This window comes from Streptomyces sp. NPDC002845 (assembly GCF_053591955.1).
On record NZ_JBSFUU010000009.1, the window covers coordinates 1 to 111,741 of the forward strand.

Annotated in this window: 106 protein-coding genes and 7 pseudogenes (1 of these 113 only partly in view); 69 read left to right on the top strand and 44 right to left on the bottom strand. The window is 70.7% G+C overall.

Annotated elements, in window-relative coordinates:
• The 3 genes from ACWD3C_RS08380 to ACWD3C_RS08390 form a co-directional block, all read right to left on the bottom strand.
• Positions 1 to 216: transposase domain-containing protein (locus ACWD3C_RS08380; RefSeq protein WP_451141723.1), on the bottom strand; the 216-nt coding region annotated here is incomplete at its 3' end.
• A 123-nt stretch (positions 217 to 339) separates the two neighbouring features.
• On the bottom strand, positions 340 to 699 hold the full coding sequence (locus ACWD3C_RS08385) for a transposase (RefSeq protein WP_451141441.1): 360 nt from the start codon (positions 697 to 699) through the stop codon (positions 340 to 342).
• Positions 700 to 745: 46 nt separating this feature from the next.
• The gene (locus ACWD3C_RS08390) at positions 746 to 1,330 is read right to left on the bottom strand and encodes a DinB family protein (RefSeq protein ID WP_451141443.1); all 585 of its coding nucleotides are present in this window, start codon (positions 1,328 to 1,330) and stop codon (positions 746 to 748) included.
• Between the two features lie 5 nt (positions 1,331 to 1,335).
• On the opposite strand from ACWD3C_RS08390, the gene ACWD3C_RS08395 reads away from it, so the two are divergent.
• The 4 genes from ACWD3C_RS08395 to ACWD3C_RS08410 all read left to right on the top strand — a co-directional run bounded on the left by ACWD3C_RS08395 (position 1,336) and on the right by ACWD3C_RS08410 (position 5,372).
• Entirely contained in the window at positions 1,336 to 1,464 is a 129-nt protein-coding gene (locus ACWD3C_RS08395) for a hypothetical protein (protein WP_451141445.1), read from the top strand.
• Positions 1,465 to 1,541: 77 nt separating this feature from the next.
• Positions 1,542 to 1,823: an ATP-binding protein gene (locus ACWD3C_RS08400; protein ID WP_451141447.1), complete on the top strand. Its 282-nt coding sequence runs from the start codon at positions 1,542 to 1,544 to the stop codon at positions 1,821 to 1,823.
• Positions 1,824 to 1,867: 44 nt separating this feature from the next.
• Positions 1,868 to 4,384 (top strand): LuxR C-terminal-related transcriptional regulator, encoded by a 2,517-nt coding sequence (locus tag ACWD3C_RS08405; protein ID WP_451141449.1) that lies wholly within the window; start codon positions 1,868 to 1,870, stop codon positions 4,382 to 4,384.
• Positions 4,385 to 4,505: 121 nt separating this feature from the next.
• The gene (locus ACWD3C_RS08410) at positions 4,506 to 5,372 is read left to right on the top strand and encodes a potassium channel family protein (protein ID WP_451141451.1); all 867 of its coding nucleotides are present in this window, start codon (positions 4,506 to 4,508) and stop codon (positions 5,370 to 5,372) included.
• Between the two features lie 19 nt (positions 5,373 to 5,391).
• Here ACWD3C_RS08410 and ACWD3C_RS08415 read toward each other — a convergent pair whose 3' ends face one another.
• Entirely contained in the window at positions 5,392 to 5,649 is a 258-nt protein-coding gene (locus tag ACWD3C_RS08415; RefSeq protein ID WP_451141453.1) for a hypothetical protein, read from the bottom strand.
• Between the two features lie 358 nt (positions 5,650 to 6,007).
• On the opposite strand from ACWD3C_RS08415, the gene ACWD3C_RS08420 reads away from it, so the two are divergent.
• The 5 genes from ACWD3C_RS08420 to ACWD3C_RS08440 all read left to right on the top strand — a co-directional run bounded on the left by ACWD3C_RS08420 (position 6,008) and on the right by ACWD3C_RS08440 (position 11,129).
• On the top strand, positions 6,008 to 7,024 hold the full coding sequence (locus tag ACWD3C_RS08420; protein ID WP_451141455.1) for a substrate-binding domain-containing protein: 1,017 nt from the start codon (positions 6,008 to 6,010) through the stop codon (positions 7,022 to 7,024).
• Between the two features lie 216 nt (positions 7,025 to 7,240).
• Entirely contained in the window at positions 7,241 to 9,703 is a 2,463-nt protein-coding gene (locus ACWD3C_RS08425) for a sensor histidine kinase (protein ID WP_451141457.1), read from the top strand.
• Positions 9,704 to 9,717: 14 nt separating this feature from the next.
• The gene (locus tag ACWD3C_RS08430; protein WP_451141459.1) at positions 9,718 to 10,149 is read left to right on the top strand and encodes a roadblock/LC7 domain-containing protein; all 432 of its coding nucleotides are present in this window, start codon (positions 9,718 to 9,720) and stop codon (positions 10,147 to 10,149) included.
• Between the two features lies 1 nt (position 10,150).
• Positions 10,151 to 10,507 carry a DUF742 domain-containing protein gene (locus ACWD3C_RS08435; RefSeq protein WP_451141461.1) on the top strand — a complete coding sequence of 119 codons (357 nt, stop codon included), beginning with the start codon at positions 10,151 to 10,153 and terminating at the stop codon, positions 10,505 to 10,507.
• Positions 10,494 to 11,129: a GTP-binding protein gene (locus ACWD3C_RS08440; RefSeq protein WP_451141463.1), complete on the top strand. Its 636-nt coding sequence runs from the start codon at positions 10,494 to 10,496 to the stop codon at positions 11,127 to 11,129. The genes ACWD3C_RS08435 and ACWD3C_RS08440 overlap by 14 nt, the downstream gene beginning before the upstream one ends.
• On the opposite strand, the gene ACWD3C_RS08445 is transcribed toward ACWD3C_RS08440, so the two are convergent.
• Positions 11,122 to 11,712 carry a TetR/AcrR family transcriptional regulator gene (locus ACWD3C_RS08445; protein ID WP_451141465.1) on the bottom strand — a complete coding sequence of 197 codons (591 nt, stop codon included), beginning with the start codon at positions 11,710 to 11,712 and terminating at the stop codon, positions 11,122 to 11,124. The two genes, ACWD3C_RS08440 and ACWD3C_RS08445, sit on opposite strands and share 8 nt — an antisense overlap.
• A gap of 28 nt (positions 11,713 to 11,740) precedes the next feature.
• Complete coding sequence (locus tag ACWD3C_RS08450) at positions 11,741 to 13,798, bottom strand: discoidin domain-containing protein (RefSeq protein WP_451141467.1); 2,058 nt, start codon at positions 13,796 to 13,798, stop codon at positions 11,741 to 11,743.
• 189 nt (positions 13,799 to 13,987) lie between these two features.
• Between ACWD3C_RS08450 and ACWD3C_RS08455 the strand changes: the two genes are divergently transcribed.
• The 3 genes from ACWD3C_RS08455 (at position 13,988) to ACWD3C_RS08465 (ending at position 15,728) form a co-directional block, all read left to right on the top strand.
• Entirely contained in the window at positions 13,988 to 14,185 is a 198-nt protein-coding gene (locus ACWD3C_RS08455; RefSeq protein WP_451141469.1) for a hypothetical protein, read from the top strand.
• Between the two features lie 431 nt (positions 14,186 to 14,616).
• Positions 14,617 to 15,513, top strand: coding sequence for an alpha/beta fold hydrolase (locus tag ACWD3C_RS08460; protein ID WP_451141471.1), 897 nt, complete (start codon positions 14,617 to 14,619; stop codon positions 15,511 to 15,513).
• A complete protein-coding gene (locus ACWD3C_RS08465) occupies positions 15,462 to 15,728 on the top strand; it encodes an alpha/beta hydrolase (protein WP_451141725.1) in 267 nt (88 codons plus the stop codon). Before ACWD3C_RS08460 ends, ACWD3C_RS08465 begins: the two co-directional genes overlap by 52 nt.
• Before the next feature lie 30 nt (positions 15,729 to 15,758).
• Here the strand turns inward: ACWD3C_RS08465 and ACWD3C_RS08470 are convergent, their stop codons facing one another.
• Positions 15,759 to 16,817, bottom strand: coding sequence for a DUF2235 domain-containing protein (locus ACWD3C_RS08470; RefSeq protein WP_451141473.1), 1,059 nt, complete (start codon positions 16,815 to 16,817; stop codon positions 15,759 to 15,761).
• Positions 16,818 to 16,958: 141 nt separating this feature from the next.
• On the opposite strand from ACWD3C_RS08470, the gene ACWD3C_RS08475 reads away from it, so the two are divergent.
• From ACWD3C_RS08475 to ACWD3C_RS08490, 4 genes are all read left to right on the top strand, one after another.
• Positions 16,959 to 18,131: a caspase family protein gene (locus tag ACWD3C_RS08475; protein WP_451141475.1), complete on the top strand. Its 1,173-nt coding sequence runs from the start codon at positions 16,959 to 16,961 to the stop codon at positions 18,129 to 18,131.
• Entirely contained in the window at positions 18,128 to 19,411 is a 1,284-nt protein-coding gene (locus ACWD3C_RS08480; RefSeq protein ID WP_451141477.1) for a hypothetical protein, read from the top strand. Before ACWD3C_RS08475 ends, ACWD3C_RS08480 begins: the two co-directional genes overlap by 4 nt.
• Positions 19,408 to 20,448 (top strand): ComEC/Rec2 family competence protein, encoded by a 1,041-nt coding sequence (locus ACWD3C_RS08485; protein ID WP_451141479.1) that lies wholly within the window; start codon positions 19,408 to 19,410, stop codon positions 20,446 to 20,448. Before ACWD3C_RS08480 ends, ACWD3C_RS08485 begins: the two co-directional genes overlap by 4 nt.
• Positions 20,449 to 20,740: 292 nt before the next feature.
• A complete protein-coding gene (locus ACWD3C_RS08490) occupies positions 20,741 to 21,535 on the top strand; it encodes an RNA polymerase sigma factor SigF (protein ID WP_451141481.1) in 795 nt (264 codons plus the stop codon).
• 166 nt (positions 21,536 to 21,701) lie between these two features.
• Here the strand turns inward: ACWD3C_RS08490 and ACWD3C_RS08495 are convergent, their stop codons facing one another.
• Positions 21,702 to 22,067, bottom strand: coding sequence for an ANTAR domain-containing protein (locus ACWD3C_RS08495; protein WP_451141483.1), 366 nt, complete (start codon positions 22,065 to 22,067; stop codon positions 21,702 to 21,704).
• Between the two features lie 150 nt (positions 22,068 to 22,217).
• On the opposite strand from ACWD3C_RS08495, the gene ACWD3C_RS08500 reads away from it, so the two are divergent.
• Positions 22,218 to 22,877: a UdgX family uracil-DNA binding protein gene (locus ACWD3C_RS08500; RefSeq protein WP_451141485.1), complete on the top strand. Its 660-nt coding sequence runs from the start codon at positions 22,218 to 22,220 to the stop codon at positions 22,875 to 22,877.
• 48 nt (positions 22,878 to 22,925) lie between these two features.
• Here ACWD3C_RS08500 and ACWD3C_RS08505 read toward each other — a convergent pair whose 3' ends face one another.
• Together ACWD3C_RS08505 and ACWD3C_RS08510 are read right to left on the bottom strand one after the other, a co-directional pair.
• The gene (locus ACWD3C_RS08505) at positions 22,926 to 24,236 is read right to left on the bottom strand and encodes an FtsX-like permease family protein (protein ID WP_451141487.1); all 1,311 of its coding nucleotides are present in this window, start codon (positions 24,234 to 24,236) and stop codon (positions 22,926 to 22,928) included.
• A 3-nt stretch (positions 24,237 to 24,239) separates the two neighbouring features.
• Positions 24,240 to 25,031 carry an ABC transporter ATP-binding protein gene (locus ACWD3C_RS08510; protein WP_451141727.1) on the bottom strand — a complete coding sequence of 264 codons (792 nt, stop codon included), beginning with the start codon at positions 25,029 to 25,031 and terminating at the stop codon, positions 24,240 to 24,242.
• A gap of 251 nt (positions 25,032 to 25,282) precedes the next feature.
• On the opposite strand from ACWD3C_RS08510, the gene ACWD3C_RS08515 reads away from it, so the two are divergent.
• The gene (locus tag ACWD3C_RS08515) at positions 25,283 to 25,525 is read left to right on the top strand and encodes a hypothetical protein (RefSeq protein WP_451141489.1); all 243 of its coding nucleotides are present in this window, start codon (positions 25,283 to 25,285) and stop codon (positions 25,523 to 25,525) included.
• A 10-nt stretch (positions 25,526 to 25,535) separates the two neighbouring features.
• On the opposite strand, the gene ACWD3C_RS08520 is transcribed toward ACWD3C_RS08515, so the two are convergent.
• The 6 genes from ACWD3C_RS08520 to rhaI all read right to left on the bottom strand — a co-directional run bounded on the left by ACWD3C_RS08520 (position 25,536) and on the right by rhaI (position 33,457).
• Entirely contained in the window at positions 25,536 to 26,183 is a 648-nt protein-coding gene (locus ACWD3C_RS08520) for a LutC/YkgG family protein (RefSeq protein WP_451141491.1), read from the bottom strand.
• Between the two features lie 58 nt (positions 26,184 to 26,241).
• Positions 26,242 to 27,738 (bottom strand): LutB/LldF family L-lactate oxidation iron-sulfur protein, encoded by a 1,497-nt coding sequence (locus ACWD3C_RS08525; protein ID WP_451141493.1) that lies wholly within the window; start codon positions 27,736 to 27,738, stop codon positions 26,242 to 26,244.
• A complete protein-coding gene (locus tag ACWD3C_RS08530; protein WP_451141495.1) occupies positions 27,735 to 28,490 on the bottom strand; it encodes a (Fe-S)-binding protein in 756 nt (251 codons plus the stop codon). The genes ACWD3C_RS08525 and ACWD3C_RS08530 overlap by 4 nt, the downstream gene beginning before the upstream one ends.
• A 97-nt stretch (positions 28,491 to 28,587) precedes the next feature.
• Positions 28,588 to 30,042 (bottom strand): rhamnulokinase, encoded by a 1,455-nt coding sequence (locus ACWD3C_RS08535; RefSeq protein ID WP_451141729.1) that lies wholly within the window; start codon positions 30,040 to 30,042, stop codon positions 28,588 to 28,590.
• An 8-nt stretch (positions 30,043 to 30,050) separates the two neighbouring features.
• Positions 30,051 to 32,090 (bottom strand): bifunctional aldolase/short-chain dehydrogenase, encoded by a 2,040-nt coding sequence (locus tag ACWD3C_RS08540; RefSeq protein WP_451141497.1) that lies wholly within the window; start codon positions 32,088 to 32,090, stop codon positions 30,051 to 30,053.
• A 206-nt stretch (positions 32,091 to 32,296) separates the two neighbouring features.
• Positions 32,297 to 33,457, bottom strand: a complete 1,161-nt coding sequence (rhaI, locus tag ACWD3C_RS08545; RefSeq protein WP_451141499.1) for an L-rhamnose isomerase — start codon at positions 33,455 to 33,457, stop codon at positions 32,297 to 32,299.
• Positions 33,458 to 33,778: 321 nt separating this feature from the next.
• Here rhaI and ACWD3C_RS08550 point away from each other — a divergent pair, with 321 nt between their 5' ends.
• The 11 genes and pseudogenes from ACWD3C_RS08550 to ACWD3C_RS08600 form a co-directional block, all read left to right on the top strand.
• Entirely contained in the window at positions 33,779 to 35,296 is a 1,518-nt protein-coding gene (locus tag ACWD3C_RS08550) for a sugar ABC transporter ATP-binding protein (RefSeq protein ID WP_451141501.1), read from the top strand.
• On the top strand, positions 35,293 to 36,333 hold the full coding sequence (locus tag ACWD3C_RS08555; RefSeq protein ID WP_451141503.1) for an ABC transporter permease: 1,041 nt from the start codon (positions 35,293 to 35,295) through the stop codon (positions 36,331 to 36,333). Before ACWD3C_RS08550 ends, ACWD3C_RS08555 begins: the two co-directional genes overlap by 4 nt.
• On the top strand, positions 36,326 to 37,339 hold the full coding sequence (locus ACWD3C_RS08560) for an ABC transporter permease (protein ID WP_451141505.1): 1,014 nt from the start codon (positions 36,326 to 36,328) through the stop codon (positions 37,337 to 37,339). Before ACWD3C_RS08555 ends, ACWD3C_RS08560 begins: the two co-directional genes overlap by 8 nt.
• Before the next feature lie 32 nt (positions 37,340 to 37,371).
• Entirely contained in the window at positions 37,372 to 38,454 is a 1,083-nt protein-coding gene (gene rhaS, locus ACWD3C_RS08565) for a rhamnose ABC transporter substrate-binding protein (protein WP_451141507.1), read from the top strand.
• Positions 38,455 to 38,533: 79 nt separating this feature from the next.
• Complete coding sequence (locus ACWD3C_RS08570; protein ID WP_451141509.1) at positions 38,534 to 38,854, top strand: L-rhamnose mutarotase; 321 nt, start codon at positions 38,534 to 38,536, stop codon at positions 38,852 to 38,854.
• A gap of 97 nt (positions 38,855 to 38,951) precedes the next feature.
• Positions 38,952 to 40,382, top strand: a complete 1,431-nt coding sequence (locus ACWD3C_RS08575; RefSeq protein ID WP_451141511.1) for a BNR repeat-containing protein — start codon at positions 38,952 to 38,954, stop codon at positions 40,380 to 40,382.
• A 134-nt stretch (positions 40,383 to 40,516) separates the two neighbouring features.
• The gene (locus ACWD3C_RS08580) at positions 40,517 to 41,542 is read left to right on the top strand and encodes a LacI family DNA-binding transcriptional regulator (RefSeq protein WP_451141513.1); all 1,026 of its coding nucleotides are present in this window, start codon (positions 40,517 to 40,519) and stop codon (positions 41,540 to 41,542) included.
• A 140-nt stretch (positions 41,543 to 41,682) separates the two neighbouring features.
• Positions 41,683 to 42,984 (top strand): alpha/beta fold hydrolase, encoded by a 1,302-nt coding sequence (locus ACWD3C_RS08585; protein WP_451141515.1) that lies wholly within the window; start codon positions 41,683 to 41,685, stop codon positions 42,982 to 42,984.
• 378 nt (positions 42,985 to 43,362) lie between these two features.
• Positions 43,363 to 44,112, top strand: coding sequence for a PIG-L deacetylase family protein (locus ACWD3C_RS08590; protein ID WP_451141517.1), 750 nt, complete (start codon positions 43,363 to 43,365; stop codon positions 44,110 to 44,112).
• Positions 44,113 to 44,164: 52 nt separating this feature from the next.
• Complete coding sequence (gene sigJ, locus ACWD3C_RS08595; RefSeq protein ID WP_451141519.1) at positions 44,165 to 45,052, top strand: RNA polymerase sigma factor SigJ; 888 nt, start codon at positions 44,165 to 44,167, stop codon at positions 45,050 to 45,052.
• Between the two features lie 177 nt (positions 45,053 to 45,229).
• Positions 45,230 to 45,614, top strand: a pseudogene (locus ACWD3C_RS08600) (cytochrome P450); the annotation flags it as partial.
• A 12-nt stretch (positions 45,615 to 45,626) separates the two neighbouring features.
• On the opposite strand, the gene ACWD3C_RS08605 reads toward ACWD3C_RS08600, so the two are convergent.
• Positions 45,627 to 45,824 carry a DUF5999 family protein gene (locus ACWD3C_RS08605; RefSeq protein ID WP_451141521.1) on the bottom strand — a complete coding sequence of 66 codons (198 nt, stop codon included), beginning with the start codon at positions 45,822 to 45,824 and terminating at the stop codon, positions 45,627 to 45,629.
• A gap of 174 nt (positions 45,825 to 45,998) precedes the next feature.
• On the opposite strand from ACWD3C_RS08605, the gene ACWD3C_RS08610 reads away from it, so the two are divergent.
• Positions 45,999 to 46,838: a pentapeptide repeat-containing protein gene (locus ACWD3C_RS08610; protein ID WP_451141523.1), complete on the top strand. Its 840-nt coding sequence runs from the start codon at positions 45,999 to 46,001 to the stop codon at positions 46,836 to 46,838.
• On the opposite strand, the gene ACWD3C_RS08615 is transcribed toward ACWD3C_RS08610, so the two are convergent.
• Entirely contained in the window at positions 46,800 to 48,284 is a 1,485-nt protein-coding gene (locus ACWD3C_RS08615) for a cytochrome P450 (RefSeq protein WP_451141525.1), read from the bottom strand. The genes ACWD3C_RS08610 and ACWD3C_RS08615 overlap by 39 nt on opposite strands.
• Before the next feature lie 108 nt (positions 48,285 to 48,392).
• Here ACWD3C_RS08615 and ACWD3C_RS08620 point away from each other — a divergent pair, with 108 nt between their 5' ends.
• Together ACWD3C_RS08620 and ACWD3C_RS08625 are read left to right on the top strand one after the other, a co-directional pair.
• Positions 48,393 to 49,001: a TetR/AcrR family transcriptional regulator gene (locus ACWD3C_RS08620; protein ID WP_451141526.1), complete on the top strand. Its 609-nt coding sequence runs from the start codon at positions 48,393 to 48,395 to the stop codon at positions 48,999 to 49,001.
• 94 nt (positions 49,002 to 49,095) lie between these two features.
• Positions 49,096 to 49,821: a DUF2470 domain-containing protein gene (locus ACWD3C_RS08625; protein ID WP_451141528.1), complete on the top strand. Its 726-nt coding sequence runs from the start codon at positions 49,096 to 49,098 to the stop codon at positions 49,819 to 49,821.
• Here ACWD3C_RS08625 and ACWD3C_RS08630 read toward each other — a convergent pair.
• From ACWD3C_RS08630 to ACWD3C_RS08640, 3 genes are all read right to left on the bottom strand, one after another.
• A complete protein-coding gene (locus tag ACWD3C_RS08630) occupies positions 49,789 to 51,006 on the bottom strand; it encodes a lactonase family protein (RefSeq protein WP_451141530.1) in 1,218 nt (405 codons plus the stop codon). The two genes, ACWD3C_RS08625 and ACWD3C_RS08630, sit on opposite strands and share 33 nt — an antisense overlap.
• 120 nt (positions 51,007 to 51,126) lie before the next feature.
• Positions 51,127 to 52,182 (bottom strand): hypothetical protein, encoded by a 1,056-nt coding sequence (locus tag ACWD3C_RS08635; protein WP_451141532.1) that lies wholly within the window; start codon positions 52,180 to 52,182, stop codon positions 51,127 to 51,129.
• A 36-nt stretch (positions 52,183 to 52,218) separates the two neighbouring features.
• The gene (locus tag ACWD3C_RS08640; protein ID WP_451141534.1) at positions 52,219 to 53,475 is read right to left on the bottom strand and encodes an FUSC family protein; all 1,257 of its coding nucleotides are present in this window, start codon (positions 53,473 to 53,475) and stop codon (positions 52,219 to 52,221) included.
• A gap of 170 nt (positions 53,476 to 53,645) precedes the next feature.
• On the opposite strand from ACWD3C_RS08640, the gene ACWD3C_RS08645 reads away from it, so the two are divergent.
• Complete coding sequence (locus ACWD3C_RS08645; protein ID WP_451141536.1) at positions 53,646 to 54,200, top strand: erythromycin esterase family protein; 555 nt, start codon at positions 53,646 to 53,648, stop codon at positions 54,198 to 54,200.
• Between the two features lie 5 nt (positions 54,201 to 54,205).
• Here the strand turns inward: ACWD3C_RS08645 and ACWD3C_RS08650 are convergent.
• A pseudogene (locus tag ACWD3C_RS08650) lies at positions 54,206 to 54,699 on the bottom strand (FBP domain-containing protein).
• Between the two features lie 105 nt (positions 54,700 to 54,804).
• Here ACWD3C_RS08650 and ACWD3C_RS08655 point away from each other — a divergent pair.
• The 9 genes from ACWD3C_RS08655 (at position 54,805) to ACWD3C_RS08695 (ending at position 63,561) form a co-directional block, all read left to right on the top strand.
• Positions 54,805 to 55,698 carry a DUF3626 domain-containing protein gene (locus ACWD3C_RS08655; protein WP_451141538.1) on the top strand — a complete coding sequence of 298 codons (894 nt, stop codon included), beginning with the start codon at positions 54,805 to 54,807 and terminating at the stop codon, positions 55,696 to 55,698.
• Between the two features lie 106 nt (positions 55,699 to 55,804).
• Positions 55,805 to 56,764 carry a phosphotransferase family protein gene (locus ACWD3C_RS08660; protein WP_451141540.1) on the top strand — a complete coding sequence of 320 codons (960 nt, stop codon included), beginning with the start codon at positions 55,805 to 55,807 and terminating at the stop codon, positions 56,762 to 56,764.
• 68 nt (positions 56,765 to 56,832) lie between these two features.
• A complete protein-coding gene (locus ACWD3C_RS08665; protein WP_451141542.1) occupies positions 56,833 to 57,135 on the top strand; it encodes a hypothetical protein in 303 nt (100 codons plus the stop codon).
• A gap of 82 nt (positions 57,136 to 57,217) precedes the next feature.
• Entirely contained in the window at positions 57,218 to 58,732 is a 1,515-nt protein-coding gene (locus tag ACWD3C_RS08670) for an FAD-dependent monooxygenase (RefSeq protein ID WP_451141544.1), read from the top strand.
• Between the two features lie 258 nt (positions 58,733 to 58,990).
• Complete coding sequence (locus ACWD3C_RS08675; protein WP_451141546.1) at positions 58,991 to 59,962, top strand: PstS family phosphate ABC transporter substrate-binding protein; 972 nt, start codon at positions 58,991 to 58,993, stop codon at positions 59,960 to 59,962.
• Positions 59,959 to 60,906: a phosphate ABC transporter permease subunit PstC gene (gene pstC / locus ACWD3C_RS08680; RefSeq protein ID WP_451141548.1), complete on the top strand. Its 948-nt coding sequence runs from the start codon at positions 59,959 to 59,961 to the stop codon at positions 60,904 to 60,906. The genes ACWD3C_RS08675 and pstC overlap by 4 nt, the downstream gene beginning before the upstream one ends.
• Positions 60,903 to 61,808: a phosphate ABC transporter permease PstA gene (gene pstA / locus ACWD3C_RS08685; protein WP_451141550.1), complete on the top strand. Its 906-nt coding sequence runs from the start codon at positions 60,903 to 60,905 to the stop codon at positions 61,806 to 61,808. Before pstC ends, pstA begins: the two co-directional genes overlap by 4 nt.
• A 56-nt stretch (positions 61,809 to 61,864) precedes the next feature.
• Complete coding sequence (pstB, locus tag ACWD3C_RS08690; RefSeq protein WP_451141552.1) at positions 61,865 to 62,713, top strand: phosphate ABC transporter ATP-binding protein PstB; 849 nt, start codon at positions 61,865 to 61,867, stop codon at positions 62,711 to 62,713.
• Between the two features lie 56 nt (positions 62,714 to 62,769).
• Positions 62,770 to 63,561, top strand: a complete 792-nt coding sequence (locus ACWD3C_RS08695) for a winged helix-turn-helix transcriptional regulator (protein WP_451141554.1) — start codon at positions 62,770 to 62,772, stop codon at positions 63,559 to 63,561.
• A 116-nt stretch (positions 63,562 to 63,677) separates the two neighbouring features.
• Here the strand turns inward: ACWD3C_RS08695 and ACWD3C_RS08700 are convergent, their stop codons facing one another.
• Positions 63,678 to 64,379 carry an arsenate-mycothiol transferase ArsC gene (locus ACWD3C_RS08700; RefSeq protein WP_451141556.1) on the bottom strand — a complete coding sequence of 234 codons (702 nt, stop codon included), beginning with the start codon at positions 64,377 to 64,379 and terminating at the stop codon, positions 63,678 to 63,680.
• A 166-nt stretch (positions 64,380 to 64,545) separates the two neighbouring features.
• Here ACWD3C_RS08700 and ACWD3C_RS08705 point away from each other — a divergent pair, with 166 nt between their 5' ends.
• Positions 64,546 to 64,938, top strand: coding sequence for an ArsR/SmtB family transcription factor (locus ACWD3C_RS08705; protein WP_451141558.1), 393 nt, complete (start codon positions 64,546 to 64,548; stop codon positions 64,936 to 64,938).
• A gap of 76 nt (positions 64,939 to 65,014) precedes the next feature.
• Here ACWD3C_RS08705 and ACWD3C_RS08710 read toward each other — a convergent pair whose 3' ends face one another.
• Positions 65,015 to 65,428, bottom strand: a complete 414-nt coding sequence (locus ACWD3C_RS08710; protein ID WP_451141560.1) for an arsenate reductase ArsC — start codon at positions 65,426 to 65,428, stop codon at positions 65,015 to 65,017.
• 110 nt (positions 65,429 to 65,538) lie between these two features.
• Here ACWD3C_RS08710 and ACWD3C_RS08715 point away from each other — a divergent pair, with 110 nt between their 5' ends.
• The 3 genes from ACWD3C_RS08715 to ACWD3C_RS08725 all read left to right on the top strand — a co-directional run bounded on the left by ACWD3C_RS08715 (position 65,539) and on the right by ACWD3C_RS08725 (position 68,091).
• Positions 65,539 to 65,847: an ArsR/SmtB family transcription factor gene (locus ACWD3C_RS08715; protein ID WP_451141562.1), complete on the top strand. Its 309-nt coding sequence runs from the start codon at positions 65,539 to 65,541 to the stop codon at positions 65,845 to 65,847.
• Positions 65,844 to 66,950 (top strand): ACR3 family arsenite efflux transporter, encoded by a 1,107-nt coding sequence (gene arsB / locus ACWD3C_RS08720; RefSeq protein ID WP_451141564.1) that lies wholly within the window; start codon positions 65,844 to 65,846, stop codon positions 66,948 to 66,950. The genes ACWD3C_RS08715 and arsB overlap by 4 nt, the downstream gene beginning before the upstream one ends.
• A 76-nt stretch (positions 66,951 to 67,026) precedes the next feature.
• A complete protein-coding gene (locus ACWD3C_RS08725) occupies positions 67,027 to 68,091 on the top strand; it encodes an ArsO family NAD(P)H-dependent flavin-containing monooxygenase (protein ID WP_451141566.1) in 1,065 nt (354 codons plus the stop codon).
• Positions 68,092 to 68,153: 62 nt separating this feature from the next.
• Here ACWD3C_RS08725 and ACWD3C_RS08730 read toward each other — a convergent pair whose 3' ends face one another.
• Positions 68,154 to 68,534, bottom strand: coding sequence for an ArsR/SmtB family transcription factor (locus tag ACWD3C_RS08730; RefSeq protein WP_451141568.1), 381 nt, complete (start codon positions 68,532 to 68,534; stop codon positions 68,154 to 68,156).
• A 166-nt stretch (positions 68,535 to 68,700) separates the two neighbouring features.
• Here ACWD3C_RS08730 and ACWD3C_RS08735 point away from each other — a divergent pair, with 166 nt between their 5' ends.
• The 4 genes and pseudogenes from ACWD3C_RS08735 to ACWD3C_RS08750 all read left to right on the top strand — a co-directional run bounded on the left by ACWD3C_RS08735 (position 68,701) and on the right by ACWD3C_RS08750 (position 72,891).
• Positions 68,701 to 70,104, top strand: coding sequence for an NAD(P)-binding domain-containing protein (locus ACWD3C_RS08735; protein WP_451141569.1), 1,404 nt, complete (start codon positions 68,701 to 68,703; stop codon positions 70,102 to 70,104).
• Between the two features lie 62 nt (positions 70,105 to 70,166).
• On the top strand, positions 70,167 to 70,601 hold the full coding sequence (locus ACWD3C_RS08740; RefSeq protein ID WP_451141571.1) for an ArsI/CadI family heavy metal resistance metalloenzyme: 435 nt from the start codon (positions 70,167 to 70,169) through the stop codon (positions 70,599 to 70,601).
• A 228-nt stretch (positions 70,602 to 70,829) separates the two neighbouring features.
• Positions 70,830 to 71,236, top strand: a pseudogene (locus ACWD3C_RS08745) (BlaI/MecI/CopY family transcriptional regulator).
• A gap of 314 nt (positions 71,237 to 71,550) precedes the next feature.
• Positions 71,551 to 72,891, top strand: coding sequence for an LCP family protein (locus tag ACWD3C_RS08750; protein WP_451141573.1), 1,341 nt, complete (start codon positions 71,551 to 71,553; stop codon positions 72,889 to 72,891).
• 72 nt (positions 72,892 to 72,963) lie between these two features.
• Here ACWD3C_RS08750 and ACWD3C_RS08755 read toward each other — a convergent pair whose 3' ends face one another.
• Complete coding sequence (locus ACWD3C_RS08755; RefSeq protein WP_451141575.1) at positions 72,964 to 73,995, bottom strand: SDR family oxidoreductase; 1,032 nt, start codon at positions 73,993 to 73,995, stop codon at positions 72,964 to 72,966.
• Positions 73,996 to 74,236: 241 nt separating this feature from the next.
• A complete protein-coding gene (locus ACWD3C_RS08760; RefSeq protein ID WP_451141577.1) occupies positions 74,237 to 75,280 on the bottom strand; it encodes a PHP domain-containing protein in 1,044 nt (347 codons plus the stop codon).
• Positions 75,281 to 75,406: 126 nt separating this feature from the next.
• On the opposite strand from ACWD3C_RS08760, the gene ACWD3C_RS08765 reads away from it, so the two are divergent.
• Positions 75,407 to 75,646: a hypothetical protein gene (locus ACWD3C_RS08765; protein ID WP_451141579.1), complete on the top strand. Its 240-nt coding sequence runs from the start codon at positions 75,407 to 75,409 to the stop codon at positions 75,644 to 75,646.
• 6 nt (positions 75,647 to 75,652) lie between these two features.
• Here the strand turns inward: ACWD3C_RS08765 and ACWD3C_RS08770 are convergent, their stop codons facing one another.
• From ACWD3C_RS08770 to ACWD3C_RS08785, 4 genes are all read right to left on the bottom strand, one after another.
• Entirely contained in the window at positions 75,653 to 76,255 is a 603-nt protein-coding gene (locus ACWD3C_RS08770; RefSeq protein WP_451141581.1) for a VanZ family protein, read from the bottom strand.
• A 116-nt stretch (positions 76,256 to 76,371) separates the two neighbouring features.
• Positions 76,372 to 77,037 (bottom strand): DUF4230 domain-containing protein, encoded by a 666-nt coding sequence (locus ACWD3C_RS08775; RefSeq protein ID WP_451141583.1) that lies wholly within the window; start codon positions 77,035 to 77,037, stop codon positions 76,372 to 76,374.
• A 316-nt stretch (positions 77,038 to 77,353) separates the two neighbouring features.
• The gene (locus ACWD3C_RS08780) at positions 77,354 to 79,000 is read right to left on the bottom strand and encodes an IS200/IS605 family accessory protein TnpB-related protein (RefSeq protein ID WP_451141585.1); all 1,647 of its coding nucleotides are present in this window, start codon (positions 78,998 to 79,000) and stop codon (positions 77,354 to 77,356) included.
• The gene (locus ACWD3C_RS08785; RefSeq protein WP_451141587.1) at positions 78,993 to 79,568 is read right to left on the bottom strand and encodes an IS607 family transposase; all 576 of its coding nucleotides are present in this window, start codon (positions 79,566 to 79,568) and stop codon (positions 78,993 to 78,995) included. Before ACWD3C_RS08785 ends, ACWD3C_RS08780 begins: the two co-directional genes overlap by 8 nt.
• Positions 79,569 to 79,652: 84 nt before the next feature.
• Between ACWD3C_RS08785 and ACWD3C_RS08790 the strand changes: the two are divergent.
• Positions 79,653 to 80,199: pseudogene (locus tag ACWD3C_RS08790) on the top strand (EF-Tu C-terminal domain-related protein); the annotation flags it as partial.
• A 24-nt stretch (positions 80,200 to 80,223) separates the two neighbouring features.
• Here the strand turns inward: ACWD3C_RS08790 and ACWD3C_RS08795 are convergent.
• Entirely contained in the window at positions 80,224 to 80,652 is a 429-nt protein-coding gene (locus ACWD3C_RS08795) for an anti-sigma factor antagonist (RefSeq protein ID WP_451141589.1), read from the bottom strand.
• A 197-nt stretch (positions 80,653 to 80,849) separates the two neighbouring features.
• Positions 80,850 to 81,278, bottom strand: coding sequence for a MarR family winged helix-turn-helix transcriptional regulator (locus ACWD3C_RS08800; protein ID WP_451141591.1), 429 nt, complete (start codon positions 81,276 to 81,278; stop codon positions 80,850 to 80,852).
• Positions 81,279 to 81,383: 105 nt separating this feature from the next.
• Here ACWD3C_RS08800 and ACWD3C_RS08805 point away from each other — a divergent pair, with 105 nt between their 5' ends.
• The 3 genes from ACWD3C_RS08805 (at position 81,384) to ACWD3C_RS08815 (ending at position 84,945) form a co-directional block, all read left to right on the top strand.
• Positions 81,384 to 82,841, top strand: coding sequence for an aldehyde dehydrogenase family protein (locus ACWD3C_RS08805; protein ID WP_451141593.1), 1,458 nt, complete (start codon positions 81,384 to 81,386; stop codon positions 82,839 to 82,841).
• A 23-nt stretch (positions 82,842 to 82,864) separates the two neighbouring features.
• A complete protein-coding gene (locus ACWD3C_RS08810; RefSeq protein WP_451141595.1) occupies positions 82,865 to 83,974 on the top strand; it encodes an NAD(P)-dependent alcohol dehydrogenase in 1,110 nt (369 codons plus the stop codon).
• A 116-nt stretch (positions 83,975 to 84,090) separates the two neighbouring features.
• Complete coding sequence (locus ACWD3C_RS08815; protein ID WP_451141597.1) at positions 84,091 to 84,945, top strand: hypothetical protein; 855 nt, start codon at positions 84,091 to 84,093, stop codon at positions 84,943 to 84,945.
• A 12-nt stretch (positions 84,946 to 84,957) separates the two neighbouring features.
• Here ACWD3C_RS08815 and ACWD3C_RS08820 read toward each other — a convergent pair whose 3' ends face one another.
• Positions 84,958 to 85,515: a TetR/AcrR family transcriptional regulator gene (locus tag ACWD3C_RS08820; RefSeq protein WP_451141599.1), complete on the bottom strand. Its 558-nt coding sequence runs from the start codon at positions 85,513 to 85,515 to the stop codon at positions 84,958 to 84,960.
• The gene (locus ACWD3C_RS08825) at positions 85,512 to 85,874 is read right to left on the bottom strand and encodes a DUF1304 domain-containing protein (protein WP_451141601.1); all 363 of its coding nucleotides are present in this window, start codon (positions 85,872 to 85,874) and stop codon (positions 85,512 to 85,514) included. The genes ACWD3C_RS08820 and ACWD3C_RS08825 overlap by 4 nt, the downstream gene beginning before the upstream one ends.
• 222 nt (positions 85,875 to 86,096) lie before the next feature.
• On the opposite strand from ACWD3C_RS08825, the gene ACWD3C_RS08830 reads away from it, so the two are divergent.
• From ACWD3C_RS08830 to ACWD3C_RS08855, 6 genes are all read left to right on the top strand, one after another.
• Positions 86,097 to 87,596, top strand: a complete 1,500-nt coding sequence (locus ACWD3C_RS08830; RefSeq protein WP_451141603.1) for a membrane-associated oxidoreductase — start codon at positions 86,097 to 86,099, stop codon at positions 87,594 to 87,596.
• 183 nt (positions 87,597 to 87,779) lie between these two features.
• Entirely contained in the window at positions 87,780 to 89,585 is a 1,806-nt protein-coding gene (locus ACWD3C_RS08835) for an ATP-binding protein (protein ID WP_451141605.1), read from the top strand.
• Entirely contained in the window at positions 89,582 to 89,992 is a 411-nt protein-coding gene (locus tag ACWD3C_RS08840; RefSeq protein ID WP_451141607.1) for a roadblock/LC7 domain-containing protein, read from the top strand. The genes ACWD3C_RS08835 and ACWD3C_RS08840 overlap by 4 nt, the downstream gene beginning before the upstream one ends.
• Positions 89,989 to 90,360, top strand: coding sequence for a DUF742 domain-containing protein (locus ACWD3C_RS08845; RefSeq protein WP_451141609.1), 372 nt, complete (start codon positions 89,989 to 89,991; stop codon positions 90,358 to 90,360). Before ACWD3C_RS08840 ends, ACWD3C_RS08845 begins: the two co-directional genes overlap by 4 nt.
• A complete protein-coding gene (locus tag ACWD3C_RS08850) occupies positions 90,341 to 90,955 on the top strand; it encodes a GTP-binding protein (protein ID WP_451141611.1) in 615 nt (204 codons plus the stop codon). Before ACWD3C_RS08845 ends, ACWD3C_RS08850 begins: the two co-directional genes overlap by 20 nt.
• Positions 90,952 to 92,202, top strand: a complete 1,251-nt coding sequence (locus ACWD3C_RS08855; RefSeq protein WP_451141613.1) for a cytochrome P450 — start codon at positions 90,952 to 90,954, stop codon at positions 92,200 to 92,202. Before ACWD3C_RS08850 ends, ACWD3C_RS08855 begins: the two co-directional genes overlap by 4 nt.
• A gap of 99 nt (positions 92,203 to 92,301) precedes the next feature.
• Here the strand turns inward: ACWD3C_RS08855 and ACWD3C_RS08860 are convergent, their stop codons facing one another.
• Positions 92,302 to 93,333, bottom strand: a complete 1,032-nt coding sequence (locus ACWD3C_RS08860) for a 7-epi-alpha-eudesmol synthase (RefSeq protein WP_451141615.1) — start codon at positions 93,331 to 93,333, stop codon at positions 92,302 to 92,304.
• A 230-nt stretch (positions 93,334 to 93,563) separates the two neighbouring features.
• Between ACWD3C_RS08860 and ACWD3C_RS08865 the strand changes: the two genes are divergently transcribed.
• Together ACWD3C_RS08865 and ACWD3C_RS08870 are read left to right on the top strand one after the other, a co-directional pair.
• On the top strand, positions 93,564 to 94,025 hold the full coding sequence (locus ACWD3C_RS08865; RefSeq protein ID WP_451141617.1) for a pyridoxamine 5'-phosphate oxidase family protein: 462 nt from the start codon (positions 93,564 to 93,566) through the stop codon (positions 94,023 to 94,025).
• Positions 94,007 to 94,285: pseudogene (locus ACWD3C_RS08870) on the top strand (VOC family protein); the annotation flags it as partial. The gene ACWD3C_RS08865 and the pseudogene ACWD3C_RS08870, both read left to right, overlap by 19 nt.
• 49 nt (positions 94,286 to 94,334) lie before the next feature.
• On the opposite strand, the gene ACWD3C_RS08875 reads toward ACWD3C_RS08870, so the two are convergent.
• The 4 genes and pseudogenes from ACWD3C_RS08875 to ACWD3C_RS08890 all read right to left on the bottom strand — a co-directional run bounded on the left by ACWD3C_RS08875 (position 94,335) and on the right by ACWD3C_RS08890 (position 97,274).
• A complete protein-coding gene (locus tag ACWD3C_RS08875) occupies positions 94,335 to 94,631 on the bottom strand; it encodes a DUF4235 domain-containing protein (RefSeq protein ID WP_451141619.1) in 297 nt (98 codons plus the stop codon).
• A 25-nt stretch (positions 94,632 to 94,656) separates the two neighbouring features.
• Positions 94,657 to 95,301 (bottom strand): annotated as a pseudogene (locus ACWD3C_RS08880) (glutathione S-transferase C-terminal domain-containing protein); the annotation flags it as partial.
• Between the two features lie 655 nt (positions 95,302 to 95,956).
• Positions 95,957 to 96,406 carry a nitroreductase family deazaflavin-dependent oxidoreductase gene (locus ACWD3C_RS08885; protein WP_451141621.1) on the bottom strand — a complete coding sequence of 150 codons (450 nt, stop codon included), beginning with the start codon at positions 96,404 to 96,406 and terminating at the stop codon, positions 95,957 to 95,959.
• Between the two features lie 82 nt (positions 96,407 to 96,488).
• Positions 96,489 to 97,274 (bottom strand): phytanoyl-CoA dioxygenase family protein, encoded by a 786-nt coding sequence (locus ACWD3C_RS08890; RefSeq protein ID WP_451141623.1) that lies wholly within the window; start codon positions 97,272 to 97,274, stop codon positions 96,489 to 96,491.
• 65 nt (positions 97,275 to 97,339) lie between these two features.
• Here ACWD3C_RS08890 and ACWD3C_RS08895 point away from each other — a divergent pair, with 65 nt between their 5' ends.
• Positions 97,340 to 98,245: a helix-turn-helix domain-containing protein gene (locus ACWD3C_RS08895; protein WP_451141625.1), complete on the top strand. Its 906-nt coding sequence runs from the start codon at positions 97,340 to 97,342 to the stop codon at positions 98,243 to 98,245.
• A gap of 35 nt (positions 98,246 to 98,280) precedes the next feature.
• On the opposite strand, the gene ACWD3C_RS08900 is transcribed toward ACWD3C_RS08895, so the two are convergent.
• Positions 98,281 to 100,668 carry a SpoIIE family protein phosphatase gene (locus ACWD3C_RS08900; RefSeq protein ID WP_451141627.1) on the bottom strand — a complete coding sequence of 796 codons (2,388 nt, stop codon included), beginning with the start codon at positions 100,666 to 100,668 and terminating at the stop codon, positions 98,281 to 98,283.
• Between the two features lie 318 nt (positions 100,669 to 100,986).
• Between ACWD3C_RS08900 and ACWD3C_RS08905 the strand changes: the two are divergent.
• A pseudogene (locus ACWD3C_RS08905) lies at positions 100,987 to 102,045 on the top strand (sugar-binding domain-containing protein); the annotation flags it as partial.
• Positions 102,046 to 102,494: 449 nt separating this feature from the next.
• A complete protein-coding gene (locus ACWD3C_RS08910) occupies positions 102,495 to 104,738 on the top strand; it encodes a glycoside hydrolase family 9 protein (protein ID WP_451141629.1) in 2,244 nt (747 codons plus the stop codon).
• Here ACWD3C_RS08910 and qcrB read toward each other — a convergent pair.
• Entirely contained in the window at positions 104,683 to 106,224 is a 1,542-nt protein-coding gene (qcrB, locus tag ACWD3C_RS08915) for a cytochrome bc1 complex cytochrome b subunit (protein ID WP_451141631.1), read from the bottom strand. The two genes, ACWD3C_RS08910 and qcrB, sit on opposite strands and share 56 nt — an antisense overlap.
• Positions 106,221 to 107,144 carry an RNA polymerase sigma factor SigJ gene (sigJ, locus tag ACWD3C_RS08920; RefSeq protein WP_451141633.1) on the bottom strand — a complete coding sequence of 308 codons (924 nt, stop codon included), beginning with the start codon at positions 107,142 to 107,144 and terminating at the stop codon, positions 106,221 to 106,223. The genes qcrB and sigJ (ACWD3C_RS08920) overlap by 4 nt, the downstream gene beginning before the upstream one ends.
• 349 nt (positions 107,145 to 107,493) lie before the next feature.
• Between sigJ (ACWD3C_RS08920) and ACWD3C_RS08925 the strand changes: the two genes are divergently transcribed.
• The 3 genes from ACWD3C_RS08925 to ACWD3C_RS08935 all read left to right on the top strand — a co-directional run bounded on the left by ACWD3C_RS08925 (position 107,494) and on the right by ACWD3C_RS08935 (position 110,682).
• Complete coding sequence (locus tag ACWD3C_RS08925; RefSeq protein ID WP_451141635.1) at positions 107,494 to 107,739, top strand: hypothetical protein; 246 nt, start codon at positions 107,494 to 107,496, stop codon at positions 107,737 to 107,739.
• Positions 107,740 to 107,742: 3 nt separating this feature from the next.
• Positions 107,743 to 108,123: a toxin Doc gene (locus tag ACWD3C_RS08930; protein WP_451141636.1), complete on the top strand. Its 381-nt coding sequence runs from the start codon at positions 107,743 to 107,745 to the stop codon at positions 108,121 to 108,123.
• 654 nt (positions 108,124 to 108,777) lie between these two features.
• On the top strand, positions 108,778 to 110,682 hold the full coding sequence (locus tag ACWD3C_RS08935; RefSeq protein ID WP_451141638.1) for a ricin-type beta-trefoil lectin domain protein: 1,905 nt from the start codon (positions 108,778 to 108,780) through the stop codon (positions 110,680 to 110,682).
• A gap of 104 nt (positions 110,683 to 110,786) precedes the next feature.
• Here ACWD3C_RS08935 and ACWD3C_RS08940 read toward each other — a convergent pair whose 3' ends face one another.
• On the bottom strand, positions 110,787 to 111,741 hold the 3' portion of the coding sequence (locus tag ACWD3C_RS08940) for a lactate 2-monooxygenase (protein ID WP_451141640.1). The gene runs 215 nt beyond the window's last position; only the last 955 of its 1,170 coding nucleotides appear in the window; its start codon lies beyond the right edge, outside the window — the gene reads right to left on this strand; the stop codon is at positions 110,787 to 110,789.

Genomic DNA, 111,741 nt, shown 5'->3' on the forward strand with positions numbered 1-111,741 from the left:
GTAGCCGCACTCCTCGAACAGGGCGGCGGCCAGCAGCAGGTAGACCACCACACGGGCGGGGATCTTCCGCAGTCGTTGCTGGACGGCACCGGTCTCGGCCAGGACCGCATCGACCATCTCGAACGGGACGATCTGGGTGAGTTCCCCCAGGTGACCGGGGGCGAACAAGCCCTTGGCTACCGTGATTTCACGCGTGATGACACACTGATCGGACAGCGGAGCCTCCGGTGCTGTGAACGGCTGTCTTGGTCGACTGCCAGTTCTACCGGGGCTCCGCTTCTTACGTCCCGAGTCACCGCAGATCAGCGCGTACTTGTCAGCGCCTCCGAAGCCGTAACTTCACGGCCTTGCCCTTTTGGCGCGAACGGAGGCCGCGTCGACGATCGCCGAGGTCCAGTCCACCTCGCCCCGGGCTCCGAGTTCGTCCAGCACCGCCCGGTGCAGCCGACGCCACAGGCCGGCCTCGGTCCATACCGTGAAGCGGCGATGCGCGGTGGCGGAGGACGTGCCGAACGTCGGCGGCAGATGACGCCAGGCACAGCCGCTGGTCAGCACGTACACCACTGCGGTGAACACAGCCCGCTCGTCACGCGGAGCGGTCCCGCCACCTTGCGGTCGAGCCGCGAACGTCGGCAGTAACGGGGCGACCAGCTCCCAGAGCTCATCAGGAACCAGACGCTTCGACAGATCAGCACTCACGGTCGGCATCATGCCGCTCGGACATCAAGTCACGTGGCACAGCCTTCTATGCCTTGACCGATGCGGCCGATCTGGCGGCCTGCTCGATCTTCGCGCAGTAGGCGTCGCGGGCTTCCTCATCGATCTGCATCTCGTGTTCGGGCCGCATCCCGGTTCGGCCATCGACGTCTTCGCGCAGGATGTCGGCGTGCCCGGCATGCCGGTTGGTCTCGCCGAGGACGTGGACCAGGATGGCGAACAGGTTCGTGTTGGGATAAGGCTCCGGCCACCACGGCGCGTGGCCGGGGGCGTCGAGGGGAAGCTCGTTGATCGTCGCGTCTGAGTGTTCCCACGTGCGCCGGTAGGACTCGATAATCTGATCGCGGGTCTCGTCCGCAGTCGCCCACAGATCGCTGCCGTCATGGTCCTGCCACCGAGGCAGCGGTTCCGGGGAAGGGCGGTCGAAGACCTCGCCGAAGTACCTGGCCTCGACGCTGGCCACGTGTTTGACCAGGCCGAGGAGGTTGGTCCCGGTCGCTGTCAATGGTCGGCGGGCGTCGTATTCGGACAAGCCGTCGAGCTTCCAGAGCAGCGCCTTGCGGTCCCGCCGCAGTCTCCCGTGCAGGGTGTCCTTGGCGAATTCATCGATCATGCGGCATGAGCCTGCCATGGACTACTCGCGGCCTCAAGATCCCGTACGTGGACCGCAACGACCGGAAGAGCAGAAGCCTGGCCATGGCCACTGTCCTGAGCTGCCGCAAGAAGCTCGCAGAACTTGCCACGTGAGACAACCTCTTAGGGCCGCTCCCGCGGGTTAGAGTCGAGGAGATCGACATGTCGCTGGAGCTCACGGATGGCGGAGCATGGAACTCGCGGGTCGTGACAGGCAGTTGGCAGAACTCGCGCACTGCTTGGAGAGTTTTGCCGAACGTTCCCTGGACATGGTGTGCGTCGCGGGGTCTGCGGGAAGCGGAAAGACCGCTCTGTTACGGCGATTCGGAGAACAGGTTCTCGCATCGGGAGCGCGTTACCTGAACGCCACGGCCTCCCGGGGGAGGAGACCGTCCCCTTCGGCCTCGTCGAGCACCTCCTGTCCTCGCCGGGTATTCCACGGGGGTTACGCCGACACGTCGCCCGGCTGGTGAGGGAAGGGGCGCACCGCGAGTCGTTCGGCGTGATACCGGCACAGATGCTGCGCTCGCTCTGTGACCGCCTGGCCGACTTCGCTGGCCGGGAAGCGGTGGTGATCGGTGTGGACGACGTCCAGTACGCGGACCCGCTGTCCATGGAGTTCCTGCGCTATCTCGCCCGGCGCTCCCGCCCGACTCGCACCCTGCTGGTCGTGACCTGCGACGACGTACCCGTACCACTCCTGCGGCTGCCGCACCGCCGGCAGATCATGACGGCGCCCCTGACCGAGCGTCAGACACGTCGGCTGTGGGAGCTCGCCACCGGGGGCACCGTCCCCCGAAGGACCGCATTCGACTGCCACCGGCTCAGCGGTGGCAGCCCGCTGCTGCTGACGGCCCTGGTGCGCGACAACGCCCCCGAGGCGGCAGCCGCGCGTGCGGCTTCCCGACACCCCGCGTCGGATGGTGACCTTGTCGTGGGGGAGGACTACGTCCGGTCATGCCTGTGCCTGCTCCACCGGTACCCCTCCCTCGCGGCCGTCGTCAGGGCACTGGCCGTCCTCGGGGCGGACGCCACGACAGAGCTCGCGGCGCGGATGCTGCGCAGCTGCCCGGACGTGATCGCGCCGGACATCGCCCGGCTGGGCAGCACGGGCGTGCTGGACGGCGCCCGCTTCCGCCACCCCGCCGTCGGCGCCGCGGTCCTGGCCGCCCTGCCCGAGCGGGAGAGCCGGGAACTGCACGCCCGGGCGGCCGAGGTGCTCGCCCTCGTGGACGCCGACGTGGTGACGGTCGCCCGGCACCAGCTGCGCGCCCACGAGCACCCCGGGCCGGCCGCCGTGGCGACTCTGTGCGCCGGGGCCAGGGAACTGCTCGCGCGCGGTGAACCCGCGCGGGCCGCCGTCATGCTGCGGGCGGCGGACCGGGGAGAGCTTGATGACAGGCAGCGGGCCCGGATCGCGGTGGGCCTGGTCGACGCCCTGATGCGGTTCAGCCCCTCCGCGGCTCAGGGAGAACTGTGGCGCCTGCTGCCCGCACTGCGGGCCGGTCTGCTTCCCCGCGAGCATCAACTCCGGCTGATCGTCATGCTGTTGTGGTTCGGTCTCGTGGAGGAGGCCGGCGAAGCCGTCGACCTGCTGGTGGCTGCCACGAACCCGGAAGCCCAGGACGACCTGGACCTCGTCAGGCACATCCTGACGTGGATGGGACCGTCCCTGGTGGACCGCCTGCCCCGCCCGAACCCGGCCTCCCCGGCGCGCTCCGGCGTGTCGGCCGCCGCCTGCATCGAGCACACCCTGCGCATACCCCTGCCCGGCGCCGAACTGCCGTGCCGCCTCACCGAGTTGATCCAGGCGGCGGAGCATCCCGAGAACCTGCTCCGCGCGCTGGTCCCGCACACGGTGCGCACCGACGGAGGCGACTGGGGCGATGTGCTGACGGCGGTGTCGTACCTGTCGGCCCAGGGAGGTCTGGCGGCCATCGAGCAGCTCCTGAAGGTGCTGCTCGCGGAAGCCGCACGCACCGGCTCTCTCACCTACCACGCCGTGCTGCTGTGCCTGCGGGCCGAACTGGCCCTGAAACGGGGGGACATGCCGACCGCGGCCACGCACGCAGGGGCAGCGCTGGAGACGCTGCCCCTGGGAGAATGGGGGGCGATCGCCAGCTGGCCGCTGTCCGTGCTGACCGCCGTGGCGGCCGCGGGCAGCGACGGGGTACCGACGGAAGTCCTGCGGCATCCGGTGTCCGAAGAGTCCTTCGCGACGGGTGGCGGGATGCTGCACCTCCTGGCCCGCGGCCGGTACTGCCTGGCCACGGGGCGCCTGTACGCGGCGCTCCGGGATCTGACGATGTGCGGACGTCTGATGGCCGAGTGGCCGGGCGCGCAGGACCATCCGCTGCCCTGGCGGAGCACCGCGGGCGAGGTGTACCTGCGCCTGGGACGGCCGGACCGCGCCTGTGCCCTGGCCGAAGAGGAACTCGCCCACCACGGAGCCCAGAACGAACGGATCCGGGGTGCCGCACTGCGCGTCCTCGCGGCTGCCTCCGCTCCACCCGAGCGCCTGTCCCTGCTCCAACGGGCCGTGCGAGCACTGCGCGAGAGCGGTGACCGATATGAACTGGCCCGCGCCATGGCCGACCTCGGCCGCGCGCACGAGACCGCCGGGAACGCCAGACAGGCGGAGGCGGCCTGGCGCCAGTTCCACAACCTCGCGGCCAAGTGCGGGGTGCACCCGCTGCCCACCGACCCCGGCCCCGGCCCGCGCGCGTCCACCACAACCGAGCCCCAGGACCTGCTCTCCGACGCCGAGCGACGTGTCGCGGCCCTCGCCGCTTCGGGCCGCTCCAACCGGCAGATAGCCGAGCAGCTCTACATCACCGTGAGCACGGTGGAACAGCACCTGACCCGGGTCTACCGCAAACTGGGTGTGTGCGGCCGCGTGGACCTGTCCCGCACCTTGAGAGCCGGTGCACCGGACGACTACCCGCAGGGGGGATGCCGGCGTGACGCAAAGGAAGCGCCCCGCTCCGTCAACCGGGGTGAAAGGCACGCCTGCCGGACCGGACAGCGGCAATGACCGGACCCGGCACCGCCATCCCCGCCCCCTGTGAGCGCGGCGTGGGCGGCTGAGGTCCGGCGCCCGACCCGGCAACATGGCCGGAGCGGACGCCGGTGCGGGACCCGGCTGAGGAGGGCGCATGGACGGCTTGGTCACGTTGGCCGGCGCGGCAGTGGTGCTGATCATCCTGCGGGATGTGTTCCACACGTTGTGGCACCCGACCCGGCACGGAGGGCTGAGCCGGGCCGTGATGACGGGCCTGTGGCGGCTGTCCTCCCGCGTCCCCGGGGGTCGCAGGTCCGTCGGCCTCGTCGGGCCGCTCGGCATGGTGGCCGTGGTGGCGATATGGGCGTGCGGTGTGGCCGTGGGCTGGGCCGTCGTGTACTGGCCGCACATGCCGGAGGCGTTCGTCTTCTCCGGCGCGCTGGAACCGGCCGAGCACTCCCGGCCGGTGGACGCCCTGTACGTCTCTCTGGTCATCGTGGCCACCCTCGGCCTCGGCGACATCGCACCCGCGGAGCCCTGGCTGCGCATCGTGGCGCCCCTGGAGTCACTGGTCGGCTTCGCGCTGCTGACCGCCACCGTCTCCTGGGTCCTCGGCGTCTATCCCGCACTGGCCCGACGCCGGGCGCTGGCGCTGCGCATCTGCCACCTGCGCCGCGCCGGTCTGCCTGCCGCCTACCTGGACTCCGACGCGGGGGCCACCGCGCTGGACGGGCTCGCCACCGACATCGCGCGGGTGTGTGTGGACCTCGCGCAGTATCCCGAGTCGTACTACTTCCACGACGGCTCCGGCGACACCTCCCTCGCCCGGGCCATCGGCTACGCCGCCGACCTCGCCGAACGGGCGGAGCGGGGACACCACTCGGGCACCCGCGTCGCGGCGTCCGTGCTCTCGGCGGCGCTCGACGACCTCGCGTCCGTGCTCGACGAGCGCTTCCTGCACACGGGACAGGCCCGGCAGCAGGTTCTCGGCGCCTACGCGCGCGACCACGGCAGCCGCTGACGGGAACCGGGCCCCGGTGTCAGCCGTGACCTTCCCGGCGCGGTGAGCACTGCTCGTCGGGCAGGGAGCGCATCCTCGCCCGGTACGTGGCCGCGTCGACACGGCCGTGCAACCGCCGTACCACGAGCCTTCGCCCCGCTGTCTCCACTGCCGCGCGCCGCCGCGGGAGCCGAGGCCGAGGCGGTCGGCGGCTCCCGGCGGACGCCAGGAGGCGGGCCGTGTCGTACCAGGCGCCCGCGAGAATCAGCAGGAGAAGCAACGCGGCTGTGGCAACCATGGCACCGGTCCTACGAGGAGGCGCTCCACCGGTACGGGAGAGGTCGCTCGCAGAGTGCGTCCGGCCGCTGTCGGACACAGGGGCCGGTTCGGTCCGCGGTACGGGCCGACCGTCCCCTTTCGCCGGGTGACCGGGGAGACCAGGTCGAGCCTCACCCGGTCCTGTCCACCCACGCTCGCCCCCCTCATGCCCAGGCCAGGGCAGGCGTGCTGAAGAGGTTGCTCACTTGACTACCGGGTGTCACACACGGTTTGCTCCGGGCCAGCGAAAGTCGCACAGCCGGTACACATCATTCCGGTGGCCGCCGACATCGCTGCCCGTCATGCCGCCCGGCCGCACAGCGAGGTGCCGCACCTTCATGAACTCGTCCCCCGCATCGCACGCCGCCAGAGCCGCGCGTGGCACGGCTCTGGCCCTCACCGTGGCCGTCTGCCTGCTCATGGCCGGCTGTTCCGCCCTCGGCGGGACGGACTCCGACTCCGGCGACGACTCGACGGGCGGAGCGAACACCCCTCGGATCAAGGTCGCCTTGGTCACCCACGGCGCCGCCGGCGACGACTTCTGGGAACTCGTGCAGATGGGCGCGCAGGCGGCGGCCGCCAAGGACGACATCGAGCTGACGTACATGAGCGACGCCGACGCCACGGAGCAGGCGAAGCTGGTGCGGGACGCGGTAGCCGACAACGTCGACGGCATCGCGGTGACCCTCGCCAAGCCGGAGGGGATGCGGGCCGCGGTCGCCCAGGCCCGGGCGGCCGGGATACCCGTGGTCGGGCTGAACTCGGGTATCGACGCCTGGGTCTCCCAGGGCCTGCTGGAGTACTTCGGCCAGGACGAGAGTGTCGCGGGCCGGGCCGTCGGCGACGAACTCGACGATCTCGGTGCCCGGCGCGCCCTGTGCGTCATCCACGAGCAGGGCAACGTCGCCCTGGAGGCACGCTGCGCCGGGGTGAAGAAGGCGTTCGGCGGCGAGACCGAGATCCTGTACGTCGACGGCACCGACATGGACGCGGTGGCCGCCTCCGTCGGGACCAGGCTGCGGCAGGACACGGGCATCGACGAGGTCGTCACGTTGGGCGCACAGTTCGCCCTCGCCGCGGTCGACGCCGTGCGGGACGCCGGCAGCAAGGCCGAGGTCGCCACCTTCGACCTCAACAAGGACCTGGTCAAGGCCGTGCAGAGCGGGGACGTGCAGTTCGCGGTGGACCAGCAGCCGTATCTGCAGGGCTATCTCGCCGTCGACTCGCTCTGGCTCTACGTGTCCAACGGCAACGTCAGCGGCGGGGGAGTGGCCCCGGTGCTGACCGGCCCCGCCTTCGTCACCAAGGAGAACGTGGCCGGAGTCGCCAAGTTCGCCGAGAATGGGACACGTTGACCCGGCACCGCCGTACCCGCGCGTTAAACGGAATCCATCCCTCCGGTGAACTCGCATAACAGCGGAGCGAAGGTTTACACCCCTCACCGCGCGTACGGTCACTTGTACGGATAGCATCCTGCGCACCCGCTGTGCCGCACCCGGCACATGGCCTCTGGCCGTGCTTGCTCCACCACCCCATCCAGCTCTCTCACCGCTCACCGCTCAAGGACGACGATGCCTTCACGGACACGGACCGGTGCCCGGCGCCGTCTCGGCTCCATACGCCTCTCGCTGATCCTCCTGGCGCTGATCCCCAGCGTCACCCTCGCCGCCATGTGGAGTGTGACGACCGCCCAGATGTTCTCGGAGGGTCTGGGGCTGCGCGCGCAGACCGGGCTGAGCAAGGCGACCGGGGCCATGGGCACCGACGCCACGCTCGCGCTGCAACAGGAGCGCGGCCTCTCGGCCGACTGGCTGGCCGAGCCCGGCGGCTCCCGTGCCGCCCTGGACGCACAGCGCGAGACGACGGACGCGGCGGTCGCCAAGCTGGTCGGCCGGCGGGACGAACTCGACGCGGTGCCCGACCGTATCGGCGACCGCATGTACTCCGTCATCGCCGCGGCGGGCAGCCTGGAGTACTACCGCGGTCAGGTGGACAACCCCACCAACATCACCGCCCAGCAGGCCCTGGAGCAGTACACCTCGATCATCGACGACCAGATCCATGCCTTCGAGGAGCTCTCCCAGGTCGACGACGGCGACCTCACCTCGCAGGCCGCCCCGCTCGTCGGCCTGGAACACGCGGCGGAACTGGTCTCCCAGGGAGATGTGCTGCTGACCCTGGCCTGGCCGTCCGGGCAGCTCGACGCGGAGTCCGTGACCCGGTTCGCCGAGGTGGTCAACGCCCGCCGCTGGCTCGTCGAGGACAGCATCCTTCCCTCGCTGACCGGCAGCGCGAAGACCGAGACCGAGCGGATCCTGCAGAGCCCCGAATGGCAGACCCTGCAGAGCATCGAGGACCAGATCCTCGCCGCCGGCCACACCGGCAGCGGCACCGCCCGGAAGATCGAGTTGCCGGACGCGCAGCAGCGCTGGAACAGCGCGATGGACGCACTCGTTGTCCAGTACGCGGAGCTGATCCAGCAGCAGACCAAGGACCTGCTCGAACGCAGCGGCGCCGAGTCCCGCGAACTGCTGATCACCGCGGCCTCCTTGAGCGCCGGCGGACTCGTCGCCCTGCTGGTGTGCGTCATCCTGTCCTGGCGCATCACCCGCTCCATGTCCCGGCGCCTGCGCGGACTGCGCATGGCCACGCTCGGCCTGGCCCAGGAGCGGCTGCCCGACGTGGTCGAACGGCTCAACCGGGGCGAGAAGGTCGACGTGGACTCCGCCACCCCGCCGCTGGACTACGGCACCGACGAACTCGGTCAGGTGGCAAAGGCGTTCAACACCGCGCAGCGCACCGCCGTGCACACCGCGGTGGAACTCGCCGACACCCGGCGCGGCTTCCAGAAGGTCATCCTCGGCATCGCCCGGCAGAGCCAGAACCTCGTCAACCTCCAGCTCACCAAGCTCGACGCGCTGGAACGCGAGCACCAGGACCCGCGGATCCTCCAGGGCCTGTACGAACTCGACTCCACCGCCAGCCAGCTGCGCCGCTACGAGGAGAACCTCGTCATCATCAGCGGCGAGCGGCCCGGCCGTACCTGGACCGAGCCGGTCGCGCTGATCGACATCCTGCGCAGCGCCGTCGGCGAGGTCGCCCAGTACCAGCGGGTCGAGGTGCACGCCGACGACGAGGTGAGCATCGCCCCGCCGGCGGTCGCCGACGTCATCCACCTGCTGGCCGAGCTCATCGACAACGCGACCAGCTACTCGCCCCCTCCGAGCCCCGTCGGCGTACGGGCCGCGGTGGTGGCCAAGGGCCTCGCCATCGAGATCGAGGACCGCGGGCTCGGCATGTCCGACGAGGAGTACGCGTCGTTCAACGAGCAGCTGAGGGTGGCCCCGCAGTTCGACGTGGTGGCGCTGGCCGACGACCTCCGTCTCGGCATGTTCGTGATCGCCCGGCTCGCCACCCGGCACGGCATCGCGGTCACCCTGCGCTCCTCGCCGTACGGCGGAACCACCGCGATCGTGCTGATCCCGCACGAGATCGTGGTCCGCGAGAGTGACGACGAGCCCGTCGCGGACGACGAGGAGGTCCTGGAGCCGGTCATAGCGGCGAAGGCCTCCGACGGCGGCCCCGGGCCGGTCCCGCTGCCCCAGCAGCGCTCCGGGGAGGCGGAGCCCGCCGCCGCACATACGCGGACGAGCGACGCCACCGCGGCCGTGTCCGCCTCGCGAACCGTCACCCGCTCGTCCGTGGGTGCCACGGGAAAACCACGGGGCGACGGACTCGCCCCGCTGCCGCGCCGCGTGCCGCAGACCAGCCTGGCCGCGGAGCTCAGGGAGGATTCCGAGCCCGAGCCGGCCGACGACACCTTCGACGACTTCACCGCGGAAAGCGCGGCCTCCTCACTCGCCGGTTTCCAGCGCGGCACCTTCCAGGCCCGTGACGACGAGGCCGAGGCCGAGTACGAAGAGAAGAGCGAAGAGAAGGAGGCACCCATTTCCGAAGCCGCACCCGAAGGCGCGGGTGCGCAGGTCTCCGCCGCAGGCCCGTCCGTCCCCTCAACCCCGCCCGCAGACCGCTGATGAAGGACAGAGAAATGACACGCCCCATCCCCGCCACGCACAGCCAGCTCGACCAGCTGCTCACCGGACTGGTGGACCGGGTCGCCGAGGTGGACCACGCCGTCGTGCTCTCCGAGGACGGCCTGGTCGTCAGCAAGTCGACGGCATTCGTGCGGGACGACGCCGAGCGTCTCGCCGCGACCGCGTCCGGCCTGATGAGCCTCAGCAAGGGCGTCAGCATGGACTTCCGGCGCGGTCCCGTGCGTCAGGCGCTGCTGGAGATGGCGGGCGGCTATCTGATCCTCACCAACGCCGGTCCCGGCGCCCATCTCGTCGTGCTCACCAGCAAGGGCGCTGACGTGGGCGTGGTGGCGTACCAGATGAACATGCTGGTGAAGAAGATCGGCGAGCACCTCAGCGCGGCACCGCGGGCGGGCGCCGCTGCCGCCGTCGACAGCGGCGAGTGAGGTGAGCGGAGGCGATGCGGCGGGCCGGCTGGTACGCCCGTTCACCCTGACCGGCGGCCGCACCCGACCCAGCCGTACCGACTTCACGCTGATCACGACGGTGACCGCGGTGGACCCACCGCCCGCCGGAGCGATGCGGCCGCAGCCCGAGCACGCGCGGATCCTGCGGTTGTGCCCGCGGCCGATCGCCGTCGCGGAGCTGGCCGCGCACCTCGACCTCCCGGTGAGCGTGGTCGCCATCATGCTCTGCGATCTGCTGGAGGCGGGCCGGATCACCGTCCACCCGCCGCGGCCCGTCTCCCGTACCGCGGACCTGGACCTGCTGCAGAAAGTGAGGGACGGCCTTGGCCGGCTCTGATGCCACCGTTCACGCGACGCCGGCGCCCGAAGCACCCGGAGCACCCGAAGCGGTCAAGATCCTGATCGCCGGGGGGTTCGGCGTCGGCAAGACCACCATGGTCGGCTCGGTCAGCGAGATCGTGCCGCTGCGCACCGAGGAACCGCTGACCGTCGCCGGCCTGGGCGTCGACGACCTCAACGGCATCGAGGAGAAACAGGCCACCACCGTGGCCCTGGACTTCGGCCGGATCACCATCAGCCAGGACCTCGTGCTGTACCTGTTCGGCACCCCCGGCCAGCAGCGGTTCTGGTTCATGTGGAACGACCTCGCCATCGGCGCCCTCGGGGCCGTGGTCCTGGTCGACGTGCGCAGGCCGGAGTCCAGCTTCGCCGCCATCGACTTCTTCGAGCGGCGGGGCATCCCCTTCGTCATCGGCGTCAACGGCTTCTATGGGGACCACCCGTACGACGCGGAGGAGATCCGGGACGCCCTCGCCCTGCCCGAGGGCGCCCAGGTGCTGCTGTGCGACGCCCGGGAGCGCGGCTCGTCCCGGGACGTGCTGATCGCGCTGATCGACCAGCTGATCGCCACCTCCACCCGCGCGAACGGCACACAGCAGGAAGCCCCGACGGCTACCTGACCAAGCCCGCCACGTGCTCCGTGATCGTGTCGAGGATGTCCTTCCAGGCCGCGTCGTCGCCGAGGACCAGGAAGTTCAGCGTCATCCCGTCGGTCATCGCGGCCAGATAGCGGGCCAGCACCGGCACGGGGACCCGGAGTTCGAACCCCATGTCCTGCCGGAGCTGTTCGATCAGCCCGGCGTAGGTGTCGACGTACAGCTCGTACTGCCGCCGTGCCAGATGCTCGAACCCCGGCTCGCGCAGGGCGTACTGGGTCAGCTCGTAGGTGAGCATGTGCTCGTCGGGGTGGGCGCACACATGGTCCCAGTAGGCCTGGAGGCCCGCCCGCACGGTCTCCTTGAGGGTGGCCCGCGGGCGGATCGCCTCCTTCACGATCGTGACGTAGTGGTCGGTGATCGTGGTGATGACGGACTCGATCAGGGCCTGCTTGGAGTCGAAGCAGTAGTGGAAGACGCTCAGCGACAGGCCGGCCTCCGCGGCGATGGACCGGGTCGTCGTCCTGGGGACGCCGTCCCGGGTCATCGCGCGGATCGCGGCCTCGGTGAGCTGCCGGCGCCGTTCGGCCGACGGCATCCGTGCCATGGAGTTCCCTTTCGCTCCCTCCGGGGAGTCAACTGCTGTAGACGCCCACCTCGTAGAGGGAGTAGCCCCATTGGGTACCGCGCGCCAGCCCGTGGATACGGAGGTAACGCGCCGGTGTGCCGCTGAACCTGGCCGTGTCCAGGCCGCCGTCACCGGTGGTGGTGGACCAGACGGTCCCCCAGTTCGTGCCGTCGGTGGACAGCTCGATCCGGTACGACTTCCCGTACGCGCGCTCCCAGTCGAGGGTGACCCGCTTGACCAGGCTCGTGGAGCCCAGGTCGAGCCGGAGCCACTCGTCGTCCTTCCAGTCGCTGGCCCAGCGGGTCCCGGAGTCGCCGTCCACCGCACGGCCGGGGGCGTAGCTGGTGAACGGGTTCGACTCGGACGAACTGGCCGTCGCCGACGAGCCCTTGGCGAGATTGACTCCGGCCCGGTGGTTCTCGGACGCCGCCCAGGTGCCGAGGTAGGACTCGGCGCCGCGGAGCAGGTCGTCCACGACGTCCTGGCCGCCGACGAGGCGGATGTCCTCGATCCAGTCCGGGATCATGCCGGCGTGGGCGGCGCCGTCGGTGTTCACGTCCCAGGTCCGCTCGCCGCTGGTCTGCCGGTCGATCAGGGAGCCGCCGTCCGCGCTGCGGAAGGGGTAGGTGACGGGGTTCGCGGTGTCCGCGCCGCGCGGGGCGGGGTGCTCTCCGATGCCGTTGAAGTCGGTACCGAAGCCGTAGCCCACGCCGTACTTCTCGCGCAGCGCGTCCGTGCGCCTCGCCTCTTCGCTGAACTCCTCGGAGCCGTGCATGTACTGGGCGACGAAGCCGCCGAGGGAGTAGACCCGCTCGGTCCAGTTCAGGTCCATCCAGCTGTGCGAGGACAGGACACCGGGGTACGACTCGGCCTCCAGGATGTCGAGCACCCGGCCGGTGGCCTTGACGCTCATGTGGTCGATCTCGACCATCATCTTCCGCTTCATCATGCCGCGCAGGGCGTACTCGCCGAGACCGGTGAGACCGCGGACATTGCACTGGGCGTTGTCGTCGTACTCGGGGACCTCCACGCCGTCCGGAAGGTCCTCCTCGGCCTCGGTCGCCTCCGGCTCGCCGATCGGGTTGTCCTTCTGCGGGCCGGTGCACTTCTCCGTCTGCCAGAAGGTGCCCGTCGACAGGAACTGGCCGATGTTGATCGCGGTGCCGAGGCCGTGCTCGTCGAACCGCACGCCGCACAGCGCGTTGTCGAACTTGTGGCACAGGAACATGCTGCGCACGCCGAGGTCGTACAGCTCGTCGAGCCCCTTGTCGATGTCCGCCTTGCTGCACTGGGCGATGTCCAGGATCTGCTTGCAGCCGAACGGCTCGGAGGTCTCGACACCCAGGACCACGGCGAGCTTGCCCTGCTCGATCACCTCGCGTGCCTGCGCGCTGTCGGTGACGATCCGGAACCAGCCCTTGCCGGGGCCGCCGTACATCTTGTCGATGTACGCCTCCATGTCGTACGTCAGCTTCGCCTGGAGCCGGATCGAGGTCATCTCGTCGCAGCTGCGGTCCTTGAAGAAGTAGACCGAGCAGATCACGCCGTTGGTGACCAGGTCGTTGACGAGGACCCGCTGACCGCCGCGCCAGGCCCGCTCGATCCAGGCGTAGTAGTTCGCCTGATGGGTCATCGAGTCGTACGCCGGCCAGTCCTTGAACGTCGGCCAGCCGACCGGGTCGTGCCTGCCGTCACCGCCGTGGGTGATGTAGTCGAAGATCGCGAGCGTGCCGTCCGGGTAGTGCTCGGGGCAGTCCTTGAGCGCCTCGGCGACGCCCTGCTCCGAGAACGGCTTGCCGCAGATGAGCCGCCCGCCGAACGCCTCGTTGGACATGATGTGGTTGTGCGCGTCGACGAGACCGCGCACCTCGCCCTGGGGGCCGGTGCCCGTGAAGGGCGCTCCCGTCACATTGATCTGCGAGTCCGGTGCGGGGCGCGCGGACGGGTTCCACCACCCGGTCTCGGCCCCCGAACTGGGCGTCGGGGCAAGCGTCATGGCCATCACGGCGAGCAGCAGGGACAGCAGCACGAAGGGTCTGCGCCGGGTGCGCGGCCGTCGCGTCATCGCGGTCATCATTCACGTCCTCGGTGTGGGGAGGCGCGGTAGACGAGCCCGAGTTCCGGGGCGTTACCACCCCCCGACGCCGATTGTCATGGCCGCGCAAATGATGTGACGAGAATCGCGACTGCGGCGTTCCGAGTCAAGAGTCCGGGACACTTGACCTGATGACGCGGACCGAAGGCGGGGAGAACAATGACCCCATGGGGCGTCAACTCCGCGATACAGCAGACCGTGGCTCACCGCCTCCGCCTGCACCCCGAGGACGAGGGTGAGCCGGTCACCCGCATCGCCCCGCGTGCTCTGGTCGTGCGGGAGGCCGACGGGGATGGGTTCGGCGCCGGACGCGCGGCGGGCGTAGCCGGTCAGGTGAGGACGAGGGTGTGGTACTGACGGCACTGCAGGTAACTGACTGCTCATCACTTCGCTTGGTCCCATGGCCGAGTTCGGGGTCATTCTGTGATCCACTCGTGAACTTCCTTTCCCTGGAGGAACGCCGTGGGCCGGAACGATCGCGTGGGAGCCCTGTGACTCCTCCTGCGAAGGCACCTTCGAATGCGCCACTCTCACGGTGCCCGTCGACTGGAAGAAGCCGGACGGCGCCACCGTCGACCTGGCACTCGCCCGTCACCTCGCCACCGACCCGGACCGGCGGATCGGCTCGCTGATGGTCTACCCGGGCGGGCCGGGCGCGTCCGGAGTGGACATGGCGCTGGCCGCGCCGGGCACGTTCTCGGCCGACGTGCTGGCCCGGTTCGACGTCGTGAGCTGGGACCCGCGCGGCGCCGTCCGCAGCAACCCGGGTCCTGTGCGACTCGGACCGCGTGAGCGCCCGCAACGAATGGCTGTACCCCAGGAGCGCCGACGACTTCGCCGCCCTCCGCGAGGCCAACCGCGCGCGCGGCGAGAGCTGCCGCGAGCTGATGGGACCGCTTCTCGACCACATGGACACCGTCAGCGTCGTGCGCGACATGGAGGCGATACGCGCCGGCCTCGGTGAGCGGCGGATCAGCTACTACGGCGGTTCCTACGGCACCCTGATCGGTCAGCAGTACGCCGATCGGTACCCGCACCGCGTCCGCGCGATGGTGCTCGACTCCAACATGGACCACAGCCTGAACGTGGGGGAGTACCAGAGGACGGCGGCCGTGGCCGCGGAGGAGGCGTTCGGCCAGTTCGCCGACTGGTGCGAGCGCACTCCGTCCTGCGCCCTGCACGGCCGTGACGTGCGCGGCTTCTTCGACACGCTCTACCGGCGGGCCCAGGCGTCCGGCGGACTGGTCCTGTCCGACCCGACGCGCGTCATCAGCCCGGAGACACTCCGGAGCACCGCCTACAGCAACATGTACCGCCCGTCCGGCTGGCCCGGGTACGCCGAGGTCCTGGCCCTGTGGGACGAGGCCACGGCCGACCAGGGGAGCGCCGAACCGGCCCCGCGGGGCTATGGCACGGCGGTGCGGTACCCGCAGCTTCCGGTGGTCTGCCAGGACTACGCCATGGACGTCCCCTCGTACGAGGCCCTCTCCCGGCTGGAGGGCGAACTCGCCCGACTCGCCCCGGTCGTCGGCCTGGCCTCGATGCACTGGACCCACATGACCGGCTGCCAGAACTGCCGGCGAAGGTCGCCAACCCGCCGCACCCCCTCCGCGTCCACGGCACCCCGCCGATCCTGGTCACCAACAGCCGCTACGACGTGGCCACCCCGCACGCGTGGGCCGTGAACTCCGCCCGGCAGATCGGCCGTGAGGCCGTGCTGCTGACGTACGACGGCGTCGGCCACGGGACGTACTGGCTCAGCCCGTGTGTGCGGGAGTCGGTCGACACCTGCCTGACCACGCTGAAGCCCCCGGCCAAGGGCACCCACTGCCCCGCCGTCCGGCCCGGCGAGGCGCAGTTGCGGTCCACCTCCGAAAACCTCGTCAACCCGTTGTTCTGATGACAGGAGGGGCCCGGCACCGGGCCCCTCTCAGGGGTGCGCGGTGAGCCAGTCGGGGTCGGACCAGACCGCGGTCTCCGGGATGCGTTGCGCGTACGCCTCGTCCTTCTCCACGCGCGCGCGAACACTGTCGTGCACGTGCGCGCCCGGCGGCAGTTCGCGGCGCCGGTAGCCGAGCAGGGCCCAGACCCGGCCCATCCGGTGCACCGTGCCGAGGGCGTGCTCGGGCGCGAGGGTCACTTCACGCGCGTACGCCCGGGGCTTCAGCAGGAGACCCGCGTCGAGGGCGCCGTCGACGACCCACTTGAGGGCGATCGTGGAGAGCCGGGGATCGTCGTCGAAGGTGCCGCCGACGTCCGAGTGCACCCCCGCGAACCACACCTGCTCGATCGACGCCGGGGCGGCCCGCCGCTCGTCCTCCGGTGGCTTGACGAGGTACTCCTCGTAGGGTTTGCGCCGCTCGTCGATGGACACCGCATGGCGTACGCGCCGGACATGGGCGGCCTTCCGGGTGTACGGCCACCGCAGGTTCCACCGCAGGAGACCGGCGGCCTTCACGGAGTCCCAGATCCCGAGGTACTCGACCGGGATGCCGGTACGGCCGCCGATCGTGTGGCTGAACGCGCCCGCGAAACGGTGGAGTTGGTCCCAGTCGTGGTCGGTCCAATCCTTGCTCTTGGCGTACACGGACACGGCGTACGGCACGAGGTTCTCCATGCCGGGCCGCATCAGGCCGACCGCGCGGAGCATGCCCGTGAGCGCGCGGGCCGTGTACGCGCCCCGGCTGAACCCGAAGACGTAGATCCGGTCGCCCGGTTGGTGATGCCGCATCAGATACGTGTACGCCTCGGCCAGGTTGACCTTGAGCCCGGAACCGAAGGCGAGCCCGAGGAGCCGCGACAGATACCGGCTGACGGGTGTCCAGGCGCCCGCGGCGGAGAAGGTGCCGACACCGGGGTCGTAGTAGGCGATCTGCCGGGACGGATCGGAGAGGTCCAGCATCTCGAAGAGCCGGACCACGTTCGTGTTCCCCTTCGCCTTCACCTGGTTGCCCGTACCGTCCAGGCAGACGACGAGATTCCTGGCCATGGCGCTCCCCGTGTTCTCCGTGGTTCTCCGGCGGAGACGATCACTGGTGGCATATCGGGACGCATCAGGTTGTAAGGAATATAGTAAGAGAAAAGTCGCTGTCTGAGGATGTTCCGGCGCAGTGGAATCACCGGAGGAGCCATGGCCGGTTCCCTGATCCATCTTGATGAGGACACCGGCCCTCCGCGTACCCACGCCCTGGTCATCGGCGTCGGCAAGTACCCCCATCTCGCGGGCGGCGAGTCACCCGTCCCGGACCCCGACGGGATGCGGCAGCTCAGCTCGCCGCCCGTCTCCGCCCGCGCCTTCGCGACCTGGCTGCTCACCGAGTACCACGCCCCGGACAAGCCCCTCGGCAGCCTCTCCCTGCTGCTGAGCGAGGAGCGGCCGGCCTTGTTCGTGAACCCGCGCACCGGAACCGCCCACGAGGTCGAGGTCGCCACCATCGACCGCGTCGTCGAGGAGGTCAAGCAGTGGCACGACCGCGGCGACAGCCACGTCGGCAACCGGCTCGTCTTCTACTTCTGCGGCCACGGTGTCTCCCAGGGAGAGGACATGGCCCTGCTCGCCGCCGACATCTTCGGCGACCGGTACAACCCCCTCAACGGCGCACTGGACTTCAGCGGTCTGATGAACGGGCTCCAGCAGTGCAGGGCGAGCGAGCAGGTGTTCTTCGTCGACGCCTGCCGGGCCAACTCCGATGTGCTCATCGAGAGGTCGGGCGGCCGCTTCGCCGGGCGGACACCGCTCGGTGCCGGGGCACGTCCGCGGGAGCTCCCGCGCCGCTTCCACATCCCGTACTACGCGACCCTCGCCGGAGACCGGTCGCACGCCCGGCCCGGACAGGTGAGCCTGTTCACCGAGGCTCTGCTGAGGAGCCTCGCGGGAGCGGGGAGCGACGATCCCGAGGGCGACTGGCGGGTCACGACCCCCCGACTGGTGACCGCCATCGACCACTTCATGCGCCAGCCCCGGTTCGCCGGAGCCGTCGCGGGTGTCCAGGTTCCCTCGGTCGGTGAGCTGCCCGTGTTCGACCTGCACCAGCTGACCGGACCCCCGGTCGTTCCGGTGTACGTGGGCTGCAAGCCCGAAGCGGACAACGCCCAGGCCGAGTTCGTCTGCCTCGAAGCCGGGCACGAGCGACTGCGCCGGGCGCGGGACGACATCGACGACATGGCCCCCGAGAGCGAGTGGGCCATCGAACTGAGCTGCGGGCACTACGACTTCGAGGCCCGGCTCGGTGACCACGAGGTGCGGACGACGAGCATCATGGTGCGGCCGGTGTTCCGCCGCCTACGGCTGGGGAAGTCATGACCGCCGCCCTGAGCGTGACCGTCGCGCTGAACCTCCGCGAATCGGACCTCTCCGCGGGTGCGCGGGTCGTCGGCGACATCCACTCCGCCGACGGCAGCGGCGCCGCCCACCGCAACGTCCTCTTCCCCTGCGGCACGTCGATGCCCCCGGCGCGCTACGAGGTCGAGCCCGGCGACTACGTCGTCTCCGCCACCCTGCCCTCGGGCGCCGTCCTCTCCAAGGACGCCGAGGTACGGGAGGGCGACGACACGCCGGTGACGCTCCGCACGGCACCCTCGCCGTACGAGTCGCACTCCTGGCAGTACCTCATGGGCAACATCGAGCCGTACGCGACCTACCACGACGAGTCGACGGTCCCGGTGCCCCGGTCGCGCGCGTCGCGGTCGGGGGTGCGGGAGAAGGGCGGGATCGTGCCGCCGGGGCACGCGGCCTGGATCGGCGACCCCAGGGCCACGAGCTGGCACTTCACGGCGATGCTCACGCTGGCCGAGAGGCACGGGCGGCAGCCGGTCGCGCTCGGCATCGCGCGCTCCGCGCCCCACTCCGTCCCCAGCCTCGGGCTCGGCGACCCGGCGGCGCGGCTGTATCGCTTCGGACCGCACGGCCCGGTCGACGAGAGAGGCGAGCCGACCCTGGGCGGGCCCACGGGGCGACGGCAGTTCCTCGTCGTCTCGCTGGCCGGCACCGAGTACGTCGTCACCCTCCCGGTGCCGTGGGGCGCCGCGCAGATCGAGGTACTGGTCAACGAGCGGCAGAGCCCGACCGGCAGCGCCCTCTCGGTGACGGTGCGCGACAGCCGGATCGGGCCCGCCCTCGGATACATGGCACGCGGTGCCTTCGACGCCGCGGCGGCGCTGGTCAGGGACGCCGAGGAACTGCTGTACGGCAAGATGGAGAACACCCTCGCGGCGGTGGCCGGGGCGTACGTCCTGGTCGGCAGCGAGCTGGGCGAGCAGGAGCAGCGCTGGGACCCGTGGCTCGACCGGCTGCGCGGCGGCTTCGACTGGCTCAGTGACGGATCGGTGCTGTGGGCCATGCGCCATCTGCGCCGGGCGCACACCGAGGCCGGGCGGCGGGCGGCGCGGGACGCCCTGGTCGAGGCGTGCGACCGCGGGGTGCCGCTGTTCACCCTGGGCCTGAGCCGGCTCATCCACGGGCTCTCCGAGTTCCCCGACGACCCCGTGTGCGCCCGCCGCCTGGACCAGGCACGGCGGCTGTCCTGGCATGTCGACACCCGCGAGCCGTTCGTGATCGTCGCACTGCGCGGGAGGCACACATGATCCGGCTGACGATGATGCCCGGGGAGGACGGCGACTGCCTGCTCCTGGAGTACGGCGACGACACGTTCATCCGCCGGATCCTCGTGGACGGAGGCCGCGCGGGCACGTATCCGCGGATCAAGCCCGCGCTCGCCGCGCTCGACGGCTTCGTCGACCTCCTCGTCGTCACGCACGTCGACCAGGACCACATCCTGGGCGTACTCGCCCTGCTGGCCGACCCGGACCGGCCGGTGGAGTTCGGCGACGTGTGGTTCAACGGGTTCGACCACCTCCTCGACGCCGAGGGGTTCGGTGCCCAGGAGGGCGAGAAGCTCACCACCGCGCTGCTGCGGCAGAGGGTGCCGTGGAACGACGCGTTCGGCGGGCGCAGCGTCGAGATCGGCCGGGAGTTCGCGTGGTTCGACGACGGCTCCACGGTGGAGGTGCTCTCGCCCGATCGTCCGCAGCTGGAGCGGCTGGCCCCGAAGTGGGTCAAGGAATGTGCCAGGAACGGCCTGATACCGGGCCGGGACCCCGACGAGTTCCCGCCGGTGCCGGGCTTCGAGCACTTCGGCACCGTGAACGTGGACCAGCTGGCGGCGGTGCCCTTCGCTCCGGACCGGTCGGAGGCGAACCTCACCAGCATCGGCCTGCTCTTCGAGTTCGAGGACCGGCGCATCGTCCTCACCGGCGACGCGGACGACCGCCGGCTCGCGGCCTCGCTGCGGCCCCGCGCCGAGGCCGAGGGCGGCCGCCTGCACCTCGACGTCCTCAAGGTCGCCCACCACGGCAGCTCCCACAACATCTCCACCGACCTGCTCGGCCTCGTCGACTGCGACCGCTACCTCATCTCCACCAACGGCAAGCGGCACGGCCACCCCGACGACATCGCCATGTCCCGCATCCTCAAGCACGGCGGCCCCGAGAAGGAGATCGTCTTCAACTACCGTGACCGCGCGGCGACATGGGACATCGGAGCCCTGAAGAACCGCTTCGGCTACACGGTGACGGCACCCGGTCCGGACACGCAGGACGGGTTCGTCGGCGTCGAGCTGTGAGCGTGGGCCGTCGGCGACGAGCAGGTCATGAATTCCGTTGATTCCTCAAATGAGTTACCGGCGGAATTCGAGTGACTGCCGGGCGTCACCGGACTTGTGGAATTCTCGGAATGGCCCGAGGGAATTTGTTTCGGGTATTACGATTGCGGGAATCAGAAATCCAGTGCTTCGGACAGGAGGCACCTCTGTGGGAGCCGCTACGCCGGCCCTGGGTCCTCCTTCCCGTACGGTCCGAGTGCGCGCGCTCCCACGGTGACTGCCCGGTCACATGTGGAGGGAGATGCGACGCACCATGCGCATCACCGTCAGAACGAAGCAACACCCGCACGACGACGCTCCCGACACGGCGGACGCGTTCGACAGGATCTCCGCACTGCCCGACGGGCCGGAACGCCAGGCGCTGCGGGGCGAGGTCGTCGAGGCCTGGCTCCCCATGGCGGAGCGGATCGCCATCCGGTTCCGGGGGCGCGGTGAAGCCCTTGAGGACCTCTACCAGGTCGCGGCGCTCGGCCTCGTCAAGGCCGTCGACCGCTACGACCCCTCGCGCGGCAACGCCTTCGAGAGCTACGCCGTCCCCACCATCACCGGCGAGATCAAACGGCACTTCCGCGACCACATGTGGGTCCTGCACGTGCCGCGCCGCGTCCAGGACCTGCGCAACCGGGTCCGCTCCGCCTCGAAGGAACTGTCGCAGACGGTCTCCGGACGCCGCCCGACCGTCGCCGAGATCGCCGAGTACGCCCACCTGGACGAGGACGACGTACGCATCGGGATGGAGGCCCTGGACTGCTTCAGCACGCTCTCGCTGGACGCCGAACTGGCGACCGGCGACGACGGTTTCTCACTGGGGGACGCCCTCGGGGCACCGGACGGCGGCTTCGACCTCGTCGTCGACCGCGAGTCCCTCAAGCCCTGTCTCCAGGCGCTGCCGGAACGTGAGCGCACCATCCTCTACCTGCGGTTCTTCCGCGGTATGACGCAGAGCCGGATCGCCCGGCAGCTCGGCATCTCACAGATGCACGTCTCCCGGCTGATCAGCGGCTGCTGCGCCCGCCTGCGCGAAGAAGTGCTCGCCAAGGCCGCATGAGCCGCGGCCAGGAGAGGCGTGAGCCTCTGTACGCCGCACCGCCCGGTCGGCCCCCCGACCGGGCGGCGGGGTGGCGAGCTCACTGTCGAACCCTCCCGGGAACGGTTGGCCAGGGCCCGCCTCTGACCGGACTAACCCTGTCGGGCGCGATGAAACGCCCCAGGGGTCAGGCCTCCGGCAGAGGCGGCGTGCCCGGAACCTGGGTGGGCCCGTACCGGTCGATCGTCTGCTCCAGCTCGGCGCGGATCTCCGGAGGCAGCTCGCCCTTGCGCCCCCAGATGAGGATCATCTCCGCCACATGGCGCAGCTTGATGTTCGTGTGCTGGGAGACCTCCCGCAGGACCTCCCACCCCTGGTCGGGCGTCACCCGTCCCAGGGCGACGATCATGCCGATCGCCTGGTCCACCACGGCGTGGGAGGTGACGGCTTCCTTCAACTGATTGACCTCTTCCTGCAGCGCGAAGAGCCGGTCGGCGTCGGCCACCGGCTCCTCGGGGGGTTCGTCGCCCGCCGAGTGGGTCTTCGAGGTCATCGTCCCCTCCAGCGTGACGAAGCATGACGCAGGACGCCCTTGTCTCTTCATGCTCTCTCTCCATGGCACTGCGGAGGGCGCCGGATCGCATCTCGGCAGGGAGGTGACGACCGCCCCGAAGGGGTACCCGGCCGGTGGAGGTGAGCGCGGATGAGCCCCTCGGAGGACACCCGGGCCTATGACGCCGCACCGTACCTGCCGTCGGGCGGCGGACTCGACACCCACCGGCGCGCCGCCGCACGGTGCCAGGGCTGCCCTCTGTACGAGAACGCCACCCAGACGGTGTTCGGCAAGGGCGACGAGTCCGCGCGCATCGTCCTCGTCGGCGAGCAGCCCGGCGACCAGGAGGACAAGCGGGGCGAGCCCTTCGTCGGACCGGCCGGGCGGCTGCTCGGCAAGGCACTTCAGGAGGCGGGCATCGACCGGGACACCGCGTACGTGACCAACGCGGTCAAACACTTCAAGTTCACCCTGGCCTCCGGCGGCAAACGCCGCCTCCACAAGGCGCCCGACCTGCGCGAGATCACCGCCTGCCGCCCCTGGCTGCTCGCCGAACTGCACCTCGTACGGCCCGAGGTCGTGGTGGCCCTGGGGGCGACCGCGGCCAAGGCCCTGATGGGCAGCTCGTTCCGGGTCACCAAGGACCGGGGCGCGCTGTTGACGATGCCCGGCCCCGAAGAGGAAGAGCGCCCGTACGTCGTGGCCACCCTCCATCCGTCGGCGATCCTGCGCGCCGACGACCGTGAGGCCGCCTACGAGGGGCTGGTCGCCGACCTGGCGGTGGCCGCCAAGGCACTGGGCGCGGCATGACCGTGGGCAGCCACCGAAGCGGCTGCCCACGGCAGGGACGCGGTGCGCTCACGCGGCCACCGCCACCGCCGCCACCGAGGGGGTACGCAGCGCGCGCCGGGCCGTGCCGAGGACCGTCCCCAGCGTCGCCGTCACCGCGATCGCGACGATGGCCAGCCAGATGCCGAGCCCCTGCTCCGGCCGGACCGAGTCCGTGCGGACGACGGTGAAGGGCAGAATCCCGGCGAGCCCGGCCGCCGTGCCGAAGAAGACACCGGTCGCCGTCAGGATCAGCCCCTCCACGCCGACCGTCCCCAGCACCTGGCCGGGCGTGGCGCCCGCCAGCCGCTGCTGACCGAACTCGCGGCTTCGGTACGTGGTCGCCGCGTACAGGGAGTTGATCAGCATCACGCAGGCGAAGACCACGATGATGCCGACGACGATCAGGTTGAGGGTCTCCAGGTTCTTGTCCTCGACCGATTTGGTCAGGCCCGAGGCCTCGATCGCGTCGTTCTCGACCGCCTGCATGTACAGCGTCGCCGTCGCCATACCGGTGAAAAGGATCAACGGCATGAGGACACCGGACAGCCGGTCGGCCTGCCGGCGCAGGGTGCGTACGGCCAGCCAGCCGCTCGCACCCGTCAGGGGCAGCCGGTCGAGCAGGCCCGCCAGCAGCCGGGGCGAGAGCAGCGCGAAGCCCACCGAGAGCAGGATCGCCCCGTACGCGGGCGGCGCCATCAGGGCGGGATCCGTCGCGTCGAGCACGAACGTGGAGCAGATCCCGAGACCGCCGACGACCAGGGCGGCGTACGTGAAGAACGTCCGCCCCCTGCCCCGCGGCAGGCGCCGCCGCGTCGCCCGTCGTACGGCGAGGAACGCCGCGCCCGCCGCCGCGAGCAGCGTGACGCCGATGCCCGACATGAGCCCGATGGGACCGAAGGAGTACGCCACCGAGCCGGCGACCTGCCCGCTGTCCTGGAACACCTCCAGCAGCAGCCGCCCGCCGAGCAGCGCGGGCCCGATCGCCAGCACGGTGCCCACCAGGGCGACCGCCACCGCCTCACCCACGACCATCCGCTTGATCTGCCCCGGAGTCGCTCCCGAGCAGCGCAACAGCTCGATCTCGGCGGCCCGTTGGCGCACGTTCACCGTCAGCGTGGAGGCCACGGCGAAGAACACCAGCAGGGTGCCGTAGCCGCCTACCACGCCCGCCGCGGTGGACAGTGTCTCCGCGCTCACGGAGTCGACACCCGGCTGCGCGGCCGTGTCGTGCATCGCGTTGAACGTCATGATGATCGCCGCGCCGAGGAAGGCGGACAGCAGGGTCGCGGTGAAGCGCCCGGGGCGCTGCCGGATCGAACGCATCGCCAGAACGAACATCGCTCACGCCTCCGTCAGGGTGTTGTCGCCCAGATGTGCCAGCCGTTCCGCGACGGCGTCGGCCGTCGGCGCCCGCATCCCGCCCGCGACCCGCCCGTCCGCGAGAAAGACGACCGAGTCGGCGTACGAGGCCGCCACCGGGTCGTGCGTCACCATCACCACGGTCCGCCCGTGCGTCCGTACCGCCTCCCGCAGCAGCCGCAGCACGTCCCGCGCGCTGCGCGTGTCCAGCGCACCGGTCGGCTCGTCCGCGAAGACCACCCGCGGCTCGGTGACCAGCGCCCGGGCGATCGCCACGCGCTGGCGCTGCCCGCCGGAGAGCTGGTCGGGCCGGTGCCCGAGCCGGTCGCCGAGCCCGACGGCCGCCAGGATCTCCCGCGTCCGCCGCCGGTCCACGCGCCGCCCGGCGAGCTTCAGCGGAAGGATCGTGTTCTGGGCCACGGTCAGCGTCGGCAGCAGGTTGTACTGCTGGAACACGAACCCGATCCGGTCGCGCCGGAACCTCGTCAGCTCGGCCTCGCTGTCCCCGGTCATCTCCGTGCCGTCGACCATCACGATCCCGCTGTCCGGCCGGTCCAGCCCGGCCGCGCACTGCAACAACGTGGTCTTGCCCGACCCCGAGGGCCCCATCACCGCGGTGAACGTGCCCGGCGCCAGGCTCAGCGTCACCCCGTCCAGCGCCTTCACGGCGCTCTCGTCCCGGCCGTAGGTCCTGCTCACCCTGACCAGCCGGAGAGCCTCCCCTGCGGGTCCCGTGTCGTGCGTGTGTCGCGCGCTTCGGCGAAACATCGTCATCGCCATCGCCGTCCCTCTCCGTCCGTCCGGCACGCCCTCTGCCATGCCCACGACGCTACGGAGACCGCGACGGCACCACATGGGGCGCAGAACCCGTCTTCGGGGGTGTACTCAGGGACACCCCGCACGGTGCACCGGAGCGAGCCGCCCCCGGCGGCCGCCGGACGACGTGACGCCTCCGTGACGACGGTGACCGTACTGGTGCGGTGGGGCGGCTTCCCGGGAGGGAACGGCGCCGGCACAGCTTCTTCATGGGGAACAACAACGGGGGATGCCGCAGATCCTGGCGGCGAAGATTACGTGACGCGGTCCTGGGAGCACACACCGACGCCCACGCCGACTTGGCGGTGGGGGCGTCGGGACTGCTCGACTTCCTGCGGGTCGACATCATGTGCGGCGACCGCTGGGCCTTCGGCCTGCTGGACCGCTCCCGGTCCGACCGGGACAGGCAACCCGCACGTCAGTCGTCCGTCACCGAGTCGAACAGCACCTGACCGCGGGCCCTCACTCCCCGCTCACCAGCACCACCTCCAGGGTGCGCGGCCCGTGCACCCCCTCGACCCGGTCGAGCTCGATGTCGCTGGTGGCGGAGGGGCCGGAGATCCAGGTCAACGGGCGTGCCGGGTCGAGCCGTTCGAGGGCCTGGGGCACCGAGGAGACCACCTGGTCGGGGACCCGCACGACACAGACGTGGTGGTCGGGGACGAGAGTGATACGGCGGCGGCCCTGATCCGGGCCGCCGTCCAGCACGATCGTGCCGGTCTCGGCGACGGCCACCGCGCAGGCCGTGATCACGCTGTCGACCTCGTCGAGTTCGTGCGGGGTGTTCGCGGCACGATCGTCGACACGCGTCGCCTCGACGGCGTCGAGCCAGCGCGCCGGCAGCTCCGGCGGAACCACCACACTCCGCGCACCCCGCTCCGCCAGAAGCCGAGCGAGCACGTCCGGCAGTTCCCCGGCCGCGCAGCGGTGCACGATCGCCCGGTAGTCCGCCAGGTTCTCGGCCAGCAGATCGACCGTCTCCTCGGCACTCCGCTGCCCGTGCTCGCGCACATAGTCCCGGTCGATGACCTGCTCGTACGGCGTGTCGTCCTGCCGTACGTCCGCGATCGCGCGCCGTACGCGGCCCAGGATCACATCCCTGCTGCTCACTTGCCGGAGTCCTCTCTCTTTTCGCCGCTCGCCTCCGGTACCGGCGTGCCCTTGCGGCTCACCGGCGGTCTCCGCCGTTCGTACGCTGCCACCAGTCACGGAACGGTTCCGCGGGCACCGCCGGCAGATCGCGGCTCGCGCTCCACGCCCTGCCGGGACCGGGCAGCGTCCGCGGATGGAAGCGGCGGGAGCGGGAGGCGAGCCGTTGCCCGGTGCGCAGGGCGCCGGGGTGGCTGAACGCCCAGCGTGCCGCACGCATCGCCGCCCGCTCGGCGGCGTGGCCCTTGGCGGGCTTGAGCACCACCTTGTTGCCGTGCTCCGTGACCTGGCCGCCCTGCACGACCCGCTCCCGCAGATGCACCAGCACCTCCGGGATGTCGATGGCGACCGGGCACACCTCGTAACAGGCGCCGCACAACGAGGAGGCGTACGGCAGGGACGCGTCGATCTCGCTCCCCGTGCCCCGGAGCTGAGGGCTGAGGATGGCGCCGATCGGGCCCGGGTAGACCGAGCCGTACGCGTGGCCGCCCGCCCGCTCGTACACCGGGCAGACGTTGAGACACGCCGAGCAGCGGATGCAGCGCAGGGCCTGGCGTCCGACCTGGTCGGCGAGTGCGTCGGTGCGGCCGTTGTCGAGCAGGACCAGGTGGAAGTTCTGCGGGCCGTCCTCGTCCGTGGTGCCGGTCCACGTCGAGGTGTACGGGTTCATGCGCTCGGCGGTCGAGGAGCGGGGGAGTGTCTGGAGGAAGACTTCCAGGTCCTGCCAGGTCGGCACGATCTTCTCGATGCCCACGACCGAGATCAGCGTCTCGGGGAGGGTGAGGCACATCCGGCCGTTGCCCTCGGACTCGACCACGACGAGCGTGCCGGTCTCGGCGACCATGAAGTTGGCCCCGGAGACGCCGACCTTGGCGCGCAGGAACTTCTCGCGCAGGTGCAGGCGGGCGGCCTCGGCGAGTTCGGCGGGGGTGTCGGTCAGGCCCTCCGGCGCCGGGCGGCCCCACTCGCTCATCTCGCGCGTGAAGATGTCCCGGATCTCGCCGCGGTTGCGGTGGATCGCCGGGACGAGGATGTGGGACGGCCGGTCGTTGCCCAACTGCACGATGAGCTCGGCGAGATCGGTCTCGTAGGCGTGGATGCCCTCGGCCTCCAGGGCCTCGTTGAGCCCGATCTCCTGCGTGGCCATCGACTTGACCTTGACGACCTCCGTCTCGCCGGTCGCCCGCACCAGGTCCGCGACGATCCGGTTGGCCTCGTCGGCGTCGGCGGCCCAGTGGACCGTGCCGCCGGCGGCCGTGACCGACTCCTCCAACTGCACCAGGTACCGGTCCAGATGGCGGAGCGTGTGGTCCTTGATCTGCTTGCCCGCCTCGCGCAGAGCCGCCCAGTCGGAGACCTCGGCGACCGCGCCCGCGCGCTTGGCGCGGATGGTGTGCGTGGCGTGGCGCAGATTGCCGCGCAGGGTCGCGTTGTGGACGGCCTCGTGCGCGGCCTCGGGGAACGCCGGGTGGGCGGGTGGGGGAAACGCAGGCATCCCGACGAAGGTCCCGCTCATACGGTCGGCTCCTCTTCCGTGCTCGCCAGGATCTCCGCGATGTGCACCGGCCGCATGCCCGTCCGCAGCCGGGTCATCGTGCCGCCGATGTGCATCAGGCAGGAGTTGTCGGCGGCGCACAGCACCTCCGCGCCCGTCGACTCGGCGTTGCGCACCTTGTCGGAGCCCATCGCCGCCGAGACATCGGAGTTCTTCAGCGCGAAGGTGCCGCCGAAGCCGCAGCACTCGTCCGCGCCGGGCAGCTCCCGCAGCTCCAGCCCCTTGACGGCCTTCAGGAGGCGGCGCGGTCGGTCACCGAGCCCCAGGCCGCGCAGGCCGTGGCAGGTCGGGTGGTAGGTCACCGTGTGCGGGTAGTACGCGCCGACGTCGGTCACGCCCAGCACGTCCACCAGGAACTCGGTGAGCTCGTACGTCTTCGGCACGACCGGCGCCAGCGTCCGCGCGAGCGTGTCCCCGCGGCCCTCGGCACGCGCCCGCTCGCCCATCCGCGGATACAGCTCCCGCACCATCGCCCCGCACGACCCGGACGGCGTCACGATCGCCTCGTACTCCCCGAAGACATCGGAGAACTTCCGGGCCAGTGGCTCCGCCTCATGGCGGTACCCGGTGTTGTAGTGCGCCTGCCCGCAGCACGTCTGGCCCATCGGGAAGTCGACCTCGACACCCAGCCTGGTCAGCAGTTTCACCACGGCGCGCCCGGTGTCCGGATAGAGCGTGTCGTTGACACAGGTCAGGAACAGGGCGACACGCATCGCGGCTCCTCGGGATCGGTCATCGGATGAGTGCAGGGTACGGCAGCCGGGACCCGACGGGCAGCCCCCGGCTCGCCACTCGGCGAGCCGGGTCTCCTCACCGTGCGGCGAGCCGGGCCTGAGCCGCGCGCCAGGCCGCCGGGTCGCCCCGCGGCTCGTACCGTGTGAGCGGCTGTGTACGGGCGAGGAGTTCACGCATCGCCGCACGGTCGCCGACCAGGCCCTGGGCGCGGGCCTGGACGAGGACGTTGCCCAGGGCGGCCGCCTCCGCCGGGCCCGCCACCACCGGCAGCCCGCAGGCGTCGGCGGTGAGCTGGCACAGCAGGGCGTTGCGGGTGCCGCCGCCGACCACATGGACGACGTCGACCGGGTGGTCGGCGAGCGACTGGGCCTCGGTGACCGCCCGGCGGTGGGCCAGGGCGAGCGAGTCGAGGATGCAGCGCGTGATCTCGGCCGGAGTCGCCGGCACGGGCTGGCCCGACTCCCGGCAGGCGTCGGCGATGCGCTCGGGCATCCGGCCGGGCGCCAGGAAGGCGGCGTCGCCCGCGTCCACGACCGACCGCAGCGCCGGTACCTCGGCCGCGGCCCGCAGCAACTCGCCCAGATCGGGGTCGCCCCAGTCCCGTACGCACTCCTGGAGCAGCCACAGCCCCATGATGTTCCGCAGATGGCGGACCGTGCCGTCAAGGCCCAGCTCGTTGGTGAAGTTCGCGGCCCGGCTCGCCTCGGTGAGCACGGGAGCGTCCAGCTCCAGGCCCGCCAGCGACCATGTGCCGGTGCAGATGTACGCGAAGCGCTCGCCCCCGGTGGCCGGGACGGCCGCCACCGCCGACGCCGTGTCGTGCGAACCGACCGTCGTCACCGGCACCGGGCCGGTCAGCCCGGTCTCCTCCAGCACCGGCTGCCGCAGCAGACCCGCCGGGTCCCCGGGCAGCCGCAGCGGCGCGAACAGCTCCAGGTCGATGCCGAGGCGCTCCGCCACGTCGTACGACCAGGTGCGGGTACGCGGGTCGATCAGCTGAGTCGTCGAAGCGTTGGTCAGCTCCGTGCCGGACTCGCCGGTGAGCCAGTAGGACAGCAGATCAGGGATGAGCAACAGCCGCTTCGCGTACGCCAGTTGGGACGAGGAACGGGCGGCCACCAGCTGGTACAGGGTGTTGAACGGCGCGTACTGCAGCCCGGTCGCCGCGTACAGCTCGGCGGCGGGCACGGTGGCCCACACCTTCTCCGCGACGCCCTCGGTGCGGGTGTCCCGGTAGTGCACCGGGTTGCCGAGCAGCGCCCCGTCGGCGTCCAGCAGCCCATAGTCCACGGCCCAGCTGTCGATGCCCACCGAGTCGAGTCGTCCACCGCAGTGGGCACCGGCCGCCCGCAGCCCGTCGAGCACCCCCGCGTACAGCCCGAGGATGTCCCAGCGCAGGCCCTCGGGCGTCCGCACCGGCCGGTTGGGGAAGCGGTGCGCCTCGGCGAGGTCCAGTACGTCGGGCCCCACCCGGCCGACCATGACGCGCCCGCTGGACGCGCCGAGGTCGACCGCGGCGAAGGCCTTCACCGCCCCGCTCATCGCAGGAAGGCGGCGGCGACGCCGGCGTCGACGGGCACGTGCAGGCCCGTGGTGTGCGTCAGGTCCCCGCCCGTCAGGGCGAACACGGCGTTCGCGACATGCTCCGGCAGCACCTCCCGCTTGAGGATGGTCCGCTGGGCGTAGAACTCGCCGAGCTTCTCCTCCTCAATGCCATAGGTGGCCGCCCGCTGGGCACCCCAGCCGCCCGCGAAGATCCCGGAGCCGCGCACGACGCCGTCCGGGTTGACGCCGTTGACACGGATGCCGTGCTCACCCAGCTCTGCGGCGAGCAGCCGGACCTGGTGGGCCTGGTCGGCCTTGGTGGCGGAGTACGCGATGTTGTTGGGACCGGCGAAGACCGCGTTCTTGGAGGCGATGTAGACGATGTCGCCGCCCAGCTCCTGCTGGATCATCACCCGGGCCGCCTCACGCGAGACGAGGAAGGAGCCGCGGGCCATGATGTCGTGCTGGAGGTCCCAGTCCTTGGCCGAGGTGTCCAGCAGCGGCTTGGAGATGGAGATCCCCGCGTTGTTGACGACGAGGTCGACCCCGCCGAAGGCCAGGACGGCCGCCTTGAACGCCGAGGCGATCTGCTCCTCGTCCGTCACGTCCACGGCGACCGCGACGGCCTTGTCCGGGCCGCCCAGCTCGTCGGCGACGGCCTGCGCGTTCTCGGCGTTCAGGTCCGCGATGACGACACACGCGCCCTCGGCCGACAGCCGGCGGGCGATCGCCTTCCCGATCCCGCTCCCGGCGCCGGTCACCAGCGCCACCCGCGTCGCGAGCGGCTTGGGCTTCGGCATCCGCTGGAGCTTGGCCTCCTCAAGGGCCCAGTACTCGATGCGGAACTTCTCCGACTCCTCGATCGGCGCGTACGTCGACACGGCCTCGGCCCCGCGCATCACGTTGATCGCGTTGACGTAGAACTCACCGGCCACGCGGGCGGTCTGCTTGTCCTTGCCGAAGGAGAACATGCCCACGCCCGGGATCAGCACGATCGCCGGGTCGGCACCGCGCATCGCGGGGGAGTCGGGCAGGGCATGCCGCTCGTAGTAGGCGGCGTACTCCTCGCGGTACTCGGTGTGCAGCTCCTTCAGCCGGGCGATCGCCTCGTCCAGCTCCGCCGTGGGCGGCAGGTCGAGGACCAGCGGCCGGACCTTCGTACGGAGGAAGTGGTCCGGGCAGGACGTGCCGAGGGCCGCCAGCCGCGGGTGCTCGGCACTGGCGAGGAAGCCGAGAACCACGTCGGCGTCGTTGAAGTGGCCGACCTGCGGCTTGTCCTGTGAGGCGATGGCCCGGACGTACGGCGCCAGCGCGGCCGCCCGCTCCCGGCGCTCGGCCTCGGGCAGCGCCCCGTACCCCTCGATCACGGGCCCGAAGGGCTCCGCCTTGCCGCGCTCGGCGAGGAAGGCCTCGGCGGTACGGATGATGTGCAGCGAGTTCCGCTCGCACTCCTCGGCGGTGTCACCCCAGGCGGTGATCCCGTGCCCACCGAGGATGCAGCCGATCGCCTGCGGGTTGGCCTCCTTGACCGCCGCGATGTCCAGCCCGAGCTGGAACCCGGGCCGCCGCCACGGCACCCACACCACGCTGTCCCCGAAGCACTCGGCGGTCAGCTTCTCCCCGTCGGCCGCGCAGGCCAGCGCGATACCGGAGTCGGGGTGCAGATGATCGACGTGGGCCGAGTCCACCAGACCGTGCATGGCGGTGTCGATGGACGGGGCGGCGCCACCCTTGCCGTGCAGGCAGTAGTCGAACGCGGCCACCATCTCGTCCTCGCGCTCCACACCGGGGTACACCTCGGTGAGCGCCCGCAACCGGTCCAGCCGCAACACGGCGAGGCCCGCCTCAGTGAGCGTCCCGAGGTCACCACCGGACCCCTTCACCCACATCAGCTCGACGTCACCCCCGGTCACGGGATCGGTCTCAGTACCCTTCGCGGACGCGTTGCCGCCGGCGTAGTTGGTATTGCGGGGATCAGCACCGAGCCGATGGGAACGGGCGAGGAGGGCGTCGGCTTCGGGGTGGGGTGCCATGTGTGATCAGTCCTTCGTGAAGAGCAGTACGTTTTCTGGGACGGGGTGGGGAGGAGCCTGGGGATCGGCGCGAACGCGCGCCGACAGGGGCGCGGGGCTGTGACATCAGCGGCTCCGCCGCGGGGCGCGACCAGCCACATGCGGCCCGCGGAACTGTGAACATCCGCACCCATACGGCGGTGAACGGGTCAAGCCGAGCGCAGCGGCTAGGCCCCCCAACCCGCTTGCTGCCCACCAACCCGCTCCTCAGCGATCTTCGAGGCCCACCCGGACCGGCGATACGCCGCCATCGGGTCGGGGTCCAACCCCATCTCCTCACGAACCTCAGCCAGCAACGGCCGCACATCGGTGTTGTACGCATCCATGAGCACGGCATTCGCCCCGAGCACGTCCCCGGCCCGCTGGGCGGAGCCCAACGCCTCCCGGTCGACCAGCAGCGCCTTCGCCGTAGCCTCCTGCACATTCATCACCGACCGAATAATCGCGGGGATCTTCGCCTCGATGTTGTGGCACTGGTCGAGCATGAACGCGACCTCGGGCGTGAACCCGCCGCCCCGCACCACCTCGTACATGATCCGGAACAGCTGGAACGGGTCGGCCGCTCCGACCATCAGGTCGTCATCGGCGTAGAAGCGCGAGTTGAAGTCGAACCCGCCGAGCTTCCCCTCCCTGAGCAGCGTCGCCACGATGAACTCGATGTTGGTCCCCGGCGCGTGGTGACCCGTGTCCACCACGACCTGCGCCTTGGGCCCGAGCTTGAGGCAGTGGGCGTAGGCCGTGCCCCAGTCCGGGACGTCCGTCGTATAGAAGGCGGGCTCGAAGAACTTGTACTCGAGCAGCATCCGCTGCCCGTCCCCGAGCCGCCCGTACACTTCGGCCAGCCCTTCGGCGAGCCGGTCCTGCCGCTCGCGCACATCGTCCTGGCCGGGATAGTTCGTGCCGTCGGCGAACCACAGCTTCAGGTCGGCCGAGCCCGTCGCGTCCATGATGTCGACGCACTCCAGCAGGTGGTCGACGGCCTTGCGCCGCACCACCGCGTCCGGGTGGCAGATGCTGCCGAGCTTGTAGTCGTCGTCCTGGAAGGTGTTGGAGTTGATCGCGCCCAGCTGAACGCCGCGCTCCTCGGCATACTTGGCCAGTGCTGCATAGTCGTCGACCTTGTCCCACGGAATGTGCAGGGCAACGGTCGGCGCGACGCCGGTGAAGGCGTGCACCTGGGCGGCGTCGTCCAGCTTCTCGCGCGGAGTGCGGGGGACACCCGGCTGTGCGAACACTTTGAACCGGGTCCCCGAGTTCCCGTACGCCCACGATGGTGTCTCGATGGCCTGGGTCTTGAGCGCGGCCTTCACCGCGGCGAGCTCGGTCACTTCACGGCTCCTGTGACGTAAGGGTCTTCGGGTCTGAGAAGACAACTGAGAGGACAACTCAGAAGACTGCTGAGAAGAAGACGGTCTGAAACGATTCAGGAGGTGAAGTTATGAGTCCCTCGAAGGGCTGTCAACCCCTACGGCGCAGGATGGGCCCCGTGACCTGGATGTGACCTCTGGATATCGGAAACGGATCGAAAAAATTTCGACACGAACCCATTGACGCGACCTGGCTCACCTGCCTAACGTCCCGGCAACCCAGTTGAAACCTTTCACGACGCGGTGAGGGCCCCGCCCGCCGGCGTCGTCGAGGAGCCCCCAATGACCCACCCGTCCGACACGGGTCCGACCCCGGTGCTGGCGCTCAGGGACATCTCGAAGTCCTTCGGCGCGGTACGCGCCCTGCGGGACGTGTCCCTGGAACTGTTCCCCGGTGAGGTGCACGCCCTCGCCGGTGAGAACGGCGCGGGCAAGTCGACCCTCATCAAGACGCTCGCCGGGGTGCACCGACCGGACGCCGGCCAGGTGCTGCTCGACGGTGAGCCGACCGTCTTCCACGGCCCCGGTGACGCCCGCGACGCCGGCATCGCCGTGATCTACCAGGAGCCGACGCTCTTCCCCGATCTGTCGATCGCCGAGAACATCTACATGGGCCGCCAGCCCAAGCGCGCTCTCGGCCGTATCGACCACAAGGCCACCCACACGGCGACCCTCGCCCTGATGCAGCGCCTCGGCGTCGAGCTCGACCCCGACCGCCCGGCGCGCGGCCTGTCCATCGCGGACCAGCAGATCGTCGAGATCGCCAAGGCGCTCTCCTTCGACGCCCGCGTCCTGATCATGGACGAGCCGACCGCGGCCCTGACCGGCAGCGAGGTGGCCCGCCTCTTCGGCGTCGTCCGCACCCTGCGCGAGCAGGGCGCCGCCGTCCTGTTCATCTCCCACCGGCTGGAGGAGATCTTCCAGATCTGCCGGCGGGTGACCACCCTGCGCGACGGCGCCTGGATCTCCAGCGAGCTCATCGACGGCATGACCGAGGACGATCTCGTACGCCGGATGGTCGGCCGGGATCTCGACGAGCTGTACCCCAAGCAGGACGTCGCGCCGGGCGAGATCGCGCTGAGCGTCCGGCGGCTGACCCGCGAGGGCGTCTTCACCGATGTCTCCTTCGACGTCCGGCGCGGCGAGATCGTCGGCCTCGCCGGACTCGTCGGCGCCGGTCGTACGGAGGTGGCCCGGGCCGTCTTCGGCATCGACCGCTGGGACGCCGGCGAGGTCGAGGTCGGCGGCCGGAAGCTGACCAACGGTGCCCCGTCCACCGCCATGGCCGCCGGGCTCGCGCTCGTCCCCGAGGACCGGCGGGCCCAGGGGCTGGTGATGGACATGTCCATCGAGCGGAACATCGGCCTCACCGGACTCCGTACGACCGTGAAGGCCGGCCTGATGGACCGCGGCGCCGAACGCAGCCGCTCCCTCGACTGGGCCGTCAAGCTCCAGGTGAAGTACGCCCGGATCGCCGACACCGTGAACACGCTGTCCGGCGGCAACCAGCAGAAGGTCGTCCTCGCCAAGTGGCTCGCCACCGGCCCCGAGGTGCTGATCGTCGACGAGCCGACCCGCGGCATCGACGTCGGTACGAAGGCGGAGGTGCACCGGCTGCTCAGCCAGCTCGCCGCCGACGGGGTGGCCGTCCTGATGATCTCCTCGGACCTGCCCGAGATCCTCGGCATGGCCGACCGCGTCCTGGTGATGCACGAGGGCCGCCTGACCGCCGAGATCTCCCGTTCCGACGCCACCGAGGAATCCGTGATGGCCGCAGCCACGGGGAGGGCCGCCGCATGACGGTGACCGCACCCAATCCCACGTCCACTGCCGACGTGCCCAAGTCCAGCGGCACACGCCTCGTCGACCGCGTCTTCAAGATGCGCGAACTCGCCATCCTGGTCGTCTTCCTGGTGATGATCGGCATCACCCAGGCGGGCAACAGCGAGTTCCTCTCCGAGCAGGGCATCAAGGACCTGTTGCTCAACGCGACCATCCTGGTCCTCGTCGCCACCGGCCAGTCCCTGGTGGTCATCACCCGGAACGTCGACCTGTCGGTCGGCTCGACGCTCGGCATCAGCGCCTTCGCGGCCGGCATCTACCTCCAGGGCGGCGGCAACTCCGTCGTGGCCGTGTTCCTCGCGGTCCTGACCGGCGTCGCCTTCGGCCTGCTCAACGGGGTCCTGGTGAGCCTCGGCCAGGTGCCCGCGCTCGTGGTCACCCTGGGCACGCTCTACATCATCCGCGGCATCGACTCCATCTGGGTCGGCTCACGCCAGATCACGGCGGCCGACCTGCCCGACGGCTTCGTCGACTTCGGCTCCGGCGGCATCTCCGCGGTGCCGTGGCTGGCGCTGATCGCGCTGGCGGTGCTGGTGGCCACCGCGTACTACCTCAAGCAGTTCGGCAGCGGACGCGAGCTGTATGCCCTCGGCTCCAACCCGGAGGCCGCCCGGCTCGCCGGTATCCCCGTGCGCAAGCGGATCCTGACCGCGTACACCTTCTGCGGGGCCCTCGCCGGACTCGCGGGCGCCATGTACCTGGCCCGGTTCGGCAACGTGGACTCCGGCACCGGCACCGGCTACGAACTCACCGTCGTCAGCGCGGTCGTGGTCGGCGGCGTCGTCTTCACCGGCGGCTCCGGCAGCGTCTACGGCGCGGCCCTCGGAGCGCTGCTGCTGACCTCCATCAACAGCGTGCTGCCCGCCCTCGGCGTCAGCTCGGTGTGGGTGCTCGCGATCAACGGCATCCTGCTCATCCTCGCCATCGCGGTCGACCGGATCGTCGCGCTGCGCGTGGCCTCCGCCCTGAAGAAGAGGAACGCCCGCCATGGCTGACTCGTCACTCGCGCGCGCCATCCGCTGGGACACGGTTGTCGGTGCCCTCCTCATCGTCGTCCTGCTGATGTCCTTCGGTTTCGTCGACGGCTTCGGGAACGCGCTCAACCTGTCCTTCCTCATCGGCAACACCCTGCCGATCGCGCTGATCGCCCTGCCCATGACCCTGCTCGTGGTCTCCGGCGAGATCGACCTCTCCGTCGCCTCCACGGCCGGCCTGTCCGGCGCCGTGATGGGCGCGCTGTGGAACCAGGGCATGACCATCGAGACGATCATCCCGATCTGCCTGCTGCTGGGCGTGGTGTGCGGGCTGATCAACGGCCTGCTCGTCACCCGGCTCGGACTGCCCTCCCTCGCCGTCACCATCGGCACCCTCGCCGCCTACCGGGGCATCGCACAGATCGTGCTGGGCTCCGACGCGGTGACCGATTTCCCCACCCCCTACCTGGAGTTCGCGGCCGGACGCGTCGGGGACAGCTTCGTCCCGCAGGCCTTCCTGCCCTTCCTGGTACTGCTCGCCATCGCGGTGGTCGCCCTGCACGCCACCCCGTTCGGACGGTCGCTGTTCGCGATCGGCGCCAGTGAGGAGGCCGCACGCTTCGCCGGCATCCGTGTGAAGCGGCAGAAGCTGATCCTGTTCACGGTGACGGGCCTGATGGCCTCGCTCACCGGAGTCTTCTGGGCACTGCACTACGCCAGCGCCCGCTACGACAACGCCATGGGGCTCGAACTCTCCGTCGTCGCGGCCGTGTTGCTCGGCGGCATCGACTTCGACGGCGGCAAGGGCACGCTCGGCGGCGCGATCGCGGGAGTCTTCCTCCTCGGCGCGCTGCAGAACGTGATGAGCCTCCAGGATGTCTCCGCCCAGTCGCAGATCGTCGTCACCGGCGTTCTGCTCGTCCTCTCCGTGCTCGGCCCCCGGGTCGCACGGCAGATCGCTGTCGCGAGGGCGGGGCGCAGAGCCGCCTCGGCGCCGCTCTCCAAGGCGCCCACCCCGTCCTCGTAACCCTCTCACCCTCGCAAATAAAGGACCTCCTCATGCGCAAGTCATCCCTCCGCCGTGCCTGCACGGCCCTCGCCGCCGTCACCTCGTTCGCCCTGGCCGCCACCGCCTGCGGCGGCACCACCAAGGAGGACGTCAGCAACGAAGGCGGCGCGGCCACCGCGACCGGCCAGGCCGACCCCAACGCGGAACTCAAGACGGGCCTGACCGTCGGCTTCCTGCCCAAGCAGGTCAACAACCCGTACTTCACCTCCGCCGACAAGGGCGGCGAGGCGGCCCTGAAGGAGCTGGGCTCCAGCTACAAGGAGGTCGGCCCGAACAGCGCCACCGACACCTCCAGCCAGGTCTCCTACGTCAACACGCTCACCCAGCAGCAGGTCGACGCCATGGCCGTCTCCGCGCAGGACCCGGGCGCCCTGTGCACCGCGCTCAAGCAGGCCATGAGCAACGACATCAAGGTCGTCACCTACGACTCCGACACCAAGCCGGAGTGCCGCAACGCCTTCGTCTCGCAGGCCAGCGGCGAGGACCTGGGCCGCACCGAGGTGCAGCTGCTCGCCGAGCAGATCGGCTACAAGGGCGAGATCGCGATCCTGTCCGCCGCGCAGACCGCGACCAACCAGAACGCGTGGATCGAGTTCATGAAGGACGAACTCAAGGACCCGAAGTACAAGGACATGAAGCTGGTCAAGGTCGCGTACGGCAACGACGACGCCCAGCAGTCCTTCCAGCAGACCCAGGGCCTGCTGCAGGAGTACCCGAACCTGAAGGGGATCATCTCCCCGACCACGGTCGGCATCAAGGCGGCCGCCCAGTACCTGTCCGGCTCGAAGTACAAGGGCGAGGTCAAGCTGACGGGCCTCGGCACCCCGAACGACATGCGCAAGTACGTCAAGAACGGCACCGTCGACGCCTTCGAGCTGTGGGACCCGGCCAAGCTCGGTGAGCTCGCCGCCCGTACCGCCGTCGCCCTGGTCTCCGGCCAGATCACCGGCCAGGAGGGCGAGACCTTCACCGCCGGTGACATGGGCGAGTACACCATCGGCGCGGACGGTGTGATCAGCCTCGGCAAGCCGACCGTCTTCAACAAGGACAACATCGACGACTTCGACTTCTAGGCCTCGTAGTCCTTCAGTCCCGCAGCGCCGGCGGGTCCCCCTGCCCGCCGGTCAACACCCAGCCCAGGAGCGGTACTTCATGCAGCGTGTCTGTTTCCTGCTCAAAGTACGTGCGGACCGGATCGACGAGTACCGCGAACGGCACGCCGCCGTGTGGCCCGAGATGCTCGAAGCGCTCTCGGCCACCGGCTGGCACAACTACTCCCTCTTCCTGCGCGACGACGGCCTGCTCGTCGGCTATCTGGAGACCGAGGACTTCGAGGCCGCGCTCGCCGGCATGGAGGCCACCGAGGTCAACGCCCGCTGGCAGAAGGAGATGGCACCGTTCTTCGAGTCCCTGGACGGCGCCCGGCCCGACGAGGCCATGAAACCGCTCACCGAGGTGTTCCACCTCGCCTGACACCCCGCGCGACACCCCCGCGACACCCCGCTCAACCCGTGCTCGACCCCCGCTCGCCCCTTCGTCCCGCACCTCGCCGACAACGGAGTCCCCCGAGATGAGAAGACGTACCCTCCTGGGCGCCGCCCTCGCCGGTGCCGTGGTGACCCCCGCCATCGCCTCCGGCACCGCCCGCGCCGCCGACCCCGGCCCCTCGGTCACCCTGACAGGCAGCACCCTGCTCGACAGCCAGGCCATCTTCTTCGTGTCGTACGACGGCCTGGTCAACAACAACGCGTTCCAGAAGAACGGTCTGCTGACCTACAAGGGCTACCAGTACGCCGTCTGGTACACCGCCGACCGCAACGCCGTCGTCGGCCGCCGCAAGTTCCCGTCGAGCACCTGGCAGACCGTCAAGGTCGGCCACACCCTGAGGTACAACGACTCCCACAACGTCATCTCCATGGGCGTCTCCAAGGTCGACGGCCGGCTGCACCTCAACATGGACTCCCACAGCGACGGCTTCACCTACGTCAAGTCGGTGGCCGGCCTCATGGACAACCCGGACGGGATGAGCTGGACCGCGAGCCGCTTCGGCGCCCCCCAGTCCACCCTCGACGGACTCGGGCTCACGTCCCAGTTCACCTATCCGCAGTTCATCTCCACGCCCGAGGGCCGGCTCCAGCTGAGCTACCGCGTCGCCGTCTCAGGCAACGGCCGCAACGCCCTCGCCGAGTACGACGGCACGTCCTGGACCAGCCTCGGCGAGTGGACCAGCTCCACCGGCACCTACAGCAGCGAGCACGGCTCCAGCACGGCCCGCAACATGTACCTGCACGGCATCGACTACGACCGGAACGGGCGCCTGCACTCCTTCTTCACCTGGCGCGAGCAGAACGGCGCCGTGATGTGCAACGGCGGCGGCATCACCAATCACGACACCGGCTACGTCTACTCGGACGACCGCGGCCGCACCTGGCGCAACAACGCGGGCACCGTCGTCGGCACCACCGGCAGCGCCGACAGGGTTTCCGTCAACGACGCCGGGCTGGTCGTGGACCCGCTCAACCCGGACCACTCGCTGATGAACCAGGAGGCCCAGTTCACCGACTCGGCAGGCCTGCCGCACGCCATCATCAGCTATGTCCCCGGCCGCTTCGGCCAGTGCACGACGAACTACGTCGCCAACCGCACCGCCAACGGCCGCGCCTTCCACGTCCGCAAGAACGCCTCCGGCGCCTGGCAGAAGACCGAGATACCGGTCCCGCTGAACTCCAGCCAGCGCACCAAGCTCATCCTCGACAAGTACGACAACGCGTACGCGATCTTCCCCTTCTGCCGTATCGCCGGAGCCTCCAAGGCCTCCGGGTACACGGACTGGACGATGCTGTACGACGGGGTGGGCGCCGGGCTGAACGCCTTCGGTGAGGTCGTCATCGACGAGATGCGGATCGCACAGGACAACTTCCTGTCGATCATGTACCAGGAGAGGTCCAGCGGTACGACGCCCTCGGCGCTCCGCTCGCTCAACTTCCGCCTGCCCGCCTGATCCATGACGTCGTGAACGGGAAACCGTGAACGACGCAGCCGCGGCGGGTGCGCCACGGCGACAACCCTCCTGTGAGCAGGAAGGTAATGTGAACGCGCACCCGCCGCTCCGCATCTTTTGGAGGTCCTCGCCCGATGGCCCAGTCGGTGGGTATCAAGGACGTCGCCCGCGCCGCCGGAGTCTCCGTCGGCACGGTCTCGAACGTGATCAACCGCCCGGACACGGTCGCGTCCGAGACCCGTGCCCGCGTGCTCTCCGCGATCGACCGGCTCGGCTACGTCCGCAGCGAGTCGGCGCGCCAGTTGCGCGCCGGGCGCAGCCGCATCATGGGCCTGCTCGTCCTCGACATGGGCAACCCCTTCTTCGTGGACGTCGCCCGCGGCGCCGAACGGGCCGCGCGCGAGGCCGGGCTCGGCGTGATGGTCTGCAACAGCGCCCAGAGCCCGGGCGAGGAGGCCGACTACCTGGCGCTCTTCGCGGAGCAGCGGGTGCGCGGGGTCCTGCTGACACCCGCCGACGCGTCGGGACGCAACATCAAGGCGTTCCGCCGTCACAACATCCCCTTCGTGCTCGTGGACCGGGTCGCCGAGGGCACCACCGAGTGCTCGGTGTCGGTCGACGACGTGGCGGGCGGCGCCCTCGCCACACGCCATCTGGTCGACGCGGGGCACCGCTCCATCGCGTACGTCAGTGGCCCGCCCGAACTGAACCAGGTCCGCGACCGCCGTACCGGTGCCCTGGGCGCCCTGCGGGAGGCCGGTCTCGGACCGGAGTGCCTGCGCGAACTGCCCACCGAGCGCCTCGACGTGGCCGCGGGCCGTGACGCCGGTGCCCGTCTCCTCGGCCTCGCCGAACGCCCGACGGCGGTGTTCTGCGCCAACGACCTGCTCGCGCTCGGCGTCCTGCAGGCCATGTTCGCGGCCGGTGTGAGCGTGCCGGACGACCTCGCGATCGTCGGCTACGACGACATCGAGTTCGCCGCCGCGGCCGCCGTCCCGCTCACCTCCGTACGGCAGCCGGCGGTCACCATGGGCGCGCTCGCCGCCGAACTGCTTTTGGAGGAGACCGAGTCCGAGACCGCGCCGACCGAGCACCAGCACAAGCGGGTCGTGCTCCAGCCGGAACTGGTGGTGCGCAGCTCCAGCCTGTCGGCGCGTTGACGGGGAGTGCTCGGCGGGGCGTTGATCGCGGGTGCTGACTGCCGATTCAGCAAGGATTTCTTGATCCACGGGGTCGGCTCGGCGATGATTCTGTGGTGAACTGGGGCACGGCCTGCGATCCATCCGTCCCTGGAGCCCCGTTGACCGTCAGCTACCGTCAGCCCGGTGTCGTCCTCACCGACCGCCGTTTCACCGTGCCCCTCGACCACGACGACCCGGCCGGGGAGCGGATCGGGCTGTACGCGCGTGAAGTTGTCGCGAGTGACAAAGCGGATGACGATCTGCCCTGGCTGCTCTATCTCCAGGGCGGTCCCGGCTTCGGGGCGAATCGGTTCGTCGGTCGGCAGGCCTGGCTGGAGCGCGCCCTGAAGGAGTTCCGCGTCCTGCTCCTAGACCAGCGCGGCACCGGCGCCTCCACCCCCGCCAACAGACAGACCCTCCCGCTGCGCGGCGGCCCCCGCGAACAGGCGCGGTACCTCACGCACTTCCGCGCCGACTCCATCGTCCGCGACTGCGAGGCCATCCGTCCCGAAGTCACCGGCGGCGCCCCCTGGACCGTCCTCGGCCAGAGCTTCGGCGGCTTCTGCACGGTGACCTACCTGTCCATGGCGCCCGAGGGCCTGCGCACCGCCCTGATCACCGGCGGCCTGCCCTCCCTGCACGGCCACGCCGACGACGTCTACCGGGCCGCCTACCCACGCGTCGAGCGCAAGATCGCCGCCCACTACGCCCGCTACCCGCAGGACATCGAGCGGGCCCGGCAGATCGCCGAGCACCTGCTCGCGCACGAGGTCGTCCTGCCGAACGGCTACCGGCTCACCGTCGAGGCCTTCCAGTCCCTCGGCATCGTCCTCGGCCGCAGCGACGGCAGCCACCGCCTCCACTACCTCCTGGAGGACGCCTTCGTCCATACCTCTCAGGGGCTCTCCCTCTCCGACGCCTTCCAGGAGGAGGCGCAGGCACTCCTGTCGTACGCCGGCCACCCCCTGTACGCGCTGGTCCACGAGGCGATCTACGGCCAGGACACCCGCCCCACCGCCTGGTCCGCGGAGCGGGTGCGCGCCGAGTTCCCGCAGTTCGACGCCGCCAAGACGCTGACGCAGGACGGACCGCTGTTGTTCACCGGCGAGTCCGTGCACCCCTGGATGTTCGCCACCGACCCGGCCCTGCGCCCCCTGCGCGAGACCGCCGAGGAACTGGCCGCCCGTACCGACTGGAAGCCCCTGTACGACACCGAACGCCTCGCCGCCAACGAGGTCCCCGTCGCGGCGGCGATCTACCACGACGACATGTACGTCGACACCGCCCACTCCCTCGCGACGGCCCGCTCGATCCGCGGACTGCGCACCTGGGTCACCGACGAGTTCGAGCACGACGGAGTACGGGCCGGTGGACCGCGCGTACTGGACCGGCTGCTGGCCCTGGCGCGCGACGAGGTGTGAGGGCCTGCGGAGCGGAAACGCGGAAGCCCGTTGTCGGCGGCGCGAAAACGAAAAGCGCCCGTTGTCAGCGGTGCGGGCTAGGGCCTGTCCGGCGGATCCGCCGACCTCAACCTGCGGTGCCCCTGAAAGCGCCGGTGAGCGGGGTCATGGGGGTGCCCTCGCGCGAGCCGGGCGAAGCCGGTTCGAGCGTGGGGGAGCGTGCAGCCGCAAGGCGGAGGAGGCTGTGACATCAGCCGCTGCCGCGGCGGGCGACGCGGAGCGTCTGCGACCGACGACAACGCGGCTGGGGGTCCCCCACGCCCTTAAGACAGTGGGGGAGTGCGTGCCACGCCCCGCGGCCCAGGCGTGATCCGCCGGACAGGCCCTAGGGTGCGAAACATGAACGAGCCGACGAACGACCAGCTCACACCCATGCCGGAGGACTGGCAGCGCGCCCTCGCCGTCGTGGCCCACCCGGACGACCTCGAATACGGCTGCTCCGCGGCGATCGCGGCGTGGACCGACGGCGGCCGCGAGGTCGCCTACGTCCTGGCGACCCGAGGGGAAGCCGGCATCGACACGCTGGAGCCCGCTACGTGCGCCCCGCTGCGCGAGCGGGAACAGCGGGCCAGTGCCGCCGTCGTCGGGGTGTCCGAGGTGGAGTTCCTCGACCACAGGGACGGGGTCGTCGAGTACGGTCCGGCCCTGCGCCGGGACATCGCCGCCGCGATCCGACGGCACAGGCCCGAACTGGTCATCACGCTCAACCACCGCGACACCTGGGGCGGGGTCGCCTGGAACACTCCGGACCACGTGGCCGTGGGACGCGCCACCCTGGACGCGGCAGCCGACGCCGGCAACCGGTGGATCTTCCCGGACCTCGTCGAACAGGGTCTGGAGCCCTGGAGCGGCGTCCGCTGGGTCGCCGTCGCGGGCTCCTCCACCCCCACGCACGCGGTGGACGCGACCCCCGGCCTGGAGCGCGCCGTGCGCTCGCTGCTGGAACACCGCACGTACATAGAGGCGTTGACCGACCGGGACCCGGAGACGTACGTCCGCGAGTTCCTGACCGGGTTCGCCGAGCGGACGGGCGAACGCTTCGGCGGCAATCCGGCGGTGGCGTTCGAACTCTTCAGCCGGCAGCCGTAGTCGAACGGCATTTCTGGATTGCTGGCGACCGCCAGGGGGAGGAAGGCAGGCGTTGGACGACAAGGAACAGCTCGCGGAACGGTTCGAGGAGCAGCGCGGGCAGCTGAGAGCGGTGGCCTACCGGATGCTCGGCTCGCTCAGCGAGGCCGACGACGCCGTCCAGGAGGCATGGCTGAAGCTGAGCCGCTCCGACACCAGCGAGGTACGGAACCTGGCGGCCTGGCTGACGACCGTGACCGGACGGCTCTGCCTGGACATGCTGCGCTCGCGCCGCACCCGCCGCGAGGAGCCCATGGAGGCGTACGAGACGTTCGTGCCCGATCCGGTCGTCGGCCCCCTTGAGCCGAAGGACCCCGAGCGGGAGGTGCTCCAGGCCGACTCCGTGGGCCTCGCCCTGCTGGTGGTCCTGAAGACGCTGGAGCCCGCGGAGCGGCTGGCGTTCGTGCTGCACGACATGTTCGCGGTGCCCTTCGACGACATCGCGCCGATCGTGGACCGTTCCCCGGCGGCGACCCGGCAGCTCGCCAGCCGTGCCCGGCGCCGGGTGCAGGGGGCCGAGCCCGCCCCGGACCCCGACCTCGCCCGGCAGAAGAAGGTCCTCGACGCCTTCCTGGCCGCCTCGCGCGGCGGGGACTTCGAGGCGCTCCTCTCGGTCCTCGACCCGGAGGTCGTCCTGCGCGCCGACACCGGTGCCCTCCCCGGGTCGAAGCTGGTGCGGGGAAGGGAGTCGGTGGCCCAACAGTCGTTCATGTACCGGCAGTTGGCGCAGTTCGCGCGTCCGGTGCTGGTCAACGGCGCGGTGGGCCTGCTCACCCGCGTCGAGGGCAAGCCGCTGTCGGTCATGGGCGTCACCGTGGTCGACGGCAGGATCGTCGCGCTGTACATCCTGGGCGACCCGGAGCGGCTCGCGGGCCTCGACCTCGCGGGGCTGGAGGACTGAGGGACCCATGTGTCGTGGGACACCGCCGTGCTCCGTTCAGGCGGCGGTGCCCCGGCAGGGGCATCATCGGTGCGCCGCACGGGGAAGGCATGGGGCGCCGCGGCACGTCCGACCCGGGAGTGACCACCGATGACGTCCCAGCCCGCCACCGCCACCACACCGCCCGCCCACACCTGGGCCGTCGACGAACTGCTGCGGCACATCCCGCACCGCAACGGCGTGGGCCTGCCGCGCATGGCCATGGAAGACGTGGAGGTCGGAGGCGTCCTGATCCGCGTCGGCGAGGTGGTGTACGCGTCGTACCTGGCGGCGAACCGGGACCCGGAGGTCTTCGCGGACCCGGACGTGGTGGACTTCGACCGCAGTGGCACCGCCCACCTGTCGTTCGGATACGGGCCGCACCGCTGCATGGGCGCCATGCTGGCCCGTATGGAGTCGGAGGTCATGCTCGCCGGGCCAGGCGCGCTTCTCCGAACTGCGCCTGGCCCGGCCGGCAAAGGAGACGGTCTTCCAGCGCAAGGGGTTCATCAGGGGACCGCAGTCCCTGATCGTCACCTGGTGAGCGGGAAGGCCCTCACGCGGCCAGCGCGTGGTCGTACGTCCGCACCGGGCCCACGATCCGCCCGTCCGGCAGCAGCTCACCGGTGTCGTCGAAGACGACGGTGCCGTTGCACAGCAGGTTCCAGCCCTGCTCCGGGTGGGCGGACACGATCACGGCCCGGTGGTGGTCGGGGCTGTCGGCGGTGGGGCACGAGGGCTGGTGGGTGCACATGAGGTCTCTCCCAAGTCTGCTTCTGCGGCGTCCACTTCGGCCGTTCCTACTGTCGTAGCGGAGCTTGTTTTCCGTTGTATTAGGGACCTCTCCGGACCGGAAATCTCATCGGTGAGTTCGTTCCGCGCGGGGGAGTCGGACGAGTGAGGACAAGTCACCCTTAGGGTGAACCTCATGGAACGAACACCGGCCGGCCTCCTCGACCTCCTCGATCTGCGGGCCGACTGCGCCCGCTGCTTCGGACTGTGCTGTGTCGCGCTGCCCTTCGCCGCCTCCGCGGACTTCGCGCGCGACAAGGCGGCCGGCCGGCCGTGCGTGAACCTCCAGGACGACTTCCGCTGCGGTATCCACACACGGCTCAGGCAGGAGGGCTTCGCCGGCTGCACGGTCTACGACTGCTTCGGCGCCGGGCAGCGGGTCTCCCAGGTCACCTTCGGCGGGCAGGACTGGCGTACGGGGTCGCGTGAGCACGCGCGGCGGATGTCCGACGTCTTCCCGGTCGTACGCCAACTCCATGAACTGCTCTGGTACTTGACCGAGGCGCTGACGCTGCCCGCCGCCCGCCCGGTGCGCCCGGAGATCCGCCGGATGCTCGACGAGACCGAGCGGCTCGCCGGCCTGACACCGGAAGAGCTGGAGGAGCTGGACGTCGCCGCGCACCGGCAGCGGGTCAATGTGCTGCTCCTGCGGACGAGCGAGCTGATGCGGAAGGGGTTCACGGGGCGGAAGAGGGACCGGCGCGGTGCCGATCTGATGGGTGCCCGGTTGAAGGGAGCCGACCTCAGAGGCGCCGATCTGCGCGGCGCCTACCTCATCGCCGCCGACCTCACCGGTGCCGATCTGCGCGGCGCGGACCTGATCGGCGCCGACCTGCGCGACACCGATCTCACCGACGCCGACCTGACCGGCGCGTTCTTCCTGACCCAGCCGCAGCTCAACGCGGCCCGGGGCAGCGCCGGTACGCGGCTGCCGGACTCAGTGACCCGCCCCGGCCACTGGACGGCGGGCGGCTGACGCTGCGCGTGCCACGCGCCGTTCGAGGTGCAGCCGCAGTCCCTCGGGCATCAGTGTCAGCCGCTCCGACACCCGCAGCCGGTACGCCGGATCGGGCCGCAGTTCGTAGCGGCGCAGCAGCAGCCCGAGCACCAGCGTCGCCTCGTGCAGCGCGAACTGGCGGCCGATGCAGGCTCGCACCCCGGTGCCGAACGGCTTGAAGGTGTGCGCGGGCCGGGCGCGTACGGCTGCCGGTTCGAAGCGGTCCGGGGCGAACCGCTCGGCGTCGGCGCCCCACACGTCCGGGTCCCGGTGCAGCAGCATCGTCAGGACCAGCGCCCACGCCCCCTCCCGCATCGGATGCACGCCGCCGAGCACCGTGTCGTGCCGGGCCTCGCGGGCGAAGGCGGGCGCCGTCGGCCACAGCCGCAGCGCCTCGTCCAGGACCCGGCGCACATGGCGCAGCTTTGCGACCTGGTCGTAGCCGGGCCGGGCCGTGTCGCCCCAGACGCGGTCCACCTCCGCACGGGCGCGGGCGGCGACGTCGGGGTGCCGGGACAGGTGGTGCAGGGCGAAGGAGAGCGCGCCCGAGGTGGTCTCGTGGCCCGCGATCAGAAAGGTGATCACCTGGCGGCGGATGTTCTCGGCGGACAGCCGCTCCCCGGTCTCCGGGCGCGCGGTCTCCAGCATCCGGTCCAGCAGGTCGCCGTCTCCGCCGGATGCCCGGCGGGTCCGTACGACCGCGTCGACCGTGCGGTTGAGGTACGCCATGTCCGCCTCGTTGCGGCGGGCGGCGCCGCGCAGCAGCAGGGGGGCCAGCGACGGGGGCATGACGTTGCGGCGCTGGGCGTATGCCAGCGTGCCCACCATCGCGGTCACGAAAGGGTGCGGGCGCGTGCGCTCGAAGGAGCCGAAGTCGTGGCCGAAGCCGGTGCGGGCGATCGTCTCCAGCGTCAGCCTGGTCATGTCGCCGGGCACGTCCACGGCACGGCCCGCCGTCTGCTCCCGGTCCCAGTGGTCGAGCAGCCGCTCGGTGACGTCGAGCATCATCGGGTGGTAGCTCCCCATGGCCTCCCGGCTGAACCCCGGGGCCAGGACGTCGTGCGCGAGCTGCCAGTTGGGCTCGTGGTTGTACGCGGTGAACAGCCCGTCCCCGGCGACCGGCCGCAGATTGGCGACCCCGATGCCCACGTGCTTGGCGAACCGCGACTCGTCCGCCAGCTCGGCCGCGAGCCCGGCGCCCCACACGAAGACGATCTCCTTGCCGAACGCCCTGCGCCGGAAGACCGGCCCGAGCCGCCGCCCGATCCGCATCGAGTCCTGCACCGGCGTGCGCACGCTCGCGCCGAGCACGTCGCCGATCACCGGGACCCGGTACGGGGGACGCGGGATGCGGCGCAGCTCCGGCCACCCCAGCTCCGCGCTGCGGAACCCCTTCGGGACCCTGGCTCGCGCCGTCTCCGCCATGATGCCGACTCCCTTGTGCGCACGCCGAGTTGCATCTGTTGTACGTGGGTTCAATAGCCGCTGCCAGTGTGGTCCCGCTGTTGAACCGACGTCAAGTAAAGTGCCGGCATGGCAGCCAGTCAGGGCGGACGCACGCGTCGGCGGCTCAGTACCGGGGAGCGCCGGGAGCAGCTCCTCACGGTGGGGGCCCGGCTGTTCTCGGAGAAGCCGTACGACGAGGTGTGGATCGAGCAGGTGGCGGAGATCGCCGGGGTCTCGCGCGGGCTGCTGTACCACTACTTCCCGAACAAGCGGGACTTCTTCACGGCCGTCGTCGAGCGTGAGAGCGAGCGGATGCTGCGGATGACGGCGGCCGTGCCCGGGCTGCCGGTGCGTGAGCAGCTCGGCGCCGGTCTCGACACCTTCCTCACGTATGCCGAGGAGCACGCGCACGGCTTCCGTGCCTTCCACCGCGCCGACGCGGCGGGCGACCAGGGTGTGCGCAGGGTCTACCAGGGGGCGCTGGCCGCGCAGGAGAAGCAGATCCTTCAGGCGCTCGCCGCGGACCCCGAGTTCGGCGCGGCGGTCGAGGAGCGGCCCGACCTGCGGCTGGCCGTGCGCGGGTGGCTGGCGTTCACGACGGCCGTCTGCCTGGAGTGGCTGCGGGGGGCGGAGCTGACGCGGGAGCAGGTCCGGGACCTGTGTGCGCGGGCGCTGCTGGGGGCCATCGCGCCCTGACGGGGCACAGGATGCGCACAGGTTGGCGCGTTCTGGTTGGCGTACACCCCGATCTTCGATAGGTTAGGCAAGGCTTACCTAAGGGAGGTTTGGGATGGGTGACCGTCACAGCTGGACGGCCGCGCCCGCGGCAGCGGAGCGTGCCCGCTCGGTGCTCGCGGCGACATGGTCCTGCGCGGTGACCGCGGAGGGCGGCAGGGAGGAGTTCGTCGGCGCGCACACCGTCACCGTGGACGGCCGGGTGCTCCTGCACGTGCCCGACGACAGCACACTGGTCGCGGCGGCGATCTGCGCGCCGCGCGGCGAGCCGTCCGCCGTGCTGGAGTTCGCCGACGTCGCGCCCGTTCCCGTACGGAACCGGATCCGCGCCCGGCTCTGGCTCGCCGGCTGGTTCGCCGCCGAAGACGGGCACCTGACGTTCCAGCCCACCCGCGTCGTGCTGCGCCAGCCGTCCGGCGCGACCGTGATCGACCTCGACGAGTTCGCCGCGGCCAGGCCCGATCCGCTCGCCACCGCCGAGTTCCAGCTGCTCAGCCACCTCGCCGACGCGCACCCCGACGCCGTCGAGCGGCTCACCCGCCTCGTCGACGCCGACAGCCTGCACGGCGCCGTCCGCGTACAGCCGCTCGCCGTCGACCGGCACGGACTCACCCTGCGCATCGAACGGGCGCGCGGCAACGGCGACGTACGCCTGACGTTCCACAAGCCCGCCGACGACCTCGCGCAGCTCACCGAGCGCATGCACATCCTGCTCACCCAGGCCGGCGCCGCCCAGTGCCCCCGTGCGCTACAGCGGCAGCGCACAGACGGCGACGGGTGACGCGAACGGCTCGCCCACGAGCCGCAGTGCACCGCTGCCGCGGTCGACGCGGAAGACGCTGACCGTGCTCGACCGCTGGTTCGACGCGAACAGCAGTCCCCCGTCGGGGGAGAGCGCGATGTGGCGCGGCCAGACCCCGCCCACCGGCACCGTGTCCAGCAGCCTCAGCCGGGCGCCGTCCGCCTCGATCGCGTAGCGGGTCAGGCTGTCGTGGCCGCGATTGGCGTGATACGCGTACGACCCGTCCGGCGTCACCACGAGCTGCGCCGGGTAACTCGTGCCCTCGCCCGTACCCGTGGACTGCGGATCACCCGGGGTGAGACGGCCACTGTCGGGGTGGTAGGCGCAGACCGTGACCGTGTTGTCGAGCTCGCCCGCGAGGTAGGCGTACCGCCCGCCCGGGTGGAAGGTGAGGTGCCGTGGCCCCGCGCCGGGCCGCGTGTGCGCCCGCGCGACCTCGGTGAGCGTGCCCTTGGACTCGTCCAGGCGGTAGGTGTAGACGGTGTCGGTGCCCAGGTCGACGGCGAGGACATGGCCGCCGTCGGGGCTGGTGACGAACTGGTGCGCGTGCGGGCCCTCCTGACCGGGACCGGGCTCCGGACTCGTGTGCACGACCAGATCCGTCCGCTCACCGAGAGCGCCCGAACCGTCGATCGGATGCACGGCCACGCTGCCCGAACCGTAGTTGGCACTCAGCAGCCAGCGGCCGCCGGGATGCACGGACAGATGGCAGGGAGCCTCGCCGCCGGAGCTCCGGGTGCCGAGGACGCGGCGGTCGGACAGCCGCACGGCGGTCACCCCGCCCTCCGCCTCCGGGCGCTCGTTGACGGTGTACAGCGTGCGGCCGTCGGGGTGAAGCGCGAGGTACGAGGGGTCGTCGACGCCGGTGATGGTTCCCTTGCCCGTGATACGGCCGGTCCTCGGGTCGTACGTCGCGAGGCCGATGCCGGTGCCGCCGCCGTCGGCCGAGGTGTACGTGCCGAGGTAGAGCGGGCGCGGGCCCGTCGGGCGGGTGGATGCCGAGGCGGCCGCCACCGACGTGGACGTGGACGCCTCGGGACTCGCCGCCTCGGGGGAGTCGGCGCAGCCGGGCAGCGGTGCCGGGATCGCCGTCGCCGCGAGCATCCCCACGAAACGGCGCCTGCTCCAGCCGTCCCGGTCGTCCCGTGCCGCTTCACTGCCCATGCCTGCACCTCGGGTCTCGAACGTCTCGGCCGTCACCCACCTTGACGCGGACCGCCGGTGCAGTGCAAAGAAACGCGGTGGGCGGTGCGCGTCATGCAACGTCCACCGCTGTGCCCGGACCTACCAGTCGCCGTCCTGGACCGGCTTGCCCGGCGCGTCGCCCAGCGGCTTCACCTGGCCGGGAGCGGGCGGCACCCAGGGTTCGTGGTCGTCGCCGAGCCAGTCGCCGACCGGCTGCACCGCGCCCAGGGTGTCCGTGGGGTCGAGGTCCTGGGCGTCCTGGTCGTAGTAGTCGAACCAGGGGAGCCCGGCCCGCGTGTAGGCCGCGCGGTCCACGGGCGACGGCGGCGGGGCCTCGCCGGTGATACGGCGCCACTCGGGCGGGGTGACCAGGTGCACGAAGACCCGTCCGGCGGGCTCCTCGGCCCAGCTGCCGCGCGGCCAGTCGTCCCGGTAGATCTCCTGGTGCATCGAGCCGCCCACCCCGAGGCCCATCGCCGCGGCGGCCCGGCGCCGGGCCGGCGGGGCTGCGCCCGGAGCGGCCGAGGGAGCCGCCATGGGGAACGCGGCACCCGGCGCCTGAGGTGCGGCGCCGTACCCTCCGGCCATCGTCACCGACCGCTCGGCGACGCGCCGCCGCTCCTCCCGCCACTCGGCGAGCTTCTCCTCGGTCGGCGGGAACGACTGGAGCTGTACGCCGCCGAACACCTCCTCGCCGGTGACCTGGCCCTCGACCGTGGCGCCCATGCCGAGCGGGACGGCCACGAACTGGCGGACCGTGCCCTTGCCGGAGTTGATGCCGTCGAGCCACGGCTGGCGGGGCAGCACCACATAGTTCTGCGGTTTCCGGGTGAGCCGGTCGCTCCACGGCTTGCCGGACACCGCGCACACCTTGCCGACGCCGACCTGGAGCGCGGCCGGTTCCGTCGTCCCGCCGAAGTGCAGCCACATGGCCTCGCGCAGATACACCGGCAGCATCACCCCGCCACGCGCCCGCATCCGCTCGGGCACCGTGTCCGGATGGTCCTCGACCCGGCGTATCGGGAAGTCGCCCAGCCCCGGTGGCAGCTGATGCGTGCCCGTCTCGGGCAGGCGCAGGGTGCGCATGAACCGTATCCGCACGCCTCCCGGCAGACACAGTGTGCTCCCGTCGATCCGTACGGTGCCGTCGGCCATTGCGCACGCTCCCCTCGTTGTCGCCGTACCGCCCTGTCACTTAGTACGTCTGGCGAGGGCGGGACGGTTCCGCAGGGCGCGGCGCACGGTGCGTACGCGTTCGCGCAGACGGGTGAGGCGGGGGCTGCGCTCGCGCTGTTCCTGGGTGCAGCGGTCGAGCTCCTCCAACAGCCGGCGGGAGCGGTGCTCGGTGTCGAGCTCGTCCAGGATGCGGTTGACCTCGGTCAGGACGGCACCGTGGAACTGCCACTGGCGGGAGTCGCGCCGGACCTCCTCCAGCAGCAGCTGGGCCAGCTTGTCGCGGGTCGCGCGGGCCGTGGACAGCTCGGCGGCGAGCCGGGCCTCGGCCGACTCGGCGCTGCGGCCGACGTCGGTGGTGACCAGCACGGAGAAGCTGACGACGGCGTCGGCGATCTCGGCCAGGAGCTGTTCGAGGGCCGCCCCCACCCGCGGCTCGAACAGCGGCTCCGGTTCGCGCTCCCGGGCGAGGTCGGCGACGGTACGGGCGATCACCCGCAGCACCACCATGCAGATCTCCAGCGTGTCCAGTCCGGTGCGCAGCACCACCCGGTGCAGCAGCCCCTCCCGGACGCGCGGATTGAGCTTCAGGCTGTCCTCGGCCTGCTGGAGGGCCGCGTCCACCTCGACGATGTCGTGGTCGAGCCGGCGCGCCTCTGCGAGCCGGGCGGCCGCGTGCGCGGCGGGGGTGCGGCCCGCGGCCTCCTCGCCGACGCGGAGCATCAGCTGCCGCATCCGGCGCGCCAGGTCCTCGATCGACTCACCGGCCGCGCCCACCCACACCGGGGGAGCGAGCAGGAAGTTGAAGCCGAGGCCCACGACGGCGCCGATCAACGTCTCCAGCACCCGCGCCCACGCCGTGTCCCCGACCCTGGTGACGCCCAGGACGAGCATCGCGCTGATCGCCACCTCGGGCACGAACTCGCTGACCCGCACAAGGTGCCCGACGGCCAGCGAAGCCAGGAGCAGCAGGGCCAGGCTCCACCAGGTGAGCCCGACCAGGACGCTGAAGCCGATGGCGAGGACGACGCCCGCGACCACGGAGTTCACCCTGCGGATACCGGTGGTGAGTGTGGAGTAGAGGGTGACCTGCACGACGAGGAGCGCGGTCAGCGGAGCGGTGAGGGGCGCCACCTCGGGGCTGAACCGCAGTGCCACGACGTACGCCACCGTGGCGGCCGCCGCCGATCGCACCGACTGCACGACCACGGGCTCCTGCCGCCACTTCACCACCTGCGCGCAGATCGCGGACCAGGCACCACGTACGTCTCGCATTGCTGAGTTCTTTCCCCTTGCTCCGGTGCACCGAACGTGTGCATCGAGGCTGATCATCGCCGGGCGGCGGCCCTGGGGAAAGCCCCCGTCACACGTCTGAGGACCGCCCCACCGTGGAACGGCGACCCACCGGATGGTGACCGTCCGCCCTGATCGGAAGCCTTGGGATCATGACATGGCATCGGTCCCGTTTCCTCCTGGCCCTGCTGGTCCCGCTCGGCGCGCTGACCGCCGGGGCCGGGCCCGCACCCGCCGCTACAGACGAACGGACCCGGTCGTCACGGCGCTCGAACGCTCGGCGCACCCCCTACGGACCGTGGAACCCCACGGAGACACCCGCGACTTACGCCCCCCTCGACCTCATGATCGGCGACGCCTACCTGGCGCTCATCACATGGATGCGCGCCTACAACCGCGAGCACCCGGCCGATCCCGTCCGCTTCATGGGCGACGACCTGGGCTGGGCCGGACCCGAGCTGTACGACAGGGTCACGGACCATGTGGCCGACGCCCACCCCGCGCTCCTGCCCCGCGGCACTGAGCCGGACCGCGGGCTGCGGCCCGCGGTCCCGGCCGGCGAGTACATGACGCGGCAGTACATGAGCGCGCCCCTCGCCGAGCGTCAGGAGAGGGCCGTACGAACCGGCCGGGCCCTAGAACTGCTGCGCGAGCCGCCGGGTGCCGACCGGGAGGCGGTGGAGGCGGCGAGGTTGCGCGACCGGTAGCCGGCTCAGTCGTACAACTTCCGCAGGAACGAGGCGAGATGGCCCACCGTCCGGGCGATCTGTTCCTCCCGCGTGAGGCTCTCCTCGAAACGGCCGCCGGGCTCGGGCAGCTTCTTGCCCCGTACGTAGAGGGAACAGGCGAGGTCGGTGCACATGTAGACACCGACCGAGTTGCCCTCCCGCCCGGCGGCACCCGCCTTGCGGGCCGTCATCAGGGAGACGCCGTTGCCCGGATGCGTGGTCAGGCAGAGCGAGCACATGCTGCGGTGCAGCAGGCCGCGCCGCACGAGGGGAAGCGCAGGGTGACGCCGATGAGCCGGTCGGCGCGCTCGGTGACCAGATAGCTGCGGTCGGGTGCTCCGGGATCACGCCAGCCGAGGAAGTCCAGATCGTCTCAAGGAAGTCTCTCCAGGTCACGCGGGATCGCGAGCCGCTTCGCCTCTCCCTTGGAGCAGTTGACAAATGAGTTGCGGATATCGCGTTCGGTGAGTGACCTCATGGAGAGTCCTCTTCTGATTCTGAGACGGGGATCGACGCCGTAGAACGTAGAACCTAGGAATCCTAGGTAAGCACCTAGGCTACGTAGCCAACTGGAAGGGAGCCAATGGATTTCCTCCGCCCGCCACGCGGACTCCGCCACACGGGACCGGCGCAGGAGGCCGCCCTGCGCCACGTCGCCGCGCTGTCCTCGGGACCGCCCGTGGACCCCGCTCTGCGGCTGACCCTCAACTTCCACCCCGACCGGCACGCGCGCGGGGTGCCGATCCTGGAGGCGCTGGCCCGGGACGGCACGTACCGCTCCCAGTTCGTCACGGGCACCAGCAACGGAGGGCTGACCGCACACCCGGGCGGCGACCGGTGGCGCTGGGAGCGCCGGATCTTCGGCGGCGCGTACGACGACCTGCCCGCCCGCGAGCGTCCGGTGTACGGCGCGCTGGACTTCCGGCGCCAAGTGGTCGGCGCCGCACCACGGTTCGGCTCCTCGTACTTCCGGCTGACCGGCGAGACGCTGGAGCGCGCCACGTTCTGCTACCCCGACAGCGCGGCCGAGCCGAGCGACTTCGGGGTGGCGAGCGGCATGTCCCTCATCGCGTCGGCGGAGGCGGACGACCAGGACGCGCTCAACGACTACATCGAGGCACATGTGCACGGACGGGTCCTGCTGGAGCGGGACGTGGAGGCGCTCGTGCTGGACGCGAGTTACCGCGGGACCCCTGTCGAGACCGCGGCGCGAGGGCTGCCGTGCCCGGTCGAATGGCACCCCGGGCACCGGCTCTCCGTCGCGGAGTTACGGCGTCACGCGGACTACCGCGGCCCGGAGTACGTGGAGTTGGGCGCGCACCTCGCCGAGGGCGGGCACCTCGACCCGCGGATCATCGGGGACGCCGCGCGCACGGGCCGGTACGAGACGCAGGACCTGAAGATGGTGTGGCACTGCCTGGCCCGTTTCGGGGCGCCGGAGAGGGCGCGGTCTCCGGGCGCCGGCCGGGCGACCTGATGGCGAAGGGGAGGTACGTCGAGGACGTGTGCGCGGCCGGAGAAACCGGTGCACGTGTGTGGGCCCACCTGGCAAAGTGGGCCCACACATCACGCGGGAGGCCGGAGTGGACGACTGGGAACGGGTACGGCTCATCCTCGACGCGGCCGGACTGCCCCCGGACGCCCTCGCCGATCGTCGACCCCTGGGCGGCGGGACGTACAACACGGTCGAGGAACTGCGCCTGACCGACGGCACCCGTCACGTCCTCAAGGTCCCCCCACCCGTCACCGCCCCCGGTATGACCTACGAACGTGAACTCCTGTACGCGGAGGCGGAGTTCTGCCGGGCCGCCGCCGCGGTCGACGTGCCCGCGCCCGGGGTGATCGGAGCCGCCTTCGACGAGAGCGCACCGACGGGCCGCCACCTCCTGCTGACCTTCTGCCCCGGCACGGCATGGGAGGGCCTGGACGCCGCCCAGGAGGCCTCCCTGCGCCGGGAGCTGGGCGGCCTGGTCGCCCGCCTCCACCGCGTGACCGGCCCCGGCTTCGGTTACCCGTCCGGCACCCTCGCGCCCGACTGGCGCACCGCCTTCACCGCCATGTACGACGCCGTGCTCGCCGACGCCCACCGCTACCGGGCCTGGCTCCCGCACCCCGTCGAGGAGGTGGCTCGCGCGGCGAAGGCGACGTACGACTCCCTCGACGAGGTCACCGTCCCCCGTCTCGTCCACTTCGACCTGTGGCCGGGCAACATCCTGGTGGAACACGGCACGTCACCGCGTATCGGCGGCCTCATCGACGGCGAGCGCATGTTCTGGGGCGACCCGCTGGCGGACTTCGTCTCGCCGGCCCTGCTCGGCGACATCAGGCAGGACAGCCACTTCTTGACGGGCTATCAGGAGGAGGGCGGAGAAGCCGAGTTCACTCCCTCGGCCCGCCGACGCCTCGCCCTCTACCGCAGCTACCTCTACCTGATCATGCTGATCGAGACGGTGCCGCGCGCCCTGGGCGACGACCACGTCGCATGGGTACGCGAGCGGGTGGCGCCGGAGCTCACGGCGGCCCTCGACGAACTCGGCGGCTGAGACCGGCCCCGGTTTGCTCCCCGACCGCCGAGGTACTCGCGGTGGGCGTCGAACGAAGGGAGCGGGTCGTGACCGATCACCAGATGGAGACGCCCGGCGAGAACGGCGACCCCGTTCCGAGGGACATGCAGGACCAACAGGCCGACGCGGTGGGTGAGGACCCCTGGGACATCACACCCACGCGCTCCGGCGCCGACGGCTCGGACGAGGAAGAGGAGCGGGACGGGGAAGAGAAGGAGGAAGACGGCCAATCCGCCACCGACGTCCCCTACGTCCCCGACACGGACGAGGCAGGCACCGGCCGCCGAGGCGCCCCGCACTCGGGCACGGTCCACCCCGAACATCCGGCCCCGGACGAGTCCACCGCCTGAAACCTCGCGGCGACGTGCCCCCCCCCCCCCCGCCGTCGACCGACCGGCGGCCGCTCCACGATCCGCGCGCTACCGTGGAAACGTGACGGCACCGCTGGACGTCCTGGTGGTGGGCGCCGGGCCGACCGGCCTCGCTCTCGCCGCGCAGCTGCGCACGTACGGGATCAGGTTCCGGATCATCGACCGCGACCCCGACCTGGCGCACGAGTCACGGGCCCTGGCCATCCAGCCGCGCACCCTGGAGACCCTGGCGGGACTCGGACTGGCCGACGAACTCGTCGCGCGTGGCAACCCGGCCGTACGCCTGTGGCTGCATCTGCCGCGCCGCGTGGTCCGGTTGCCGCTGTTCGACATCGGCCTCACCGGTACCCCGTACCCCTTCCTGCTGTTTCTGTCGCAGGCCGAGACCGAGGACGTCCTCGGTGGACAGCTCGCCGAGCGAGGCACCGAACTGCTGAAACTGTCGGACGAGGGCGACGGCGTCGTCTGCGTGCTGCGGCATCACGACGGTACTCAGGAGCGGTTGCGGGCCCGCCATGTCGTCGGCTGCGACGGCGCGCAGAGCACGGTCCGAGCCCAGGCGGGCATCGCCTTCGAGGGGTACGCGTATCCGCAGACCTTCCTCCTCGCCGACCTGGAGGTCGACGGCCTGGAACTCGGCGCCGCCCACGCGTATCTGACGGGTGCCGGGGTGCTGCTCTTCTTCCCCCTTGTCTCGCCCGCGAGTTGGCGCATGCTGGCCATGCGCCCGCCCGGCGCCCCGGACGCGGACGTCGACCTGCGGCAGCTCCAGGAGATCACCGACCGGTACGCCGGCGACGGCCTGCGTCTGCGGGACCCGGTGTGGATGACGGTGTTCCGGCTGCACAACCGCGGTGCCGCCCTTTACCGTTCCGGACGGGTCTTCCTGGCGGGGGACGCCGCTCACATCCACAGCCCGGCCGGCGCTCAGGGCATGAACACGGGCATTCAGGACGCCCTCAATCTGGGCTGGAAACTGGCGCTCGTCTGCCGGGGGATCGGCGCGGAGGAGTTGCTCGACACCTACGAGGCGGAGCGGGCACCGGTCGGGCGTACCGTGCGCCGTTTCACCGACCGCGCCTTCACCGTCGCCACCAGCGGCAATCCCCTGATCCGCCTCGCCCGGACCGGACTCGCCCCCTGGCTGGCCCCGCTGGCGCTGCGCTCCGGCCGCCTGCGCGGCGTGGCCTTTCGCACCGTCTCCGAACTCGGCATCCACTACCGGCGAAGCCCCGTATCCGTGACCGGACCGCACCTGCCCCGGCGAGGGCCGCGCGCCGGTGACCGGCTGCCCGACCTGCCCCGCGGGCTGCAGAGCCGAACCGCCGCACCGGGGTGGCACCTGCTGCTCGCCGGAGAGCCGGGCATCTGGTCCGAGCGATCGCTCGGCGCGGTCACCCGGGGGCGGGCCGGGCTGATCACCGTCCACCGGCTCGACGGCGACAGCCCGTGGCCCGGCGACGGACCGGTCCACGGGCTGGTGCGCCCGGACGGTTATCTCGGCCATGTGGCGGGTGGTACGGCCCTGGAGGGCCTGAACGCCTATCTCGACCGTTGGCTGCCTTCGTCGCGATGAACTTGTGGGCGCCTGTTCACAATTCACCGCGCCATCCGGACGGACTCATTCTGGACTCGCTGAGGTCACAGTCGTCTCTCATCACGCAGGACCAAGATCTATCTATATAGATGAACCGCTATGGTTCATCCGGCGTCGGGTATTCGTACACCGAGGGTTCACATAGGCGGGCTTCGATCCAACTGTCCCTACGGCGCGCACTGCGCACCTCATCCACATGGCCGGATAGATCCGGCGGACACGAGGATCGAGAGTCACGTGAACATTTCCACTTCGTTGCGCCGAGCCAAGGCTCCCCTGGCTCTGACGGCTGCTGTCATGCTGGCTGCGAGCGCGTGCGGCGGCGACAACGCCGGCTCGGGCGGCAGTGGTGATGAGCTGTCGGGCACGGTGAAGATCGACGGTTCCAGCACCGTCGCCCCGCTGACCAGTGCCGCCTCGGAGTTCTACGCAGAGGAGCAGCCGAAGGTGCGGGTCACCGTCGCCACCTCCGGCACCGGCGGCGGTTTCAAGAAGTTCTGCGTCGGCGAGACCGACATCTCCGACGCCTCGCGGGAGATCAAGGACGAGGAGATCGCGACCTGCGAGGAGAACGGGATCACGTACGAGAAGTTCTCCGTCGCCAACGACGCGCTGAGCGTGGTCGTCTCCAAGGACAACGACTGGGTGGACTGCCTGACCACCGATCAGCTGAAGAAGATCTGGGAGCCCGACTCCAAGGTGAACAACTGGAACCAGGTCGACCCGAGCTTCCCGGACGAGGAGCTGAAGCTGTTCGGGCCCGGCACGGACTCCGGCACCTTCGACTACTTCACCGACGCCATCAACGGAGAGGAGGGCGCCTCCCGCACCGACTACAGCGGCAGCGAGGACGACAACGTCATCGTCACGGGCGTCTCCGGCTCCAAGGGCGGCATGGGCTACTTCGGCTTCTCCTACTACGAGGAGAACCAGGACAAGCTGAAGCTGGTCGACATCGACGGCGGCGACGGCTGTGTGACGCCGAGCGTGGAGTCGACGCAGGACGGCACGTACGCGCCGCTGGGCCGGCAGCTGTTCATCTACCCGTCGGCCCAGGCGCTGGAGCGGCCCGAGGTGGTCGACTTCGTCGAGTTCTACGTCGAGAACCACAAGGAGATCGCCGAGGACGCCCAGTTCATCCCGCTCAACGACACGCAGGAGCAGGAGCTCAAGGCGGCGCTGGACAAGCTGAAGGAATCCGCTAAGTGAGCGGCTCGACCCATCAGTCCGCCGCGGGGACCGGCACCCGGTCCCTGCGGCGGACTCGCCCGCGTTACGGCGAGGCCGCGATCAAGGGCTTGCTGATGACCGCGGCCCTGGTCTCGGTGGCCACCACCGTGGGGATCGTCGTTTCACTGATTCCCCCGGCCGTGGACTTCTTCCGGCAGGTCAGCCTGTCCGAGTTCCTCACCGGCACCGAGTGGACGCCGCTGTTCGCCGACAAGAACTTCGGCGTGCTGCCACTGGTGGGCGCCACCCTGGTGATCACCGGCGTCGCCCTGGTCATCGCCGTGCCCGTCGGCCTCGGTGCGGCGATCTACCTCAGCGAGTACGCCAACCCCCGCCTCCGCCAGCTGCTCAAGCCCAGCCTGGAGGTCCTCGCCGGCATCCCCACCGTGGTCTACGGCTTCTTCGCTCTGGCGTTCATCACGCCCCTGCTGAAGGACATCCTGCCGACCACCTGGACGCCCGATGTCCGCAACGGCCTGGCGGCGGGTCTGGTGATGGGCGTGATGATCGTGCCGACCATCGCCTCGCTCACCGAGGACGCGCTGTCCGCCGTGCCGCGTGCGCTGCGCGAGGGCTCATTGGCGCTCGGTGCCGGCAAGCGCACGACCTCGGTCCGTGTCGTCGTCCCCGCCGCCTTGTCCGGCATCGTCGCCGCCTGCGTTCTCGGCGTCTCCCGGGCTGTCGGCGAGACCATGATCGTGCTCATCGCGGCGGGGGTGAGTTCCGAGTTCCGCATCAATCCGCTGACCGAGATGGAGACCATGACCGCCTTCATCGCGCGTGCCGCCTCCGGTGACGTCCCGGTGGACTCGATCGAGTACAACACCCTCTTCGCGGTGGGCGCGCTGCTGTTCCTGGCGACCTTCGTGATGAACCTGATCAGCATTCGGCTGGTGCGCAAGTACCGGGAGGTGTACGAGTGACCGCCCCCGTCAAGGACGCGGTGCCGACGGCGACCCGCCGTGGAACGCTGGCCGGACCACGGTTCAGGCCGGGCGAGAGCCTGTTCCGCTGGCTGCTGCTCGCCTGCCTCGCCGTCGGCGTCATCTTCCTGGTCTCGCTGCTGACCTACGTCCTCGTCGAGGCGTGGCCGCGCCTGGACTCCCGGCTGTGGGACAACTTCCCCTCCATCCGCCGCCCGGAGAACGCCGGCGCCCAGTCCGCGATCTTCGGCACGATCTGGGTGATCTCCTTCACCGCGCTGTTCTGTCTGCCCACGGGCATCATGGCGGCGATCTACCTGGAGGAGTACGCGGACGCCAACCGCTGGTACAACCGGATGATCGAGCTGAACATCCAGAACCTGGCCGCGGTGCCCTCGATCATCTACGGCATCCTCGGACTCGGCCTGCTGGCCCGGCAGTTCGCGCTCGGCACCACGGTGCTCACCGCCGCGCTGACCCTCTCCCTGCTGGTGCTCCCCGTCGTGATCATCGCGTCGCGGGAGGCGATCCGGGCCGTACCGCAGTCCATCCGGCATGCCTCGCTCGCCCTGGGCGCCACCCAGTGGCAGACCATCTGGCGCCAGGTGCTGCCCGCTGCGGTGCCGGGCATGGCGACCGGGTCGATCCTCGCGCTGTCCCGCGCCATCGGTGAGGCGGCGCCCGTGATCATGCTGGGCGCGGTCACCTTCGTCATGTTCAACCCCGAGGGCCTGCAGAGCTCGTACACCGTGCTCCCGGTCCAGATCTACAACTGGATCAGCCAGTCCCGCGAGGAGTTCCACCACCTGGCCGCCGCCGCGATCATCCTGCTGCTGGCGATCCTGCTGCTGATGAACGCCGCCGCGATCTGGCTCCGCAACCGCTACAGCCGCCGGTGGTGACCGCCATGCCCGAACCGACCGCCAACACGCCAGTTACCGCTGTGCAGGAGACCGCCATGACCACCCCCTCCGACGCCCCGCGCGGCACCAGGACCCCGCAGGTCGCCTTCCGCGAGGCGCCGTCCCTGACCAGCCCGGTCTTCGAGGTCGGCGGTCTGTCGGTGTTCTACGGCGACCACGAGGCCGTCCGCGACGTCAACATGACCATCGGCCACCGGCAGATCACCGCGATGATCGGCCCGTCCGGCTGCGGCAAGTCCACCGTGCTGCGCTGCTTCAACCGCATGAACGACCTCATCCCGACCGCCCGCGTGGCCGGAAAGATCCACTACCACGAGGAGGACCTGTACGGGAAGGACGTCGACCCCATCGAGGTGCGCCGCCGGATCGGCATGGTCTTCCAGAAGCCGAACCCGTTCCCCAAGTCGATCTACGACAACATCGCGTACGGCCCTCGGGTGGGCGGCTTCAAGGGCAACCTGGACGACCTGGTCGAGGAGACCCTCACCCATGCGGCGCTGTGGGACGAGGTCAAGGACAAGCTGAAGACCTCCGCGCTCGCGCTGTCCGGCGGCCAGCAGCAGCGGTTGTGCATCGCCCGCACCATCGCGGTCAAGCCCGAGGTGATCCTCATGGACGAGCCGTGCTCGGCCCTGGACCCGATCGCCACCGCCAAGATCGAGGACCTCATGGAGCACCTGGCCGAGGAGTTCACGATCGTCATCGTCACCCACAACATGCAGCAGGCGGCGCGCGTCTCGCACCGCACGGCGTTCTTCACGGCCGACGTTGACGACAAGGGCGAACGCCACGGCCGTCTGGTCGAGTACGACGAGACCGAGCGGATCTTCTCCAACCCCTCCGACCAGCGCACGGAGGACTACATCTCCGGCCGCTTCGGCTGACGGATCCCTGTCCGACGTCCGCCCCTTTGCGCACGTCACGTAAAGGAGTACTACGGGTGACACCCGATCCACACCGGCCGCCGGAGACCGTCGCCGACAGCGGTCCCGGCGGCCCCGAAGACGGCAGGGCCCCGGATCTGCTGCTGGCCGAGCCCGACTCGGACATCGCCCAGAAGGCCGTGGCCCGTCTCCTGACGGCGGGCGTACGGACCCTGGTCTGCCACGACGGCGCCGAGGCCCTGCTCCAGGTCGGCGCCCGAGGGCCGAAGGCGGTCCTGCTCGGCGCCCCGCTGCCGGTGGTGGGGGCCGTCCGGGTCACCGAGCTGATCGCCCGGCTCCACCCGGTACCGGTCATCGTGGGAGCCGGGCCCGAGGGCGCCGCGGAGGCCACCGCGGCCCTGGCGGCCGGGGCCGTGGCCTTCGTGGCCCGCCCCTACCGCACCGAGGAGATACTCCCGCTGCTCAGGGGCGACCGTCCGTCCGACGACTCGGAGCAGAGGCTGGTCGTCGGTGACATCGAGCTTGATGTTCAGGGCTTTCATGTCTACGTACGAGGGCGGTCACTCCAGTTGCCCGTACGTGAATTCCTGTTGCTGCGCTACCTCATGGAGCGCCCCAGCAAGGTCGTCAGCCGCGCCGAGCTGACCCGGGCGCTGTGGGGCACCGAGTCCCTGGACAGCAACACCCTGACCGTGCACGTGCGGCGGGTCCGCAACAAGCTGCGCGACGAGGCGGGCAGCTGCGTCACCATCGACGCGATCCGCGGCATGGGCTACCGCCTGGAGTGCGCTCCCGACAACTGCGCCCCGGCAGAGGCCACGGTGGCGCGTCCGGTGCAGCCGACATAGCCGTGGGGCACGGTCCGCGACACCCTCGCCGCGGTGGTCGGCCCGCGTGTGCGAAATGGCTGCAGGAGACGCCGACGGCCAACCGGTCGTCCCCGGGTCATCGGCGCAGCGGCCGGTCAGACGCCGGGACCGTGAGGGTGGCCCGGGGAGCGACCCACGGCCGTACGGTCGAGCAGTTCCCGGACCAGGCCGTCGACGCGCACGGCCAGGGCGTCCCGTACCGAGCGGGCGCTCTCGATGTCCAGCCCCGACAGCTCCGGCAGGTCCCAGCTGAGGTAGCGGCGGCCGGGCCGCAGCGGGCAGGCGTCCCCGCAGCCGAGCGTCACCACCACGTCGGCCGCGTCGACGGCCTCGGACGTCAGCGGCTTGGGGAACTCCTCGCCCGGGTCGAGGCCCTGCTCGGCCAGCAGCCGCTCGACGACCGGCGCGATCGCGCCGCCGGGGTCGGACCCCGCGGTCAGCACCTCGATCGCGCCGGCCGCCCGATGGCGCGTCAGCGCGGCGGCCAGTTGTGAGCGCCCGGAGTTCTCGGTGCACACGAACAGCACATGCGGGACGGGCCCCGGCCCCAGCCCGGACGCCTTGGCCAGCGCCCGCAGCCGCTGGTCCGCGAACCGTTCCACCAGCACCGGCAGGTGACGGGTGGTGCGGGCCCGCCGCCCGAGCAGCTCCGCGCACTCCTCGACGTATGCCGCGATCGTCTCGCGGGAGAAGGCCCGGCCGTGACGCGCCGCGAGCCGCCGCGCGATGCGCTCCATGACCGCCCCGCTGTTGTGCAGGGGTGGAGTGCCAGGACCGGACCGGCTGTGCTCATCCATGGGGGCACCTCTTCTGGTCGTGCCGGGGCATCGCTCGCTGCCTCGCATCATAGGTTTCTGTCTATGTCTTGGACAGCGCCGAGCGAAAGTGAACGCCAAGTGAACAAGTGGCGAGATGGGCCTTGGAGGGCGAGGGGAACGCCTGAGCGGCGCTTATGGTCAATAGATGGCTATCTCTACCTATGGCGAAAGGTCGGAGGCGGTGGCAGACGAGGCGGAGACGTGCACCCCATCGCTGGCCTGCCTCCTGATCGACCGTGACGAGGCCGAGCGCCTCGCGGTCATGCTCAAGGCCATCGCCGACCCGACCCGTCTGCAGCTGTTCCGACTCATCGAGCGCGCACCCGGCGGTGAGGCCTGCGTGTGCGACCTGACCGACTGCCTGGGGCTGCGGCAGCCCACCGTCAGCCATCATCTGAAGGTCATGACCGAGGCCGGCCTGCTCAATCGCGAGCGCCGCGGCACCTGGGTCTGGTATTCGGTCGACCAGGGCGGACTGCGCCGCGTACGGGAGATCCTGGAGCCCGTGGCCGAGCCGGAGACCGCGGCGGCGGCCTGACCCTGACCCGTCAGGTGGCGGCCGAGCTGTCGCTCACGCCGCGGCCTGCCCCGTCAGGCGGCCGCCGAGCTGTCGCTCAGGCCGTCTTCTCGGGGGCGATCTCCTCGATCAGGCCCTCGACCAGCTTCTTGATCTCGTCGCGGATCGGGCGGACGGCCTCGACGCCCTGGCCCGCCGGGTCGTCCAGCTGCCAGTCCAGGTACCGCTTGCCGGGGAAGACGGGGCAGGTGTCGCCGCAGCCCATGGTGATGCAGACGTCGGACTCCTTGACCGCGTCCACGGTCAGCATCTTCGGGACCTCGGCGGAGATGTCGATGCCGACCTCGCGCATGGCCTCGACGGCGGCCGGGTTCACCCCGGCGCCGGGGTTGGAACCCGCCGAGCGGACCTCGACGCGGTCCCCGGCCAGGTGGGTCAGCCACGCGGCGGCCATCTGGGAGCGGCCGGCGTTGTGGACGCAGACGAACAGCACGGACGGCTTGTCGGGCATCAGGGGTCTCACTTGTCTCGCAACGGGGCGGGTGTCTCGCAACGGGGGCGGGCGCGGATCGCATCAGCACCCGGTGGTGTCAGCCACCACTGATGTGACAGTATCAGTCCATGATGACGTCAGTCGACACTGACCTGATCCGGGTTCTGGCCGACCCGCTCAGGCTCCGAATCGTGACCCTGCTCGCACGCGAGACGCTGTGCACCACCCATCTCGTGGCGGAGACCGGCGCCAAGCAGACCAACCTCTCCAACCACCTGAGAGTGCTGCGCGAGGCCGGGATCGTCGAGACGGAGCCGTGCGGCCGGTTCACGTACTACAAGCTGCGCCCCGACGTCATCGCCCAGCTCGCCGGTCAGTTCGCCGACCTGGCCGAGTCCGCTCGCAATGCCGCCGACAACAAGAGGGCCTGCCTGTGACCCGCACCGAAGCAGCCGCGACCGCCGAGGAGTCCTCGGTCGTCGCGAAGCTGTCGACGCTCGACCGCTTTCTCGCCGTCTGGATCCTGATCGCCATGGCCGTCGGCCTCGGCCTCGGCAGGCTCATCCCCGGCCTCAACGACACCCTGGCCAAGGTCGAGATCGGCGGTATCTCGCTGCCGATCGCCATCGGCCTGCTGATCATGATGTACCCGGTCCTGGCCAAGGTCCGCTACGACAAGCTCGACGCGGTCACCGGCGACCGCAAGCTGATGGCCTCGTCCCTGGTCATCAACTGGATCGCCGGTCCGGCGGTGATGTTCGCGCTCGCCTGGATCTTCCTGCCGGACCTGCCCGAGTACCGCACCGGCCTGATCATCGTCGGCCTCGCCCGCTGCATCGCCATGGTGATCATCTGGAACGACCTGGCCTGCGGGGACCGTGAGGCCGCCGCCGTCCTGGTGGCATTGAACTCGGTCTTCCAAGTACTGGCGTTCGGCCTGCTCGGCTGGTTCTACCTCGACCTGCTCCCCGGCTGGCTGGGCCTGGGCGACGGCGAGCACCTCGACATCTCCATGTGGAAGATCGCCCTGAACGTCGTCATCTTCCTCGGCATCCCGCTGCTCGCCGGGTTCCTGACCCGCCGTATCGGCGAGAAGAAGCTGGGCCAGGAGCGGTACGAGTCCGACTTCCTTCCGAGGATCGGCCCCTGGGCGCTGTACGGCCTGCTGTTCACGATCGTCATCCTCTTCGCCCTGCAGGGGAAGACGATCACCTCGCAGCCGCTGGACGTGGCCCGGATCGCGATCCCGCTGCTGGTCTACTTCGCCGTGATGTGGTTCGGCACCTTCGCCCTTGGCAAGGCCATCGGCCTGGCGTACGACAGGACGGCAACGCTCGCCTTCACGGCGGCGGGCAACAACTTCGAGCTGGCCATCGCGGTAGCCATCGCCACCTTCGGCGTGACCTCCGGCCAAGCCCTGTCCGGTGTCGTCGGCCCGCTGATCGAGGTGCCGGTCCTGGTGGCCCTGGTCTATGTCTCGCTGGCCTGGCGCAAGAAGTTCACCACGCGTACCGCCGCCCCTGTGGAGGCGGCGAGGTGAACCGCCGGGACCGCGCCGGCACCGGGGCGCCCGATGCCGTGTGCCGCCCGCGGTCCACGAGCGCCGGCCCCGCCTCGTGACGAGCGGCCGGCCCACGTCGGTCGTGGTGATCGGCGGCGGCCAGTCCGGGCTCGCCGCCGGTTACCATCTGCGCCGGCTGGGCGTCGAGTTCGTGGTCCTCGACGCCGGGGCCGCGCCGGGCGGCGCCTGGCAGCACGCCTGGGACTCGCTGCACCTGTTCTCCCCGGCCGCGTTCTCCTCGCTGCCGGGCCGGCTCATGCCCCCGCAGACCGGTGAGGAGTATCCGGACGCGGCGCACGTGGTGGCGTATCTGCGTGACTACGAGAAGCGCTACGAACTGCCGGTCCGGCGGCCGGTGCGGGTGCTGGGCGTGCACCGGGACGGACAGCTCCTGCGTGTGGAGACCGACTCCGGGAACTGGCGCGCACGGGCGGTCATCAGCACCACCGGCACCTGGTGGCGTCCGTTCCTGCCCGCCGTGCCCGGAAGCGGGGACTTCGGCGGAGAGCAACGGCACACGGTCGCCTACCGCACGCCGGGGGAGTACGCCGGCCGACGGGTGATCGTGGTCGGGGGCGGCAACTCGGGCGCGCAGATCGCCGCCGATCTGGCGTACGACACCGAGCTGACCTGGGTCACCCGGCGCCCACCCCGTTTCCTGGCCGACGACATCGACGGCCGCGCCCTGTTCGACGCGGCCACCGCCCGCCGCCGCGCCCTCGACGCCGGCCGTACCGACACCGGCGGTGTCGCCTCCCTCGGTGACATCGTCGCCGTCCCGCCCGTACGCGAAGCCCGAGACCGCGGACTGCTCAAGGCCAGCCCGATGTTCACCCGCCTGGTCCCCGGCGGCGTCGAGTGGGCCGACGGCACCCGCGCCGAGGCCGGCGCGATCATCTGGTGCACCGGATTCCGCCCCGCCCTCTCCCACCTCGCGCCGCTCCAGCTCCGCGGTCGGCGCGGCCACATCGCCACCGCCGGTACCCGCGCCGTGGACGAGCCGCGCCTGCACCTGCTCGGCTACGGGGACTGGACCGGCCCCGCCTCCGCCACCCTCATCGGCGTCGGCCGACCCGCCCGGGACGCGGTACGGGAGATCGCCGACCTCGTACGCGACTGATCGCGCCGCCGCTGAACCCGCCCCGACCTCCGAGGCACCGCGACACGCCCGCGTGCGAGCCGTCAGGCGGCGGACGTGGTCGCGGGCACGGGCGCGGTGGCGGGCATCAGCAGGCGGCTCATCGCGGCGAGTACGGAAGGCTCGACGCGGTAGTAGACCCAGGTCCCGCGCCGCTCCGAGACGAGCAGTCCCGCCTCCTTGAGCTTCTTGAGGTGGTGGGAAATCGTCGGCTGGGACACGCCCACGTCCGAGATGTCGCACACGCAGGCCTCGTTGTCCGGATGTGAGGCCACCTTGGAGAAGAGGCGCAGCCTGACCGGGTCGCCCAGTGCCTTGAACATGGCCGCCGTGATCGCGGCTTCCTCGGCCGTCAGCTCCCGCTCGGTCAGGGCCGGGCAGCACGGCTGGGCCGGGAGCGCGGCCACCTTCTCGGGATTCGACATGTGTCTATATTGACACTCGCTCGGGTGTGCTGCCAAGAACAGTTGTTGTCGACGGGGAGCCGAGCCGGACGGACTGCTTAGAAGAACTTCTATGTTGACGGATGTCTATTCAGGGCGCATCCTGGAGTCGCATCACATCGACAGACATCGAAATCAAGGAGTCTCTGTGACCGCGCCCGCCACCCATGACCTGCCCGTCGTCGTCATCGGAGCCGGACCTACGGGCCTGGCCGCAGCCGCCCGCCTGACCGAGCGCGACATCACCTCCGTGGTGCTGGAAGCCGGGCCGGCCGCGGCCCGGGCCGTACGCGAGTGGTCGCACGTACGCCTCTTCTCGACCTGGGGCGAGGTCACCGACTCCGCCGCCGAGAAGCTGCTCGCGCCCACCGGCTGGACCAAGCCCGACGAGGCCACCTACCCCACGGGCCGCGACTGGGCCGAGCGGTATCTCCAGCCGCTGGCCGACGTCCTGGGCGAGCGGGTGCGCTACGGCGTCACCGTCACCGGGGTCGCCCGCGCCGGCCGGGACCGCGTCGTCGACACCGACCGCGAAACCCAGCCGTTCGTCGTCCAGGTCGCCCACGCCGACGGCACGGAGGAAGACATCCTCGCCCGCGCGGTCATCGACGCCTCCGGCACCTGGACCACCCCGAGCCCCGCGGGCGGCAGTGGTCTGCCCGCACTCGGCGAGAAGGCCGCGGCCGACCGGGTCACCTACCGTGTCCCCGACCTCAGGGACCCGGCCGTGCGCGCCCGTTACGCGGGCAGGCGCACCGCCGTCATCGGCTCCGGCGCCTCCGCCTTCACCGCGCTCGCCTACCTGGCCGATCTGGCCAAGGCCGAGGACGGCAGCGGCACCCACGCCGTGTGGGTCCTGCGCCGGGGCATCAGCGGCTCCACGTACGGCGGCGGCGAGGCCGACGAGCTTCCCGCCCGCGGCGCCCTGGGCCTGGCCGCGAAGGCCGCCGTCGACAACGGCCACGCCGATGCGGTGACGGGCTTCCGCACCCAGGCGATCGAGCGCGCCGCGGACGGCCGTGTCGTGCTCGTCGGCGGGGACGGCCGACGCCTGGAACCGGTGGACGAAGTCATCGTGCTGACGGGCCTCCGCCCCGACCTGTCCTTCCTCGACGAACTCCGCCTCGGCCTGGACGAGCGACTCCAGGCACCCGTCGCCCTCGCGCCCCTCATCGACCCCAACCAGCACTCCTGCGGCACCGTCTACCCCCACGGCCACAAGGAACTGTCCCACCCCGAGCCGGGTGTCTACCTGGTCGGCATGAAGTCCTACGGCCGTGCCCCCACGTTCCTCGCGATGACGGGCTACGAGCAGGTGCGCTCCGTCGTCGCCGCCATCGCCGGCGACTTCGCAGCAGCCGACGAGGTCGAACTCACCCTCCCGGAGACCGGAGTCTGCAGCGGCGGCGGACTCCTCGACGACCCGGACGGCCAGTCGGCCGAGGGCGGCGGATGCTGCGCGCCCACGCCCCAACTGGCCCAGATCGCGCCCACCGGCGCCGCCATCCCGATCGGCCGGCCCGAGGCGCCCGGGAGCAGCATCGGCTCCTGACCTGCCGTACCCCGGCAGTCCAGGCCGGGGTACACCTTCCTCGTACGACAGGAGAAACAGCCATGTCCCGCGTACAACTCGCCCTACGCGTCCCCGACCTGAAGGCCTCGATCGCCTTCTACAGCAAGCTGTTCGGCACCGAGCCCGCCAAAGTCCGCGACGGCTACGCCAACTTCGCCGTCGCCGAGCCCCCGCTCAAGTTCGTCCTGATCGAGGGCACGGCGGGCGAGGACACCCGCATGGACCACCTCGGCATCGAGGTCGAGAGCACCGAGGCGGTGCACTCCGCCACGACCCGCCTCGCCGACGCGGGTCTGGCCACCGTCGAGGAGAACGACACCGCCTGCTGCTACGCCCTCCAGGACAAGGTCTGGGTCCACGGGCCCGGCCAGGAACCCTGGGAGGTGTACGTCGTCAAGGCCGACACCGACACCCTCACCAAGCAGCAGGCCGACGCCCGCCGCACGAGCCCGGCCGAAGCCGGTGGCTGCTGCTGACGACCGATGACCGCCCTTCAGGCCGACGTGGCAGTGGCTGGAACCGGGGACCAGCCACTGCCCCGCGCCGTCCCCCCTGCGCGCCATCCGGATCACCGGCTGGGGAATCGTCCACCACGCCCTTCCTGTCGGCGGCCCTGAGGGCGGGGTTGCAGCGGAGGCCGGGCTGTCGCGTGGACCTACGGTGGAGCGCTTGCGAGTTCGGGGCCGGTGGAAGGGAGCCAGGGCGTGATGGACCAGCGGCGGCGTTCCCGGCGGCGGGGGCGGGGTGAACTGGAGGCGCTCGTCCTGTCCGCGCTGGGTGAGGCGGACGGCCCGGTGAGCGCGGGGTGGGTGCAGGAGCGGCTGGGCGGTGGCCTCGCCTATACGACGGTGATCACATCCTGACCCGGCTGCTGGCCAAGGGCGCGGTCACCCGGGAGCGGGTGGGCCGGTCCTTCGCGTGGACGCCCGTGTCGGACCGGGCGGGTCTGGCCGCGCGGAAGCTGCGCAGGATGCTGGACGCCGAGAGCGACCGGGAGGCGGTGCTGGCCAGCTTCGTCACCGGCCTCGGCCCGGACGACGAGCGGCTGCTGCGCGACCTGCTGGATCAAACCAAGGGCGAAGGAGAAGGAGAACGAGAACGAGAAGGCTGAAGACTCACAGGGGTGTTCGTCTTTCTGCCGCTGCCCTGCGTGGTTCTTCATCCTCCGAGCATGCCGACCCCGGCTTCCGTGCCTCCTTGCCCGTCCGGCGGCGGGCACAGCGGTGCCCTCGGTTCCGGTTGTGGTGAGACGGGCCCGTCTCCCGCCCGTATGCCCGTGTACAGGTAGCGTTCCGCTGTCCGGTGGGCACAGGTGCCGGGCACTCGTGAGGAGTTGACCGGCCGGGCACGGCCGCGATGGGGGAGTGGGCGCCGGTGGGCAGCAGGGGAAAACCTCGACGTACTCCGGCGGGTGGCGGCGGGCGGATGCGGCTGACCCGGCGGGGCCGGATACTGGCGTGGGTCGCCGGGGCGTTCGCGGTGCTCATCCTCGGTGTGGCCGGGGTCGGCGCCTGGATCTACCAGGACCTGGACGGCAACATCAACGCGGCCGATATCGACGACAAGCTCGGCGAGAACCGCCCGGTCAACCTCAGCCCCGGCTCGAAGAACATCCTGGTCGTCGGCTCCGACAGCCGGGACGGGGCCAACGCCGAGTACGGCGGCGGGGACCTGACCACCATGCAGTCGGACACGCTGATGGTGATGCACATCCCGGCGAACCGGAAGTGGGCGAACGTGGTGTCCCTCCCGCGCGACTCGTGGGTGGAGATATCGGCGTGCGACAAGGGCGACGGCACCACCTCCGCCCCGCACCGCTTCAAGATCAATGAGGCGTTCGCGATCGGCGGCACCAGTGGCAACGTCGCGGAGGCCGCCGCCTGCGCCATCAAGACGGTCGAGGCGAACACCGGCCTGCGCATCGACCACTTCATGTCCGTCGACTTCCAGGGCTTCAAGGGCATGGTCAACGCCCTGGAGGGCATCGAGATCTGCCCCGAAGAGGCCATCCACGACAAGAAGGCCCGCCTGGACCTCGACGCGGGCTGTCAGACCGTCAGGGACGAGGAGGCGCTCGGCTACGTACGCGCCCGCTACGGCATCGGCGACAACTCCGACCTCGGACGCATCGGCCGCCAGCAGGAGTTCATGGAGTCCCTGGCCGAGAAGGCGCAGTCCAAGCTGACCAGCCCGAACGCGCTGTACGGCTTTCTGCAGTCGGCCACCAAGTCGCTGACCACGGACAAGGAACTCGCGGGCATCCAGCCGCTGTACGGCCTCGCCTCGGAACTCAAGGGCATCCCGAGCGACCGCCTGACCTTCCTCACCGTCCCCAACTATCCGCGCGAGGCCGACGTGGCCACCGACAAGGCCAATGTCGTGTGGCAGTACCCGCAGGCCGCCGACCTGTTCGCCTCCCTGGCCCGGGACAAGGAGGTCGACAAGAAGGCACTGCAGGCCGACGCCAAGGACCTGGTCTACGCCTCCTCCGTGCGCGTCCAGGTCCTCAACGGCACCGACATCACAGGCCACGCCGCCGCCGTGGCCGAACGGCTCAGCGAGGCGGGCCTCACCGTCGTCGCCACGGGCAACGCCCCGGAGCCCACTCGCACCACCGCGGTCACGTATCCGCAGGACTTGGAGAAGCAGGCGAAGGTACTGGCTTCCCGGCTGCCCGACATCCGGGCCGCCCAAGCAGCGGATGCCACCCCGGGCGTGGTGACCCTCGTCATCGGAACGGACCTCGACCTCGACAGCATCCGGTGACGAGGGCGTGCCGGGCCGATACGCCGGTGTCCTCGGCGTTCGGCAGCGTTCGGCGCACGGTGGGTCGGCTGGTCAGCCCACCTTCCGGCCCGCCATCGGTTCCGTCTCCGCCCCCGCGCCCTGCCGGAGTCCCCGCAGGAACTCGTCCAGGACCTCGACGGCAGTCCGTTCGGGGCGCCAGCCCAGTTCGGCGCGGGCACGGGTGCAGTCCATCAGGGGCATGCGCAGGACGGCGTCGAAGAGGTGCGGCGAGGCGGGGAGCAGATGCAGACCCCAGGCGGCGGCGAGCGCCGAGCGGGCGGCTGCGCGGGGCAGCCGTACCGGTCGGGCGTCGAGCAGTTCGCCCAGGACCTCCGCGTCGACGGGCGGCTCGGCGGCCAGGTTGAAGGCGCCGTGTGCGTCGCCGCGCAGGGCGAGCCGGTAGGCCTGGGCGGCGTCGTCGGTGTGCAGGGCCTGGACGCGCAGCCCGGGGATGTCGGGCAGCACCGGAAGCAGGTCGGGCCGGAGCAGAGGGCCCGGCAGGAAGCGGCCGGCGAAGATCCGCCGCTGCTCGCTCGCCGACTCCTTCTTGAAGAGGAACGCGGGGCGCATCCGGACCACCCGTACCCCGGGGTGCTCGCGCTCGAACGAGTCCAGCGCCCGTTCCAGGTAGGCCTTCTCCCGGCAGTACGCGGCGCCCGGCCACCCGTGCGTCGGCCATGACTCGTCCACCGCGCGGCCCTTGAACCCCGGCGAGTACGCCCCGACCGACGAGGCGTGCACCAGCGTGGGCACCTTCGCGGCGGCGACCGCCTCGAACACGCGGATGCCGCCGAGCACGTTGGTGCGCCAGGTCACCGCCGGGTCGTGCGTCGGCCGGAACGCCCACGCGAGATGGACGACGGCGTCCGCGCCCTCGAACTCGGTGACCAGATCCGTCCCCTCGGCCGCCAGATCCACGGCCGACCACTCCGTCCTCGCGGGCGCCCAGTCGGGAATCCGCCGGGCCAGCCCCCGTACCGATCCGACCTCGGGATCCTCCGCGAGCAGGCGCACCAGGCTGGTGCCCACGTTCCCCGTGGCGCCCGTAACAACGACCATCCTGCCTCCGGTTTCACTGCTCACCGCAGGCTCCTCTCGGTAGCTCCGTAAGGAGCGTGACGAGTACCCGGCACGCGGGGCTGCACGCACGAGACGTGCGCGGTCTCGGCCGGAGAAAAGCCCCGACCGGACGGGGGAATCCCGGTCGGGGCGTCTGTGGGGCCCGCATGGCGGTCGCCTCTCGGCGAAAGGCTCCAGGGCTTCAGTGACCTGCGTCACTGCTGACACAAAGTCTCGGAACACGTCCGGACGGAGCAGCGCCGCGTCACGCGCTCCCGACGCGTGACGGCGTCACCCGGTCCCGGGCCCACGCGAGCAGTTCGTCCGCCGTCCACGTGGTGATCACCCGCTCGGGCGGCACCCCGCACTCCTCGGCCCGAGCGCAGCCGTTGATCTGCCAGTCGAGCTGACCGGGCGCGTGCGCGTCGGTGTCGACCGAGAACAGCACGCCCGCCTCCACCGCCCTGCGCAGCAGCCGCCGAGGCGGGTCGAGCCGCTCGGGCCGGCTGTTGATCTCCAGCGCCGTCCCGGACTCGGCACACGCGGCGAACACCGCGTCCGCGTCGAACTCCGACTCGGGCCGTCCGTGCTCGTCGAGCAGCCGTCCCGTGCAGTGCCCGAGCACGTCGGTCCGCGGATTCCGTACGGCGGTGACCATCCGCCGGGTCATCGACCGAGCGTCCATCCGCAGCTTGGAGTGCACGGACGCCACCACCACGTCCACCTGCTCCAGCAGCTCCCGCTCCTGGTCGAGCGAGCCGTCGTCGAGGATGTCGCACTCGATCCCCGTGAGCAGCCGGAACGGGGCCCACCGCTCATTGAGCCCGGCCACCACCTCCAACTGCTCGCGCAACCGGTCGGCCGACAGGCCACGGGCCACCGTCAGCCGGGGGGAGTGATCGGTGAGCACCGCCCACTCGTGCCCGAGCTCCGCCGCCGTCCGCCCCATCTCCTCGATCGGGCTCCCGCCGTCCGACCAGTCGGAGTGCAGATGGCAGTCCCCGCGCAGCTGCGCCCGCAGCTCCTCACCGCCGCCCCCGGACGGCTTCTCGGCCTCCTCCTCCCTCTCCAGCTTCTCCAGATAGCCGGGCATGCGGTCGTCCAGCGCCTCGCGCACCACCTGCGCGGTCTTCGGGCCGATGCCCTTGAGCGCTTCCAGCGAACCGGTGGCCGCCCGCTTCTCGATCTCGTCCGACGGCAGCGTGCGCAGCACACCGATCGCGGTACGGAAGGCCCGTACGCGATGCGTGGGGGCCTGCGCCCGCTCCAGCAGGAACGCGATCCGGTCCAGGGCCTCGACGGGATCCATGGGGTACCTCCTGTCTCCAGCGTTGCCCATGTGCCGGGTACCCGCACGGCGGCCACGCCCTCCGCGATCTCACCCGCCCGGCCCTCGTCACGGCGCTGACCGCTCGAAGCGCTCTACGCTCGACATATGACCGAAAGCGCGAGCCCCTACATCTCCCACCCACGGATCATGGTGCTCGGGGTACAGCCGGGCACTCCGCCGTTCCGGATCGTGGAAATCGACGGTCAAATGGTCGGGGAGGCGAAAACGATGACCGACGTCCTGCGGGCCGCGGCGGCGTACGGCATCACGGTGCACGACCTCGACGACCCGGACGTGGTGCGCTGGGTCGGCGGCGACAAACTCACCTGGACCCGGCACTACTAGGGCAGGCTAGGACTTGCCCTTCGCCGGGGCCTTCCGGCGGACGATGCGCGGGCGCCGGCCCTTGGCGCCGTCGCGTCGCGGTTCGGGCTGCTTGCGTGGATGCACCGCCCGGCCCAGCCACCGGCCCACGAGCACATAGCCGAGCAGCGCGCCCCCGGTGTTCAGGATGACGTCGTCGATGTCGAAGGCGCGCCCGGTCACCACCGCCCCCTGCACCAGTTCGACCAGGAGCATGACGAGGGCGGTCAGCACCAGGACGCGCAGCGCCCCGCGGGCCCCGGGCGCCAGGACGGGCAGCAGCACCCCGAAGGGCACTCCGAGCAGGATGTTCCCGCCGATCTGCTTGACCGTGTCGCGCAGCGCGGGCTGGTTCAGGTAGGCCTCCAGGGAGTCGCCGGGCCGCAGATTGCTGTGCGTCAGCGCCTCCGAGGCCGGGGACGGCCGCAGGGTGAGACTGGCCAGCACGGCGGCGAAGGCCACCATGGCGGCGAAGGCCAGCAGCATCAGCAGGAGACGCAGGGGGAACGGGAGCGGCCGCCGGGCGGGCGCGGCCGACGCGGGCTTGCGGCCCGGTTTCGCTGTACGGGAGCGTGACGTGGTGCGGGCCATCAAAACCCTCCCAGCTTCAACTTCCCTTTGTCCCAAGGTGGTTACCCGCGCGGAGGGCTTCAAAGCCTCGGCGCACACAGTCCGGCCCGGGTGCGCCGAGGCGACCGCGGTGACGCTCAGGTCTCGCCGCCGTACGTCACCTTCACCTCCTCGAAGCCCAGGGAGTGCAGGAGGCCCTCCAGCATGTCGGTGGTGTTGGACTCGGCGCGGGCGGTGAGCCGGCTCTCCTTCGCCGCGGTGCCGATGTGCTGTGAGGCGAGTTTCTGGACGGCCTGTTCACTGTTGGGGTTGTCCGAGAAGAGGTCGCCGAGGCGGTCCAGGAGGCCGCGTTGCTTGGAGACGGCGTAGGAGCGCTCGGGGTCGAGGGCCGGTTTGCCGAGGGCCGCATGCGGGAGGTTGAGCGTGGCCGAGGTGCGGTCCTCGTTGACCGTCACGTCGTTCTCGCCCACCTGGCCCAGGTCGACGTAGGCGTCGACGGTGCCGGCGCCCACGTACAGCGTGCGGGTGCCGCGGATCGCGTCCGGCAGGTACTTGGCGTCCTTCTCCAGATCCACGACCACCTGGAAGTTGCCCGTGGCGGCGTCGTAACGGCTGATGTCCTGGATGGACTTGAGGAGTGCGGGGCCCGAGCGGTCCTGGGTCTGTGTGCCGAAGATGTCCTTGATGCTCCCGAAGACGAGCAGCCTCAGTGCGGCGAGAGCGACCACGAGGAGTACGACGAGGACAGTGAGGAGCTTCACCCAGCCCGGCAGGCGACGTGCGCGTGTGATGGACGTCGTCATGTCGACGGCCCTCCTTCCTGTTTCAACAAGTGCCCCTCAAATGGCTTGACAGAACGCCCAGTTGGGAGATTGGGACGAGAACCGGCCCAGCTGGACCGTTCACGGCCTGTTCGGCGGGCTCCCGAGCGAATAGACAGGAAGGAGCGGAGCAGCGTTCGGCAGTACCCATGACAGGGGAGGGGTCACAGCGGCGAAGGAGAAGTCCGAGCGGACCAAGCCGGATGTGAACATCGGGATCACCGGTCATATCGACCACGGGGAGACGACGCTCACGGCGGCGATGACGAAGGTGTAGGTTTCCCGACCTGAACCGTTCCTAATCAGTGAGCAGGAGTGAGTCTTGGACCCACGTCCTGGCACTGTGCGCATCCCGAACGGTTTTGGATGCACTGGTCCCCCGCGTTCTCTGATCAGTCTCGGTCCGGCGACGTGCATCGTGTGCACGCTCCGTGACGGGTGGGCGGGTTTCCTCACGTCCCCGTGCGCCCGGTCCGGCCTGGGCGGTCCGATGCCCACGACGATCGCTCTGGTCGTCGTGGGGCGGTGCCGTCCGTCGCCGGATCGGGTGCCCGAGGGCGCGTCGCCCGATCGCGATGCTCGCGGCATCGTGACGGGACATCTTGCGAGTGTTGCTGGTCAGGGGCTTGCGCCAGTGCTCATCGCCCCACATCGACGTGTACGCCGGATCGACCGCGACGATCGCGAGGTCCTGCTCGGCGGCCATCGAGATGAGCCGGGCTTTGAGCTTGCCGGTGGGGATGCCGGAGATGAGCTGCCGGAACCTTTTGCGGCGGCCGTGTTTCTCGCGGGTCTTCTCCTGCGTGAAGTCCAGGTCTTCGATACCGATGGCTGTCACACCGCAGCGCTTGGTCCAGTGCAAGAGCTGGGTGATGGCGTGCCGGACCTGTGCGTCCCGGTGGCTGGCGGTGCCGGTGAGGTCGTAGGAGAACCGCTTGGGCTCGCCGACCGGGTTGCCGTTCCGATCGAGCCGGTAGGCGGCGAAGTGGTCGGCGTTGGTGTCCACGCCGATCATGCCGTTCGCGCGGGCCGTCTGAAGCGGAACCGTCTTCACGACGGGGCGCTGCCAGGACGCGGTGAGGTACCAGCGGTCACGGGCGACGTCGTAGTGGATGCGGTAGGCCACGGCCCGGTTGCCCTCGATACGGTCGGCCCACTCCTGGCCCCGGTGCGCGAATGCCACTTTCGAGGTCAGGGCGTACCGGCCGTATGGGGCGTTCGCGTGGTGCGCGAGCGGTGCGGGCAGCTTGACGGATACCTCACCGTCGGGGGTAACGCGGATCGTCTCGTTCCCGAAGCGTTTGCCGGACTCGCCGTCGGCGGCCAGGAACCAGCGCTCCGCCTCCCACCGCTTGCGCCACTCGGCCTCGGTGAGCTGAGCGTCGGCGAGGTGGTGGCGGGTGTTCATCAGTTTCCGGCCGCCACGCACGACACGGACCCGTCCGTCCTCACGGTCGGACCGCTCCTGTTCCAGGCGGCCTTCCAGTGTGGCCAGACGCCGGGACTTGCGGAACCATTCGTTCTTCGAGCGGTATCCGCCCGGTGCCTTCCTGGTGCCCTTCTCGCCGATCGGCTGTGACAGCCTGTGTATCAGGGTCCGGACACCGGCTTCGAGGTTCTGGATGTGCGCGAGCTGGCATCGCCGCGACAGGGCCCACTGGTCGTGGGTGGATTTGGTGATACTGCCTGCCCAGCGCGAGGAGGACTCGGCGGTCAGGCCCTGCTTGCGGGCCGCCCACGTCTGGCTGGAGTGCTCCAGGCCGTCCGCGCATCGTGCCTTCAGGTCCCGGGAGGCCAGAGATCCCAGGTGTTCACCGACGAGGCGCAGCACCTTCTCGTCTTCGGCGGTCAGGTACTTGAGGCGGTCGCGGATAGCGACACCGGACGGACCGAGCGCGACGAACGGCGCCTCGATGGTGCGCAACTGCTTCCCGGGTTCAGCCACGCTCGGCCGCCTCAAGAGCCTTGCGTGCCCGCATCTTCGCCGTTCGGCGGCCGTACAGGCGGGCACAGAACGAGGTCAGCACCTCAATCATGTCCCGCACGAGATCGTCTTCGTCCTCGCCGTCGTCGAGGACGACGAGCCGGCGCCCGGCGGCTTCGAGAGCGGCTTCGACCAGTTCGGTGTTCATCCGCCCGAGCCGGTCACGGTGCTCTACGACGACGGTGGTCACCTTCGCATCGGCCAGCAGACGACGGGCCTTGGTCCGGCCGCCGTTCATGCCCGAGGCAATCTCCGATTCGACACGCACCACCTTGTGCCCGGCCTTCGCCGCCCACTCCGAGAGCCGGGTGATCTGGCGTTCCAGGTCGGCCTTTTGGTTGTGGGAGGAAACGCGGGCATACAGACCCACACCGCCAGTCACAGACGGTGAGGAATTCACCTCGATGTTCACCAGGATCGTGCGCGGCCCGACTCGCTCAGCAGGTACCGGCAGTGTGCCCTCACGGAACCACCGATAGGCGGTATGCGGGTGCACACCGTTCGCCATCGCCCATTCCTTGAGGTTCATGCGGCGATCATAACACCCACTCAGAGGCCCTAATGCACACTAAAGTTGACTCAATCCCGAGCAGTTCAGTACCCCTTCGCGCCGTTCGACCAGATCGACAGGGCGCCCGAGGAGCGGCAGCGCGGCATCACGATCTCGATCGCGCATGTCGAGTACCAGACCGAGAACCGGCACTACGCGCATGTCGACTGGCCGGGGCACGCGGACTACATCAACAACACGGAGATGTTCCGCAAGCTCCTCGACGAGGGCCGGGCGGGCGAGAACGTCGGGCTGCTGCTGCGGGGCGTCAAGCGCGGTCGACGTCGAGCGCGGGCAGGTCGTCATCAAGCCCGGTTCGGTGACCCCGCACACGGTCTTCGAGGCGCGGGCGTACATCCTGTCGAAGGACGAGGGCGGCCGGCACACGCCGTTCTTCGACAACTACCGGCCGCAGTTCTACTTCCGGACAACCGATGTGACGGGCGTGGTGACCCTGCCCAAGGGCACCGAGATGGTCATGCCGGGGGACAACACCACCATGCGTGTGGAGCTGATCCAGCCGATCGCGATGGAGGAGGGCCTGAAGTTCGCCATCCGCGAGGGCGGCCGCACGGTCGGCGCGGGCCAGGTCATCAAGATCGTCAAGTAGGGACCCGTCATCGAGCGGGGACCGTCACAGGGACCCCGACGTGGCCTCCGGGCGGCTCAGCGCCTCCTCCAGCGACGCCGACGGCGGCAGGTGGTGGGCGAGGCCGCTCACATGGAGGATGCGCAGGGTGAGGTCCTGTGTGCACAGCAGGTGCAGGCGTCCGCCCCGGGCGAGGATCCGGTGCCGGGCCCGGAACAGCAGGCGCAGTCCGGAGCAGTCGAAGAACTCGACGGGCCGCAGGTCGATCACGATCTGCGGCTCGGGGCGCCCGGTCACGGAGTCCAGGTACGGGATGATCTCCAGTGCCGCGATGATGTCGATCTCGCCGTGGAACTCCAGCACGGTCTGTCCGCGCTCCTGGCGGACCCGCAGATGCCGGGTCAGCGGTGCGGGGTCGTGCGACACGACGACATCGCCTCCAACCGGCTCCTCAGTGGCGGGGTTCAGGGTCACCGGGGGCCGGGGTGACGACGTCTCGCGAGCGTAGACGGTGCACCGGGGCCCCTGTGACGGCAAAACCATTCCTCGCCCAGCAAGTTACCCTCGTTGGAGTGAATTTCAGCATGTTCGATTGACATATGTCTTTGATTTAACGCGAGGCGTGTCCGACACGTTGCGTGCCGTTTCCGCGACGGGGCGTACGCCCGGCGCTAGGACAGTGCCTGCCAGGCTTTGGACAGGGTCTGCCGGAACTGGTCGGCCTGGCGGGCGGTGAGGTCCCGGAGCATGCGTTCCTCCAGCTCCCGCATGGGCTCCGCGTAGCTCGCCAGCAGTTCGCGTCCCGCGTCGGTCAGCAGGATCAGCAGCTCCCGGCGGTTGTGCGGATTGCGCTCCCGCCGTACGAGCCCACGGCTCTCCAGGCTCCGTACGAGATCCGCGATGGACTGGGCGGTGACGAACGAGTCGCGCGCGAGCTGGGCGGCGGAGAGTCCGTCGTGCCGCTCCAGGACGGTGAGCGAGGTGTACTGCAGGGCTGTGATGCCGGCCGGTTTCACCAGGTCGTCCAGGTGTGAGCGGACAACGAGCTCGACCTGCTTGATCATGTAGAGGAGCGAGGGAGCTGCCTTGGTGCCGACCATGGGTTCAGCCTAAGGCATTGACAGGAAACCTGTCTGTAAAGAGACTGCGAACCAACAGGAATCCTGTTTGTTGAAATCTTGGCGATCAAGGCTGGGGAGTGGGCAATGACGACCACCTTCGAAAGCGGGCCCGGGCAGCTGTTCATCGGTGGACAGTGGCGCGAGGCGGCCGACGGAGCACGGACGGATGTGATCGACCCGTCCACGGGTCAGGTGGTCACGACGGTCGCGGAGGCGGGCGCGGTCGACGTCGACGCCGCCGTACAGGCCGCCCGGGACGCCTTCGACAACAGCGGCTGGGCCACACTGAGCGGCCGTGAGCGGGGCCGTGTGCTGCACCGGGTCGCCGAGCTGATCCGGGAGAACGCCGACGAGATCGCGGCCCTGGAGAGCCTCGACGTCGGCAAGCCGATCTCGCTGTGCAGTGCCGTCGACGTGACGACCGCGGCCAATGACTACGAGTACTACGCCTCCCTCGCCTGGAGCCTGCACGGCGCGCTCCGCGACACCCCGCTCAACGCCCACGCCTACACCCGGCGCGGCCCGCTCGGCGTGGTCGCCGCGATCACCCCCTTCAACTTCCCGCTGATCCTGGCCGGTTCGAAGATCGCCCCGGCGCTGGCGGCCGGCAACGCCGTGGTGCACAAGCCCGCCGAGGAGACCCCGCTCAGCGCCCTCTACATGGCCGGCCTGCTGAAGGAGGCCGGTGTCCCGGACGGCGTCTACAACGTCGTCACCGGCACGGGCCCGGTCGCCGGCGAGGCTCTGCTGAGGAACCCCGGCATCGACAAGGTCTCCTTCACCGGGTCCACCGCCGTCGGCCGCCATGCCGCGGGCGTCGCGGGCGGGGCCCTCAAGCCGGTCACCATGGAGCTGGGCGGAAACGCCGCGCACATCGTCTTCGACGACGCCGACGTCGAGAAGGCCATCGGCGCGGTCATCAAGGCCTTCGTCTTCAACACCGGCCAGTTCTGCATGGGCGGCCCCCGCCTGCTCGTCGCGCGCCCGGTGTACGACACCGTGGTCGGCATCCTCGCGGAGGCCGTGCCCGGCGTTCCGGTCGGCGACCCCCGGCAGCCCGAGACTGTCGTCGGACCGATGGCGGGGGAGAAGCACCTGCGCAAGGTCGAGGAGTACGTGGCCCTGGCCCGCAAGGAGGGCGGGCGCATCGTCTGCGGTGGCGAGCGCCTCGATCTGGGCGGCGGCTACTACTACAAGCCCACGGTGATCGCGGACCTGCCCAACGACTCCCGTGTCGTCCAGGAGGAGATCTTCGGCCCGGTCCTCACCGTGCAGCCCTTCGACTCCGAGGACGAAGCCGTCGCGATGGCCAACTCCACGCCGTACGGCCTGGCTTCGGGCCTGCAGACCACCAACCTGGCCCGCGCGCACCGCGTCGCCGACCGGCTCCAGGCGGGCATCGTCTGGATCAACGACTGGGCGATGCTCGACCCCGCCGTCCCCTTCGGCGGCGTGAAGGACTCCGGTTACGGCCGCGAGTACGGGCCGGAGGCCCTCGCCGGCTACACCAAGATCAAGTCAGTCGTCATCTCGCTCGACTGAGCGGCCCCAAAGGAGTGCATGAGATGTCCACGTCCACACGTGCCGCCGTGGTCGAGTCCGGCGGAGCGCCGTTCACCCTCTCCGAGGTCGTCCTCGACGAGCCCGGCCCGAACGAGGCCCTCGTCCGCATGGTCGCCACCGGCCTGTGCCACACCGACCTCGGCGTTGCCGGCGGCGGCCTGCCCTTCCCGTTGCCCGGAGTTCTGGGCCACGAGGGGGCCGGTGTCGTCGAGGCCGTCGGGCCGGCCGTCACGGGTGTGGCCCCCGGCGACCACGTCGTGCTGTCCTTCACCTCCTGCGGCGGCTGCCGCAACTGCCGTGACGGGCACCCCGCGTACTGCGCCGCCTGGCTGCCGCTGAACCTGCTCAGCGGCCGCCGTGCCGACGGCACCAGCACCATCAGCCGCGACGGTGAATCCCTCGGCGGCCACTTCTTCGGCCAGTCCTCGTTCGCCGAGCGGGCCCTTGTCGACGAGCGCAGCCTCGTCAAGGTCGACCCGGACGTACCGCTGGACTCCATCGCCCCGCTCGGCTGCGGGGTGCAGACCGGTGTCGGTGCCGTATGGAACGTCCTGGAGCCGCGCTCGGGCGACACCCTCGTCGTGCTCGGTGCCGGAGCCGTCGGCCTCTCCGCGGTGATGGCCGCGGCCCTGACCCCCGCCACCAAGGTCATCGCCGTCGACAGGGTCGCCGAACGCCTGGAGCTGGCCAAGGAGCTGGGGGCCACCCACACCATCAACGGCAACGAGGTCGAGGACATCACCGCGGCCGTCATGGAGCTGACGGGCGGCCAGGGCGCCGACGGTGTGGTCGAGACGACCGGCAGCGTCTTCGTGCTCCGCAAGGGCGTCGACGCGCTCGCCCTGCGCGGCACCCTGGTCATCGTCGGCGCTCCGCCGTTCGGCACCGAGGTCTCCCTCGACGTCAACGGCATGCTCGGCGGCAAGCGGGTCGTCGGCCTCACCCTCGGTGACAACGAGACCCAGACCGCCATCCCGGTCCTCGTCGAGCTGGTCAAGGCGGGCAAGCTCCCGCTCGACCGGCTGATCAGCCGCTACAAGTTCGAGGACATCGACCAGGCCGTGGCCGACATGCACGGCGGCAAGTCCGTCAAGCCCGTGCTGATGTTCTGACCGGGAGCCATCCTCCTCCATGCTGCCGGTGGCCGTTGTTGGGCCACCGGCAGCGAACGTTCGCCACCCCTGCCGCGTCGGAGGAGGGACACAGCGGCAGGTGAACAGGGGTGGGCATGCGGAAGGCGTTCGTGACGACGACGGTCCTGGTGGCCGTGACGGCGGGGGGATGCGGCACCGGGAGCGGTGAGGGCGTCGTGGCCGAGGGCACGCCCCCGGCCACGCCGTACAGCGGCCCTCTGTATGTCCCGCACCAGAACGTGGACGAGGACGGCATCCGGGCGATCCGGATCGAGTCGGGCGCGGCGGGGCGGGCGCTGGAGTGCGACGGCGACATCTACTCGGGCGGCGGACCCGGCGCATGGAGCGGAGGCGACGGCGGCGGGACCCCCGAGGAGGGGCTGGAGGCGTACTTCGACATCGAGCAGCCCGGCGTTCCACGGGACGGCTACCGCGTGGAGCGCGAGGAAAAGGACCGGGTCCTCTTCTCGTACGATGTCGACGGCCGGACCAAGGTCGCCGTGATCGTCGCCAAGGACCAGCAGAACAGACCCGGCTGGGGCCCCGAGACCAGCGCCTCCTGCGACCCGGCCGAACTCCCGGCGAGCTACACCGACTCCCTGCCGGACGAGATCTGGACCGACGAGAACGGCGACCGCGTACCGGCCACCGAGGTGAGCAGTTCCCGGGGCGCGGCCCACTGCGACTGGCAGAAGGCCCACTTCCTGGAGCTGGGCCGGGACGCCGACCGCAGGCTCTACGCCCGCGATCCGGACCGGGTGCTGCCCGACATGATGCTCACGTCCGCGTACGACGGGGATGTGCCCATGCCCAAGGGCGCGCGGGACACCGGATACCGCCTGAACGACTGGGAGTTGTGGCGCACGGACGACGCGTCGAAGGTGTACGTCCGCACCTCCGGCGGGGTGGAGGCGTGGCCCGCGGTGAAGAAGGGGATGGCCTGCGCCTGAAGCGGACCGCCGTCACCGGCTCCGGTGCAGGGCCACGAGCAACTGCCAGGAATGGTGGGCCATTTCGTCCGACGTCGCGTCGATCAGGCCGTGCAGCCAGTCCGCGAGGACGCCCGCGAAGGTCGCGGCCACGGCGGAGGCGATCAAGGGGGCGTCCGCGCCGCCGGCGCGCTCGCGTGCGGTGAGGCTGTAAGCCCGCAGGTCCCGGTGCAGGACATGGCCGAGCGGGCCACCGCCCCCCGGACTCAGCAGCGTGCGGTACAAGGCGGCGTGCGGGGTGAGACCGGCGAAGAACGCGACCAGCGCGGGTGGCGCGTGCACCGGATCGGGGCGAAGGCCCTGCCACGCGTGCAGGGCGTCCACGGCCTCCCGTACGACATCGGCGCAGGCGTCCACCGCCAGCGCCTCCAGGTCCGCGTAGTGCACGTAGAACGTGGCCCGCCCCACGCCCGCCCGGCGGACCAGCGCGGCGACACTGACCTCCGCCAGCGGGCGCCGGGCGCACTCGTCGAGGAGGGCCTGCCGCAGCCTGGCCCGGGTGCGGGCGGCCCGGGGGTCCTCCACCGTCACCCGGCGACGAGCACGGCGGCCAGCGCGAGGGCGCCGGGGAGCGCCTGGGCCACCAGGATGCGGCGGTTCGCGGTCGCGGCGCCGTACACCCCGGCGACGATCACGCACACCAGGAAGAACACCTGCGCGCGGAACCCGGTCGGATCACCGGCGACCAGACCCCAGACCAGGCCCGCCGCCAGGAAGCCGTTGTAGAGCCCCTGGTTCGCGGCCATCTTCGCGGTCGCCCCGGCCATCTCCGGGTCGTACCCGTGGAACCTGAGACCGGGCTTCTTCTCCCACAGGAACATCTCCATCACCAGGATGTACGCATGCTCGGCGGCCACCAGCCCCACCAGCACGTTCGCCAGGATCTCCATCGTCGCCGTACTCCGTCGGTCGCTCGTTCAGTTCTTGGACAGGTGTCCACTATAACTGGACAGGTGTCCAGGAATGGAGATGGGGGGCGCGATGGTGGGTACGGAGCCGAGAACCCTTCCCTCCGCCTCACCTGCCCCATACGTGTCCTTGGCCACGGGTTGCCGTACCGTCGCGGCGGGTAGCGATCCAGCGGTTTTTGATGGTCGGCAGGGGGAGTTGACGTGTCGGGCAGCCTCGCGCCCAGTGAATGGAACGACAGCGAGCAGGGCATGTGGGCCGCGTTCCGCAGGGGCGAGTGGTACGCCGACGGGGGTGAGATCCGGGCGTCCGCCGTACGGGAGCTGCTGCTCGCCCCGCCGCGGGCCGAGCCCGGCCACCCGGCCCGGCTGCGGCTGCGAGAGGTGCGCATCAGCGGGCGGCTCGACCTGTCCGAGGCGGACGTCGCGGGCACCCTGCGCCTGCACGGCTGCCGCTTCGAGCAGGCGCCGCACCTCGACGGGGCCACCCTGGGCGCCTGGGAGATGCGTGACTGCGAGCTGCCCGGACTGTCGGCGGCGGGCGTGACCATCGGCTGGAAGTGCGAGCTGACCGGCTGCCGGGTGGAAGGCCCCCTCGACCTCCACGGGGCGTCGATCGGCGGTAGCCTCCGCCTGGCCGACAGCCGGCTGTCGGGCGGCGCCGACCTGCGGGACAGCTCGGTGGGCGGCAGCGTCGGCCTCCAGCGCGCCCAACTGATCAACCCGGAGGGGACCGCCCTCCAGGCCAACCGGATGCACATCGTCGGAGACCTCGACTGCCAGGGCGGACTCGTCGCCGAGGGCACCTTCGACATCTGCGACGCCCGGGTGGGCGGCGGGGTGCACCTCGAAGGGGCCTCGCTCAGCTGCGCGCACGGACCGGCGATGCGCGCCCATGGCGCCGACGTGGGCGCCCAGTTCAACTGCTGCGACGGCTTCGTCGCGCGCGGCAGGCTCTCGATGAGCAGCCTGACGATACGCAGCCGCCTCAGCTTCAGCGACGGCCGCATCGACGTACCGGCCGGGCGGCCCGCACTCGTCAGCCGCCGCTCCACCGCCTCCGAAATCGACCTGCGGTTCCGCGAGCCGGTACGGGGCACCGTGGCCCTCAGCCACGCCCGCGTGACCGTGCTCTGCGGCACCCCGGACACCTGGCCGACGGCGATACGACTGGACGGCGTCGTCTACGACAGCTTCCTGCCCCAACTCCCCGCCGTACAACGCCTCCCGCTGCTCGCCCGCGACCCCGAGGGCTTCACCCCGCAGCCGTACGAGCAGCTCGCGACCTCCTACCGGCAGCACGGACGCGACGCCGACGCCCGCACCGTGCTCCTCGCCAAGCAGCGCCGGCTGCGCGCCACCCTGCCGTGGCCGGGCCGGGTGTGGAGCAGGCTGCAGGACCTCATGGTCGGGTACGGCTACCAGCCGATGCGGGCCGTGTGGTGGCTCGTCGCGATCATGCTGAGCGGCACGCTGCTGTTCACCCTGTGGCCGCCCGAGGCCCTCGAACCGGACAAGGCGCCCGAGTTCCGGTCCGCCATCTACACCTTCGACCTCCTGCTGCCACTGGTCGACTTCGGTCAGGAGCGGGCGTTCAGCCCCCGAGGCGGCCTCCAGTGGGCGTCCGTCCTCTTCGTCTGCCTGGGCTGGCTGCTGGCCACGACCGCGGCGGCGGGGGCGAACCGGACGCTGCGCAGGGACTGACACCTGGCGCGTGTTTGCACATGCGGAGACGGAGCGATTGATCATTTAGGCCGACAACCTTATAAGCTCGCCTGTGACGCCGTGAGTTGACGCGATCGCGCAGGTCGGCTCTTGGTGCGTACTCATGAGTGCGGTCCCCTTGCACGCTCCCTTGTTCGCCCGCGTTTGCCTCGAAGGATGCAGATGGAACTCGCCACTCCGCCGCCGGCGGCGCGGCCACCCGTCGCCTGGTACAGCTGGTGGCTCATGCCGCTCGGACTGGGAGCCGGGACGGTCGCCGCCGCGGTCACCGCCACCGGCCAGACCCGGATCGCCGCCGCCGTCGCCGGTACGGTGGCCACGTCGGCGTGCGTCGTCTGCGTACGGCTCCTCGTCCGGGCCCAGCGCCAACTGCGGTGCAGCGCGGGTGAGTTCCGCGCCGCGCAGGCCGAGCACGGGCAGCAGTGGCAGCAGCATGTGGCGGGCCTGGAGCGGACGTTCGCCGCCGAGCGCGCGGCCCAGGAGACGCAACTCGCCGAGCAGCAGCAGACGTACGAGGCACGAATCGCCGAGCAGACCCGGGCCTGGCAGGAGCAGCTCGACCGCCAGCAGGCCGCGGTCGCCCTCCTCGCGGGGCAGCAGCTGCCCGAGGCGCTGAAGCGGCTGCGGGAGGGCGAGTCCATCGACGACATCCTGCCCACCGTCACCCAGTGCGCCGAGGTCGGCCCGGAACTGCGGGCCGAACTGCGCAAGGTGCTGCGGACCTCCCTCATCGCCGTCGAGGAGGAGCTCGACCGGTCCACCGCGGCCGAGCACGCGGTCATCAGCATCGGCAGCCGTATCCACGTACTCACCAGCAAACTCCGCGGCCGACTGCACGAGTTGCAGGGCGAGCACGGCCGACTGCCCGCCGTCGCCCGGGGGTTGATGGAGCTGGACCAGGAGATCGGCCCCGCCGACTGTCTCGCCGCCAGCATCGGCGTACTCGGCGGCTCGGACCGGCCCGGACGGCAGTGGCAGGAGTCGCAGCGGCTGCTGAGCGTGGTGCGCGGCGGCATCGGCCGCATCAAGGACTTCGGCCGCGTCGAGATCCGCCATCTGCCCGAACTCGGCGTCGACGGCGGCCTCGTGGACCACCTCACGCTGATCTTCGCCCATCTGCTGGACAACGCGGCCCGCTACTCGCCGCCCACCGAGCCGGTGGTCGTGTCCGGCAAGGAGGTGCCGAACGGCGTAGGCATCGAGATCCAGGACGCCGGAAAGGGCCTGAGCGAGGAGAAGAAGCGCGAGGCCGAACAGGCACTCGCCGGCACCGCGGCCGGACCGGGCCTCGGCGGCATCTCCGAGGACGCCAGCCTCGGCCTGCGGGTGGTGGGCGCCCTCGCCCGCCGTTACGGCATCCGCGTCACCTTCGCGGACTCGCCCTGGCTCGGCACCTCCGTGGTCGTCGTGGTCCCGCACAAGTACTTCACCCCGCTGCCCGCCACGAATCCCGCCCCGGCCCCGGCCGACCGCCCCGCCGCCCCCGCCCCCGGCGGCCCGGCTGCCGAGACGTCCGCCGCGAGCGACACCGGGACCGACGCCCGGACCGACACCGGGACCGACGCCGAGCCCCTGGACACCACACCCGGCGGCCTGCCCCGGCGCCGCAGCAAGCGGGGCGAGACGGCGAAGCCCACGTCCACCGGCCGGACGACCGAGGGCGCAGCCTCCGCCGTACCGCCGGACACGTCCTTCGCGGGCCTCGCGGCCTTCGCCACGGCCGGGCGCGGGATTCCCGTGGATTCCGTGGCCGGGGCGGCGGTCGAGGAGCGTGCGGCAGGCGAGAGCGCGGCCTCCGCCAAGACCGCGGCCGGACAGGCGACCGGCGAGAGTGAGACCCCCGTGGACACCGCCCCTGGTGAGGCGGCCGACAGCCGCGACAGCGTCGTCGGCAATGAGCCGTACGCCCCGTCCGCCGGACGCGAGTCCACCGAGCAGCACACCGAAGAAAGCGACCAGGCCTCATGACCCAACACGGAACCGACGTGAGCTGGGCGCTCCGCGACCTCGTCGAGAGCATCCAGGAGATCCGCTTCGCCCTCGTCGCCTCCAGTGACGGTAAGGCCATCACGTCCTACGGCGCCGAGGACCCCGACGACGTCGACCGCTTCGCCGCCGTGGTCGCCGGGCTCCAGGCGCTCGCCCAGCCCGTCGCCGAGCAGTTCCCCACATACGCCGGGCAACTGCGCCTGGCGATGATCGAGGTCGACGGCGGCCACCTCTTCGTGGTGCGGGCCGGTGTGGAGACGTATCTCGGAGTCCTCGCCAGGGAGGGCCTCGACCAGGGTCTCCTCGGCCACCAGATGATGGACGTGGCCCGCAGGATGGGCGACCTCCTCGGCACCACAGCGCGCGGGGAGGAGCACTCTGGATGAGTGCTCCCCGCCGGCCCACCGACCCGTCCGGTCTTGAGCGCTACTACGTCCTCACGGGCGGCCGCAGCGGACCGGGCGGTTCGGCGTCGAGCCTCGACGTGGCGACCCTCGTCATCGCCCGCGCCGCCCCCACCCCGGGCATGCAGCACGAGCACGAGGAGATCCTCCGGCGCTGCCGCGATCCGCTGTCGGTGGCCGAACTCGGCGCCCACCTCGGAGTGCCCTTCAACATTCTCGCGGTGCTCCTGGCCGACCTGCTGGACGCGGACCGGATCGAAGCCCGTGACCCCATCCCGGCGTCCGGTGCCGACAGCGGGCCCGACCTGGCGCTCCTTGAGGAGGTACTCAGTGCACTTGAACGGCTTTGACCGGCCCGCGGCCGGTGACGCCCGGTCCGTGAAGATCATGATCGCCGGAGGCTTCGGCACCGGAAAGACCACCCTCGTCCGCTCGGTCAGCGACATCAAGCCGCTCACCACCGAGGCGACCCTGACCCGGGCCAGCGCCGGCGTCGACAACCTCATCGGGGTGGCCGACAAGCAGGAGACCACCGTCAGCCTCGACTTCGGCAAGATCGGCATCAACGACCAACTGGTGCTGTACCTGTTCGGAACCCCGGGCCAGGAACGCTTCTGGTTCCTGTGGAACGGCCTGTTCAAGGGCGCCCTCGGAGCCGTCGTCCTGGTCGACACCCGGCGGCTCGCCTCCAGCTTCCGGGCCATCGAGGAGATGGAGCGGCAGGACGTGCCCTTCGTCATCGCCCTCAACGTCTTCCCCGACTCCAGGGAACACCCCGTAGAGGAGATCCGCGACGCCCTCGACATCTCCCCGGACATCCCGATCGTGGCCTGCGACGCCCGCGATCGCGCCTCCAGCCGCGATGTGCTCGTCGCGCTGATCCGCCACCTCAAAGAGCGTGCTCCTCTCAAGGAACGCTCCGCCGTCGCCCTGGGGCCCCGATGACCGACCGGCCTTCCAACGCCCCGGACGCTCCGCGCTGCCCCGTCGCCCACGGCGGAGCCGACGGCACCACCCGCCTGTACGGCCCCGAGGCGGCCGTCGACCCGCACGGCATCTACGCCCGGCTGCGCAAGGAGCACGGCGCCGTCGCCCCGGTCCTCCTGGAGGGCGACGTGCCCGCCTGGCTGGTGCTCGGCTACCGCGAGGTGCGGCGCGTGCTGGACAACCCCCTTCAGTTCAGCCGGGATTCACGGATCTGGCGGGACTGGAACGAGGGCCGGATCGACGCCGCGTCGCCGCTGATCCCGATGCTGGGCTGGCGCCCCGACTGCGTCTCCCAGGACGGCGAACCGCACCGCAGGCTGCGCGGCGCGGTCACCGACAACCTCCAGGCCGTCGCGGGCCGCGGCATCCGCCGCCATGTCACGCACTTCGCCAACCGGCAGATCGACGCGTTCGCCCCCAGGGGCACCGCCGACCTGGTCGCCGACTTCGCCGAGCACCTGCCGATGCTGGTGCTGACCCGGGTCTTCGGGCTCGCCGCGAGCGAGGGCCGCATGCTCGCGGAGTCCTGCGCCCACGTCATCAAGGGCGGAGCGGACGCCATGGTGCACAACGACCGCATCATGCGCATCCTCGGCGAACTCGCCGAGCGCAAGCGACAGGAGCCCGGCTCCGACTTCACCACCGGGCTGATCGACCACCACGCCGGGCTCGACGAGGACGAGGTCCTGGGCCACCTCCGCCTGGTGCTGATCGCCGCCCACACCACCACCAGCAACCTGCTGGCCCGTGTCCTCCAGCTGGTCCTCACCGACACCTCACGCCTCGCCGGTCTGGTCAGCGGCCAGCTGAACGTCTCCGCGGTCGTCGAGGAGGTCATGTGGAACACCCCGCCGCTGGCCGTTCTGCCCGGTCGGTTCGCCACCGCCGACCTCGAACTCGGCGGCGTGCGCGTCAAGGAGGGCGACCTGCTGGTCCTCGGCCTCGCCGCGGGCAACCTCGACCCGGAGATCCGGCCCGACACCGGCGTCTCCGTCCACGGCAACCAGTCCCACCTCGCCTTCAGCGGGGGCCCGCACGAGTGCCCGGGGCAGTCCATCGGCCAGTCCATCATCGAGGGCGCCGTCGACGCGCTGCTGCACCGCCTGCCGGGACTGCGTCTGACCGTCCCCGCCGAGGAGCTGACCTCGACGGCGTCCACCTGGGAAGCCCGCCTGGACAGTCTGCCGGTCACGTTCGCGTCGTAGACGGTTCGTACGGCGCTCCACCCGGCCGTCGGGAACCAACGGCCGGGCGGAAGGCCGTCTCGTACGGCTCTCGTACGGAGAGGGAACGGCAACGTCCGGCTACACGGCCAGCAGATCGTCCAGCGACCCCTTGCCCGCCAACTCGGCCGTCGCCGCGGGCCCTTCCTTCGCCGCCGCGTACCGCCCCGAGGTCAGCGCCCACTCGTAGTTGCCGTTGATCCAGTGCTGGATGGCCTCCACCCCCATCCGCACCTGGGCCCGCTGCTCGCCGGTCAGCCCCAGCTCCTCGCACATCTCCGGCACCCGCGTTTCGAGGGCGAGGTACTCGTCGAGGCACCGCGTGGTCATCCGGCACGCCTCGTCGAGGGCCTCCTCCCAGGTGCAGCCGCGCTCCCGGTGCAGTACGGCGATGAGGTTGTGGCCGTCGCCCCGGCGCTTCTCCCGCTCGAAGGAGTGGATGTCGTTCATGAACCCGATGGTGTCGGCGGCCAGGTCCCGCATCCGGGCCATCAGCGGATGCGCCTGCACCTGCGCCGGGACCTCGAAGCCGCGGCTGCGCTCGCCCGCGTCGATGCTGTGGTGGATTCCCACCGTGCGCCGCCGGAACGCGGCGTACTCGTCGAGGCTCAGCGTTCCGGCCAGGCCCCGCGCGGCGAGGTCGACCTCTTCGGCGTGCGCGACGAGGAACCGCCCCCAGGAGGCGGCGAACCGGGTGCGCCAGGTCAGCGACATGCCCTCGCAGAGATGCGCCCAGACCTCCGCCCAGGCCACGGTGACCGGGCACACCACCCGGGGTGCCGTGCCCGCCGGGCGCAGGGGAGTGGCTATCAACTCCCGCGCCACCTCCGCTATCCGGTCCGCCCGGTCGGGCCGCGCCGCGTCGAACTGGTCGTCGAAGAGGAAGGCCAGCGAGAACCAGTTCATGAGGACGACCATGTCCTCGGCCGAGGCGTGCGGGTAGGTCCGCGCCGCCGCCTGCGGCAGGTCCCAGGACTGGTACTCCTGGAACCCGGCCTGGCTGCGCACCAGGCCTCTCTCCCACACCCAGCGCAGATGACGGCCCCGCGCGTACTCCACATGCTCACTGACGGGAGTCTCGAAGGGGAGGTCGAACCTGACGTCCTGGGGCATTCGCGTCCTCTCACAGCAGCCAACAGCACTGTCGGAACCGTTGGTTGAAGGCTCAAAATATGCGCTACGAGGCTGCCCAGGCCGTAAACGATCTATGGTGTGACGTGTGTTACTGATGGTGCGGCTTGCTGTCACACAGGAGGGCGCTCGGACGTCATCTCCGTAAGACAACGCCGAAATGCCGTATGACAACTCCGTACGACATCGATCCGCGAGGAGGCTGCCCGCCGATGAATCCGCCCGCACGCACGCCGAAGCAGCGCAAGCAGGACACCCTGCACCGGCTGGAGCATGACGAGGACGCCTGGGTGGCGACGGCCGACGGCGAGGGCGGAACGCCGTACATGGTGCCGCTGTCCTTCCTCTGGGAGGGCGGCACGTTGCTGATGTCCACCCCGGCCGACAGCCCGACCGGCCGCAACCTGCGGGCAACGGGCAAGGCACGCCTGGGTATCGGGCCGACCCGTGACGTGGTGATCGTCGAGGGGACGGTGGAGACGCTCGAACCCGCGGACCTGCCCGAGGGGCTCGGCGACCTCTTCGCCACGAAGACCGGCTTCGACCCCCGCCAACTCACCGATCCCTACCTGTACTTCCGCATCCGGCCGCAGCGCGTCCAGGCCTGGCGGGAGGTCAACGAACTCGCCGGGCGCGACCTCATGCGCGACGGCGAGTGGCTCGTGGCCGACTGATTCCCGGGGACGTGCCCGACGTCGAGGAGACGGTCACCACCGCCGACCGCGTCGAGATCGAGGGGGTCGGCGGAACCCGGATGGCGTTCCGCCGCGACGTCAACGCCACCCCGCCGAACCGGCCGAGCCCCGAGAACTCCTTCCAGGTCCACCTGGACTTCTACGTCGAGGACCTCGACGAGGCCGAGCGCAGGGTCGTCTCCCTCGGCGGCCGTCCCCTGGAGGCCAAGGGGGCGGCCGGCCTGGTCGAGGAGCACGGGTGCCTCCGGGCGGGGTGGAGGCAGTGAACTCGGGGCGAGGCAGGGGAGTTCAGTCGCGACCGCCCTTCCCGGACACCGGCCAGACCCCCGTCGAGCGCTCGATGGCCTTCGCGCCCGTGCGGTCCAGCGCGCTGCGGACGACGGCGAAGATGGCGCCCTGCAGGCCTGCGGCGAGGAGGATCTCGCCCCAGCCGCGGTCCTTGTCCAGGGCGTCCGGGGCGTCGTCCTCGTGGCGCATCGCCTTCCACGCCCTGCGGAACGCCAGGCCCGCGAGGGCTCCGCCCGCCCAGCCGAGCACGAACCCGAAGGGTTGGTAGACGAGGGGGAGTTTCTTCTTCTTGGCCACCTGGAGCCTCCTTCGCGATACGGGTTCAGGGACGCCCTTCGGGCGGTACCGCCTCCGACGGAGGCACAGGTCCCGGAGGCGTCCCGTCGCCGAACGGGCGGCCGCCGAGCTGCTCGCGGTGGTGGGGCGTCAGCCAGCCGGACAGATCGGGCCCGAGGGGCACGATGCCGGTCGGGTTGATGCCCGAGTGCACCTGGTAGTAGTGCCGCTTGATGTGGTCGAAGTCGACGGTGTCACCGAAACCGGGCGTCTGGAAGAGGTCGCGCGCATACGCCCACAGCACCCGGTCCTCCGCCGGCTTCCAGCGGTTGCACTTGAAGTGGCCGTGGTAGACGGGGTCGAAGCGCACGAGCGTGGTGAACATGCGGACGTCGGCCTCGGTGATCGTGTCGCCGACCAGGTACCGCCGGTCCGCGAGCCGCCGCGACAGCAGATCGAGCCGCACGAACACCCCGGTGCAGGCCTCCTCGTACTCCTTCTGCCGCGTGGCGAAACCCGCCCGGTACACACCGCTGTTGACGTCCTCGTAGACCTCCGCCATCACCACGTCGATCTCGCCACGCAGCTCCGCCGGGTACAGATCGGGCGTGCCCTCCCGGTGCAGGGCCGTCCACTCGGTGGCGAGGTCGAGCGTGAGTTGCTGGTAGTCGTTGGTGACCAGCGTCGCAGATGAGCTGAGGTTTCCTCGGCGATCCTGGGTTTGTCCGGATTCCGGGGAAGCAGCCGTGGTGCGTGGCAGGGTGTGGACGCCTGCCGTTGGGCTGCGGTCGTGTCGCTGGTTGCGGCACGGTGCTCATCGTGTGCGGTACCTGCCGCCTGTGGCGCCGCCGGCTGCGGCGATTCGGTGCCTGGGGTATCCGCCCCGCCGGACGCTTTCCGCCCGGTGTGGACCCGGGCGGGGCGGGGACCCCGCGTCGCTTTCCTGGGCACGGGGCGGATTCTCGGTGAACCAGAACCACTCCGGTCCCTCGATGCCGTCCACGCTACGGCAGCCAACGCCCCGCACCACAACCGCCAGAGGGCACGTCCACCCGAAAGTGTTACAAGAGGCTAATCTGCCCCCTTGCGTGCGCCGACATGTTGCCTACCAGCATCCAGGCCATGTCAGGCACTGCGAATGACCCTCCCTGCTGCGCGCCCCGCACCAGGTCCGCGGGCGGAGCGGCCGGGCAGACGCACGGGCGGACCGCAGGAGCTCCGGGGCAAGGGGTGCGCGAGAAAGCCCCGCCGCGACGGGGGAGCGCGGCGGGGCCTGATGCACGGGTGCCCGGTCGAGGGCGGATCATGCGTCGTGAATCGAAGGAATTTCTTCTCCGGCCTCCCGATCAGCTTCCGTCCGTCGGCTCCAGCACGAAGACGGGGATCTCCCGGTCGGTCTTCCTCTGGTAGTCGGCGTACGGCGGATACGCGGCGACCGCGCGCTCCCACCACTCGGCCTTCTCGTCACCGGTGACCTCACGGGCTGTCATGTCCTGCTTCACGGGCCCGTCCTGAAGCTCGACGTGCGGGTCGGACGTGACGTTGAAGTACCAGACGGGGTGCTTGGGCGCGCCGCCCAGAGAAGCCACGGCGGCATACCGGCCCTCGTGCTCCACGCGCATCAGCGGGGTCTTGCGGATCTTGCCGCTCTTGGCGCCGCGGGTCGTGAGGACGATGACGGGCATGCCCGTGTCCATCAACGTCGTACCCTCGGTGCCGCCCGAGCTCTCGTACAATTCGACCTGGTCACGCACCCATTTCGTGGGGCTCGGCTCGTACTCGCCCTCAAGAGGCATGAATCCATCCCATCGTCGCGTATGGATGACGTACCACGGTTCAACACGAGCATCGCGCGGATTCATCCTCGCCGGACATCCCTCAGTGGGCGCCCGCCGCCTCGAACTCCGTACCGCACGGACCGGCACCCTGGCTCTCCGGGAGCGGGACGGGATCGCCGCTCATCGTCAGCGTGCGGTAGAAGCCGCCGATGCGCTCGGTGGAGCGGCCGACGTAGTGACCGATGAAGGACCGGCGGAAGCGGCCGGCGGTGCGGTTGGGCTGGGAGCCGTGTACGAGGCTGCCGTTGAAGAACAGCACGTCACCCGGCGCCATGTCGACGGGCACGGGCGACAGTCCGGGCGGCGGCGGCACGTACTCGCGTACGAACGACAGCTTCTCGTCCGCCTCCTCCGGGCAGAACAGGTCCATGCGGTGCGTGCCCGGCACGACCTCCAGGCCGCCGTTCTCCCGGTCGATCACATCGCAGGCGATCCAGGCGGCCACGCAGGTGCCCGGTTCCACGCGCAGATAGAAGTTGTCCTGGTGCAGCGCCTGGCCGCGGGCGCCCGGCGGCTTGAAATAGAACATGCTCTGGGCGGCCAGGACCTCCTCGCCGAGCAGGGTTTCGAGGATGCCCCGAAGGCGGGGGTCGAGCAGGACGCGCATCGACAGATCGCTGATGCGGTGCGGGTGCATCACCCGCGGGTAGGAGTGCAGGGGATCGGAGGCGTCCGCCGTACGGGGTTCGAAATGCCCGGGAACGGGGCCGCCCGCGTGCAGCACGGCGAACTCCGCGCACAGCTCGTCGATCTCGGCGCCGGAGAACAGTCCGCGCCGCACCAGGTAGCCGTTCTCCTCGAACTCCGCCCTGCCTGACACTGTCATACGCCCGGTCCCTTCTCGCCGCTGTCCACTGTGCCTCACGCTAGGTGGGAGCGCCTTTCAGGAGGATGCCGGTGCGTGCTGACACCCTGCCCGCGACTGCTGCCCCGTCCCCGCCACCCGGACTGGTGACCGTCGGGTACTTCGACCAGGGGCCGGGGTACGCCGTCGACCGGCCGCGTGGATCGGACAGCTGGCTGTTCACATGGACCACGGCCGGCGGCGGACTGCTGTGTCAGGGGGCGGCTCAGGCGGCGGCGGGTGCGGGCGATCTCGTCGTTCTCGGGCCGGGGGTGTCGCACCGGTACGGGGTCCGTCCGGGTGTGGACCGCTGGGCGTTCTGGTGGGTGCACTGCCAGGCCCGGGCGTCCTGGACCGGCCGGCTCCACCCGTACGGGACCGGCGACCGGCTCTACGCCGTCACGGCGTACAGCCCCGACGGAGTCCACCAGCGGGTCGCGGCCGCGTTCCGCCGGATGCTCGCCGACGCCCGCTGGACCGGGGAGGGCGCCCCTCCGCCCGAGACCGGGCCCGCGGTCGGCGAGGTCGCGGTCGCGCACGGCACCGCGGCCCGGGAACTGGTCCTCTGCTCACTGGAGGAGGTCGTACTGCTGACCGCCGCCCGTGGGGAGCCCGACCGGTCCGGGGCCGACCCGCGCATCCGCCGGGCCGAGGGGCTGATCATCGCTGACCCGGCCGGCCCGCACACCGTGCGCTCCCTCGCCGAGAGCGTCTCCCTCTCCCCGTCCCGGTTCGCCCACCTCTTCACCGAGCAGCTCGGCCGTTCCCCGATGCGCGCCCTGCTCGACGCCCGGCTGCTGCACGCGGCCCGCCTCCTCGAAGCGACCGATCTGCCGGTGGAACGCGTGGCCGTCGCCTCGGGCTTCACCAGCCCGTTCCACTTCAGCCGGGTGTTCCGGCAGCGGTACGGGGTGCCGCCGGGCGCGTATCGGCAGGGCCTGCGCGAGCCCTGACCGCCCGGCCCGGGCGGGCATGGTGCAAGGACCCCTCAGTCCTCCGCGAGCGTCAGCTCCGCCCAGATCGTCTTGCCGTGCCCGGTGTGGCGGCTGCCCCAGCGCTGGGTCAGCTGGGCCACGAGGAGCAGTCCGCGGCCCCCCTCGTCGAACGTCTTCGCCCGGCGCAGATGCGGGGCCGTGCCGCTGCTGTCGGAGACCTCGCAGATCAGCGTGGCCTCGTCGTGGATCAGCCGGAGCTGGATCGGGGCCGCGCCGTGCCGTATGGCGTTGGTGACCAGCTCGCTCACCACCAGTTCCACGGTGAACGCCGCCTCGCTGAGTCCCCACACGTCGAGTTGCTCCAGGACGTAACTCCGGGTCCGGGCGACGAACGCGGGGTCGGCCGGAATCGGCCAGGTCGCCACCTGCGAGGCCTTGAGCCCGCGTGTCCGGGCCAGCAGCAGGGCCACGTCGTCGGGCGCGCCGCCCGCCGGGAGGAGGGACCGGATAACGGACTCGCAGGCCTCGTCGAGCGAGCCCCGGCAGCGGGAGAGCGCCCGGCGCAGCAGTTCGTGCCCGGCGTCGATGTCCCGGTCACGGCTCTCGATCAGACCGTCGGTGTAGAGGGCGAGCACGGCCCCCTCGGGCAGTTCGAGTTCGGTGGACTCGAAGGGCAGCCCGCCCAGGCCCAGCGGCGGCCCCGCCGGCACGTGCACCTTGAGGGGCTGCCCGTCCGGCGCGAGCACGACCGGCGGCGGATGCCCGGCGCGGGCGAAGCTGCACCGGCGGGTGATCGGGTCGTACACCGCGTAGAGGCAGGTGGCCCCCATCTCGTCGGTGACGCTCTCGTCGCCGGCCTCCGCGGACAGCCGTACGACCAGGTCGTCGACGCGGGTGAGCAACTCGTCCGGCGCGAGATCGACGTCCGCGAGGGTGCGTACGGCGGTCCGCAGCCGACCCATGGTGGCCGCCGCCCGCACACCGTGGCCGATGACATCACCGACGACCATGGCGACCCGCATCCCGGAAAGCGGGATCACGTCGAACCAGTCGCCGCCCACCCCGGCCTGCGCCGCCGGCAGATAGCGCGAGGCCGCCTCCAGCGCGGGCATGTGGGGGAGGGTCTGGGGGAGCAGGCTGCGCTGCAGGGCGAGGGCGGTCTCGCGTTCGCGGGAGAAACGGCGGGCGTTGTCGATGCACACGGCGGCACGGGCCGTCACCTCCTCGGCCAGCAGCTCGTCGTCCGGCGTGAACGGGTCCTGCTTGGTGAAGCGGGTCAGGACGGCGACCCCGAGGGTCGTGCCGCGGGCCCGGATCGGCACCGACATGGTGGCGTGGACGCCGAGTTCCTTGACCCGGGCACCGCGCACCGGGTCCCAGGCCAGCCACTCGGCGAGCGTGGTGGCGGGGTCGGTCGACACGACGGTCTTCCCGGCCATCAGCGCGGCGGCCTGCGGCGAGGTCGAGGGGTAGACGTCCACTCCGCCCGGCTCGACCACGGCCTCGGGGTCGCCCGGGTTCACCGACCGGTGGGCGGCGCGGCGCAGGGTGAGCGGGGCGCTCAGCGGGCCCTCGGGCGGTTCCTCGCCGTGCTCGGGCGGCTGCAGGAGGTCGACGCTCACGAAGTCGGCAAGGGTGGGCACGCACACGTCGGCCAGCTCCTGGGCCGTGCGTACGACGTCGAGGGTGGTGCCGATGCGGACGCTCGCCTCGTTGACGAGTTGCAGCCGCTGCCGGGCCTGGTACTGCTCGGTGATGTCGTGGCCGGTGACGCAGACGCCGATGGTCCGCCCGTCGGCATCGCTCAGCGGGGCGATCCGCGCGGACCAGGCGTGCGCGCTGTCCTCGTCGGCGGCCCGCAGAAATGTCTGCACATCCTTGCGCAGCCCGGTGGTGAGCACCTCGTCCAGCTGCGCCTCCAGCCTCTCGCCCTGCCGACCGCCCACTATCTCGGACATGTGCATGCCGCGGAGCTTCTCCTCCGGGATCCCCACGGCGTCGGCCATCACGTCGTTGATCCCGCGCAGCCGCAGGTGCTCGTCGAACACGGCCGTCGCACACGGCGACTGGGCCATCACCGCCGACGCGAGCGGATCGTCCCGCACCAGCGGGCCGGGGTCCTCCAGCGGGCAGAGCACCAGCCAGCCGCCGCCCTCTCGTTCCTTCGGCCGCAGGTGATGGGCGAGCAGCCACAGGTTGAGGGTGTGGCCGTCCCGGTGGCGCAGCCGGATGGTCCCGCTCCAGGTGAGGCTGCCCGGCGTGGGCGGCCGGAGCGCACCGCCGCCGGGGGCCAGCAGGTGGGTGGCGGGCCTGCCGACGAGGTCTGCCTCGGCCCAGCCGAGTAGCCGTCTCGCGCCGTCGCTCCACTCGACGACCGCGCCGTCGACGTCGACGACCACCCGTGCGGTGGCGTCACTCGCGGTGACTTTGAGGCTGCTCATCGTCGCCAGTTTCCATTCGGTGTGTCGAACAGGGATACGGCCGAAAACCAGCGTATGCGCTCCGCTTGGGGGCTGGGGGGTGTCTGTGGGTTGTGTGTGGTTGCTCGCGCCCACGCGGCGGAGCCGCATATGTCACAGCCCCGCGCCCCTGAGTTGGCTGGTGCTGGTGTTGCCGGGTATGCGGAAGCGGCGTGTTGGCGCCCTTGACGCCTGTGTGTGTTGTTGCGTCAGAATTCGTTTGATCACGAGTAGTTGTGATCGCTTGTGAGTCCTTGTGCTATCGAAACGTTCATCCACACGTTCGACGAAGGGGCAACCATGACGGTCACACGCAGGTCGTTACTCATGGCGGGCGCCGCCGCGCCGATGGCCGGGGTGCTCGCGGTCGACGCCGTAGCTTTCGAGAGCTACGGCGTACGACGGACCATTGCCCTCCGCGACGGCTGGCGCTTCGCTCTCGTCAACCCGGGCGGGATCACGGACCCGAGCGGTGAGTACGCCGACGCGGCGAGCCCCGGATACGACGACTCGGCCTGGCGGCAGGTGGCCGTACCGCACGACTGGAGCATCGAGCACAAGCCCACCACCGAGCACGGCACGACCAGCGGTACGGGATTCCTGCACGGCGGGCTCGGGTGGTACCGGATCGCCCTCACGCTGCCGCCCGCCCTCGCCGGGAAGCGGATCTCGGTCGAGTTCGACGGCGTCTACATGGACTCGTACGTCTACTGCAACGGCACCGAGGCCGGACGGCACCCCTACGGGTACACGGGATTCGCCTTCGACCTCACCGAGCTGGTGCACACCGACGGAACCACCCCGAACGTCATCGCGGTCAAGGTGCAGAACCGGCTCCCCAGCAGCCGCTGGTACTCGGGCAGCGGCATCTACCGCGAGGCCCGGCTGGTGGTCACCGATCCGGTGCACGTGCGACGGTGGGGGACGTACGTGACGACCGAGGAGCTGGGTGCGGAACGCGCGGTCGTCCGGGCCCGGACCACTGTCGTGAACGAGTCGGGCACCGCGAGACAGGTGACCGTCAGCAGCAGAGTCGTCGACCCCGGCGGGCGCACGGTCGCGCGGACGGAGTCCGATGTCACGGCCGGAGCCGACTCCGTGACCGCCACGCACGAACTCGCCTTCGACGAGCCGGAGTTGTGGGACACCGACACCCCGCGGCGCTACACCCTGGAGACCGAACTCCGCGTCGAAGGCCGCACAACCGATACGTACACCACCCCCTTCGGACTGCGCGACTTCACCGCCGACGCCGACAACGGACTGACCCTGAACGGCCGTTACGTCAAACTCCGTGGCGTCAACCTCCACCACGACCTCGGCGCGCTCGGCGCGGCCGTGAGCGTGGATGTCCACCGCGGGCCTCGCCATGGCGGACCGGCTGATCGCCGGAGTGAAGGACCTCGACGACACACGCCCGATCGTGATCGGTTCCCACCGGCACCGCAGCCTGCCCGCCTCCGCCGAGGTCGAGGTCTGGGACGGCCGCCGGTATGTGCCGGTCGAGGACGCGGCCGTCGACTGGGCCACCGGCTCGGACGCGCCGACCGTCATCACCTTCGCCCCGGTACGCGGCTCCCGGCTGCGGCTGAATCTGACCAGCAGGTACCCGGGCGAGGCCCAAGGGGCGGGGCGGATCAGCAAGTTGGAGGCGCCGGCGAGCTGAGGGGTGCGTACGGTCCGGACGGGAATCAGTCCCGTCCGGACCGTTGACGGAGTGTCATGCCTCGCACAAGCATGGCTCGCAACCGCATCTGGGAGCGCTCCCACGGCGAGCGTCACCCGCACCTCCCCCGAGGAGTCCGGACGTGAAACGACGCAGAACCACCCTGTTGTCCCTGTCCGCCCTGCTGGCGGCGGGACTCACCGCACTCCCGGCCGCACCGGCAGGCGCCGACGAGGTCGAGCAGTTGGAGAACGGCACCTTCGACACCACCACCGAGCCATGGTGGACGACCAGCAACGTCACCGCGGGCCTGTCCGACGGACAGCTCTGCGCCGACGTACCGGGCGGCACCGCCAACCGCTGGGACGCCGCCGTCGGACAGAACGACATCACCCTGGTGCAGGGGGAGTCGTACCGGTTCTCCTTCACCGCCGACGGAACGCCCGAGGGACACGTGGTGCGCGCGCTCGTCGGCCTGTCGGCGGCGCCGTACGACACCTACTTCGAGGTGACGCCGGAACTGAGCGTCTCCGGCAACTCCTACGCGTACACCTTCACTTCACCCGTCGACACCCCCCAGGGCCAGGTCGCCTTCCAGCTCGGCGGCAGCGCGGACGACTGGCGCTTCTGCATGGACGACGTGTCGCTGCTGGGCGGTGTACCGCCCGAGGTGTACGAGCCGGACACCGGGCCACGTGTGCGCGTGAACCAGGTCGCCTATCTGCCCGCGGGCCCGAAGAACGCCACGCTCGTCACCGACGCGACCACGAGACTGCCCTGGCGGCTGAAGAACGCGAACGGTGCCGTGGTCGCCAAGGGCTGGACGGTCCCGCGCGGGACCGACGTCTCCTCCGCGCAGAACGTCCACTCGATCGACTTCGGCCGCTACCGCAAGAAGGGCGAGGGCTTCACGCTCGTCACGGACGGGGAAGCGAGCCGCCCCTTCGACATCGGCACCGCCGCCTATGAGCAACTGCGCCTCGACTCCCTGAAGTACTACTACACGCAGCGCAGCGGTATCGCGATCCGCGACGACCTGCGCCCGGGCTACGCCCGCCCCGCCGGCCACGTCGACGTCGCACCCAACCAGGGCGACGGCGCCGTACCCTGCCAGCCCGGCGTCTGCGACTACACCCTCGACGTCACCGGTGGCTGGTACGACGCGGGCGACCACGGCAAGTACGTCGTCAACGGCGGCATCTCCACCTGGGAGGTGCTGAGCACGTACGAACGCGCGAAGCTGGCCCGCACCGGGGAGCAGGAGAGGCTGCGCGACGGCACCCTCGCCATCCCGGAGAGCGGCAACAAGGTGCCGGACATCCTCGACGAGGCCCGCTGGGAACTGGAGTTCCTGCTGAAGATGCAGGTGCCCGAGGGGCAGCCGCTGGCCGGCATGGCGCACCACAAGATGCACGACGAGCAGTGGACGGGCCTGCCGCTGCTGCCCAGCGACGACCCGCAGAAGCGCGAGCTGCACCCGCCGACCACCGCGGCGACCCTGAACCTGGCGGCGACGGCGGCACAGGCGGCGCGTCTGTACCGGCCGTACGACCGGCAGTTCGCGGCGAAGGCACTCGCGGCCGCCCGCACGGCGTGGTCGGCGGCGCTCGCGCACCCCGACGTGTACGCCTCCGAGAGCGACGGCAACGGCGGCGGAACGTACGCCGACGACAACGTGACCGACGAGTTCTACTGGGCGGCCGCGGAGCTGTATCTCACCACGAGGGAGAAAGCGTTCGCGGACCACGTCCTGAACTCCCCGGTCCACACGGCCGACATCTTCGGCCCGATCGGCTTCGACTGGGCACGGACGGCGGCAGCGGGCCGCCTGGACCTGGCGCTGGTGCCGAGCAGGCTGCCGGGCCGGGACAAGGTACGGCGGTCGGTCGTCAAGGGCGCCGACCGTTACCTCGCCACGCTGAAGTCGCACCCGTACGGCATGCCGTACGCCCCGGACGACAACATGTACGACTGGGGCTCCAGCCACCAGATCCTCAACAACGGCGTCGTGCTCGCCACCGCGTACGACCTCACGGGCGCCTCGAAGTACCGGGACGGCGCGCTGCAGACCATGGACTACCTCTTCGGCCGCAACGCGCTGAACATCTCGTACGTCACCGGCTACGGCGAGGTCAGCTCCCAGAACCAGCACGCCCGCTGGTACGCCCACCAGCTCGACCCGAGCCAGCCGAACCCGCCGAGGGGCACACTGGCCGGCGGACCGAACTCAAGCATCCAGGACCCCTTCGCACAGAGCAGACTCCAGGGCTGCGTCGGCCAGTTCTGCTACATCGACGACATCCAGTCCTGGTCGACCAACGAGCACACCATCAACTGGAACGCGGCCCTGACCCGGATGGCGTCCTTCGTGGCGGATCAGGGCTGAGGCCCTCGCGCTCCACCGGTTCCCCCGGCCGCTCGTGGGCGGTGAGGGTGTGGAGCGTGGCCTGATCGAGCGGCTGGTGCACCTCGACGTACTCACCGTGCGGCAGCCGCTTGATCAGGCCGGTCTCCCGGCCGTGCAGGACCTTCTCCCGGTCGCGGAGCCGGAGGCCCAGACAGATGCGCCGCGTCACGACGAACACGACGACGGGGACGACGAGAAGCGCGACCCGGCACACCCAGGTGATCGTGTTCACCGACAAGTGGAAGCGGGTGGCCACGATGTCGTTGCCGCCGCCCGCGAGCAGGATCAGGTACACGCTGATCCAGGCCGTGCCGATCGCCGTGCGGACCGGCCGGTTGCGGGGCCGGTCGAGGAGATGGTGCTCGCGCCTGTCGCCCGTGATCCGGGCCTCGATGAACGGGTAGACACCGATGAACACGAGCAGCAGCGGGAAGACGACGATCGGGATGAACACCCCGAGGACGAGCGTGTGCCCCCACAGGGTGATCTCCCAGCCGGGCATGATCCGCACCAGGCCCTCCGCGAAGCCCAGGTACCAGTCCGGCTGGGCGCCCGTCGACACCTGGTCGGCCCGGTAGGGGCCGTACGCCCACACGGGGTTGATCGTCGCGATCGCGGCGATGAGCGCGATCACGCCGAAGACGAGGAAGAAGAAGCCGCCCGCCTTCGCCATGTACACCGGCATGAACGGCGCGCCCACGACGTTCCGTTCGGTCTTCCCGGGCCCCGCGAACTGGGTGTGCTTGTGGTACACGACCAGCACCACATGGAGGACCACCAGCGCCGCCATGACACCCGGGATCAGCAGAACGTGGAGCGAGTAGAGGCGCGCCACGATGTCCTCGCCCGGGAACTCCCCGCCGAACAGGAAGAACGAGAGATACGTGCCGACGACCGGCACCGACAGGAGCGCGCCGTCCAGGAACCGCAGCCCCGTCCCCGACAGCAGGTCGTCCGGCAGCGAGTAGCCGAACAGCCCCTCGAACAGGCCGAGGAACAGCAGCGTCCAGCCGAACAGCCAGTTCACCTCACGGGGCTTGCGGAACGACCCCGTGAAGAAGTGCCGCATCATGTGCACCAGCATCCCGGCCACGAAGATCAGCGCCGCCCAGTGGTGCATCTGCCGGATCAGCAGCCCGCCGCGCACGTCGAAGCTGATGTCGAGGGTCGAGGCGTACGCCTCCGACATCCGCACGCCGTTCAGCGGGACGTAACTGCCCTGGTACGTCACCTCGTTCATCGACGGGTGGAAGAAGAGGGTGAGGTAGACGCCGGTGAGGATCAGCACGACGAAGCTGTAGAGGCAGATCTCGCCCAGGAGGAAGGACCAGTGGTCCGGGAAGACCTTGCGGAGGTACTGCCGGCCGAGCTTGTACACGCCGAGGCGGCCGTCGAACCAGTCGGCGGCGCGCTCACCGGAGGAGGCCTTGCCGGTCCGCGCGGTGCGCTGTTCGGTCGCCGTCATTCCCGCTCCCCTTCTCCGTCCTGGTGCAGATGCGCGAGCTTGTCGGGGTTGGTGACGACGTAGACACCGGCGACCCGGTCGCCCTCCGGAGTCAGGTCCATCACCATCACGGCGTACGGCGAGTCGCCCTCGAAGACCACCGCGGAGTCGTCGCCGTTGACGCTCCGATAGCGGATGTCGAGGCCCGCACCGCGCCGGCTCGCGTAACCGGCCAGCAGGCGGGCCGCCTTGTCGCGGCCCTGGACCGGGCGCAGGCCGGCCGGGCGCGCCTTGCCGCCGCCGTCCGTCCACACCGTGACGTCCGGCGCGAGGATCTCCATCAGCGCGGCGATGTCCCCGCCGAGCGCCGCCGCCACGAACCGCTCGGTCGCCTCCCGCCGTACGCGCGGATGGGCCCGGTAGAGCGGACGGCGGGCATGCACGTGCCCGCGGGCACGGTGCGCGAGCTGCCGTACGGCCGCGGGGGTGCGGTCGATGATCTCCGCGATCTCCGTGTGGGCGTATCCGAAGACCTCGTTGAGGACGAACACCGCCCGCTCCAGCGGGGTCAGCGACTCCAGGACCACGAGCATCGCCAGCGACACCGACTCGGTGCGCAGGGTGTGCTCGGCGGAGTCGTCACAGGCCTCGTCGATGAGCGGTTCCGGGAGCCAGGGGCCCACGTAGGTCTCGCGGCGGCGGGTCACGGCGGCCCGTTTCGCCAACGCGTGGTTCACCGCGATGCGGACGAGATACGCGCGTGGGTTGGCGATCCCGTCCAGCGGGTCGTCGGCCCGCCGTCCCGTCCACGACAGCCAGGTGTCCTGGAGTACGTCCTCGGTGTCGGCGACACTGCCGAGCATGTTGTAGACGACCGCGAACATCAGTTCCCGGTGGTCGACGAACACCTGGTTCGCCGTGTCGGACCGGTTCCCGGGCATGCCTCTCCTCCTCGTGCGCGCTCACTACTGCGAGCCGTGGAGGAGGGCCGAGTGTGACGTCGTACGGCGAAAAGTGACGTACGTCTCATCGGTGTACGTGTCATCGACGGGATCTGCGCCGAGCGGTCCTGCCCGGCCGCGTGGCAGCGGGCCGGCAAGGTGTCCAACTCGGCGGCCGGAGCGGTCCAGTCGGTCCGGTCCACGCGTCGGCGGGCTTCCGTGAGGTGCGCGCGACCGGCGGTGTCCGGACATCGCGTTCGGCGCCCCGGCGACCCTTGGCGGTACCGCATCGCACAGCTATTGACCTGTGCGTATTTACGAGTAAGTACCCGAGAGGTACCGTGAGAGCATGCCAGCTCTGAATGTGGAGTTCAGCGACCGCGAGCTAGAGGATCTGCGGCAGATCGCCAAGGAGCGCGGTACGTCGATGAAGGCGCTCGTGCGCGAGGCGGCCGCGGCCGACATAGTGCGGCACCGGGCGCTGAAGGAGGGCGCCGAGGCCTTCCGCCGGTTCTTCACGGCGCACGCGGACGAATTCGCCGCCGCGTTCCCCGACGACGAGCCGGCCGCCAGAAGCGCGGGGCGGGCCCTCTGACCGATGGCTCCTCCCGTCATCCACATCGACGTGCCCTGGCTGCTGCAGCGCCACGAAGAGGTGCTGCCCGACCAGCCCACGGTCAACGACTTCTCCGCGCTCGTCGCCGCCGTGGCGCGGCATCGCGTCGACCCGCCCCGCCTCGGCGTCGACTCCGACCCGGCGTGGCGAGCCGCGGCACTCCTGCACACCCTGGCTGTCCTCAAGCCCCTGCCGGCCGCCAACGCCCGCTTCGCCTGCGCGACCGCCGTGGCCTACATGTTCGTGAGCGGCGTCGGCATCGACCCTCCGTACGGCGCGCTCGTCGACCTCGCGCGTGATCTGATCTCCGGCAAGGTGGACGTCTACGGCGCGGCGGACCGGCTGCGCTCCTGGCAGATCTGAGCCATGTGGGCCATGTGGGCCAAGGGGGCAACGACCCGGTTCCAGAAGGAAGTCGGGCGGACGACCCGCCCTCGGGGCCGCCGACCGAGGGCGGGAGTATCGGGGTCGGCGGCCCGTTTCGCACAGGAGAGCCGCCGTCCTGCGCGGGGCCTGATGAGTGGCCGCCTCCATTCGACACGGGCGCCCCGTACGCCGGGAGCGTGCGAAGACCGCCGGCGCGTGCGTCCGGTTCACACGGGGCGCCAAGCGGTCTCGGGGAAGACTTCGCCAATCCGTGCGCGCCACGTAAAAACGTGCGCGCCGTGCGAGTTGCGCTCGGCCCGCCGGGCGTGTCGTCCATACCCGGCTGGGTGCCTCGTTCGGCGTGTCTGACCTTCCATCAGTGGGGGTCATGTTGCCCAAGTGCCTTGTTAGCCGTGAGTAACTTGTGCAAGGGTGAACTTCCGGCGCATGGGTTATGGCCAGGTCTGAATCGCCGCCAGGCATTTCGGTTCGTCGACGGGCTCAAAAGGCCCGGTGGCGTTGGTCATGGCGCGGCCTCAGTCCCCGAGCCGCCTTCCCGGCGCTCCGCCAAAAGGTCCGCACCAACCCGGAGACCCTTTTGTCGACCCGGAACTCTGTGTGCCATCTTGCGCCTCGGAAGGAAACCGCTCTGTGCACACCCCCCACCCTCCTCGCCCTTCTTATGCGCCGCGCCCCGGTGTGGCCCCCGGGGAATCGGATGAGAACCTCGCGGTTCAGCTGAGAGGCCGGCCGGAGAGCGAGGCCGGCGACCCCGTCGCGGTTCTGATGGCCCGGCACTGGCAACCCGCGTACGAGTACGCGGTCATATGCCTCGCCTCTTCGGCGAGCGTCGCTTCGATGGTCGCGGCCGCCTCCTTCCACCGGGTGCTGGAGCGGCTGATACAGGGCGAGTCGGGCACCGCCCTGAGGCCCCGACTCCTCGTGACCGTCAGGGACATGGTGAAGGAGTGGTCGGCGGACGAACGCATATCCGGGGTTCTGCACGACCTGAGAAAGCCCGCCGGGGGCCGGGGTATGCGGGCGGCGAAGTCCATGACTCCCGAAAATCGGAAGCTCGCCGAGCGGTCATTCCAGACTCTCCCGGGGCTCGCCCAGTGCCTGTTGTGGCACACCGAGGTGGAGGCCGAACCGATAACCATTCCCGCCAGTCTGCTGGGCATGGATCCCGACACCGCGTCGGCTTCCCTCGAGCAGGCGCGCGAACAATTCCGGCAGGGCTGTGTACGCGCCCACCGGGAACTCGCGCCGACCAAGGATTGCCGCTTCTACAACCGGCTGCTGGACGTCCCGATTCGCCGCGGCGGCGCCTTGCTGCCGGATGTCCAACAGCATCTGCTGGAGTGCCGCTACTGCCGTTACGCCGCCGAGCAGCTCAGCCATTTCGAGGGTGGACTGGGCGGTCTGCTCGCCGAGGCCGTGCTCGGCTGGGGCGCCCGGCGCTATCTCGACTCCCGCCCCGACCGCGCCGCGTCCCTGAAGGGGACACGCGCGGGCGGCCGGCGTCCGGGCACCGGCGGCCGGCACCGGCTGCTGTCGAAGATCCCCGCCCAGCGCCGCGGTCCGTCGTCCGCGCAGCGGAGCGCGCAGCGGAACACGAAGGCCCTCCTTGCCGGAGTCGGCATCGCCTCGGGCGCCCTCCTCGCCACCGTTCTCGCCGTCGCCCTGTGGTCCGACGACGGCAGCGGCGCCGACCCCGCCGCCTCGACCGGCGCGTCCGGCGGCCGCAGTACGGCACCCGCTCCCGGCGCCGAGCCGCCGGACGAGTCCTCGGCGCCGACCACCTCCGCGGGGCTCCCCGCGGTCCCCGGCCAGACCCGGCTGCGCAACCTCGATGCCGATCTGTGCCTCGACATCCAGGGCGGCAGGGCGAAGGACGGCGCCGCGACCGAACTCGCGGCGTGTTCCTCCGCCCCGACCCAGCAATGGATGTACGAGGAGGACGGGCTGCTGCGCAGCGTCGCCGACCCCGAGCTGTGCCTCGACTCGCATGTGGACGCCGGCGTGGTCGTGCTGGGACCGTGCGTCGCCGAACGGCACGAGCGCGGTGACGACGTGCGCTACGACCTCACCGTGCAGGGCGAGTTGCTGCCCCGCTGGGAGGAGTCGCTCGCCGTCGCGCCCGTCACCGATGGCCGCGGAGCGGACGTCGTGGTGAAGGTCCGCGACGGCTCGGACGAGCAGCGCTGGATGACCGACGCCGCGACCGCCACCCCCGAGTCCCTCTCGATAGCGGGCACCGGCAGGCCCGTACCGACGGCCGTCACCGAGACGCCGCCGCCCGCCGCCGAAGAGCCCGACACGCCGGACGCGGAACCGTCCCGTGACCCGGAGACGACCGCCTCGCCGGAGGCGGAGGGCATGATCATGGCCGTCGGCGACACGACGAGCGACGACACGGGCGAAGACACAACCGACGCCACACCCGACGCCACAACCGACGGCGCGACCGACGACGTGACGGACGGCCCCGGCTCCATACCCGTGCTGCCGGTGACCGCGCTCCTGCCCGGCCTCTTCCCGGGAAGCGGCCTGTAGGACTCCGGACCCGGACAAGGAGCCCACGTGCCGAGCCCGTGGGCCGTGCGGGGCGTCCCCGCCCAGGGCGCCCCGCGAACAGCCCCTCGTCCGGGGTGTGTCCGTCAGCCGCTGTCGTGCTCCAGGTCGTCCGGGCCGGGGGCGCCGGGGCCGGCATGTCCGGTCAGGGCGAGGGTCAGGTCGAACTCGGCGAGCAGACACCGGATCACGTGCTCGACGCCCGCCTGCCCGTCGAGGGCGAGGCCGTACACGTACGGACGTCCCACGAGTACCGCATCGGCACCCAGTGCGAGGGCCTTGAACACGTCGTCGCCCGTGCGGATCCCGCTGTCGAAGAGGACGGTCAGCCGGTCGCCCGCCGCCGCGGCCACCCGTGGCAGCGCGTCGGCCGCCGCCACGGACCCGGCCACCTGACGGCCCCCGTGGTTGGAGACGACCACGCCGTCCATGCCGGCCTCCGCGGCGAGCCGGGCGTCGTCCGGGTGCAGGACGCCCTTCAGAACGATCGGCCCGTCCCAGTTCTCCCGCAGGAACGCCAGGTCCGGCCAGGTCCTGCCGGGATCGCCGAACATGCCGAGGAAGTGCAGCACGGCCGCGTTCGGGTCCTCGTGCACCGGCTTGGCCAGGCCCGCCCGGAACGCCGGGTCGGAGAAGTAGTTGGCGGTGCCGACGCCGTGCAGGAACGGCAGATACGCCCGCTCCAGGTCATGCGGCCGCCAGCCCAGCAGCGGCGTGTCGAGGGTGACGAGCAGCACCGAGTACCCGGACGCCTTCGCCCGGTTCAGGAAGCTCCGCGCCACCTCACGGTCCTTCGCCCAGTACAGCTGGAACCAGCGCTCCGTGTCCCCCATCACCTCCGCGACCTGCTCCATCGGCGTACTGGACGCCGACGACAGGACATACGGCACTCCCTGCGCTGCGGCGGCACGCGCGGCCGCGGGCTCCGCGTCCGGGTGCACGATCGACAACACGCCCACCGGCGCCAGCGCCAGCGGCGCGGGCAGCGCGCGGCCCAACACCTCGACGGACAGGTCGCGTTCCCGCACGTCGCGCAGCACG

Coding starts and splice junctions, on each gene's coding strand:
- ACWD3C_RS08390 (WP_451141443.1), bottom strand. CDS start 1,330: ATGATCGATGAATTCGCCAAGGACACCCTGCACGGGAGACTGCGGCGG.
- ACWD3C_RS08395 (WP_451141445.1), top strand. CDS start 1,336: ATGAGCCTGCCATGGACTACTCGCGGCCTCAAGATCCCGTACGTGGAC.
- ACWD3C_RS08400 (WP_451141447.1), top strand. CDS start 1,542: ATGGAACTCGCGGGTCGTGACAGGCAGTTGGCAGAACTCGCGCACTGC.
- ACWD3C_RS08405 (WP_451141449.1), top strand. CDS start 1,868: ATGCTGCGCTCGCTCTGTGACCGCCTGGCCGACTTCGCTGGCCGGGAA.
- ACWD3C_RS08410 (WP_451141451.1), top strand. CDS start 4,506: ATGGACGGCTTGGTCACGTTGGCCGGCGCGGCAGTGGTGCTGATCATC.
- ACWD3C_RS08415 (WP_451141453.1), bottom strand. CDS start 5,649: ATGGTTGCCACAGCCGCGTTGCTTCTCCTGCTGATTCTCGCGGGCGCC.
- ACWD3C_RS08420 (WP_451141455.1), top strand. CDS start 6,008: ATGAACTCGTCCCCCGCATCGCACGCCGCCAGAGCCGCGCGTGGCACG.
- ACWD3C_RS08425 (WP_451141457.1), top strand. CDS start 7,241: ATGCCTTCACGGACACGGACCGGTGCCCGGCGCCGTCTCGGCTCCATA.
- ACWD3C_RS08430 (WP_451141459.1), top strand. CDS start 9,718: ATGACACGCCCCATCCCCGCCACGCACAGCCAGCTCGACCAGCTGCTC.
- ACWD3C_RS08445 (WP_451141465.1), bottom strand. CDS start 11,712: ATGGCACGGATGCCGTCGGCCGAACGGCGCCGGCAGCTCACCGAGGCC.
- ACWD3C_RS08450 (WP_451141467.1), bottom strand. CDS start 13,798: ATGACGCGACGGCCGCGCACCCGGCGCAGACCCTTCGTGCTGCTGTCC.
- ACWD3C_RS08455 (WP_451141469.1), top strand. CDS start 13,988: ATGACCCCATGGGGCGTCAACTCCGCGATACAGCAGACCGTGGCTCAC.
- ACWD3C_RS08470 (WP_451141473.1), bottom strand. CDS start 16,817: ATGGCCAGGAATCTCGTCGTCTGCCTGGACGGTACGGGCAACCAGGTG.
- ACWD3C_RS08475 (WP_451141475.1), top strand. CDS start 16,959: ATGGCCGGTTCCCTGATCCATCTTGATGAGGACACCGGCCCTCCGCGT.
- ACWD3C_RS08480 (WP_451141477.1), top strand. CDS start 18,128: ATGACCGCCGCCCTGAGCGTGACCGTCGCGCTGAACCTCCGCGAATCG.
- ACWD3C_RS08485 (WP_451141479.1), top strand. CDS start 19,408: ATGATCCGGCTGACGATGATGCCCGGGGAGGACGGCGACTGCCTGCTC.
- ACWD3C_RS08490 (WP_451141481.1), top strand. CDS start 20,741: ATGCGCATCACCGTCAGAACGAAGCAACACCCGCACGACGACGCTCCC.
- ACWD3C_RS08495 (WP_451141483.1), bottom strand. CDS start 22,067: ATGACCTCGAAGACCCACTCGGCGGGCGACGAACCCCCCGAGGAGCCG.
- ACWD3C_RS08500 (WP_451141485.1), top strand. CDS start 22,218: ATGAGCCCCTCGGAGGACACCCGGGCCTATGACGCCGCACCGTACCTG.
- ACWD3C_RS08505 (WP_451141487.1), bottom strand. CDS start 24,236: ATGTTCGTTCTGGCGATGCGTTCGATCCGGCAGCGCCCCGGGCGCTTC.
- ACWD3C_RS08510 (WP_451141727.1), bottom strand. CDS start 25,031: ATGACGATGTTTCGCCGAAGCGCGCGACACACGCACGACACGGGACCC.
- ACWD3C_RS08515 (WP_451141489.1), top strand. CDS start 25,283: ATGGGGAACAACAACGGGGGATGCCGCAGATCCTGGCGGCGAAGATTA.
- ACWD3C_RS08525 (WP_451141493.1), bottom strand. CDS start 27,738: ATGAGCGGGACCTTCGTCGGGATGCCTGCGTTTCCCCCACCCGCCCAC.
- ACWD3C_RS08530 (WP_451141495.1), bottom strand. CDS start 28,490: ATGCGTGTCGCCCTGTTCCTGACCTGTGTCAACGACACGCTCTATCCG.
- ACWD3C_RS08540 (WP_451141497.1), bottom strand. CDS start 32,090: ATGGCACCCCACCCCGAAGCCGACGCCCTCCTCGCCCGTTCCCATCGG.
- ACWD3C_RS08550 (WP_451141501.1), top strand. CDS start 33,779: ATGACCCACCCGTCCGACACGGGTCCGACCCCGGTGCTGGCGCTCAGG.
- ACWD3C_RS08555 (WP_451141503.1), top strand. CDS start 35,293: ATGACGGTGACCGCACCCAATCCCACGTCCACTGCCGACGTGCCCAAG.
- ACWD3C_RS08560 (WP_451141505.1), top strand. CDS start 36,326: ATGGCTGACTCGTCACTCGCGCGCGCCATCCGCTGGGACACGGTTGTC.
- rhaS (WP_451141507.1), top strand. CDS start 37,372: ATGCGCAAGTCATCCCTCCGCCGTGCCTGCACGGCCCTCGCCGCCGTC.
- ACWD3C_RS08570 (WP_451141509.1), top strand. CDS start 38,534: ATGCAGCGTGTCTGTTTCCTGCTCAAAGTACGTGCGGACCGGATCGAC.
- ACWD3C_RS08575 (WP_451141511.1), top strand. CDS start 38,952: ATGAGAAGACGTACCCTCCTGGGCGCCGCCCTCGCCGGTGCCGTGGTG.
- ACWD3C_RS08580 (WP_451141513.1), top strand. CDS start 40,517: ATGGCCCAGTCGGTGGGTATCAAGGACGTCGCCCGCGCCGCCGGAGTC.
- ACWD3C_RS08590 (WP_451141517.1), top strand. CDS start 43,363: ATGAACGAGCCGACGAACGACCAGCTCACACCCATGCCGGAGGACTGG.
- ACWD3C_RS08605 (WP_451141521.1), bottom strand. CDS start 45,824: ATGTGCACCCACCAGCCCTCGTGCCCCACCGCCGACAGCCCCGACCAC.
- ACWD3C_RS08610 (WP_451141523.1), top strand. CDS start 45,999: ATGGAACGAACACCGGCCGGCCTCCTCGACCTCCTCGATCTGCGGGCC.
- ACWD3C_RS08615 (WP_451141525.1), bottom strand. CDS start 48,284: ATGGCGGAGACGGCGCGAGCCAGGGTCCCGAAGGGGTTCCGCAGCGCG.
- ACWD3C_RS08620 (WP_451141526.1), top strand. CDS start 48,393: ATGGCAGCCAGTCAGGGCGGACGCACGCGTCGGCGGCTCAGTACCGGG.
- ACWD3C_RS08625 (WP_451141528.1), top strand. CDS start 49,096: ATGGGTGACCGTCACAGCTGGACGGCCGCGCCCGCGGCAGCGGAGCGT.
- ACWD3C_RS08630 (WP_451141530.1), bottom strand. CDS start 51,006: ATGGGCAGTGAAGCGGCACGGGACGACCGGGACGGCTGGAGCAGGCGC.
- ACWD3C_RS08635 (WP_451141532.1), bottom strand. CDS start 52,182: ATGGCCGACGGCACCGTACGGATCGACGGGAGCACACTGTGTCTGCCG.
- ACWD3C_RS08640 (WP_451141534.1), bottom strand. CDS start 53,475: ATGCGAGACGTACGTGGTGCCTGGTCCGCGATCTGCGCGCAGGTGGTG.
- ACWD3C_RS08645 (WP_451141536.1), top strand. CDS start 53,646: ATGACATGGCATCGGTCCCGTTTCCTCCTGGCCCTGCTGGTCCCGCTC.
- ACWD3C_RS08655 (WP_451141538.1), top strand. CDS start 54,805: ATGGATTTCCTCCGCCCGCCACGCGGACTCCGCCACACGGGACCGGCG.
- pstB (WP_451141552.1), top strand. CDS start 61,865: ATGACCACCCCCTCCGACGCCCCGCGCGGCACCAGGACCCCGCAGGTC.
- ACWD3C_RS08700 (WP_451141556.1), bottom strand. CDS start 64,379: ATGGATGAGCACAGCCGGTCCGGTCCTGGCACTCCACCCCTGCACAAC.
- ACWD3C_RS08705 (WP_451141558.1), top strand. CDS start 64,546: ATGGCTATCTCTACCTATGGCGAAAGGTCGGAGGCGGTGGCAGACGAG.
- ACWD3C_RS08710 (WP_451141560.1), bottom strand. CDS start 65,428: ATGCCCGACAAGCCGTCCGTGCTGTTCGTCTGCGTCCACAACGCCGGC.
- ACWD3C_RS08715 (WP_451141562.1), top strand. CDS start 65,539: ATGATGACGTCAGTCGACACTGACCTGATCCGGGTTCTGGCCGACCCG.
- ACWD3C_RS08730 (WP_451141568.1), bottom strand. CDS start 68,534: ATGTCGAATCCCGAGAAGGTGGCCGCGCTCCCGGCCCAGCCGTGCTGC.
- ACWD3C_RS08740 (WP_451141571.1), top strand. CDS start 70,167: ATGTCCCGCGTACAACTCGCCCTACGCGTCCCCGACCTGAAGGCCTCG.
- ACWD3C_RS08750 (WP_451141573.1), top strand. CDS start 71,551: ATGCGGCTGACCCGGCGGGGCCGGATACTGGCGTGGGTCGCCGGGGCG.
- ACWD3C_RS08760 (WP_451141577.1), bottom strand. CDS start 75,280: ATGGATCCCGTCGAGGCCCTGGACCGGATCGCGTTCCTGCTGGAGCGG.
- ACWD3C_RS08765 (WP_451141579.1), top strand. CDS start 75,407: ATGACCGAAAGCGCGAGCCCCTACATCTCCCACCCACGGATCATGGTG.
- ACWD3C_RS08770 (WP_451141581.1), bottom strand. CDS start 76,255: ATGGCCCGCACCACGTCACGCTCCCGTACAGCGAAACCGGGCCGCAAG.
- ACWD3C_RS08775 (WP_451141583.1), bottom strand. CDS start 77,037: ATGACGACGTCCATCACACGCGCACGTCGCCTGCCGGGCTGGGTGAAG.
- ACWD3C_RS08785 (WP_451141587.1), bottom strand. CDS start 79,568: ATGAACCTCAAGGAATGGGCGATGGCGAACGGTGTGCACCCGCATACC.
- ACWD3C_RS08800 (WP_451141591.1), bottom strand. CDS start 81,278: ATGGTCGGCACCAAGGCAGCTCCCTCGCTCCTCTACATGATCAAGCAG.
- ACWD3C_RS08805 (WP_451141593.1), top strand. CDS start 81,384: ATGACGACCACCTTCGAAAGCGGGCCCGGGCAGCTGTTCATCGGTGGA.
- ACWD3C_RS08810 (WP_451141595.1), top strand. CDS start 82,865: ATGTCCACGTCCACACGTGCCGCCGTGGTCGAGTCCGGCGGAGCGCCG.
- ACWD3C_RS08815 (WP_451141597.1), top strand. CDS start 84,091: ATGCGGAAGGCGTTCGTGACGACGACGGTCCTGGTGGCCGTGACGGCG.
- ACWD3C_RS08825 (WP_451141601.1), bottom strand. CDS start 85,874: ATGGAGATCCTGGCGAACGTGCTGGTGGGGCTGGTGGCCGCCGAGCAT.
- ACWD3C_RS08835 (WP_451141605.1), top strand. CDS start 87,780: ATGGAACTCGCCACTCCGCCGCCGGCGGCGCGGCCACCCGTCGCCTGG.
- ACWD3C_RS08840 (WP_451141607.1), top strand. CDS start 89,582: ATGACCCAACACGGAACCGACGTGAGCTGGGCGCTCCGCGACCTCGTC.
- ACWD3C_RS08845 (WP_451141609.1), top strand. CDS start 89,989: ATGAGTGCTCCCCGCCGGCCCACCGACCCGTCCGGTCTTGAGCGCTAC.
- ACWD3C_RS08855 (WP_451141613.1), top strand. CDS start 90,952: ATGACCGACCGGCCTTCCAACGCCCCGGACGCTCCGCGCTGCCCCGTC.
- ACWD3C_RS08860 (WP_451141615.1), bottom strand. CDS start 93,333: ATGCCCCAGGACGTCAGGTTCGACCTCCCCTTCGAGACTCCCGTCAGT.
- ACWD3C_RS08865 (WP_451141617.1), top strand. CDS start 93,564: ATGAATCCGCCCGCACGCACGCCGAAGCAGCGCAAGCAGGACACCCTG.
- ACWD3C_RS08885 (WP_451141621.1), bottom strand. CDS start 96,406: ATGCCTCTTGAGGGCGAGTACGAGCCGAGCCCCACGAAATGGGTGCGT.
- ACWD3C_RS08890 (WP_451141623.1), bottom strand. CDS start 97,274: ATGACAGTGTCAGGCAGGGCGGAGTTCGAGGAGAACGGCTACCTGGTG.
- ACWD3C_RS08895 (WP_451141625.1), top strand. CDS start 97,340: ATGCCGGTGCGTGCTGACACCCTGCCCGCGACTGCTGCCCCGTCCCCG.
- ACWD3C_RS08900 (WP_451141627.1), bottom strand. CDS start 100,668: ATGAGCAGCCTCAAAGTCACCGCGAGTGACGCCACCGCACGGGTGGTC.
- qcrB (WP_451141631.1), bottom strand. CDS start 106,224: ATGACGGCGACCGAACAGCGCACCGCGCGGACCGGCAAGGCCTCCTCC.
- sigJ (WP_451141633.1), bottom strand. CDS start 107,144: ATGCCCGGGAACCGGTCCGACACGGCGAACCAGGTGTTCGTCGACCAC.
- ACWD3C_RS08925 (WP_451141635.1), top strand. CDS start 107,494: ATGCCAGCTCTGAATGTGGAGTTCAGCGACCGCGAGCTAGAGGATCTG.
- ACWD3C_RS08930 (WP_451141636.1), top strand. CDS start 107,743: ATGGCTCCTCCCGTCATCCACATCGACGTGCCCTGGCTGCTGCAGCGC.